Consider the following 115,343-nt stretch of genomic DNA (forward strand, 5'->3'; position numbering starts at 1 on the left):
GGAGCATTTCCATGGCCAGCGGTCCCGAACCATTCTGCCCAGCCCGGGCCATGGCCCCTTCAAAACCAAGGCCGGCTTCAACGGAGATGAGCATCTGGTCCAGAGTGTTGGGTAGCTCAGTTTGGATTGCCTTTTGCCGTTCGGCAGCGCGGCCGTGGATGATCAGGTCCGGGATGAAGTACACCAGCAATACTGCGGCCAGGTACAGCAGGAAACCCTGGCCCGAAGGGGCTCTCAGGAAGAACAGCAGGCCCACGAATGCTGCTGCCAAGGCCAACGCTGGCTTGAGGACGAGGAGGCGGCCAAGGGGCATGCCAGCTGGTCGACCTATTCTGGCAAGCAGCTTGTCCAGCCAGATGGTATAGCCCTTGGCGGTGAGCTTCGCACCGAGACGATGGAGGTTGAATGATGACGGCTGCGCCCCCAGTTCTGTTGTCATCCCGGCGCTGCGGCTCAAATTGGCTCGAACAGTCGCGAGGCCTGCACGATCCACTGAAATGAAGGCCCATGCCATGAAAGCGATGGGGACTACGATCAAGGCGACGGACGCCCATGCAATGACGTTCATGGTCACTCCCTAGAACTTGATCTTGACAACACGGCTGAGCCAGAAAGAACCCACCGCAAGAAGGACGACGGCTACCACGAGCATGATCCAACCCACCGGGTGCGTGAACAGCGGCTGGATGTACGTTCCATTCGCGAGTGTCAGATACAAGAACATGCCTGTTGGCAGCGCTATGAGAACATAAGCGGACAGGCGACCTTCGGCGCTGAGCGCCCGCACTTGCCCTTTGATCTGTGACCGCTCGCGGATCGTTTCGGCCACATGATCCAGGACTTCAGCCAAATCGCCGCCCACTTCACGGTGAATTTCGATGGCCTGGGTGGCCCAGAGGAAATCCTCGCTATGTAGACGGTTTGCAGCATCCAGGAGTGCATCGCGGAGATCACGTCCCAGACGAATTTCTCCTACGATCCTGGCGAATTCTTCCTTGGTAGGTGACTGTGCCTCCAGAGCCACAGCATCGACTGCCCGCAGCAAGCTATGTCCGGCCCGCATGCTGCCGGACAGCATTTGCAGCGTGTCGCCCAGTTGAGCTTCGAACTGCGCCCGGCGTCGGGACGTCATGACGCTCAGAACCATGCGTGCGCCGATGGGCACTAAGATTCCGAAGAGTATTGCCACCAAGAGACCGCCGAGGATGAAGCCTACGACGGCGCCAGTGAAGGTGGCGCAGATGACCAAGAGTACGTAGTCCGCCGGCCGCATCCTGGAGCCGGCCTGCTCAAGGAGAAGCTTGGTTCCGGAAGCCCTGCTGGCCGAAACTGACCCATCTACCAATGCGACAGCAGAATTTGTCATCCGGGTCAGTACTGAGTCCTGAGTGCCGGCGTTTGGACGCCGCCGGGACAATGCGATTGCCGAGTTTCTCGACCGAGGGATGAGAAAGAGGCCGATTGCCAGGGCCGCGAATCCCAGGATTATCCCGCCGATGAGCAGTAGGGGACTGGTTGCGGTGATCATCTCTTTCCACCGCCAGGCGCCATCGTTCCAAAGACCGCTGGTGAAATATGGATGCCCAAGTCCGCAAAGTGGTCTACGAACCGCGGCCGCACTCCAGTAGGAACGGGCTTCCCAAGGAACCGCCCATTGGCGTCCAGGCCGGCTGAGTAATCGAAGGTGAAGGCATCCTGCAGGGTGACAACATCACCTTCCATGCCTTGGACTTCCGTCACATGCGTGATGCGGCGCGTGCCGTCGCGCAACCGCGAAATTTGGACAACCAGGTTCACAGCGGACGAAATCTGCTCTCGAATTGCCCGGAGAGGTAAGTCCATGCCGGCCATCAGGACCAACGTTTCAAGGCGTGCGATGGCGTCGCGCGGAGAATTCGCGTGGACAGTGGAAATGGAACCATCGTGGCCGGTGTTCATTGCCTGAAGCATGTCCAGTGCCTCACCGCCACGAACTTCGCCCACTACGATCCGGTCGGGGCGCATGCGCAGGGAATTTCGCACGAGATCCCGGATGGCGATCTCACCCTTTCCTTCGATGTTGCTTGGTCGGCTTTCCAACCGGACAACGTGCGATTGCTGGAGCTGCAGTTCCACGGCGTCCTCGATGGTGACAATGCGTTCATCTGAAGGAAGAAACGATGACAGGACGTTCAGGAGCGTTGTCTTTCCCGTTCCTGTACCGCCGGAGACGATGATATTCAGCCGGGCCTGTACGCACGCGTGAAGCAGTTCCGTGATCTCGGGGCTCATGGTTCCCAATTGGATGAGATTCTGGGCCGTTAGCGGCACGCGGCCAAACTTTCGAATCGTAAGTGACGATCCATTGACAGCGAGCGGAGGAATAATCGCATTGACTCGGGATCCGTCCGAAAGTCTTGCGTCCACCAGTGGAGAGGACTCGTCAATGCGGCGGCCAACCCTGGAGACAATCCGCTCAATGATTCGGCGAAGATGCTCTTCGGAGCTGAAATGGACATTGGTCAAGTGAAGTCTTCCAGCAATCTCCACGTAGACCTTGTCGGCACCGTTCACCATGATCTCTGTGACGTCCTTGTCGTCAAGGAACCGCTGAAGCGGCCCAAGACCCAGAACGTCGTCAGCGATTTCCTGGACCAGTCGTTGCCTCTCCTGGGATGTCAGCGGAATGTCGTCTTCGTCAATGACGGCACGGAGTTCCTCTTTGACGTAACGATGAAGTTCCCCCTCATCCAGTGTGGTGTCGGAAATTCGTGAACCCATACGATCAAACAACGCTGAACTGGTGCGTTCCTTGACTGCTGACAACGCTTGACTGGAGTCTTCGGTAGTTCCTCCGGCTCCCGTTGAATCGGCGATGTAGTCAGGGGCATGGGTTGCTGGCCCGGCCCACGGATCTCCCAAGGTTGATGTGCCCGGCGTCTCAACTTCCAGCCCCCGAGCGGTCTGAAGGCGCTTTGCGAGGTTCACTTGACTACCGCCCTTCGATGCAGCTGCTTGTGCGGCCGTTCTTCCCAGCCTGGCTTGAAGCGCTCAACGAGCTGACGGAGCCCGCGGAGCGTGACATCCTTCGTCCCGTCTTGAAGTACGGGGATGCCCCTATTGGTTGAGTAGGGGAGCGAACGGGACCGTGGCAAGGTGACATCCACCGGGCACCCTATGGTGGCTTCTACATCGATCAAGGTCAGCCCGCTGCGCTTGTCCGCGAAGTTCAGGACAACGTGGCGCTGTTCGGGGACCAGCCCGATCTCGTCGAGAATTTCGAGGCCGTTCCGAAGTCCTCTGATGCTCGGGATATCCATGCCACATACCCACACGACATCGGAGGCACGTTCGAGGGTCGCCAGGACGTGCTCACCAAGACCCGGTGCAGTATCCACAATCACGTAGTCGAACTCCCTGGCCAGTTGTTCAAGGAGATGCCCCACCTGTTCAGCGGAAATCTGCTCGATTTGGGAGGGGTTGCGGGGTGCACACAGGGCGTAAATCCCCGCGGGATGGACAGAAAGATATGACTTCAGCACCATGCTGTCCTGGACTGCCGCGCCGGTAACCGCATCCGCGATTGTCCTATCCGGGTCTATGAGGAGCCCGGATGCGACGTCGCCGAACTGTAGATCCAAATCGGCGATGACTACCCTCATGGGAGAGGTTCGCCCCAGCCCAATAGCGAGATTGGTTGAGATGGTCGTCTTGCCCACGCCGCCCTTAGGCGACATGACGGCGATAATCCGCCCTCCCTGTGGCCCTGTGTCTACTTGTGCACCCAAGCCCCTGCGCCGCCCGGCAGCTGCGAGGCTGGCACGCTCCAACAGCGCCCGAATGGTGCCCGAATCCGCGGAAGGCTCCAACAAGTCACGGATGCCTGCGCGCATTGCCGGCAGTGCGACTTCCGCTGCATCTGTCGAAGCGAGCACTACGCTGATCTCCGGATACTGAAGGTCGAACAGGCTTGCCAGACGGATTGCGTCGTCGGACTCCAGCCCGGGACCCAGGACAAGGACTTCCAGCAGTTGTCCGGAGAGCACCCGGAGGACGTCGTCCGGGCCCTGCGGCAAGTAGTCGGCGATGATGGACTGCACATCGCCATGCATGCCGGCCGCGGCTTGGCGGACGCGCTGTTCGAACTCGACATCAGCCGTGATAACTAGAAAGCGGCTCATTGGAGTACCTCTGCCTTCTTGATGGTGACGCGTGCGCTTTCCTGGGCCTCTGCAGGTTCTTTCGTCAGCCAGATATCCCCGTACTTAGCTCCGTAAACGATCTTGGTGGCGTCTACATCGCTGCGGGCGAGAGTCACGATGAAGGAACCTTCCGGCAGCTGTGTATTGGCCTGCTCGGAGCTTGCCTGCGCCGTGTTTGTATTTCGTGCGGTGGCCCGCTGAACGCTGGTCACGAGGACTTTGTGGAAGACGAGTTGGGCTGATGCCTCAGATTCGGTCTGCCCGGACTCGCCCAGCAGCACCATGACGCCTACGGTGTCGCCGGCAGCCAACCGTCCGCCAACCACGCGCTGCGCGTCCAGTTGTACGGAAACTTCTTGAAGACCGTCGGGGACAGGGACTGACCCCGGAGCCGCCAAGCTGGTGGGATCCACCAGGCGGTTGCCCAAGAGGGCTTCACCAGGCATGAGTTCTGCCCCGGCCACTTTGCCTTCCATTCCCGAGAGGCTCTTGAGGGCCCCGTTGGGAACCGAAGCTGCGGGTAGCGAGGCGAGTTTGACTGCAGACTTGATCTGCTGAAGATCGGCTCCTTCGGGAACCTGACTTTGGATAACAAGGACATCAACGGGCTGGAGGTCTTTTTGAGCCCGTGCATCCGCTGCTTGAACGTATGTGACCAGTAGCAGCGTGCCGACTATTGCCAGCACGACTGCGACTATGCCTCCCAGTAGGCGAGTTTTCACTTGCATTCTCCTTAGTGCAATGGAGTTTTCTCCCAGATTGATTTGTTACTCGGTGAGTTGGACGCCCAAGGCGCCGTACGTGGTTGGGCCGCCCAGCGTCGCGGCCTCCGTCAGACTTACTTTCTTGATGAACGTGCCGAACAAGCCTGTGTCGCTGTTCTTGAGTCCCAGGGACTTCTGAAGCGCGGAGGCCTCGGACGTCATGTAGCTGGATCCGCCGCCAGTGAGGTGCCATCCACTAAGGGATATCTGGGCGAAGGCCTCGATTTTGAAGGACTTTTTGTAGGGGGACGAAGCACAGGGGTTGGTGCCCGTCCCCTTTTTCACTGGACATGCTGTTTCGAAAATCGGAATGAGAAGTTCAACGGGCTTGCCGGCCTTGAGCTTTGCTTCCCAGGAAGCGAAGGCAGCAGCGCAGGTCGTATCGAAATCATTTCCTTCGTTGGCCTCTACCCAGGGATCGTCGATGTCCACGTGGACCGTGCATGTGGCGCCTGGGTGTTTGAGCCAACCGAAACCACCGGGAAGCTCGAAACCTGATGAAGACTGATGCTGGCACGCGTAGTCCGGATCGTCGGAAAGCGAGGTTCCGTGAACCGGAAAGAACTGAAGCCCTTTGCTGAAACTGGGGTCCGACTCGCATTGTGAGAACGTCAGGGGCACAGCGTCCGTGGACGAAAACCCCCCGAACTTGGCTTGAGCTGAGGCTTGGATGTCCGCTGTCTCGAGGCCCAGAGCTCGCGCGAACACCAAGGTGAAGTGATTGTCGCCGGAGTTGTTCCGAGACTGGGTAGTGACATCCACGGTCCCAGTGCCAAAATTCACCGTGGCCACTGGGGCATTGCTGACGCCGTCCAGGGCATTCAAGCCGGCCAAGGAGGTTGCTGTAGACGTGGGTGCAGCACAGTCGGCTGAAGCTGCGTTCTGCGCGCAGGCTTGGGCGATGCCTATTGCTGATGAGTCGGCACCGTTCTGCAGTTGGGCGTGCTCGGAATACATCATGGCAACGTCTACGGCGAGCGCGGTCATGCCCAAAAGGGCCACCATCAGCATTGCTGTCATGGGAGCCACCGCGCCACGTTCGTTATCAGACTGCTTTAGCCGCCGCATCGCATGACTCCCGTCCCTGACACGTCTAGCTCGGCCGGCATACCCGGTACGAGTCCAGGGAAGCCGGTCATCCAGGGCGTGCTGTAGGAGATATTGACCTCCACGTTGCAAGGCGTGGTGCCTGATGAGGAGATGGTGATATCGCCAGGATCGAGCCCAACGGAAGGTGCCGCGGCCACGCCGGCAGCCTGTGCGTCGCCCACGCTGTACGTGGAATCCGACTGGTGAATGGCTGCATAACGGGCGGCTTCCCGGGCGGCCTCGGATAACGACACCTGGATATTGAAGGCCCGGCCGAACTCAAAAATCCCCAGTACCAATACGAGGAACAGCGGCAGCACCAGTGCGAATTCAACCGCAACCGCGCCGCGTTCCCGAACGGTTCGATTCCCGCGCAGACCATTGACTCGTAATTTCATGGCAACTCCCAGAAATGGTTCCGGGCTGACTGCTGCCGATGGTACGTCGCAGCAGCCAGCCCGGAAGTCAGCTTGAGCTGGTTAGGCTACTTTTGTGAGTTCCGTGGTCACATCGGTAAAGCCTTCGAGGATCTGCCCCCCGATTGTAAATACGACCCCGACGATGACAGCCGCGATCAGGGCCACGAGCAGACCATATTCAACAGCTGTCGCACCCTTCTCCTCGGAGGTGAAGCGGTCCTTGACGCCGGCGATGAACGAAATTACGGAAACCATGAGAGATGACATTGGAAAATCCTTCCCAGAATAAATTTGGCAAATGATGAATGACAAATAGCGAACTGAAATTCGCCCGAGTTTCGAACTGCCGCCATGTAGCCTTTAGCGGTTCGGAATTCGATGAGATAAGAATTCATCAGGATGGGGGGAAGCCACAATGCGTAGTCGTACTCGATTTCATGGGCCACTCATTACTTGGTGGCACACTTCGAGGGCAGTGAGTACTCGGTTTCAACGCCAAGACAGGCGGAAACTACTTGGTTTGCGAAGTAGCCTTATTAATGGCGGCGCGCCCCGAAGTCACAGTAAGGGCGTACTAACCTCGGCTAGTTCATGAACAAAGCCACGCCTAGCGCGGCAATGACCATTGCGGGGCCGTGGGCCGTTTCTACAGGCTTTTCGGCGCGTCGCTGGCGCAACATCAGCACCGTGAGCACCCCGCCCACCACGAACCCCAGAAGCCCCCCGAAGAGTACTTGCCCCCAACCCAAGTACCCCAAGTACAGTCCCAGGGGTGCTGCGAGCTTCACATCGCCCATTCCGAGGCTTCCTGGCGAAATAAGTCCGAGAATTAAGTAGCCGGCGAACAGGATTGCTCCTCCAGCAAGTGCTCGCAGCAGCTCAGGCCAACCCGGACTGAGGACGGCGGAGGCGAGGAGAAGTGTCAATCCGCCACCGAGTAAAAACAAAACCAGGACGTTGGGCAGTAAGTGGAGGGTGAAATCAATCCTCGAAAGCTGGACTCCCAGGAGTGCCAATAAAAGAAATGCCGGCAACTCTGGAGAAAATCCAAAACGCCACGCCAGTGAACCAAAAAGCAGCGCGGTGACCACCGCCGTCGTGATCCGGACCTTAAGGGCAGGAGGGCCGCCGAGCCGCGGCAGCGAGCGGGCGATTACGAGCTCAATAGCAGGGCTCAGTAGTAAGCCAAGGAGCGCGACAAGGAGTGGAAAGACGAGGCTGTCGGTCATGTACTGCCCTCTCTGCGGTGCGCTACCCCTGGGGGCGGTTACCCCATTTTGACCCGGACGCCCTAGTGACGGTATTGTTTAGAGTCGTTGTGCGTGTCCTATCTCGATGACACATGCCTTCCGGGGGATCCAGTTGCAGGATCGCTAACTCCTGAGGCATTTCGAGATCTTGGGATAACTGGTACATAGAGCCCTCACCTCTGCTCCGGTAGCGCATACATAGATAGGTGCACGCCTTATTGCGTGCCGCCTAAAACATGAACGCCAGAACAAGAACGAGGCAAAACCGTGCGTACGTACACCCCGAAGCCCGGCGATATCAACCGCCAGTGGCACGTCATTGACGCCACCGACGTTGTCCTTGGTCGTCTTGCCAGCCAGACCGCAACACTGCTGCGCGGAAAGCACAAGCCGACCTTTGCGTCCCACATGGACATGGGCGACTTCGTCATCATCATCAACGCTGAAAAGGTTGCCCTCACCGGCGCCAAGCTGGAGCAGAAGCGCGCATACCGCCACTCCGGTTACCCGGGCGGCCTGACCTCCGTCAACTACGCCGAGCTGTTGGAATCCAACCCGGTTCGCGCTGTTGAGAAGGCCATCAAGGGCATGCTCCCCAAGAACTCTCTCGCTGCACAGCAGTTGGGCAAGCTCAAGGTCTACCGTGGCGCTGAGCACCCCCACGCTGCACAGCAGCCGAAGACTTTCGAAATCACCCAGGTCGCCCAGTAGTCCTGGCCACCAACCAACTTTTCATTACAAGGAGAACCGTGGCTCAGAACGAAGAACTGACCGCCGAAGCCGTCGAGGCTGAGGAAACCCTCACCAGCTACACCTCTGAAAGCACATCTGGTGAAGATGCGCCCAAGAAGGAGCGCCCGGCACTGACCGTTGCCGGTGCAGCTGTTGGCCGCCGCAAGGAAGCCGTTGCACGCGTTCGCGTTGTTCCGGGTTCCGGCAAGTGGACCATCAACGGCCGCACGCTGGACAACTACTTCCCGAACAAGCTGCACCAGCAGGACGTCAACGAGCCCTTCAAGATCCTTGATCTCGAAGGCGCCTACGACGTCATCGCCCGTATCCACGGCGGTGGCATCTCCGGCCAGGCCGGTGCGCTGCGTCTCGGTGTTGCTCGCTCGCTGAACGAGATCGACGTCGACAACAACCGCGCCACCCTCAAGAAGGCCGGTTACTTGAGCCGTGACGCCCGCGTCATCGAGCGCAAGAAGGCTGGTCTCAAGAAGGCACGTAAGGCTCAGCAGTACTCCAAGCGTTAATCTGCGCTTACTCGAAAGCCCGTTCCGCCGTTTCGGCGGGGCGGGCTTTCGTCGTTTCAGAACCGACGCAGGGGAGTCAAGAGGAGCGCCGTGTGTGACCCTCCGACGGCCCCTTGAACCAGTGCTGTCCCGGCGTCGTCTAAACTTGACCCGATGTCTAGATTATTTGGAACAGATGGCGTCCGCGGTCTCGCGAACGGATTGCTCACCGCCGAACTGGCTATGCAGCTCGCGCAGGCGGCCGCCGTCGTACTCGGCCATGACCGCACAACCGATGGCAAGCGGCCGCGCGCCGTCGTCGCCAGGGACCCCCGGGCGAGCGGAGAGTTCCTTGCCGCGGCCGTTGAAGCCGGGCTTTCAAGCTCCGGCATCGACGTGTACGACGCCGGTGTGCTTCCCACCCCCGCAGCGGCTTACTTGGTGGCGGATCTCGACGCCGACTTCGGAGTCATGCTCTCGGCTTCCCACAACCCGGCTCCGGACAACGGTATTAAGTTCTTCGCCCGGGGCGGTCAGAAGCTGCCGGACGATGTTGAGGACGCTATCGAGGCGCAGCTGGGCAAAGAGCCCCAGCGGCCGGTAGGCGCCGACGTCGGACGCATCCAGCGATTCTCGGACGCCGAGGACAGGTACATCGTGCACCTGCTGGGCACGCTGCCTAAGCGTTTGGAAGGCCTGAAGGTGGTCCTGGACTGCGCCCACGGCGCAGCGAGCGGCTGTTCACCGCAGGTGTTCAAGGACGCCGGGGCTGACGTCGTGGTGATCGGAGCAGAGCCGGACGGCCTGAATATCAACGACGGCGTGGGTTCCACTCACTTGGGCCCGCTGAAGGAAGCGGTGGTCAAGCACGGCGCGGACCTTGGGGTAGCGCACGACGGCGACGCCGACCGCTGCCTGGCCGTTGACCATGAAGGCAATGAAGTGGACGGCGACCAGATCATGGCGATCCTGGCGCTGGCACTCAAGGAAGCCGGAAAGCTCAAGGACAACATCCTCGTTGCCACGGTCATGAGCAACCTTGGCCTCAAGATCGCCCTTCGCGATGCCGGTATCACCATCCGGGAGACCGGTGTTGGTGACCGTTACGTCCTGGAAGAGATGCGCGACGGCGGGTACAACCTCGGTGGCGAACAGTCCGGCCATGTGATCTTCTCGGACTTCGCAACCACGGGTGATGGTGTTCTGACCGGTCTCCAGCTTGCCGCGCAGGTTGCCCTCACAGGTCGCAGCCTCAAGGACCTTTCCAGTGCCATGACCAAGCTTCCGCAGCTCATGATCAACGTCAAGGACGTTGACAAGGCCCGTGCCGCCACGGACGAGGGCGTTGCCCAAGCAGTTGCAGCAGCGGAGCTTGAACTGGGCGAGACCGGCCGTGTGCTGCTCCGCCCGTCAGGCACCGAGGCGTTGGTTCGTGTCATGGTGGAGGCCGCTGACATGGAAACAGCCGAGCGCATCTGTAATGGACTTGCTGCAGTGGTCAAGGACCGCTTGGGCGCTCCCAGCGAGATGGCAGTCTAGGAAAGCTCACTTTTTAGCCCGCTCTCCTGCTTCAGTTGAAGCAGGAGAGCGGGCTTCAATGTTTAAGGACTAGAGGTAGTCCGGCGCTGCTTCGAGCCCGAAATACTCTTCCAAGGTGGCAATGCCCCGCGTGGCCATATCCGTGGCTGCCTCCACGCCGATGTAGCGCAAGTGCCAGGACTCATAGAAGTACCCGGTGGTGTCGTGGAACATCCATGGATAGCGGACCACGAAGCCGAACTTGTGGGCATTGGCTTTCGCCCACACAGCGGCGGGTTGTTCGGCGAAGCATGGTTGGAAGCTGCAGGCTCCAGCGCCGTCACCAATGTCGAAGGACCAGCCCGTTTGATGTTCTGAGTGCCCTGGGCGGGCGGACGCGCGGTCCGCTGCAGCCTGACCGGTATTGGCTACGTATCCGTTGTAGGTACTAACTTGCGTGGAATAAGAACGGTAGCCAGAGGCCAAGGTCATGATGACGCCCTCCGCGGCTGCGGAGCCGAACATCTTTTCCGCGGCGGCCGCCGTCGTGCTGTTAAGCAAAGCCGCTTCACCGCTGACGGCGAGACGTACGCCCGGCTGAACCAAATCCGCCGGAACAAAGTCTTGGGGAGTCAATGGGCGGTGCTTGTTGACCACAACCCAAGGGCTCGCCGGATCCGCCAGTGAGTACTGCGGCGCTACGGAACGCGAGGGGGCGGTGCTGGCAGGCACGTCGCTGGAGGGTGCAGGCTCTACGGGGGCCGCAACGGGGGAGGTCTCGGTAGCTACGACGCTGGGAGCGGCCACGGAAGGCGTTGCCGAGGCCGAAGGGACCTCGCTGGCGGCGTTGGCGGCCACGGGGGAGGGAGTGGTGCTGTTCGGCGTGCAGGCGGCCAGGGCTGCCATTCCGGCACCAGCGGTCAGCAGGCTCGCGAAAACCCTCCGGCTGGGCAGTGGTTGAGGATTGTTCTGCAAGCTAGACCTTCCTCAGCAGCATGCGGCGGATGGAGTGGTCTGCGTCCTTGGTGAGGACCAATTGTGCACGTCCGCGGGTAGGCAGCACGTTCTCCTCAAGGTTTGGCTCGTTGATGCGTTTCCAAATGCCGCGTGCGGTGGATTCGGCGTCGTCGTCGGACAACGTGGCGTAGCGGTGGAAGTAGGACTCGGGCTGGGCGAAGGCCGTGGTCCGAAGCTTCCGGAAACGGTCTACGTACCACTCTTCAATATAGGAGGTTTTGGCATCGACGTAGATGGAGAAATCGAAGAAGTCGCTGACGGCCAGTCCTTGTTTGCCGTCCATGCGTGGACGGGCGGGGGCCAGGACGTTGAGGCCTTCAACGATCAGGACATCGGGACGCCGCACCACAACTTCTTTGCCCGGCACGATGTCGTAAGTGACGTGGGAGTACCAGGGGGCGCGGACTTCTTCAGCGCCGCCTTTGACTTCCGAGACGAAGCGAAGAAGGCCGCGGCGGTCGTATGACTCCGGGAATCCCTTTCTCTCCAGTAGATGCCGGCGTTTCAGCTCGGCCAAGGGGTAGAGAAAGCCGTCAGTGGTGATGAGTTCCACGTTGGGGGTTCCTGGCCAGCGCCGGAGCATTTCCCGGAGCACACGGGCGATGGTGGACTTGCCGACAGCAACCGAACCGGCCACGCCGATGACGAACGGAGTCCGCTGGGTTTGCTCGCCCAGGAAAGTGGTGGTGGCTGCGTGCAGCTGGTGGGATGCCTCGACGTACAAGTGCAGGAGGCGTGACAGCGGGAGGTAAACCTCCCGTACTTCCTTCATGTCCAGGGGGTCGCCGAGGCCGCGGAGACGGAAAATGTCCTCTTCGTTGAGGGGCTGCTCCATCTGCGCTGCAAGCCGGGACCACGTTTGACGGTCCAGCTCTACAAACGGGGAAGCGCCGTCGCCATTAGCTTCGGTGCGTTGCAAAGTCACGCTCATGATTCTGCCCTCCGCAGGGCGGATCAGGAAATGCACGACGACAGGCAGGTGAATTATGAGTGGTGGCTCTCGCACGCGCTACAGCAAGAGGGGGGATGTCCCACATCAGTTGTTTGCACTAGCCGCTAGGCTTGTACCCATGTGTGGAATCGTAGGCTATGTTGGCAATTCGTCTCGCAAGGCAGCTGGATACAGCGCTCTTGACGTTGTGGTGGAAGGGCTGCGCCGTCTGGAATACCGCGGCTATGACTCCGCCGGCGTCGCAGTAGTCGCTAATGGGACCATCTCGTCCCGTAAGAAGTCCGGCAAGCTGAGCAACCTGATCGCAGAACTGGAAGCAAGTCCCGTTCCCGAGTCCCTGACCGGCATCGGCCATACCCGTTGGGCTACGCACGGCGGACCCACCGACCGTAACGCACACCCGCACCTCTCCGACGGCGGCAAGCTGGCGGTCATTCACAACGGCATCATTGAGAACTTCGCTGAGCTCAAGCAGGAACTGCTGGGCAAGGGTGTCACCTTCGAGTCGGAAACCGATACCGAAGTTGCTGCCGCCCTTATCGGTGACATATTCCGCACCCAGCTCAATGGCGACGGCGGCAACCTCACCGAGGCGATGCGCCTCGCCTGCCAGCGCCTCGAAGGAGCCTTCACCCTCCTCGCAGTTCACGCGGACCAGCCCGACGTCGTCGTGGCCGCCCGCCGCAACTCCCCCTTGGTAGTGGGCCTGGGCGATGGCGAGAACTTCCTCGGCTCTGACGTTTCGGGCTTCATCGACTACACCCGCCGTGCCGTGGAACTGGGACAGGACCAAATTGTCACCATCACCGCGGACACCGTGGAGATCACAGACTTCTTCGGCGCTCCGGCCGAGGGCAAGGAATACCACGTTGACTGGGACCCGGCTTCGGCCGAAAAGGGTGGATTCAGCTCCTTCATGGAGAAGGAAATCCACGACCAGCCGGACGCCGTAGCGCAGACCCTCCTGGGCCGCTCGGACCTCAACGGCAAGCTCACCCTTGACGAGGTCCGCATCGATCCTGAGCTCCTCAAGCAGGTGGACAAGATCATCGTGCTGGCTTGTGGTACCGCAGCCTACGCCGGTCTCGTAGCCAAGTACGCAATCGAAAACTGGTGCCGGATTCCCACCGAGGTGGAGCTCGCACACGAGTTCCGCTACCGCGATCCCATCGTTGACTCCAACACGTTGGTGGTCTCCATCAGCCAGTCGGGCGAGACCATGGACACGCTGATGGCTGTCCGCTACGCCCGCGAGCAGGGCGCCAAGACGATCTCCATCTGCAACACCAACGGTTCCACCATCCCGCGTGAATCCGACGCCGTGCTCTACACGCACGCAGGTCCGGAAATCGCCGTCGCATCCACCAAGGCATTCCTGGCGCAGATCACAGCGGCGTACCTGCTTGGTCTCTACTTGGCCCAGCTGCGGGGCAACATCTTCTCGGGACAGATCAAGGATGTCCTCGCGGACCTCAACAAGATCCCGGCCAAAATCCAGAAAATCCTGGACAACGCAGGGCCCCTGCGCGAGCTCGCCCGCAGCATGAAGGACGAGAAGTCCGTCCTGTTCCTGGGCCGCCACGTTGGCTACCCGGTTGCCCTCGAAGGTGCCTTGAAGCTCAAGGAAATCGCCTACATCCATGCTGAAGGCTTCGCCGCCGGCGAGCTCAAGCACGGTCCGATCGCCCTGATCGACGACGGCCAGCCGGTTTTCGTTGTTGTCCCGTCCCCGCGTGGCCGCGATTCCCTGCACTCCAAGGTAGTCAGCAACATCCAGGAAGTCCGCGCACGTGGTGCCCGTACCCTGGTGATCGCTGAAGAGGGCGACGAATCGGTCAAGGACTACGCTGAGCACGTCTTCTACGTACCGGAGACTCCCACTCTGCTGATGCCGCTGCTCACCACCGTTCCGCTGCAGATCTTTGCTGCTGAGCTCGCTGGTGCCAAGGGTTACGACGTCGATCAGCCGCGTAACCTGGCCAAGAGCGTGACCGTAGAATAACGCCATGATTGTTGGCATTGGCGTAGACGTCGTAGACATCGAGCGGTTCGGTCGGCAGTTGGAACGGACACCGGGACTCCGGGACCGTCTGTTTGTTCCTGCCGAGCGGGAACTCAACACCCGGTCGCTGGCCGCACGTTTTGCTGCCAAGGAAGCCGTGGCCAAGGTGCTGGGCGCTCCGGCGGGCATGAACTGGCAGGACTGCTGGATTGGCCTCGACGAGAACGGTCCTACCGTTCAAGTCAAAGGGACCGTGCTTGCCGTGGCTGAGGCCAAGGGCGTCAAGCGCTGGCACTTGTCCATGAGCCACGACGGCGGCATAGCCACGGCGACTGTCCTCGCCGAGGGCTAAGCGAACTTCAAAAAGCAATGATCAGCGCCTTCACCGGACTACAGATCAGGGATGCGGAACAGCCGCTCCTTGATTCCGGTGAGGGCGCTGTTCTGATGCAACGGGCAGCTTATGGCTTGGCTCAGGCCGTGGCTCGCGAGGTCAAGAGCAGGCGAAAGCTTGCAGGCGCTAGTGTCACGGTGCTGGCCGGTAAGGGCAACAATGGCGGCGACGGCCTTTTCGCTGCGGCTTTGTTGGCCCGTCGCGGTATGCGCACGACGGCGATACTCGCCGCGCCTGAAGTGCACAAGGAAGCCTTGGCTGCTTTTGTCGCAGCAGACGGGCGTGTTGTCCGGCTGGAGCCAGCGAATGCGGAAGAGCTTGCAGTCCTGTGCGCGGGCGATGACTGTATTATTGACGCGCTGCTCGGGACAGGGGCCCGCGGGGGATTGAGGGAAGCCCAGGCGGAATTGGTGGCTTCACTTCAAGAGCTGCGTCCCCGTTTGGTGGTGGCCTGCGACGTCCCCAGTGGATTGGATGCCAATAGCGGGGAAGTGCATTGGCCAGTCCTGGATGCGGATATCACCGTGACGTTCGGCGGCATCAAGGCGGGACTCATGGCCGACCCGGGGGAGGGCTGTGCCGGCCGAGTAGAGCTGGTGCCGATCGGGATTGAGAAATCCTTGGAGCACGCCAACCCTGAGCTTCGCCGTCTCACTGGCTCGGACCTTGGCGCGCTGCTGCCCAGGCCCGGCCGACGCGCGCATAAATACACGCGGGGCGTCCTGGGAGTAGTAGCAGGTTCCGCGCGTTTCGCGGGAGCTGCTGCTCTGAGCGTTCACGCCGCGGCTCTTGCCGGAGTGGGCATGGTGCGCTACCTCGGGCCTCAATCTGCGGCCCAACTGGTTCTCGCCCGAACTCCGGAAGCCTTGTGGGAGACGGATAATCCCGGCCGTGTCCAAACGTGGTTGCTGGGGTCCGGGGTTGACGGTGAGGAACAATTGCAGCGGGCCAGGGATGCCGGCACTTCGGCCCTCGCCGACGAGTTGCCGGTGGTCGTCGATGCCGGAGCCTTAAGTCTCTTGCCGGAACGCTGCCCCGCTCATTGGATACTGACACCCCATGCTGGCGAGCTGGCTACCTTGCTGAACTCGCTTCCTTCCACGGGGGAAGTCAAGGTAACGCGCGACGACGTCGAATCCCGCCCCCTCCACTTCGTACGGCAGGCCGCCGAGCAGACCGGTGCAACCGTGCTCCTGAAGGGTGCCACCACACTGGTGTCGTCGCCGTCGGGCGTTCTGTTCAGCCAATCCGAAGGCACCGCCTGGATGGCCACCGCAGGCAGCGGCGATGTCCTTGCCGGTGTTCTGGGCGCCCTGCTGGCGCAGGCTGTGGAGTCCATCCGGCACGACGACGGCGCATATGCGGCCCTGGGCTTGGACCTTGCGGACCGCTGGGCTGCCCTGACCGCGGTTGCTGCGAGCGTCCACGGCCGGGCTGGTGCTCTGGCATCGGCAGATTTCGACGGAGGACCCCTTACAGCCTCGGCGATCGCGGCGGCCGTACCGCGCGTCATTGGTTCGCTCAGCGCGGAATACGACCCAACAAGACCGTAAGGTTGCTGTCGGTGTCAGGGGGCTTGAGTAGGCTTGCAACAGTTGTTCGCATCATCAAGAGGAGAACGCATGGAAGTCTGGCCTGGATCGGCTTATCCGCTGGGTGCCACCTTTGACGGCACCGGCACCAACTTCGCGCTGTTTAGCGAGAAGGCCGAAAAAGTGGAATTGTGTCTCTTCGACGACGACGGCGGGGAAGTCCGCGTAGACGTTACCGAAGTGGATGGTTACGTATGGCACTGTTATCTGCCGCAGGTTCAGCCTGGACAGAAGTACGGTTACAGGGTGCACGGCCCTTACGACCCCGACGCCGGCCAACGTTTCAACCCCAATAAACTGCTTCTGGATCCTTACGCCAAGGCCATTCACCGGCAGATCGACTGGGACCCGTCCCTGTTCTCGTACAACATGGGGGACCCGGATTCCCGCAACGACGAGGACTCGGCGCCACACATGATGCTGGGCGTGGTCATCAACCCGTTCTTCGACTGGGACGGCGATAAGCTCCTGCGGATTCCGTACCACAAGTCCGTGATCTATGAGGCGCACGTCAAGGGCCTCACCCAGATGCATCCGGAGGTGCCCGAGGAGCAGCGCGGCACGTATGCCGGCGTCGCCCACCCTGCGGTTATCTCCCATCTGCAGAAGCTGGGGATCACAGCGATCGAACTCATGCCGGTGCACCAGTTCGTCAATGACGGCATCCTGCAGGACAAGGGCCTGAACAACTACTGGGGCTACAACACCATCGGTTTCTTTGCACCCCACAACAGCTACAGCTCCAAAGGTGATACCGGACAGCAGGTCCAGGACTTCAAGGCAATGGTGCGGGCGCTGCACACTGCAGGTATTGAGGTCATCCTCGACGTCGTGTACAACCACACGGCCGAAGGAAACCACCTTGGACCCACACTTTCCTTCAAGGGCATTGATAACTCCGCGTACTACCGCCTGGTGGAAGACGACCAGAAGTACTACATGGATTACACCGGCACGGGCAACTCGCTCAATGTCCGCAGCCCGCACTCCCTCCAGCTGCTCATGGATTCCCTGCGCTACTGGGTGACCGAGATGCACGTAGACGGATTCCGCTTTGACCTCGCGTCCACGTTGGCCCGTGAGTTCTACGATGTGGACAAGCTGTCCACCTTCTTCGAACTCATCCAACAAGACCCGGTGGTCTCCCAGGTGAAGCTCATTGCCGAGCCTTGGGACGTTGGGCCCGGCGGCTACCAAGTGGGCAACTTCCCTCCACAGTGGACAGAGTGGAACGGCCAATACCGCGACACGGTCCGCGACTTCTGGCGCGGCGAACCTTCCACCTTGGGCGAGTTCGCGTCCCGGTTGACAGGCTCGGCGGACCTCTACGAGCACTCCGGGCGGCGCCCCGTGGCGTCGATCAACTTCGTCACGGCCCACGATGGCTTCACGCTGGCTGACCTTGTGTCCTACAACGAGAAACACAACGAAGCCAACGGCGAGGGCAACAACGACGGCGAATCCCACAACCGTTCCTGGAACTGTGGTGCGGAAGGGCCCACGGATGATCCCACGGTCCTTGGCCTGAGGGCGCGCCAGCAGCGCAACTTCATTGCCTCGCTGTTCCTGTCCCAGGGTGTTCCCATGCTTCTGCACGGCGACGAACTCGGCAGGACGCAAAACGGCAACAACAACGGCTACTGCCAGGATTCCGAGCTCACGTGGATCAACTGGGACAACGTGGATCAGCCCCTGATCGAGTTCACTGCAGCGGTCAGCGCCCTCCGGGCCAAACACCCCAGCCTGCGTCGCAGCCGCTTCTTCGATGGTCGTCCGGTGTTGCGTGGTGAAGGCGAGCGTCTCCCGGACATCGTATGGCTGGACGCCGACGCGAGTACCATGACGCCGTCCGACTGGGACGAACACCTGGGACGCTCTGTAGGAGTGTTCCTTAATGGCGACGGTATCCACGGCCTGGATACACAGGGCCGTCGGATCACTGACGTCAACTTCCTGCTGTACTTCAACGCAGACCAGGACGAAGTAGGCTTCCGAATTCCTTCCGACGAGTATGCGCCGGCTTGGGACGTCATGATCGATACTGCCGGAGAAGGCGCTGAAGCGGGTGTCATCAAGCCCGACCAGATCCTGATGGTTGGCGGTAAGTCACTGGTGGTACTCCGCGCCCACAGCACCCCTGAAATTGAACCGGATCACTCTGTTGCAGCTTCCCTTGCCGCGCTGACCCACACGAGCACTCCGGAAACGGCATCCATCACCGCCCCTGCGGTGACGTCGTTGCCGTTCGACTACAAGGGCGCCGCGCCCGAGGGTGCTAACGACGAAGGCGAAGCGAAGGAGACGGACGCATGAGGACCCCTGTCTCTACATATCGGCTCCAAATTCGCCCGAGCTTCACCCTGCAGGATGCCGCCCAGCTGACCGGATACTTGCGTTCCTTGGGAATCGATTGGGTCTACGTCTCACCGATCCTCACTGCAGAAAAGGGCTCGGATCACGGCTATGACGTGACTGATCCCTCCACCGTGGATCCCTCCAGGGGAGGTGCCGAAGGGCTTGCCGAACTGTCCAAGGCCGCGAAGGACAAGGGCCTTGGCATCTTGGCCGACATCGTGCCCAACCACATGGGCGTTGCTTCGCCCAAGCAGAACGCATGGTGGTGGCAGCTCCTGAAGGAAGGCCGCGGTTCAAAGTATGCCGAGGCTTTCGACGTCGACTGGGACTTCGGCGGGGGGAAGATCCGCATCCCTGTCCTGGGAAGTGACGATGACCTCGACGAGCTGAAGGTTGTCGACGACGAACTGCGTTACTACGATCACAGTTTCCCGTTGGCCGAGGGGACATACGCCACCGGGGACAACCCTCGCGAGGTCCATGCACGGCAGCACTATGAGTTGGTTGGCTGGCGCCGGGCCGACGCCGACCTAAACTACCGGCGGTTCTTCGCAGTGAACACCCTGGCCGGGGTACGCGTCGAGATTCCCTGGGTTTTCGACGAGTCCCATGAAGAGATAGTTCGCTGGTTCCGCGAAGGACTGGTGGACGGTCTGAGGATCGACCACCCGGATGGGCTCGCCGACCCCGAGGGTTACCTCGCGATGCTGCGCGAGGCGACGGGGGGCGCTTACCTGTTGGTGGAGAAGATCCTGGAACCCGGGGAGCAGCTGCCCGCGACCTTCGACTGCGAAGGAACCACGGGCTACGACGCATTGGCTGATGTTGACCGCCTTTTTGTGGATCCGGCTGCGGAGGAGTACCTGAACTCCCTCGATGCCCGTCTGCGGAATGCGGACGCTCCGGCGGATTATCATGCCATGATTCATGCCACCAAGCGCCGCATTGCCGATGGCATCCTGCGCTCGGAAATCCTGCGGCTTGCCCGCCTGGTGCCTCAATCCTTGGAGCTGCCGTTCGCCAAGGTAGCCGACGCACTGGCTGAAGTAATTTGCTGTTTCCCCATCTATAGGACATATCTGCCCTACGGGGGGAAGACACTCGTAGAGTCCGTGGAAAACGCCGCCAAGGAGCGCCCTGACCTGGCAACCGTCCTCAGTCAGCTTCAGCCGCTCTTGCTGGATGAGACCAGTTTGCTGGCCCGGCGTTTCCAGCAGACGTCCGGCATGGTGATGGCCAAGGGCGTGGAGGACACTGCGTTCTTCCGCTATACCCGGCTTGGATCACTGACGGAAGTGGGCGCGGATCCCACGGAATTCTCGATCCCCAGTGGAGTCTTCCATGAGCGGATGGCCCGCAGGCAGCAGCTTCTGCCGCTCTCCATGACAACGCTGAGCACTCACGACACCAAGCGGAGCGAGGACGCAAGGGCCAGGATCTCGGTCATTTCCGAGGCAGTTCCTGAATGGGAGCTTTTCCTCGGCACCGTCCAGGAACTCGCCCCCATCCCCGATGGACCCCTCTCAGCACTGATCTGGCAATCGATCGTCGGCGCATGGCCCGCAGATCGCCAACGGCTGCAGTCTTATGCCTTGAAGGCAGCCCGGGAAGCCGGCAATTCCACCAACTGGACCGACCCCAACCAGGAGTTCGAGCGCAAGTTGGCTGCCGCCGTCGACGCCGTATTCGACGTGCCGGAGGTTACCGCTGCCCTGACGAACTTCGTGGACGAGCTCGAACCTTATGGAACGTCCAATTCGCTGTCCGCCAAACTGATCCAGCTGACCATGCCCGGCGTGCCGGACGTCTACCAAGGGACGGAATTCAGAGACGGCTCGCTGACTGACCCCGACAACCGGCGGCCAGTGGACTTCCAAGTCCGCATCGCCGCCTTGGCGGAGCTGGATGACGGCGCCAAGCCGGCGTTCACAGAGGAAGCTGCCAAACTTCTGGTGGTCTCCCGTGCGCTAAGGTTGCGCCGTGACAGGCCCGGGTTGTTCGCCGGTTACCTCCCGGTCGCGGCCCAAGGCGCTGCCGCCGCACACGTGGTGGCCTTCGATCGCGGGGCTGACCGTCGGGGAGCTCTCACCGTTGCCACGCGCTTGCCCAAGCGTCTAGCCAGGGAAGGCGGCTGGCGGGACACGTCCATCGAACTGACAGTGGACTGCCGGGATGAACTCACTGGCGCCACGTACGGGGCCGGTGCTCTGCCTGTGGCCACTTTGCTGGAGCAATACCCGGTGGCCCTACTGGTACCCACTGACTGATTGATGGACGGTTCTGGTGAGCTGACCGTCAACATCGTCACTGCAAGCACGCTTAAACACGTACAGGGGAACTTGATGCTGGAAAACGCTGCTGGAAAAAACCGTTACGACGTCTGGGCGCCGAACGCCGATTCTGTTCGGTTGCTGGTCGGAGACCGGGAGTACGGCATGAAACACCACGACGGCGGTGCCCGCGGGTGGTGGCGCGCGCCGGCTGATGTGGCGGCGCAGGAAGCCGACGGGGTGCGGTACGGCTACATCGTTGACGGGGAAGGACCGTTTCCCGATCCCCGCTCGCGGAGGCAGCCGGACGGCGTCCACGGATTATCTGCGACCTTCGATCCCTCCATCCATGAGTGGAAGGACGGCGGTTGGAAGGGGCGGAACCTCAAAGGATCCGTAATCTACGAGATGCATCTGGGTACATTCACACCCGAAGGAACGTTGGATGCCGCCACCGGGAAACTGGACTATCTGGTGGAGCTCGGCGTGGACTTCATCGAGCTGCTGCCGGTCAACGGCTTCAACGGTGTCCACAACTGGGGCTACGACGGTGTCCTTTGGTATGCCGTCCACGAACCCTATGGCGGCCCTGAGGCTTACCAGCGCTTTGTGGATGCTGCGCATGCGGCTGGCTTGGGTGTCATTCAAGACGTTGTTTACAACCACCTCGGACCGAGCGGCAACTACTTGCCTAAGTTCGGCCCGTACCTGAAATCAGGAGAGGGCAACACCTGGGGTGATTCGGTCAACCTGGACGGACCCGGTTCGGACGATGTTCGTCGGTACATCCTGGAAAATGCTGCGATGTGGCTCCGGGACTACCATGTGGACGGACTTCGTCTCGATGCCGTTCATGCCTTGCGTGACGAGCGTGCCGTGCACATCCTTGAGGAGTTCGGCGCGCTGGGAGATGAGATTGAGGCGGAGACGGGAATTCCCCGGACCATGATTGCTGAATCTGACCTGAACAACCCGCGGCTCATCTATCCACGCAAGGACAACGGCTACGGGTTGGAAGGCCAGTGGAGCGACGACTTCCATCACGCCGTGCACGTCAACCTCAGCGGAGAGACGACCGGCTACTACGCGGACTTTGACTCCCTGGCAGTCCTGGCGAAGGTCTTGCAACATGGCTTCCTTCACGATGGCAGCTACTCCAGCTTCCGGGAACGGCATCATGGCCGGCCCATCAGGCATGATTTGGCGCATCCGTCTGCGCTGGTGGTCTGTTTGCAGAACCACGACCAAATCGGCAACCGGGCAACTGGCGACCGGCTCACATCGTCGTTGTCTTACGGAAAGCTGGCCATAGGCGCTGTGCTGACCATGACGTCCCCGTTCACGCCCATGTTGTTCATGGGTGAGGAATTTGGGGCCTCTACGCCGTGGCAGTTCTTTACCTCCCACCCGGAACCTGAGCTTGGGAAGGCTACAGCGGAGGGGCGGATCAAGGAGTTCGAACGCATGGGTTGGGACCCCGCCGTTGTCCCTGATCCACAGGACCCGGAAACGTTCCAGCGGTCCAAGCTCAAGTGGGACGAAGCACGAGAAGGAGACCACGCACGCTTGCTGCAGCTGTACAAGGATTTGGCACAGCTGCGCCGGAACACTCCGGAGCTGGTGGACGGTGGATTCGGTGACACGTCCGTCGAGTTCGACGACGACGAACACTGGCTGCAGTTCTCCCGCGGCTCAGTCCGGGTGGTTTGCAACTTCGGGGACGAAGCACTTGGGACGCCACTGACAGGCTCCGTGTTGCTGGCCACCGACAGCGAAGCAGCTCTGGAAGACGGGACACTGACGCTTCCTGGCGGTAGCGCCGCCGTCGTGCGCGTCCAGTAAGTCATGCTAATCGAGGTGACGGCGCCCACATTGCGGACAGCGCCGTCACCCCGGTTTGTGCAGTGGCAGGATAGTACGTATGACTTATTCGGCTGCGGAAAACCGCTACGAAACCATGCCCTACCGCCGCGTCGGACGCAGCGGACTCAAGCTCCCCGCCATCTCCTTGGGACTCTGGCACAACTTCGGCGACGACAAACGCTTCGACGAACAGCGCGCCATCCTGCGCCGGGCATTCGACCTCGGCGTGAACCATTTTGACCTCGCCAACAACTACGGACCGCCCGATGGATCGGCTGAGACCAACTTCGGGCGTCACTTGAAGGACGACTTCAAGCCGTACCGCGACGAACTGGTCATCTCCACCAAGGCCGGCTACTACATGTGGCCCGGCCCGTACGGCGAATGGGGATCCCGTAAATACCTGATCTCCAGCCTCGACCAGTCGTTGGAGCGCATGGGCCTGGACTATGTGGACATCTTCTACAGCCACCGTCCCGACCCCGAAACGCCATTGGAAGAGACCATGGGGGCGTTGGACTACGCGGTCCGGTCGGGCAAGGCACTCTACGCGGGCATCTCCTCCTATACGCCGGAGCAGACCCTCGAAGCTGCCCGGATCCTGAAGGAGCTCGGAACCCCGCTGCTCATTCATCAGCCCAGCTACTCCATGCTGAACCGGTGGACGGAAAACGGGTCCCCTAACCTGTATGAAGCGCTGGACCAAGTGGGCGCCGGTTCAATTGCCTTCTCACCGCTGGCCCAGGGCATGCTCACCAACCGGTACCTCAACGGTGTGCCGGCCGACTCCCGAGCAGCCAAGGAACGCTTCTTGTCCGAGTCCGCGCTGACCGAAGACAAGCTGGACCGCGTGAGGGGCCTGAACACCATTGCCGAGGGGCGTGGGCAGACCCTCGCGCAGATGGCCATTGCGTGGATCCTTCGCGATCAGCCCAAGGGTTCGCCGGTGACATCTGCACTTATTGGTGCTTCCAGCGTGGCCCAGCTTGAGGACACCCTCAGCGCAATCAACAACCTGAAGTTCACTACAGACGAGTTGACTGCGATTGACGAATTCGCCGTCGAGTCGGACATCAATCTGTGGGCGCAGAAATAGCCTTCAAGAACTGACACACACAGCGGAAGCCGGTAGGGAACAAAACCGGCTTCCGCTGTGTTGGTTACAATGCAAGTGTGCGCCGAATGGCGCCGTGCCAATCAGCCGTGCCCTGGACTCAGTCAGGGATGCGCCTGGCACCTGAGGTTATTTCTCAAAAGGAGTTCCGTGTCTTCACATCCGATTCGTGTTGCCATTGTCGGCGTAGGTAACTGCGCCGCATCGCTGGTCCAAGGTGTTCAGTACTATCGCGACGCTGACCCCAAGGCCACGATCCCGGGTCTGATGCACGTCGAGTTCGGGCAGTACCACGTCAACGACGTCCACTTCGTTGCTGCTTTCGACGTTGATAGCAAAAAGGTTGGACTGGACCTCGCAGACGCCATCGGTGCCAGCGAAAACAACACCATCAAGATCGCCGACGTTCCCGCCACCGGTGTGACCGTGCAGCGTGGCCACACCTTGGACGGTCTCGGCAAGTACTACCGCGAAACCATCGTGGAGGCTTCGGACGAGGCCGTTGACATTGTTGCCGCGCTCCGCGAGGCCAAGGCCGACGTCATGGTCTGCTACCTGCCCGTCGGTTCTGACCAGGCAGCCAAGTTCTACGCCCAGTGCGCCATCGATGCCGGCGTTGCTTTCGTCAACGCCCTGCCCGTCTTCATCGCAGGCACCAAGGAGTGGGCTGACAAGTTCACCGAAGCCGGTGTCCCGATCGTTGGCGACGACATCAAGAGCCAGATCGGTGCCACCATCACGCACCGCGTCATGGCCAAGCTGTTCGAAGACCGCGGTGTCACTTTGGACCGCACGTACCAGCTGAACGTCGGCGGCAACATGGACTTCAAGAACATGCTGGAACGCGACCGCCTGGAGTCCAAGAAGATTTCCAAGACCCAGGCCGTCACTTCCAACGTCGAGGCTGAGCTGCACGCCGACGATGTCCACATCGGGCCGTCCGACTACGTTGCATGGCTCGACGACCGCAAGTGGGCCTTCGTCCGCCTTGAAGGTCGCAACTTCGGTGACGCTCCCGTTTCCCTCGAGTACAAGCTCGAAGTGTGGGACTCGCCGAACTCTGCCGGCGTGATCATCGACGCGATCCGCGCTGCGAAGATCGGCCTGGACCGCGGCATCGGCGGCCCGCTGCTTTCAGCTTCCAGCTACTTCATGAAGTCCCCGCCGGAGCAGTTCAACGACGACCTCGCCCGCGACAAGGTTGAAGCCTTCATCCGCGGCGACATCGAGCGCTAAACACCCGTTGCACCAAACGCCCCCGTATTCCGATACGGGGGCGTTTGTCGTATCCTGGACGCTCTATCACTTCCCTCGGGTTTGGGCTGGACGCTCGATCACTTCCCTCGGGTTTGGGCCGGACGCTCTATCACTTCCCTAAAAAGAGTGAGAGATGGTCGGGTTGAAGGGGTTGGGATGTGAGAGATGGTCGGGTTGAAGGGGTTGGGATGTGAGAGGGTTAGAAAAGGCCTGTGGGGTTGCCGTCAGCGTCCACGTCCATGCGCATCGCAGCGGGTTCCTTTGGGAGGCCAGGCATGGTCATCACCGCGCCGGTCAACGCAACAATGAACCCGGCACCCGTCTTGGGGATCAGCTCGCGGACGTGCACCCGGAATCCCTTGGGCGCACCAAGCCTGGAGGCGTCGTCAGTGAAGGAATACTGGGTCTTGGCCATACACACAGGGAGCCCTGACCAGCCGTTCCTCTCGATCTCGGCGAGGCGCCTGAGTGCCGGGACTGAGAACTCCACGCCATCGGCCCCGTAAATCTCCTGCACAATTGTTTGAATCTTGTCCTCAATGCTGAGCTCCAGCGGGTACAGGTGGTGGAAGTTGGAGGGTGCATCCAAAGCTGCCGCAACTTTGGCTGCGAGCTCGTCACCGCCGTCGCCTCCGCCCCCGCGGCCCCAAACATCAGCGACGGCGGCTTCCACGCCTTCTGCTGCACACCAAGCGAGGAGCCACTCAAGTTCCTCTGGGGTGTCGGTTCCAAATTTGTTGATGGAGACAACGGGCGAAATGCCGAACTTTGCGACGTTGCCCACGTGCCTTTTCAAATTCTCGACGCCGGCTGCCATGGCCTCGATGTTTGGCTCGTTGAGTTTCTCCTTGGGAACTCCGCCCTGCATTTTGAGGGCGCGGATTGTTGCAACCACCACGACGGCGGATGGTGCCACGTCGGCGATGCGCGCCTTGATGTCCATGTACTTCTCAGCGCCGAGGTCTGCGCCGAAGCCGGCTTCGGTGACCACAATATCCGCAAGCTGCATGGCGGTGCGGGTAGCGATCAGGGAATTGCAGCCGTGGGCAATGTTCGCGAAGGGTCCGCCGTGCACCAACGCAGGGGTGCCCGCGATGGTTTGGACGAGGTTCGGCTTGATGGCGTCTTTCAGGAGCATGGTCAGGGCACCCTCCACGCCGAGGTCTGACACGGTGACCGGGGCCCGATCGTAGGTGTACCCGAAGGTAATGCGTCCCAGCCGCGCCCGAAGGTCGTCGACGTCCGTGGCGAGACAGAAGACCGCCATGATTTCCGACGCGACCGTTATATCGAAGCCGTCTTGCCGGGGAACTCCCTGTATTGGGCCGCCGAGTCCGATGACAACTTCCCGTAGGGAGCGATCGTTCATGTCCAGGACGCGTTTGAACGTCATACGGCGGGGATCGATTCCGAGCTGGTTGCCTTGAAAAATGTGGTTGTCCACGAGTGCCATGAGGGCGTTGTTCGCAGAAGTGATGGCGTGGAAGTCGCCGGTGAAGTGCAGGTTAATGTCATCCATTGGCAGCACTTGTGAGTACCCACCGCCGGTTGCCCCTCCCTTCATGCCCAGGATGGGCCCCAACGAGGGTTCACGCAGGGCGATCATCACTTTGTGCCCAGCGCGGGCCAGGGAGTCAGCGAGTCCCACTGTCGTGGTGGATTTGCCTTCGCCTGCCGGGGTGGGAGACATGGCAGAGACGAGCACCACTTTGCCGGGCGCCTTTCCCTGGGGGAGTAGCAGCTTGGCCAGGTTGATCTTGGCTTTGTAGGGTCCGTACAGCTCAAGGGCCTCCACATTGATGCCCGCGCTTTCGGCGATGTCCTCAATGGGAAGCATGGTTGCGTGCTGGGCAATTTCAAGATCACTCAGGACCTTGTTTTCAGACATCGTTGTCCTTCGGCTCTGCCCGCAGCGGGGATGCTGCTGCTGGGGTTCTTACGCTGTGATTCTTACGCTGTGCGCGACAATCTATCAGCCCGGGAGCGCATACGAGCGGAGACTCAGCGCCGCGGAACCAGCAGACCGCCGACGGCTTCCCGGTAACTTTCCAAGGTAATGGCTGCAGTCCGCTGCCATCCAAAGGACTCGGCGTGGGTGGCAGCGAGCCGCCCCATGTCCTCCCGGGTTTGGACGTCGTCGTAAAGATCCTCAAGGGCGTCGGCCCAGTCTGAGGGGTCGTGCCCGTCCACCAGCAGGCCGGTTCGTCCGTCCGAGATGGCGCGGGAGAGGCCGCCTACGTTGGTGGCGACCACGGGTGTACCGCACGCCTGTGCTTCCAACGCCACCAACCCGAAGGATTCGCTGAAGGACGGCATCACCACCACGTCAGCGGACCGGAACCAACTGGCCAGCTCCGGTGCCACGACAGGCGGCCGGTGAGTGACGACGTCGGCCAGCCCGGCGTCTTCGATGAAGTGCTGGAGGTTGAAGTCCTTGGCGCCGCTGAGGGAACCCAGAATAGTCATTTCCAGATCGATGTCAGGCCTGCGGTGGCGGAGGATCCCTGCGGCTTTGACGAAAACCTGCGGACCCTTGAGCCGCTGGATCCTTCCGGCGAAGAGGATATGGAAGCTGTCGGGCCTGACTCCCCGCAAGGAACGTGACTTCCGCCGAAACGAGGGCGTGAACACCTTCAGGTCCACTCCGGGTGGCGCGACGTCAATACGATCAAGGTCTGCCCCGTAGTGGGAAACCAGTTCGTCCGCCTCGGCAGGCGTGTTGGCAACCAGCCGGGAGGCGCCGTCAACAATCCGTTGTTCGCCTTCTTCCCGGCGCCGCGGCTCAGGCCGTTCGCCGGACTCCAGGACGAGATTTTTGACTTTGGCCATGGTGTGCATGGTGTGGACCAGCGGGAGACCCCACAGTTCTGATAACTCGAGCCCTGCCACCCCGGAAACCCAGTAGTGGGAATGGATGGCGTCGTAACGTCCATGGAGCTGTTGGTGGCGGATCTTGTCGATTTCTTCCACCATGTGGTGCAGGAGCGCCGGCAACTCTTCCTTGGGCAGTTTGCGCCGCGGACCTGCCATGACGTTGTGGACGCAGACCCCCGGACCGGGATGTTCGACGGCAGGCTGACCGGCTTTGGTGGAACGGGTGAAGATCTCCACTTCCACACCGGACTCGGCCAGTGCCATGGCGAGGGCGCGGACGTAGACGTTCATTCCGCCGGCATCTCCCGCGCCGGGCTGCTCCATGGGGGAGGTATGCAATGACAGGAACGCCACACGACGGATCAACGGCACCCGGTCCTCCTCAAGATCACGGCAATAATCAGCTTTGCCCTGGAGAAAACACTACTCCTGCGCTCGAGTCCCAAGCCGAGCAAACTCCGCTATGTGGACAAGGCTGCTAGCGTGGCGGCTGTGAGCCAAGAACAAAACTTCCACGTCCGTAAAGCAACGCCTGAAGACTGGCCCGGCATGTGGTCCATCCTGGAGCCTGTGATCCGCGGCGGCGAGACCTTCACCTGGGACCGTGACACCACAGAGGATGCAGCCAGGACCAAGTGGATCAAGGAAGCTCCCGGTCAAACTTTCGTGGCGGTGCGCCAGGACACTGGCGAGATACTGGGAACGGGGGAGTTCCACGCGAACCAAGCCGGCGGCGGTAGCCATGTTGCCAACGCCGGGTACATGGTGGGGGCCAACAACTCGGGCCAAGGCATCGCCAGGGCCCTCTGTGCCTACTCACTGAGCGAAGCCAAGGCAGCCGGGTTCCTGTCCATGCAGTACAACGCCGTGGTGGAGAGCAACGTAAGAGCCGTGTGGTTGTGGCAATCCATGGGGTTCAAGATCCTGGCCACGGTTCCCGAAGCCTTCAACCACCCGGAGATCGGCTACGTAGGCCTCCACGTCATGTACAGAAAGCTCTAGGCCCACAACTGGCTTAGCCCGGGAAAAGCTGCCTCATACCCTTCCAGTAGTTTCCGGCCCAAAGGGGCCGAACCTACCAACGGGTGAGCGGCAAATGCTTGGACAGCGGCCTCGCGCTCGCCGGTGACAACGGCCCGGATGGTCAGCCGTTCAACCTCCTTCACGTGCTGCATCAGGGTGAGGAACTGCCCGTCCGGCCCGTCCTGCGGAAGTGGCAACGCGCCGTCGGGCGTTACCTCGCAAGGAACCTCGACGACGGCGTCTGCCGGCAACCCGGGAACGGCCACCTCTGCGGTAGATACGGCACGTGACACCGGCGAGTTGGGTACGTTGAGGATCAGTTGGGCGGACCCACCCCCGGACAGCGCACGCATCACGGACAGGGCAACGCGTTCGTAGCCGCCTCCTGCGAGGTCAGACTCGTCGCGCTGCTCCCCATGCGTCCTCGCTTCGGCCAGGTAGCCTTCCTCGCGGGAGCGCCGCGCAGCATCCCAGAGCTTATAAGGATGGGAGGCGTGAAGAAGCGACGGGTAGAGCGACTGTTGCTGGTCATGGATGGACGCCCCGCGCGTTTCGCGTTGCTGTCCAATGGCTTCAGTGGCCTGCGACGTTTGGTAGTAGTAGTACAGGTATTCGTTGGGCAGGCAGCCAAGTTGCAGCAGGGTGTGCTGCCCGAACAACCGCCCCTCCTCCATGGTTTCGAGAGCAGCGGGATCGGACAGAAGGTCCGGTAACAGATCCCGTCCTCCAGGAGCCAAACGGTAAAGCCAGCCCAGGTGGTTCAGCCCGTAGTAGCCCACGCCGTCGAGCGTTCCTTCTTTGAGGGGCGCCCCGGCAGCCCGGGCGGCACGCTGGACCAAACCACCGGCGGAGTCGCAGATGCCGATCACCTTGCGTCCCAGGACGGGAACCAGCGCTTCAGTGACCATGCCGGCAGGGTTGGTGAAGTTGATGAGCCACGCGTCGGGGCAATGGCGACGCATCGCCTCAGCGAGCTGCAGCATGTGGGGAATAGAACGGAGCGCATAGGAGATGCCTCCGGCGCCAGTAGTTTCCTGACCCAGCAACCCCAGCTTCAGGGGAACCTGTTCGTCCGCAATCCTTCCGGCGGTGCCGCCTGGACGAATCGCCGCGAACACCATGTCCGTCCCGCTGAGTGCCTGCTCAAGGTCTGTGGAAACCACGACGGCGGGTGCGGAACCTCCGTCCGCTGGCATGTCGCGGAGTACCGCCTCAATGGCCGCGAGCCGCGAGCCGTCCACGTCAAAAAGGACGAGTTCATCCACCAACCCGGCGAACGGACCCGCGCACAAAGCCCGGTATACAAGGGGAACCCGGAATCCGCCGCCACCGGCAATCATGAGCCGCATGGTCCGAGTCTATGCAGGCCAGCAAGTCTATGCAGCCCAGTACGTGCAGCGTAGTCTGCCGTGCATGGACGCTAAACCCCAGCGACGCTTCGACCCCCTGGCTGCGCTGCGGTCGGATGGGGACCACCAGTGCGACCTCCTCCTCACTGGAACGGTTTTCCAGGACATCATCTTCACCGGGCTCCCGCACGCCCCGGAACCCGGCACGGAGGTTTGGAGTGAGGGCATGGGCAGCTGCCCCGGTGGTGTCGCCAACCAAGCCATTGCCGCCGCGCGCCTCGGCTTGCGGACCAATCTCGCGGCAACCTTCGGGGACGACGGCTACGGTGACTACAACTGGCAAATCCTGGAAAGCCAGGAACACGTCGACCTCTCGCTCTCGCAGAAGGTTCCCGGCTGGCACTCACCGGTCACCGTATCCATGTGCGTGAACCAGGACCGGTCAATGGTGACCCACGGCCACCCCGCCCCGATCAGTTCCTCCGAGCTGATCGGGAAGCCACCCAAGGCGCTCGCCGCCGTCGCTGACTTGGGCGAGGAACTGGAACCGTGGATGCTCGCAGCGAAGGAAGCCGGCACCAAACTTTTCGGAGTGGTGGGCTGGGACCCAACAGGGGAGTGGTCGGAGCGCCGGCTGGACCAGCTGGGAAACTTCTACGCCTTCCTGCCCAATGCCCCTGAAGCGATGGCGTTTACCGGCAAAGCCGACCCCTGGGCGGCACTGTACTCCTTGGCTGATCGGGTTCCCGTGGCAGTGGTAACCCTTGGACCCCAAGGCGCGGTGGCAGTGGATTCGGAAACGGGGGAAGAGGAGTGGGTTCCGTCCCTGCCCGTATCAGCCTCCGATCCCACGGGCGCCGGGGACTGTTTCGGTGCTGCCTTCATCGTGGGATGCCTGGCAGGGTGGAGGTTGGGGGACCGGCTGCGGTTCGCGAACCTGTGCGCCTCCTTGGCGGTCCAGGAAGTGGGCGGCTCACTGGCAGCACCGGGTTGGGGTGACATCGCCGACTGGTGGCAACGGGCGAATGCGCGGAAAGAGCGTCAGTCAAGCCAGTGGTTGCGGCGCTTCGCGTTCCTGGAACCGATCGTGAAGGACATTCCGGCGGAAGCACAGCGTCGGGCCCGGGCGACCATCGCACATTTGTCGGACGCGCAGTAGCCTCAGAGCGCCGTGGCTAACCGCAGCAGTTAACCCGAGTTCACTGACAGCACTAGAATCTCTAGGGTGACTTACGAAGCAGCTGCAGATATCGGAATCGGGTCGAGGGCCTCCATAGCAAAGTCAGCGGTGCTGGAACGCTCCGCCGTGATTGACCTCGATGCCGTGCGGCACAACGTTCGTCAGTTCGTCGGCATCGCCTCCCCTGCCGCTGTTATGGCCGTAGTTAAGGCAGACGCTTATGGCCACGGTGCCGTGCAGGTAGCCCGGGCAGCCCTCGACGCCGGAGCGGCCTGGCTGGGTGTCGCCCACATTTCCGAGGCGCTCGCCCTGCGTGCTGCCGGAGTTGATGCCCCGCTACTCGCTTGGCTCCACACCCGGGAAAGCAACTTCCAGGCGGCAGTGGCCGCTGGCATCGACGTCGGAATTTCCGGTTGGGAACTTGAAGCCGTGGTCGCTGCAGCGCGGGAGCAAGAACGGCCGGCGCGTGTGCACCTCAAGGTTGACACGGGACTGGGCCGGAACGGCTGCACTATCGCAGACTGGGACCAATTGTTGGGTCAGGCCATGGAATACCAGGATCAAGGCCTCCTGCGGGTTGTGGGTGTCTTCTCCCACCTCGCCGTTGCTGACGAACCCCAGCGCCCTGAAACCGATGATCAACTGGCTGTTTTCCGCGAAGCCATCGCCATGGCCGAAGACGCCGGCGTGGACACAGAGGTCCGCCACATTGCCAACACGCCGGCAGCGTTGTCCCGCCCGGACTCACACTTCGACCTCGTCCGCGTGGGCCTTGGCATCTACGGATTGTCGCCCTTCGAAGGGGCTACATCCGCCGAACTTGGCCTGCATCCCGCAATGACCGTCCGGACTCTCCTGTCCAACTGCAAGAAGGTGCCCCAAGGCCAGGGCGTTTCCTACGGACTCCATTACCGGACCAGCCGGGAAAGCACGCTGGGCCTGGTGCCGCTGGGCTATGCGGATGGCGTCCCCAGGATTGCCACCGGAGGTCCTGTGCGGGTGGACGGCATCAACTACCCGGTGGTTGGCAGGATTGCCATGGACCAAATGGTCATTGACCTGGGGCCGCTGTCCCCTGAAGCGGCGGCGAATCTCAAGGGCGCCGAGGCTGTCATGTTCGGCAACGGCGCCGACGGCGGGCCCACCGCTGATGATTGGGCGGCTGCTGCGGGAACCAACAACTACGAAATCGTGACGCGCATCAGCCCACGGGTTCCACGCAGTTACGTCAATGAACTGCCCGCTCAGGCCGACGTCAACAGCTCAGCAGATAAGGCCACGCTGTGAGCGAAGTACAGTGGGAGCGCACCCTTACGGTCTCGACGGCGGAGCAGACCCACGCGCTCGCAGCAGCTTTGGGTGGGGTGCTTGAGGCCGGGGACCTCCTGGTCCTGACCGGCGAACTGGGTGCGGGCAAGACGACGTTCACCCAAGGACTTGGCGAGGGGCTGGGAGTCCGTGCCGGCATCATTTCGCCCACGTTTGTCCTGGTGCGGATCCACCCCAATCTTGCCGATGGACCCAGGCCCGGGGGGCCGGACCTGGTCCATGTTGACGCTTACCGGCTGGACTCGGCAGCAGAGATTGACGACATCGATCTCGAGAACACCATGGATACAGCGGTCACCGTGGTGGAGTGGGGCCGGGACCGGGTGGAGCACCTCTCTGACAGCCGCTTGGAGGTTGACCTTCTCAGGTCTGTTGGCGGTGACATCCCGGAAGCCACAACGGACGGCGACGTTATGGACTTCGATACCGATGATGACGACGAACCACGCACCATCGTCTTCCGTGGGTTCGGTCCCCGCTGGGCCGAGGCGCCGCAACTCCTTGAAATTCCTTCACCGGTGGAAGGCAACTGATGCTGATACTGGCCATTGATACCTCAGCGGTTGCCAGTGCGGCCCTGATCTCGGACGATGCCATGGAAAGCGTGGTGGACTCCTTCGCTACGGAGGACACCCGAAGCCACGCGGAAGTGCTGGCACCCGGGATTGAAAAGCTCCTGGCTGGTGCCGGGGTCACTGGCGCGGACATCGATGCGATTGTCACCGGTGTGGGACCCGGCCCGTTCACCGGACTCCGCTCCGGTATCGCGACCGCCCGCACTCTCGCCTTCGTGTGGGACAAGCCGTTGTATGGGCTCATGAGCCTGGATGCCATCGCCTTGGAAGTGGCGGAGTCCACCGCAGCCACCCCCGATTTCCTGGTGGCTACGGATGCCCGACGCAAAGAGGTCTACTGGGCCCGTTACACCCTGCCCGAGGGCCAGCTTCCGGAACTCGTGGACGGCCCGCATGTTGGTTTCGCTTCTGAGCTTCCGGAGTTGCCGGTGTTCGGCGCGGGGGCAGGCTTATACGCCGATGTCCTCAAGGCGGACGAAGATTTCGCCACCACCCAGCCGGATGCCGCCTCGCTGGGTCAATTCGCCTTGGCGAAGCTCACTGCCGGGCAGGCCTTGCTTGACTCAACACCCTTGTACTTGCGGGAATCGGACGCCCAGGTGCCAGGGCCCAGGAAGCGTGCACTGTGATGCGGGGGACACTGTGAAACTGTCACCCAAGATGGAACTCGCAGGGGTTTCGCTGCGCGATATGACGGAGGCAGACATCCCGGCCGTGGAGGCCCTGGAGCGCCGGTTGTTCCCCGTGGATGCGTGGCCCTTGCAGATGTTCTTCGACGAGTTGGCCCAGCCCGAGACCCGGCGCTACGTGGTGGCAGAGGTTGCCGGGGAGATCGTGGCTTACGCCGGCTTGATGTGCATTGAGCCGATCGCGGACGTCCAGACGATCGCCGTCGTGCCTGAATTCGAGGGCAAGGGCATTGGCTCTGCTGTCCTGACAGAACTTATTGACGAAGCGCGGCGCCGTCGTGCCGAGGACGTCCTGCTGGAAGTCCGGGCGGACAACCCCCGCGCCCAGCAACTGTACTTGCGGTTCGGCTTCGAGCAGATCCACGTCAGGCCCCGCTACTACAGGGACGGCACGGACGCCCTGATTATGCGTCTTGAACTGAACAAACCCCAAGAAGGAGCCACAGCGTGAGCGGGCCGTATCCGGAACAGCCGAAGCAGCCGCTGGTGCTGGGCATTGAGTCATCCTGCGACGAGACCGGTGTGGGAATTGTGCGGGGGACAACGCTGCTGACCAATACGGTGTCATCGTCTATGGATGAACATGTTCGCTTTGGTGGCGTCATCCCGGAGATCGCATCGCGCGCCCACTTGGACGCCTTTGTGCCCACCTTGCAGGAGTCGCTGCACGAGGCCGGCGTCACCTTGGATGACATCGATGCCATTGCCGTCACGTCCGGTCCGGGCCTCGCAGGGGCGCTGATGGTGGGTGTGTGCGCTGCGAAGGCGCTGGCTGTCGCAACCGGCAAACCGCTGTACGCCATCAATCACCTGGTGGCGCACGTCGGCGTCGGGCTGCTGGATAGTAGGACAGCTTCGGGTGGAGCGCCCGACGCCGTTGCTGCCGCCGGCTTGGGCGCCGGCAAGCTGCCGGAGAACCTCGGAGCACTGCTGGTATCGGGTGGGCACACAGAAATCCTGCGCATCCGGAGCATCACGGACGACGTCCAGTTGCTGGGTTCAACCATCGACGACGCCGCCGGGGAAGCCTATGACAAAGTGGCCCGCATCCTTGGCCTCGGCTACCCGGGTGGGCCTGCCGTCGACAAACTGGCACGCCAGGGGAACCCCAAGTCCATCCGTTTCCCGCGCGGGCTCACGCAGCCCAAGTACATGGGCACCGCGGAAGAGAAGGGCCCGCACCGCTACGACTGGTCCTTCAGCGGCCTGAAAACGGCGGTGGCCCGGTGCGTTGAGCAGTTCGAAGCCCGCGGCGAGGAAGTTCCTGTGGCAGACATCGCCGCAGCTTTCCAGGAGGCCGTTGTGGACGTCATCAGTTCAAAGGCAGTCCTGGCCTGCAAAGAGAACGGCATCACTGACGTCCTGCTGGGTGGGGGCGTTGCAGCGAACTCGAGGCTGCGGGAACTGACTGCGCAGCGCTGTACCTCCGCGGGAATCAAGCTGCATGTTCCGCCGCTGGACCTATGCACGGATAACGGAGCCATGGTTGCCGCGCTCGGAGCGCAGCTGATCATGGCCGGCATTGCTCCTAGCGGCGTGGAGTTCGCGCCGGATTCCTCCATGCCGGTAACTACGGTGTCAGTGGCTGCCTGAGCTTTTCCAGCTAAGCGTCAGGTCCTTTGCGCATCTGTTTCACGAGGTCCATGACCACTGCCTGCAGGTCACCGTTGTGTTCTGCGGCCACTCGGCGCTGGCGCTGGTAGCTTGCTCCGCGGTGGATGATCTTCAAGACGTCTGCCAGTTCTTCTGAGCAACCGAGCTTGGCTGCCACAGGTTCCAGCCGGGCGACGGTTTCCGCGAGGTGCTCCGTGACCAGCTGCTCGTTGCCTTGGGCGTCGAGGATGATGATGGCCTCCATGCCGTAACGGGCGGCACGCCATTTGTTCTCCTGCACATGCCACGGCGGCATGGTGGGGATGCTGCCACCGGCGTCAAGGATGGAGGAGAACTCGTCCACCAGACATTGGGTCAGCGCAGCGATGGCGCCTACTTCTTCAAGTGTGGCCAAGCCGTCGCAGATGCGCATCTCAATGGTGCCCAGGTTCGACACCGGCCGGATGTCCCAACGGATTTCCGACGTCGCGTCAATGACACCAGTGGTGAACATGTCCTGGACATAGGACTCGTAGGCCTCCCATGTTTCGAACTGGAAGGGAAGGCCTGCGGTGGGAAGCTGCTGAAACATGAGCGCGCGCTGGGAGGCGTATCCGGTTTCTTCGCCGGCCCAGTATGGGCTGGAGGCGGATAGTGCCTGGAAGTGCGGGAAGTAGTTGACCAAGCCGTCCAGAATGGGAAGGACCTTGTCCCGGCGGTCGATCCCCACATGGACGTGAACGCCGTAGATCACCATCTGGCGTCCCCACCATTGGGTCCGCTCGATCAGCTTGGCGTAGCGCTCCTTGTCCGTGACGGGCTGGAGAAGCGGAGGGCTGAACGGGTGGCTGCCTGCGCAGAACACTTCCACGCCCATGGGATCGGTGACTTCACGGACGGCGGCGAGGGAACGGCTGAGGTCCTCTTTGGCGTCCTTGACCGTCTCGCAGATACCTGTGACCAGTTCAACAGTGTTGAGGAGCAGTTCGCGCTTGATATGGGGGTGTTCGTCGTCCTCGTTGAGGTCGGGGTGGTTCGCGGCGACGCCCTTCAGGACGTCGTTGGCCACGGATACCAATTCCCCGGTGCGTGCATTGACGAGCGCCAACTCCCATTCCACACCCAGTGTCGATTGCCTGGATGGCGCAAAATCAATCTGCACGTAGTCCCCTCATAGTCTGTCTCAGCCGGACACGGTTCCCCGCTGTGGGGCCGCCAGCGGTCGGATCAAGTCTAATGCAGCCGGAACACAGGTGACTGCTGGGGGCTGGCGCGAGACAAGCAACGCCATTTGCTAATGAGAATGCTTCGCAATAGAATCAACGCATGCATCTCACAGTCCTCAGTTCCCTGGACAGCCAATGCCGGGAGTCAGCCGCTGGCAGGCTCGGGCAAACCCACGCCAATTCCGTGGTGGTCCTTCACGATCTTCTGGATGGTTCGCTGGTCCTGCGGCGCGTCTATCGGAACGGCCAGCTGTTCGAACGAGAAACCACGGTATTGGAGCATGGTTGCCTTAGCTGCACCGTCAGGTTGGACGTAGTCCCGACGGCGGAACGCCTCGCCTCATGCGGCTTCGACCACGTTGTCTTGGGCCTCCCACCCGGCGTCGCAGCGGGGATGGCCGTTGCTGAGCTTCGGCGTGGATTGAGCCGCCCGGCGGTGATCGACAACGCCGTGCTGTCCCTGGACCCCGTAGACCTGGACGACCATATCTGGGACCGTCACACGCTGTTCGAATCAGGATTCACGTCCATGCCCACTGATGAGCGCACCAGCGGAGAGTTTCTGATCGGTGAGTTCGGGCAGGTGGACACTGTGATGGTGCACCCCGGGCTGGGTGCCGTGTTGACCGGAGAACCGCGGGAAGGTTCCGCGCAGTGGCTGTTGGGTGTCGAATTGCTTGGCCAGTTGGCGTCCCATGCCAGCGTTGTTGGCGCGGCTGACGACTACCGGCCGGGATGCTTCGACGACGCCGAAGCAGCGGCCCGTAACCGGCCCGGCGTCGTGCGTGTGCCCGTCAACGAAGCCGAAGGTTCCTTCCGGACCGTGCTCCATAAAGCTGGTCGGCCACTGCATCCTGGACGCTTCCGCGAGGCGCTCCCACAGCTGGCGGCCGGCACGCACTGGTTGCGTGGCCGCCTGTGGATTGCTTCAGCGCCTAAAACGCGGATCGCCGTCCAGGGTATCGGGCCGCGTGTGTGGCTGGAAAGCACCGGAAAGTGGCTGGCTGACTCTGCTGAATCAGCGCCGGACCTGGTGCGCCCTGGAAGGGCGGGGGCCGACGTCGACTCCCTCCTTGATTGGCATCCCAGCCACGGCGACCGCGGAACGGTACTGGCCATCACCGGAAGGTCGGAGGACATTGATCCGCAGGAAATCAGCCAACTTTTGGACGGCTGCCAACTGACGGAGGCGGAGATGGAACAGGATTTCGGTGTCTGGGACGACCCTCTGGAACTCAGCGAAGCACTTTAGACCGAACACAAAACCAAGCACCAACACCAAGGAGAAACACCATGAAGGTCAGGAATTCGCTGCGTGCGCTCAAGAAGATCCCCGGCGCCCAGATCGTGCGCAGACGGGGGCGCACCTTCGTCATCAATAAGAACAACCCGCGGATGAAGGCGCGGCAGGGCTAACCGCGCGGCGATATATACACGGCGTTGTTTAATGGGGGAATGCCAATCCTGAACAAAGACATGTCCCTGTGCATTTCGCTTGCGGCCCGGCCCAGCAATATCGGGACCAGGTTCCACAACTATCTGTACGATCTGCTCGGCTTGAACTTTGTCTACAAGGCATTCGCCCCCGCAGACATCACCCTCGCGGTGGCGGGCATCCGCGGCCTCCCGATCCGGGGCGCCGCGGTGTCCATGCCGTACAAGGAAGCCGTCATCCCGCTGGTTGACGTCATGGACCCGTCGGCCAAAGCCATTGATTCGGTGAACACCATCGTCAATAACCACGGAGTCCTCACCGCCTACAACACGGACTACATCGCGATCGCCAGGCTCCTGAAGGACCACCAGGTTCCGAGCAGCCACACCGTGCTGCTCCGCGGTGCCGGCGGCATGGCCAAGGCCGTAGCCGCAGCCCTCCGGGACGCCGGGTTCACCGCTGTAACCATCGTGGCCCGCAATGAGGGCGCCGGCCGTGCGCTGGCAGACCTCTATGGCTTCGGATGGCAGGACGACGTCAACGGCTCAACCGCGGACCTCATCATCAATGTCACCCCGCTGGGCATGGCAGGGGCGGATGAATCCGCCCAGGCTTTCGACGACGCCACTCTTTCCGCTGCCCAGGTGGTGTTCGACGTCGTGGCCTTGCCGTCGGAGACGCCGCTCATCACCGCTGCCCGGAGAGCCGAGAAGAAGGTGATCACTGGCGCCGAAGTCATCGCTATCCAGGCCGAGGAGCAGTTTGTCCTGTACACGGGCGTGCGTCCGAGCGCTGAACAGGTGCGTGAAGCCTCGGAGTTCTCCCGCCGTTAGCTCTTCCTGTGACGCATCAGGCCGTCACTGGCTCCACGACAACAGCCACTCTTTCCTCGCCGATCCTGGTGAGGACCAAGGTGGCTGTTTTCGCATCCTTGCCTTTGACGGGTTTGGCTGGAAGTAATTGCTTCCGCAGCTCTTCCGGGGTCACTGCCGTGCCGCGCTTCTTGATATCCAGCACTGTGATGCCGTTGTTCTTCACCCATGCCTTGAGCGCCTTGACGTTGTAGGGCATCACCTCAAGCACTTTGTAGGCACGGGCGAACGGGGTGTCGTGCAGCTCGGGGGCGCAGATGTAGGCAATGTGCTCGTCCACCAGATGCCCGCCCAGCCGTTCGGCGACGTCGGCCACCAGTCCTGCGCGGATCACCGCACCATCCGGTTCGTAGAGGAAGCCCTCAACAGGCCCGACGGCGGCTACCGGGCCGCCGTCGAAATCCGCGCCGCTGGTGATTTCAGCGGCACCCTGGCTGCCGATAACCAGCGCGGCCCGACGCACGCCGGGGCGGGCCACTGCGTTGAACCATAAGGTCACTTCGGTCACATCGCCGCCCACGGAGACCCACTGGGCTTCGCAGCCGGAGGGCACGGAATCGTGGGGGATGCCGGGTCCCATCTTGACGCCGATGGCGCGTCCCGTGGCCGCCAGACGCTCCACGAAGGACAGCGGGGGAGAGAAAGCTTCAGGGTCCCAGATCCGCTTGGTGCCGGAGGTGGACGTTGTTCGACGGGCAGGATCCAGCCACACCCCGTCCATACCGTCCAGCTCCACGGAGGTTGCATCCGCGTGAACCACGTTGGCGTGGGGGAAGGGCATGAGATTGATGGTGGCGCAGGCGGCAGTGGTTTCATCCATCTCAACGGCTGTGACCGAAATGTCCATGGAAGCCATTGCCATGGAATCGGCACCGAGGCCGCAGCCGAGGTCTGCAACGTGCGAGATGCCGGCCTTCACGAAACGCTCCGCGTGCCGTGCGGCGACGTTCAAGCGCGTGGCCTGTTCCAAGCCGGCTTGGGTGAAGAGCATCTGCCGGGCAAACTCGCCGAACTTGGCCTCGGCACGTGTCCGCAGGCGGGATTGCGTGAGGACCGCGGCCACGAGCTCGGGGGAGTGGCCCGCTTTTCGGAGATCGGCATTGACGCCGAACGAGTCGGCTTCCCGGTACGGCCCCAAGGAGGCAAGAAGTTCCCATCCTTCAGTTGTCAACAAGGGTGCGATCTGTTCCTGCGGTGTGTGAGGCATGGGATCAAGCCTAACGGGGCAACACTTGACAGGGTGACCGGTGAATCAGCCGGATAGGGTTGTTTTCATGGAAGACAACGCAGCCCCGCACACCTCCACCCTGACAAAGTTCGCCCGTCCCGCCCTCATAGCGGGGGCTGTGATCGCGGTGGTCTGCATCGGCCTGCTGATCATCATCTTCGCGTTGGATTCCTTCAATGCCGCCACCTACTCCGTCGCCGGCAAGAGCGTTAACGACGCCACTGATGAAGCGCGGGGTATCCGCGAACTCTATAGCGGCGCCAGGACCGGTGGAATCATCACCTTGGTGATCTCCGGCGTCGTAGCTGTTGCCGCTGCCGTGGTGCTGTATCTGAATCGGGGCAACGCTCCGCTGGACGAGGATGACGACGGCGAAGACTACGATTTGGACGACCTCACCGGCCGGTGACGGAGGTTCACTCATGACGAAATGCTGGCACTCGCCTTGACCGAGTGCTAACGCTTACATAGAGTCTTGTTAGCACTCTCCCCCGGAGGGTGCTAATCACGCCAAGCGTCTTCCGGCACCGCGACGACGGTTGTACGCTCCGGCACCCTAGTTCTTAGTCCATGAATCAGCTCATGAAAAGGAGAGTCCGAGTGTCGGTCTCGATTAAGCCTCTTGAGGATCGTATTGTTGTTCGCCCGCTCGAAGCAGAGCAGACCACGGCTTCCGGCCTGGTAATTCCGGACTCCGCACAGGAGAAGCCGCAGGAAGGCGAAGTTGTTGCAATCGGCCCCGGCCGCTTCGATGACAACGGCAACCGCGTACCGGTTGACGTAGCTGTTGGCGACGTCGTCATCTACTCCAAGTACGGTGGAACCGAAGTCAAGACCGGCGGCAACGAGTACCTCGTTCTGTCCGCCCGCGACGTCCTTGCGATCGTCGTAAAGTAACTTCCTGGAGCCCCGCACCGCCGCCGCGTTGGAATCATTCCAACCGTCAGCGGTGCGGGTTTTCTGTCTTGAAAGGACACAACCATGGCAAAGCAGCTTGCTTTTAACGATGCTGCCCGCCGGTCTCTTGAGGCCGGTATCGACAAGCTCGCCAACACTGTCAAGGTGACGCTTGGCCCGCGCGGCCGCAACGTCGTGCTGGACAAGAAGTGGGGCGCTCCCACGATCACCAACGACGGCGTGACCATCGCCCGCGAAGTTGAGCTTGACGACCCCTACGAGAACCTTGGCGCGCAGCTGGCCAAGGAAGTAGCCACCAAGACCAACGATGTAGCCGGCGACGGCACCACCACGGCCACCGTGCTGGCACAGGCCCTGGTTAAGGAGGGCCTCCGCAACGTTGCTGCCGGCGCCGCTCCTGGCGAGATCAAGCGCGGCATCGAGGTTTCCGTCGAAGCCATCGCAGCCCGCCTCCTGGAGAACGCCCGCGAAGTTGAAGGCACCCAGGTTGCCAGCGTCGCAGCCATCTCCGCGCAGAGCGACGAGGTTGGCGAACTGCTGGCTGAAGCGTTCGGCAAGGTTGGCAAGGATGGTGTCATCACCATTGAAGAATCCTCCACTACCCAGACCGAACTGGTCCTCACCGAGGGCATGCAGTTCGACAAGGGCTACCTTTCCCCGTACTTCGTCACCGACGCAGAGCGCCAGGAAGCAGTCCTTGAAGACGCCCTCATCCTGATCAACCAGGGCAAGATCTCCTCGCTGCAGGACTTCCTGCCGCTGCTGGAAAAGGCCCTTCAGGCCAACAAGCCGCTCTTCATCATTGCTGAAGACATCGAAGGCGAAGCCCTCTCCACGCTGATCGTCAACCGTATCCGCGGCACGCTCAACGTTGTTGCCGTCAAGGCTCCGGGCTTCGGCGACCGCCGCAAGGCCATGCTCCAGGACATCGCGACGCTTACGGGCGCCCAGGTTGTTTCCCCGGACCTCGGCCTGACCTTGGACAGCGTTGGCCTTGAGGTACTTGGTACCGCTCGCCGCATCACGGTGACCAAGGACAACACCACCATCGTTGACGGTGCAGGCACGGCCCAGGATGTAGCCGACCGCGTGGCGCAGCTTCGTGCCGAGCTCACCCGGACGGACTCCGACTGGGACAAGGAAAAGCTGCAGGAACGCCTGGCCAAGCTGGCCGGCGGCATCGGCGTGATCAAGGTTGGCGCAGCCACCGAGGTTGAGCTGAAGGAAAAGAAGCACCGCATCGAGGACGCCGTTTCCTCCACGCGTGCAGCCCTCGAAGAAGGCATCGTTTCCGGTGGCGGTTCCGCTCTCATCCACGCCCTCAAGGCACTGGACGAGTCCCCGGCCGTTAAGGCGCTGGAAGGTGACGCAGCAGCTGCTGTGGGCATCGTCCGCCGCGCCCTGGTTCAGCCGCTGCGCTGGATCGCCCAGAACGCCGGCTTCGATGGCTTCGTGGTTGTTGCCAAGGTTTCCGAGCTGGAAGCCAACCACGGTTTCAACGCCAAGTCCGGCGAGTACGAGGACCTGATCGCCGCTGGCGTGATCGACCCCGTCAAGGTCACCCGCTCCGCCCTCCGCAACGCCGCCTCCATTGCCGCCCTGGTTCTCACCACCGAGACCCTGGTTGCCGAGAAGCCGGCTGAGGAAGAAAACGCACACGCAGGCCACCAGCACTAACAGCCTGTTTTACAAAAGCCCCGGTCACTTTGACCGGGGCTTTTGTTGTCTCAGGGGTGGTGTTGTGGCTTGTGGCGCGAGCTATTGTGAGCGTACGACGGCGGCGGTAACCTGACGCTATTACGGCGGCTTGGGTGCGCCATCCGGTCTGTTCCCGGTCGCAGGGTGAGCTATGACAGTTCCGGATACAGCCTTGGACTTGGGACGCTCGGCGTTCTCCGAGCATCGCTGGAGCGATGCCTTCGAGTGCTTGGCGCGCGCCGACACTGAAGGTGGCCTGCCTCCGCAGGACATCGAATTAGTGGCCTCCGTAGCGATGCTGCTGGGCAAGGACACCGAGGGCGTGGCCTACTTGACCCGGGCTCACGACGAATTCATCACGCTGGGGGACACGGATAGCGCCGCGCGCTGCGCAGCATGGCTGGTGCTGTACTTGATGGATCTTGGTGAGCCCGCCCGCAGCAGCGGGTGGATGTCCCGGGCCAAGCATCTGGTGGAAGGGCTGGATAGTCCTACCGCAGCGGAGGGCTATCTGATGGTTCCGGAGGCACTTGGTGCCCTGTACGGGGGAGCTCCGGAGGCGGGCTTTGCGATTTTCAGCCGCGCTTTGGAGATAGGCCGGCATTTCCAGGACAAGGACCTCATGGCGCTGGGCCAACTCGGCGTCGGAACCGCCAGGCTCACCCTCGGATTCCCGGATGAGGGCCTTCAACTTCTTGATGAAGTGATGGTCTCGGTCACCGTGGGCGAAGTTTCGCCTATCCCTTCCGGGATCATCTATTGTGCGGTGATCGGAAACTGCCGTTTGGTGCTGGATGTCCGACGGGCCCAGGAGTGGACAGCGGCGCTGGAGAAATGGTGCGGGGACAGGCCGGACATGGTCATGTTCAGCGGGCAGTGCCAGTCCCACAGGGCGGAATTGTTTCTCCTCCATGGGGCGTGGGATGACGCCCTTGCCGCAGCCCACATTGCCCAAGACCGTGCTCGCCGGGGCGATCCGGAGGCCACCTACGGCGCGTGGTACCAGCAAGGGGAAATCCTTCGTCTCAGGGGAAGCCTGGCCGAAGCCGAAGCTGCTTATGCAAGGGCTGGCGAGACGGGATTCGAGCCTCTTCCTGGTATGGCGCTGGTGCGCTTGGCCCAACAGAACTGCCCCCAGGCCCAGTCCATGTTGCGTCGGGCAGCGGCAGCGTCGGATCCTGCCAACCGGCGAAGGCTTCTTCCGGCTTTGGTTGAGGTGGAACTCGCCGCCGGTGACATGGCAGCGGCAAGATCAGCTGCGGACGAATTTGCGTCCCTTGTTGACACGGCAAAGCGCCCTTTGGAAGCGGCCCTCGCCTTGCATGCGCAGGCAAGCGTGCTCTTGGCTGAGGGCCGTGCGGAAGCTGCCCTGATGGAGGCACGGAAGGCATGGAGGGTGTGGTTCACTCTTGAAGCACCGTACGAGGCTGCCCGGTGCCGAGTGCTGGCGGGCAAAGCCTGCGCGGCGCTGGGTGATCCCGACTCGGCCACGATGGAGTTCGAAGCCGCTCGGGCAGAATTCGTGGAACTCGGCGCTACTCATGCTGCCGCTGAAGTGGTGGGCGTTAGTGGAGGACGCGATCAGAGCACCGGCTCGCCGCTTACTGTCCGCGAACTGGAAGTCCTGCGCCTGGTGGCGGAGGGCAACGCGAACAAAACCATTGCCCGTTCCCTCTACCTCAGCGAAAAGACGGTTGCGCGGCACGTGAGCAATATCCTGACCAAACTCGGTGTGCCCTCGCGCGTGGCTGCTACCCGGTATGCGTTCGATCACCATCTGCTGAGCTAACGCTATCCGTTGAGGTAATGCTCGTTCGCCTGTGCGCATAAGTACCCATGCAGCGTGGACGGGAATGGGTCATTCTGCCGACGCGGTGGATGGGGCTGGACTCATAGCTTGGCTGTATGAACATTCCACTGCTTGCCGGCACCGTATCCACGGTGCTCTTCGCAGCCAGCATGCTCCCCATGCTTCTGAAGGCCGTGCGCACCAAGGACCTTGAGTCCTACAGCGTAGGCAACATCGCCACCACCAATGTGGCCAACGCAGTGCATTCGTTCTACGTCTTCGATCTTCCGGCAGGCCCCGTATGGCTGCTGCATTCCTTCTACATTGTTGCGTCTGCCCTCATGCTCTTGTGGTGCCTGCGCTACAGGAAGGTTCCTGAAGACACACACAAAGAACCCATCGGAGAACCAGTAATTGAAGGGGCTAAACCATGAACGAGAACCAGGAATCAACAGTGGATACGCTCATTGTGGGGGGTGGGCAGGCAGGGTTGGCGCTTGGCTACTGGCTGAGCCGGGAAGGCCGAAATTTCCTGATCGTGGATGAAAATGCCAGGACGGGAGATTCCTGGAGACAGCGTTGGGATTCCCTTCGACTGTTCACGCCAGCCAAATACGACGGACTACCCGGCGTTCCATTCCCTGGCGACGGGTTGAACTTCCCCGGCAAGGATGAGCTGGCAGATTACCTTGAGGATTACGGGCGCCGCTTCGACCTACCGATCCTGCACAATGTGCGCGTTGACGGCATCGAGAATGACGGTGACTGGTTCCACGTCACCGCGGGGCAGCGATGGTGGCGCGTCAGGAACGTGGTCGTTGCTACAGGGGGATACCGTGTTCCCAAGACCCCGGCTTTTGCCGCGGAACTTTCGGCGGACATACGCCAACTTCATTCTCAGAACTACAAGAATCCTTCACAACTGCAGCCCGGCCCTGTCTTGGTGGTGGGACTGGGGAATTCAGGGGCAGAGATTGCCTTGGAGGTAAGCCGGAGCCATCAGACCGCTGTGGCGGGAACCGCCGGTGGCGAGCTCCCTGTGCGCCACGGACGCGCAGCAGCGCGTTTCGTGCTTCCGGTCATTCGTTTCGCCGGCTTGCACCTGCTCACACTCGACACACCTGTTGGCCGCAAGGTTGCACCAACGTTCATGCAGAAGGCTGCGCCGCTGATCCGGACCAGAACCAAGGAACTGAAAGCCGCAGGCGTTGAATTGCTGCCCAGGGTTACCGGCGTCCGGGACGGCTATCCGGAAGTTGGCGGAGATGTCCAGACCGTCAAACCGGCCAACGTCATCTGGTGCACGGGTTACCGGGACGACTACTCATGGGTCCGGGTGCCCGCGGTGGACACGGAAGGCAGGCTGCTGCAAAAACGGGGAGTGGTGGCGGACGTGCCAGGTGTGTTCTTCCTCGGCCAGGAGTTCCTGTTCGCGGCGGCTTCGGCGACCCTTCCGGGTGTGGGCCGGGACGCCCGCTACCTCGCCGGCCGGGTCAAAGCGCAGCGTTCCAGCGGACTCTTGAACGTGTGATGGCTCACGTCAGGGAGGGGAGTGCCCAGCAGCAGTGATGACGAACGCACGGAGTATCAGCACAGGTCACGCACAGGTTCGGGTGGCAGAATGTATGGCTGGACCTGTGCTGATGGGGCTTCGGATGGCGGCCAGGGACACCCTTCCGCATCGGTTGCGCAACTGAAACCGCGTAATATTGATGCTTTGTGCCAGAGCTTTGAGGAACTGCCTAACGTGACGACGCCAACGATTCCAGCCCCTGCCCACCACGGTAAGCGGGCTGCCGGACCCGTTGCAAAGTCTAAGTTCCGCCCCGAAATCCAGGGCCTTCGATCCCTCGCAGTCCTGATGGTGGTCAGCTACCACATCTGGATCGGCAGGGTCTCCGGAGGCGTTGATGTCTTCCTCCTGATTTCAGCCTTCCTCATGACCCTCCAGTTCACGGGACGTTATAAACAGGGCCGCCCCATGGACCTTGTGCGCCACTGGCTGCACCTGTTCAGGCGGTTGCTGCCCGCCGTCGTCGTAGTTCTCGTGGGCACTCTCGCAGCAACCTTCGTTTTCCTGCCAGCCACGCGTTGGGTTGAAATTGTCCAGCAAACCTGGGCTTCGCTGTTTTACTTTGAAAACCGGCTGCTGCAGGAACTGGCGGTTGACTACTACGCCACTGACCACAGTATGGCGAGCCCCGTTCAGCACTTCTGGTCTTTGTCCATCCAGGGCCAGGTGTTCATTTTGTGGCCCATCATCTTTGCAACGGTTGCGCTGGTGTGCCGCCGTTTTGCCCTCCGCTACCGCGCGATGCTGGTGTATGTTTTCGCGATCATTTTCCTGGTCTCGTTCATCTACTCCATCATCTTCACTGCCAGCAACCAGGCCGTGGCATACTTCGATACCTTTGCCCGTTTGTGGGAGTTCGCCTTGGGCACGCTGGTGGCCTTGGTGCTACCGGGCCTGGACTTCTCCAAACCTGTCCGTGTGGTCCTGGGATGGGTGGGGGTGGCAGCCATGCTCACTTGCGGCATCCTCTTGCAGGTACAGACCGCGTTCCCGGGATTCGTCGCCTTGTGGCCTACCTTGGCGGCCGTCGCGGTGATCGTGGCCGGTCAGACCGGGAGCCGTTTCGGCGTGGACCGGATCCTGAGTTCCAAATTCCTGGTCCGGCTCGGTGACAACTCCTACGCCCTATACCTTTGGCACTGGCCCATCCTGGTGATTGCCCTGGCCTGGAGCGGTAAGGGTCAAGCCGGTTGGCTTTCCGGCACGGCCATCATTGCGCTGTCACTCGTTTTGGCTTTCCTGACCACCAAGTTCGTGGAGAAGCCGTTCCGGGAATGGAAATGGCCCGAGATGAAGCGCCGTCGCTCGGTCATCGCGATCGTGACGTGCCTGGCAGTTGTGTCCGCACCCCTGCTCGCTTTCCAGTACAAGCTGGACTTGGACCAGCAAGCTGCTGAGGCACGAATGGTCTTCGACAATCCCGGCGCAAAGGCACTCCTGCCCACTTACGTGAATGAAGCCGCTCCAAATGCGCTCACCCAGCCCACCGCGGAAAGGATCGGACGTGACTGGGCCCAACTGCCCGAGGGGTGCTCCGGAGACACGAAACCCGAATCGCAGTTGCTGCAGGACAACTGCCGGCAGAACGGTGTGGGTTCCGACGCCACCAAGACAGTCCTGGTGGTAGGCAACTCCCACTCCCAGCAGTGGCTTGCCGCCATGGAAGTATTGGCGGAGCAGCACCATTGGCGTCTCTACTCGCTGCTGTACGGGGCGTGCCCCTTCATGACTGAAGATCCCGAGTCGGAGCCTGGCTGTAACGAGTTCAACAGTGAAGTGCGCAGCCACATCCGGGACCATGCGCCGGATGCCATCTTCATGGTGGGCACAGCGGCTGTGTCGTCCTTGCCCGACGAACGACTGACCCACGGCTTTGAGGACCTCGTTCCCGAGGTCACGGCACTGGGCATCCAGATGGTGGCAGTGCGGGACAACCCAAGGTTTACTTACAGCCTGACCGACTGCGCCCTCGCCAAAGGGGTGGACAGCCCTGATTGCCGCCCGCTGAAGTCGGACGTCCTGGCCGAGCCCAGCCCCTTTGAGGCCGTGACGGGTAAATTCCAGGACCTGATCCTGCTGGATATGACCGATCTCGTGTGCCTGGGGATCTACTGCCCGCCCATCATCGGTAACACGTTCGTGTACCTGGATGACAACCACCTGACCAAAACGTACGTCAAGAGCATGTCGGGCATGCTCGATGAAAGGTGGTTTGCCGCGACAGGGTGGCAACGATGATGGATACACGCGCGAGAACGGCTGCCCAGCCAAGCAAGGAATCCACGACGTCGAAACCCGGCTTCCGCCCGGAAGTCCAAGGCCTGCGTGCACTGGCAGTGCTCATGGTTGCGGCCTACCATATCTGGCTCGGCAAGGTCTCGGGCGGCGTGGACGTCTTCCTGCTGATCTCGGCTTTCCTGCTGACGCTGTCCTTCACGCGCAAGCTTGAAAGTCATAAGCCACTTCGACTCCTGCGGCATTGGCTCCACGTGTTCAAGCGCTTGCTGCCTGCCGTCGTCGTTGTCCTGCTGGCGGTCCTGGCCGGGACCTGGGCACTCATACCGCAGAGCCGCTGGCCCGATATCCTCACCGAGGCTTGGGCATCCCTCATGTATCGGCAAAACTGGCAGCTGGCCGCTTTCGCGGTGGACTACTACGCCCAGCAGCACGTTCACGCCAGCCCCCTGCAACACTTTTGGTCGCTGTCCGTGCAGGGCCAAGTGTTTATTCTGTGGCCGTTGATCTTCGCCGGAGTCGCACTTCTGCAGCCGCAGCTGGCTAAGCTTTTCCGGCAGCGGAAGGCCGTAACCCACAGGCAACTGCTGTTCATCGCCTTTGGTGCGGTGTTCCTGGCATCGCTCGTGTTCTCCATCGAGCAGACCGCCAACAACCAGGCCCATGCATACTTTGATACCCGTGCCCGCATATGGGAATTCGCTTTGGGTTCCCTTCTCGCCTTGGCGATCCCATATGTGAAACCGGGACGCCGGTTCCGTGTTTTTCTGGGATGGGCCGGTATTGCAGCGATGCTCGCCTGCGGGTTGTTGCTCACGGTGGACCGCTCCTTCCCTGGTTTCGCAGCCCTCTGGCCCACCCTGGCGGCCGCAGCCGTGATCATCGCGGGTCAGAGCGGTAGCCCTTTCGGTGCCGACCGTCTCCTGGGCTCACGCCCCCTGGTCATGGTGGGTGACAACTCGTATGCCCTGTACCTGTGGCACTGGCCGGTCTTGGTGTTCTTCCTCCTTGCCACCGGGATTACTGCGCCCAGCCTCCTCCAAGGCTTGGGAATCATGGCGGTTTCCATGCTGCTGGCGGTTGCCACCACAAGGTATGTGGAAGTGCCGCTGCGCCGGTGGAAGTGGCCGGACCTGCGCTCCTGGCGGGCCGCCGTCGTGATTGCCACGCGCGGTGCGCTGTTGGCGTTGCCGGTCACGGTGTGGCAAAGCGCCATCACCGCTGAAGCTGCGGCGATTGCGGATCAACCCCACGAACTGACGCCGGGTGCTGCCGCGTTGTCCCCGGAGTACACCGGTGAGCCGAGCGAAGAAGCCCTCATCATCCCCGCGCCGGCAGCCATGAAGGACGAGTGGGCAAACGTCGACGGTCAGTGCACCGGCGACAACTTACCCAGCGATCCGTTGCTGCAGGACTGCCTGCAAAATGAGGAACCGGCGGTGGTCACCAAGAGGATTGTGGTGCTCGGTGATTCCCATTCCCAGCAATACACGGCTGCTCTTGGCCCGATTGCAAAAAAACACGGCTGGGAAGTGGTGACGCTGCTTAAAGGTGGCTGCCGGTTCGGTGCCCAATCACCGGAGCACCCCGATTTCTGCAACGAGTTCAACAAGGCAAGTGCCGCCTACGTGATGGAGCACAAGCCCGACGCAGTTTTCACCGTGGCATCCAAGACGCACGTCGATGCCCCCTTTGAAACCGAAGTGCCCGGATACCTCGAAGGCATCAAGCCGTTCACGGACCTGGGAATCGATGTTGTGGGTGTCCGGGACAACCCACGATTCAGCTTCAACATGCCCGAGTGCGTGCAGAAGAAGGGCAAGGATTCGCCCGACTGCAATGTGCCTCTTGAAGAATCCTTGGCGGCGTCGTCACCCTTGGACGACTACATCGGCAAGGTGGAGCGGCTCTACCTCATGGACATGAGCGATTTCATCTGCGAGCAAGGTACCTGTCCTGCAGTGGTGGGGAACGTCTACGTCTATAAGGACGACAACCACCTCACCAAGACCTATGTTCAAACCATGATCCCGATGTTTGAACAGCGGCTGCTGGCAGCCACCGGCTGGTCCGCAAGCTAGGTTCCGCGCTCGCCGGGTCTTTCAAACGTACGACGACGGCCTGCCGCCAGTGCTGTTGCTCACAGTCAGGCGTCGTGGAATATGGCGATCGGCGCGGAGGTTCTAGTATTTATCCAATACCTTCTGCACAGGTAACTTTTGCACAGGTACTCTCTGCACAGGCCAGTCCCGTAATGACGGGCTGGTCATCAGTTGCAACCCCTACCAGTTAAGCCCCCGGAACCCAGGTAAGAGGCGCACACTCATGACCCAGCCCGAACACGATCCCTTTGGCTTTGTTGGCCTGACTTACGACGACGTCCTGTTGCTGCCCGGCCACACCGATGTCATCCCGTCCGATGCTGACACGTCTTCCCGTATTTCCAAGCGCATCTCCGTGCAGACTCCTTTGCTTTCGGCAGCAATGGATACCGTGACGGAGTCCCGCATGGCCATCGCCATGGCGCGCCAGGGTGGTTTGGGCGTGGTTCACCGCAACCTGTCCATCGATGACCAGGCCGAGCACGTTGACCGCGTCAAGCGCAGCGAATCCGGCATGATCACCAACCCGCTGACCATCGGCCCGCAGGCAACGTTGCAGGAATTGGACGAGCTGTGTTCCCGCTACCGCGTTTCGGGGCTTCCCGTCGTGGACACGGACGGACGCCTGCTGGGTATCGTCACCAACCGCGATACCCGCTTCATTCCCGAATCGGAATTTCCGCTGCGCAGCGTCAGCGACGCCATGACCAAGATGCCGCTCATCACCGGTCATGTGGGTATCAGCCGTGAGGAAGCCTCCCACAAGCTGGCCACCAACAAGATCGAGAAGCTCCCGCTCGTTGATGAGCAAGGCCGCCTGATGGGCCTCATCACCACCAAGGACTTCACTAAGGCTGAGCAGTACCCGTTGGCCACCAAGGACGACGAAGGCCGCCTCCGCGTGGGTGCCGCCATTGGTTTCTTCGGTGACGGCTGGGAGCGGGCCATGAAGCTCATCGACGCCGGCGTGGACGCACTGTTCGTTGATACCGCCAACGGCCACTCCCAAGGCGTGCTGGACATGATCCGCCGCCTGAAGTCGGATCCCATCGCGGCACATGTGGACATCATCGGCGGCCAGGCAGCCACTCGTGAAGGTGCCCAGGCACTGATCGACGCCGGTGCTGACGGCATCAAGGTGGGGGTGGGTCCGGGATCCATCTGCACCACACGCGTCGTAGCCGGCGTGGGCGTACCGCAGATCACCGCCATCTACGAATCCGCCAAGGCAGCAATCCCCGCCGGTGTTCCGCTGATTGCCGACGGCGGCCTCCAGTACTCGGGCGATATTGGCAAGGCACTGGTTGCCGGAGCCGACACCGTGATGCTGGGCTCCCTCCTCGCCGGCTGTGAAGAGTCCCCGGGTGAGCTCATCTTCGTCAACGGCAAGCAGTTCAAGAGCTACCGTGGCATGGGCTCCCTTGGCGCGATGCAGTCCCGCGGAAAGAACACGTCCTACTCCAAGGACCGTTACTTCCAGGCCGACGTCTCGGGCGACGACAAGCTCATCCCTGAAGGCATCGAAGGCCGTGTCGCCTTCCGCGGCCCGCTGGCCTCTGTGGCTTACCAGTTGGTGGGTGGCCTCCGCCAGACCATGTTCTACACAGGCGCCCCCACCATTCCGGAGCTGAAGGCACGCGGCAAGTTCGTCCGCATCACGCCTGCAGGCCTGAAGGAATCGCACCCGCATGACATTCAGATGACCGTGGAAGCCCCGAACTACGGTTCCCGCTGATCACCCATCCGCTAAACAGATGTTCCCTGTGGAAGTTTCCACGGGGAACAGCTGTTTAACAGGACGCGACATAATTGTCGGTCCCGAAGAATAGGCTGGGCACATGCCAGAAAAGCCCGCACAACCGCGGCACCCGGAGTCGATCCGGCTGAACTCAGTCCCACCCGGCAAGGCGCCGCCCCGCAAGCTGGCCTTGCGACCGTACGCCCGCGCCGTCGGGCAGGTACTGAAGGTGAGCTTCAAAGCTTCACCCGGCGCGGTCATCATGAAGGTGGCAGGATCCCTGATCTCGGCTACGTTGCCACTGGTCACCACGTATTTCGCTGCGCTGACCACCACAGCACTGGCGGCCGGCTACGCGGGAGACCCCGACGCCGGTCCGCGCGCCATTCTGTACGTCATCATCACAGCGGCGCTTGGACTGTTCTGGGGCGCCTTCAGCAGCGTTGACCGTTACATCCAACAGTTGATGAGCTTCAAAGTGGGTGCCATCGTGGGCGACATGATGTACCAGCGCTTCCTCGCGCTGGAATTCTGGCGCTATGACGACAAAGAAACGGTGGATCTTTACGACCGCGCCAAGCGGTTCTCCGATTCGTACGCCCGCGTCCTGGACCGGATAGCCGCCATCTTTACACAGTTCGTTTCCGTGGTCCTTGCTATCGGTGCTTTGCTCCTGGTCAGCTGGTGGATCGCAGTCATCGTACTGGTGGCTATCGTGCCCAGCGTCTACCTGCAGTTCAAACTGTCCCGCGAACAGATTGCGCACTGGAATACGCAGGTGGATTCGAGGCGGCAACGCCGGATGATCGAACAAAACCTGCTGAGGCCCCAGCACATTGCCGAGATGCGATTGTACGGAATCGTTGGCTACCTCATGGATCTGCGATCGCGGCTGCGGGATGCTGACGAACGCAGGCGCCTGGACTTCCAAAAGCGGTACATCCCAAAGCAGCTTGCCGCCGATTCCCTGCAGTACGGGGCCGAGGTTGTGTCCCTGATCTGGGTTGTTGGCCAGATTATCGCCAGGGCGCAGCCGGTAGGACAGTTCCTGTACGTGCAGCAGATTGTGAGCCGCGCCCTGTCTACCGCCAACAGCCTTGTCTCTTCGCTGAGCTCTATTGACGAGGACCTCGCCAACCTCAAGGACTATGAGCTTTTTATGGCCCTCCCTATCCCAAGCGGGAAAGAAAAGCCGCTGTCCTCGTCGCCCGCAACCGTGGAGCTGCGGGACATCCGGTTCAGCTACACCGGGAGCGACATCGAAGTCATCAAGGGAATCTCCATGACCATCCGGGCAGGTCAGCACATCGCCATTGTGGGGGAGAACGGGGCCGGTAAATCAACGCTGATTCGAATCCTGGCAGGACTGTACCGCCCCGACTCCGGCCAGGTTCTGCTTGACGGCGTGGACCTCGCCGGGATTGACGTCACCAGTTGGCACCGGCACCTTGCAGTACTGAGCCAGGAGTTCCTGAAATACGAGTTCGCCACCGCGGCGGAGAACATCTATCTCGGCGACGTGGACCAGCCTCGGGACGACGACCGGATCCGGCGGGCGGCCTCGGACGCCGAAGCCATGGAGTTCATCAACAAGTTGCCTAATGGCTTGGAGAACCACGTCAGCAACTGGATGGAGGACCCCCGGGGACGCAAGGGAAGCGGGCTGTCCGGTGGCCAATGGCAGCGCCTGGCCATGGCACGTAACTTCTACCGCGATGCCTCGTTCATGGTCATGGACGAGCCCACGTCAGCCATCGATGCATTGGCGGAGCATCGCATATTCACCCGGCTTTTCGCAGACCGGAGCAGCACCATCATTGCCATCAGTCATCGCCTGGCCACCATCGAGAAAGCAGACACCGTGTACATGCTGGAGGACGGCCGCATTGCCGAGCAGGGGACCCATAAGGAACTGGTGGTACTAAGGGGACGTTACTTCCGGATGTTCGAATCCCAGCTCTCGGTGGATGAAACCAGCCGGAACACCCCATAGCCGCCAGCCTGTAGTGTATCGGCCCACTGCAGGGTGGAAACCGGGGCCTTCGTTTTGGTGGGATAAACTCGAGCAGTGACTTATGAGATTGAGATTGGCCGTGGCAAGCGTGGGCGTCGTGCCTACTCCCTGGATGACATCGCGATCGTCCCGAACCGCCGGACGCGTGACCCGAAGGACGTCTCTGTCTCCTGGCAGATCGACGCCTACAAGTTCGACACCCCCGTTATTGCGGCTCCCATGGACTCAGTGATGTCCCCGGATACTGCCATAGCTTTTGGTCGCCTCGGCGGCCTGGGCGTCCTTGACCTTGAAGGTCTCTGGACGCGCTACGAGGATCCCCAGAAGGTGCTTGACGAGATCGCGGACTTGGCCGACGAGACCAACAGCCCCGCCGTCACGCGTCGCATGCAGGACCTTTACCAGGCGCCCATCCAGCCTGAACTCATCAGCTCCCGCTTGGCGGAGATCCGCGCCGCCGGCGTGACTGTTGCAGGGTCCTTGACCCCCCAGCGCACCCAGGAGCACTACAAGACCGTGGTGGCTGCCGGCGTCGACATCTTTGTCATCCGCGGAACCACGGTGTCGGCTGAGCATGTCTCCAAGAATCACGAGCCCCTGAACCTCAAGCAGTTCATCTATGAACTGGATGTTCCGGTGATTGTTGGCGGAGCAGCGGGCTACACGCCTGCCCTGCACCTCATGCGCACCGGCGCTGCCGGCGTCCTGGTCGGCTTCGGCGGTGGTGCCACCACTACTACGCGTCGCGCCCTGGGTATCCACTCACCCATGGCTTCGGCCATTTCCGATGTCGCTGCCGCCCGCCGCGATTACATGGATGAGTCCGGTGGACGTTATGTCCACGTCATTGCCGACGGCGGCATGGGCAGCTCCGGCGACATCGTCAAGGCCATTGCCATGGGTGCCGACGCCGTCATGCTTGGCAGTGCACTGGCACGTGCCGAAGAGGCACCGGGCCGGGGATGGCACTGGGGTCCCGAAGCACACCACCTTGAATCGCCCCGCGGCGATCGCGTCAACGTGGGAACGGTTGGTCCGCTGGAAGAAGTCCTCTTCGGACCCGGCCATCACACCAACGGAACGTCCAACCTTATTGGCGCCCTGCGCCGCTCCATGGCGACCACCGGCTACTCGGACCTCAAAGAGTTCCAGCGCGTCGACGTCGTAGTTTCGCCCTACGCGGGCAACTGATAACTACCCGCTGAAAGCCCCTTTTGGCTCCTATCCCCATCGGAGCCAACAGGGGCTTTCTTCGTTGGGGCGGTTCTTCCCATCGCGGCTGCTTCAGTGCCCTGCCCAAGGCGGCGAGCAACAAGTAGGGTAGGGGACTACCAGCTGTTCGTTTGAGGAGGGGTCCGATGAGCAATGTCGCAGGCGGTCCGCAGGTGAATTCCCCGGGAGCACTGAGCCCGGAATCCAGAGCCGCGTCGATCGAAGTCATGAAAGCCACTGCCCAGCCGGGCAAGGAGCTGGACATCCTGATTGTTGGTGGCGGTGTAGTAGGAGCCGGTGCTGCCTTGGACGCAGTAACGCGTGGCCTCACGGTAGGCATCGTCGAAGCACGGGATTGGGCGTCCGGCACCTCCTCCCGATCGTCCAAGCTCATCCATGGCGGACTGCGGTACTTGGAGATGCTGGATTTTGGCCTCGTCCAGGAAGCCCTTCAGGAACGGGGGCTGTTGATCCAGCAGATCGCGCCGCACCTGGTGCGGCCCGTCCCCTTCCTGTACCCGCTGACACGGCGTATCTGGGAGCGCCCGTATGTTGGCGCGGGCATCATGCTTTACGACACCTTGGGTTTGACGTCCGGCCACAGCCGAGGCGTCCCGATGCATAAGCACCTCTTCCGGCGCGGAACCCTCCGCGCTGCTCCGAGCCTCAAAGAAGATGCCTTCGTTGGATCCATCCGCTACTACGACGCTCAGGTGGATGATGCCCGCCTGGTGGTCAACCTTGTGAGGACTGCGGCCCACTATGGTGCCCACGCAGCGAATCGCGTCCGCGTGGTTGATTTCCTCCGGGAGGGGGAACGCGTGGTCGGTGCCAAGGTGGAAAACCAGGAGGATGGCACAGTCTTCGAGATAAGGGCGAAACAAGTGGTCAACGCTACCGGCGTATGGACCGATGAAACGCAGGCAATGGTGACGGACCGTGGCCAGCTGAAGGTGCGCGCCTCCAAAGGAATCCACCTTGTGGTGCCCCGCGACCGCTTCCAGTCCACGGTCGGATTGATCCTGCGCACCGAAAAATCAGTGCTCTTTGTGATTCCTTGGGGACGGCACTGGATTATCGGCACAACGGATACCGATTGGACGTTGGACAAGGCACACCCGGCAGCTTCCAGCAAGGACATCGACTATGTGCTGGAACATGTCAACAAAGTTCTTAAACGTCCGTTGACCCGCGAGGACGTGGAAGGCGTCTACGCAGGCCTCCGCCCCCTGCTCGCTGGTGACAACGACTCCACTGCCAAACTGTCCCGTGAGCATGTAGTGGCGCACCCTGTTCCCGGGCTCGTGGTGGTAGCCGGCGGGAAGTACACAACGTACCGCGTCATGGCCAAAGACGCAGTGGACGAGGCGACCAGGGCTATGGACGAACGTGTTCCGTCCAGCTGCACTGAAACAATTCCGCTCCTGGGCGCCGAGGGATTCAAAGCAGCCTGGAACCGACGCGGCAGGTCCGCCGAGCAGGCTGGTGTGCATGTGGCGCGCGTGGAGCATCTGCTCAACCGTTTCGGATCCATGACACCCGAAGTCCTGGACATTATCGCGGGACGGCCGGAACTGGGAGAGCCTCTTCCGGGAGCGGATGACTACTTGGCTGCCGAAGTTGTCTATGCAACAACCCACGAGGGCGCACGCCACGTTGACGACGTTCTGACCCGCCGCACCCGGATCTCCATCGAAGCGTGGGACCGGGGTGTGTCTGCTGCGCCCGTAGTAGCTAAGCTGATGGGAGAAATCCTTGGCTGGAGCGAGACCCAACGCGAGAGCGAAATCAAGCACTACCTGGCGCGCGTGGAAGCTGAACGACTTAGTCAGCAGCAACCCGATGACGAATCGGCCGATGCCGCGCGCATGGGAGTGGATGACATCGTTCCCCTTCGCTGACCAGCTCAAGGAATTGAGGCCGGGAGGCCACATGGAGGGAACACGACTTGGCTGAACCACTTGACCGTTACGACGCGGAACTGACCACCCCGGATACGGTCATCCTTGAACTTGTTGCCAAAGACAAGATCGATGCCGCAGCGCAACTGGCTCACAGGCTCCACGCAGCAGGCAGGATCTCCGATCTTGAGGGCTTCCTTGAGCAAGTGCATTCGCGTGAGCACCAGCTTGCCACCGGGCTTCCGGGCGGCATAGGACTGCCACATGCCCGAAGCGAATTCGTGGACAGGATCTCCATCGCGGTGGGTGTGACTAAGTTTGGCCATGCCTTGGACTTTGGTGCCACTGACGGTCCGGCAACCCTGGTCCTCCTTATCGCCACGCCAGCCAGTTCCTTCTCCGACCACCTGGAGGTTCTCGCCACGCTGGCGCGTTCCCTCTCCAAGGAGTCATTCCGGGAGTCCCTGCGCCGGGCGCACGATACCGAGGTCATCTCCGAACTCATCAACTCCAGCCTGGTGTTCTTCGACCACTAGAGATTGGGGCAGGCCCTACGTGTCGACTTCGTCGCCACGTAGGGACCCTGCTGCCCCACTCCAGCCAACTTCGTTTCGTTGTTCTACAGCCGGACGAAGTACGGTTAAGGGGTGTTGAAAACCGCGTTGAAACCCCGCTGGATCGCAGGACTGATCTTTGCGCTTCTGTTGTCCGGGGTGTTTGTGCTGCTCAGCCAATGGCAGCTCAGCCGGTCCGCCCAGCACGAGCCACCCGCGCCGTCCAGCATCGAAGAAGTGAAACCGCTGGTGGACGTCCTCCAGCCGGGCCAGTTCTTCCCCGGCTCGGTCTCGGACCAGATGGTCACCGCCACAGGAACATACGATCCCGGCAAGCAGGTCCTCGTTGAAGGCCGGCTTTACAACAACCAAAAAGGCTTCTGGATCGTCTCAGCCTTTGCCGTCAACAACGCTCCCACAATCAAGGGCGCTGGCGCCTCGCCCCAGACCTGGATCCCGGTGGCCCGCGGCTGGGTGGCGGACGCCGCCCAAGCCAGCCCGCCGCCGTCGGGAACCATCACCTTGACCGGTCGCCTCATCCCATCCGAGGCGCCCCTTCCAAACGTCGACGCCGGTCCAGGCCGGGCGTCTGCAGTCTCAACGGCGGAGCTCATCAACAAGTGGGAAGTCTCCAGCTACCAGGGTTTCGTCGCCGCGACATCGGAAGTCGCAGACGGCGTTGCCGTACCCCTCGCAGGCGACGTCAAGGCACTCAATATCCCACCGCAGCCACCCGCGGAACAAGTCAACTGGCTGAACCTCTTCTATGCGGTGGAATGGGTTGTCTTTGCCGGATTCTCGATCTTCATTTGGTGGCGTCTGGTCAAGGACGACTACCGGCGCGACCTCGAAGAGGATGAAGACGCGGATGACGACTTCGGCGAAGCAGACCATCCCGAGGCGACCACAGAACCCACAGGCCCAGAGCCAGAACAAAAGGTGCAGCAATGATTGAGCCAAAACCGGCTATCCAGCCCGAACAATCCGGACCCAAGCCCAAGAAGCGTCGCTTCGGCGGCACGGAAGCACAAATCCGTTCGGCGTTGAAGTTTTACAAAGTCATGGCATACCTCACAGGTGCCATGCTGCTCCTGCTGTGCGCCGAGTTGATTGCCCGCTACGGCTTTGGTGTCTCGCTCTTCGCGGGCGGCACGAATGCAGTTACGGGCCAGCCGTTTGGCTTCGGCTTTGCTGAATCCGAACCCAAGGGCGTCATTGGAGGCTTCAACATCTCCACCTCAGTGCTGATCGTGCACGGTTGGATGTACGTGGTCTACCTGGTTTCCAACTTCCGCCTGTGGTCGCTCATGCGCTGGCCTTTCTCCAAGATGGTCCTTTTGGCCCTGGGCGGAGTCATCCCGCTGCTGTCCTTCATCGTGGAGAAGAAATTCCACGCGCAGGTGGAAGCGGAACTCGTAGCCAACCCGCAGGCGTCCAAGCGCTACTAGGACCCCACGGCGTCCCGGTGTGAGATGCCTAACGGCAGGGCCTGTTTTGGGCCTTGGCCGCCCTTGCCAACGTGCACCGGGGCGGCCCGGCAAAGTAGTCTTGTCTGGTGACTACTCCCACCGCACCCCAAACTTCCCAGAAGCCGGTGCTGGTTGTTGACTACGGTGCCCAGTACGCGCAGCTGATTGCCCGCCGCGTCCGTGAAGCGAATGTGTATTCGGAAATCGTTCCGCATACCTTCACCACCGAGCAGCTTCTGGCCAAGAACCCGGCAGCCATCATTCTCTCCGGAGGGCCCTCCAGCGTCTACGCAGAGGGCGCCCCGTTCGTGGGTGCTGACCTCTTCGAGGCCGGCGTTCCTGTTTTCGGCATCTGCTACGGATTCCAAGCCATGGCGAATGCCCTGGGTGGCAAGGTGGCCCAAACCGGTTTGCGGGAGTACGGTGCCACCGAAGCACTCCTGGTGGGTGATGCACGCTCCATCCTGGACGGCGTCCCGTCGTCCCAGAACACGTGGATGAGCCACGGCGACTCCGTTCACGAAGCCCCCGAAGGCTTCGAGGTGCTGGCAACTACGGCCGGAGCGCCGGTGGCGGCCTTCGCCAACGACGAGAAGCGCCTTTACGGTGTCCAGTGGCACCCGGAAGTGAAGCACTCCGTCCTTGGACAGCACGTCCTGGAGAACTTCCTGTTCAAGGGTGCGGGCCTGAGCCCCAACTGGACCACGGGCAACATCCTCGAAGAGCAGGTGGACCGTATACGCCAGCAGATCGGCGACTCGAAGGTCATCTGTGGCCTCTCCGGTGGTGTCGACTCTGCAGTAGCTGCCGCTCTCGTCCAGCGCGCTGTCGGCGATCAGTTGACATGTGTGTTCGTTGACCACGGCCTGCTGCGTGAAGGCGAAGCAGAGCAGGTTGAACGCGACTTCGTGGCAGCAACGGGTGTCAACCTGTACGTTGCCAACGAGCAGGAGCGCTTCCAGTCAGCATTGGCCGGTGTCAGTGATCCCGAGACCAAGCGCAAGATCATTGGTCGGGAATTCATTCGCGCCTTCGAGGAAGCGGAACGGGCCATCATCGCCCAGGCCGCTGCCGAGGGTGAAAAGATCAAGTTCCTCGTCCAAGGCACGCTGTATCCGGACGTCGTCGAATCCGGTGGTGGCGAGGGTGCTGCCAACATCAAGAGCCACCACAACGTTGGTGGGCTTCCGGAGGACCTGCAGTTCGAGCTCGTCGAGCCACTGCGGGCACTGTTCAAGGACGAAGTCCGTGCCGTTGGTGCCCAGCTTGGCCTACCGCAGGAAATCGTCGGCCGCCAGCCGTTCCCCGGTCCCGGCCTGGGAATCCGCATCGTGGGTGAAGTAACCAAGGAACGCCTGGACCTGCTGCGCAAGGCTGATGCCATTGCCCGCGCCGAGCTGACAGCTGCCGGCCTGGACAATGACGTGTGGCAGATGCCGGTGGTCCTCCTTGCTGATGTCCGCAGCGTTGGAGTTCAGGGAGACGGCCGGACCTATGGCCACCCGATCGTGCTGCGTCCGGTGTCTTCCGAAGACGCCATGACTGCGGACTGGTCGCGCTTGCCGTATGACCTGCTTGCCCGTATCTCCAACAGGATCACCAATGAGGTGGACGGCGTTAACCGCGTGGTACTGGACGTCACCAGCAAGCCACCGGGAACCATCGAGTGGGAATAGCATTGTGAGTGGCCGGCTTCCTCTGGGAGGCCGGCCACTGTGCTTGAACCGGACTACGTCATCCGGGATAGGTTCTTTGCCCCAAGAAATGCTGCCAGCTGTGAAATGACGGCGAATTTCAGGTTGGAACAGCGTTGCGGAGCGGGCTGACCGAGGATTCCCGCTACCCTCGAAAGTATGCCGGTATGGTCCAAGGCGTCTAAAGCTAGTACAGAAAAGAAGGCAGAAGTCGTGTCAGTAGGTCTAGGCCAGGAAGAGGGCTCCGAAGAGCTCCGTAAATGGCTGTCTGGTCTCAAACCCGTCACCGGGGCAGATACGATGCTGCGCTTCGTCAAGACGCCTGAAGGCGCGATCGATCTCAGCAATGCGCACCCTTCCGGGTTGGCGCAATTGCTCGCCGGCCGCAGAACACGGCTGTCCACGCTCATCAGGGATCGCCAACAGTACTTGGTGGCGGCCAGGGCGGCCCGCAACATCCGGTCCAAGATCTTCGAGCTCAGCAATGACCGCGGCATCGAGGCCGGGTACTTGTCCGCCGGGACCGTGGTGTGGACCTCGGCTGTTGGTGGCAAGCCGCAGCGCGTCTCCGCGCCCGTGATGCTCACGTCCATCGTTCTTACGGTCAGGCCGGGCGAAGACGACTTCGAACTTCAGCTCACTGAACAAGCACGCATGAACCCCGCGTTGGTGCGTCACCTGAAAACAGTCCATGGCATCGTCTTCGACGTCAACGCTGTGGCACGCATGGCGTACAACACGGCCCGATTGGATCCCCAACCGGTTCTGGATCGGTTGTCCACGCTCATCCAGCCGATCCACGGTGCTGAGGTGGAGTTCAACCTGCTGGTCACTACTCTGGCTGACCTTTCGGGCAATCTGGATGATCCGTGGATCAACATGAACAACCCTACTGTTGCAGCCCTATCGACTGCAGCCAATGGCGGCGACATTGAGCCGGAGCCCATTAAAGCGGGCAGGTTCCCCAGCTTGGATCTTCGGGATCCGGCCGACGAACTTCTCTTGCTCGACGCCGATACGGACCAGCAGTACGTGGTGGACGCCGTTCGCGCGGGAGACTCCCTGGTTGTCTCCACTCCTCCTGGAAGTGGGCAGACGCAGACGGCAATTAACGGCATAGGTGCCTTGGTCAGCGAAGGCAAGTCGGTGTTGGTGGTAGGAGACAGGCAAGCCAGCCTCGCGGGTCTCTCCGCCCACCTTGAATCGCTGGGTCTCGAGTCGATGCTGTTCAAGCCTGGTAACGGGACCACTCCGCAACAACTCAAGGGCCAGTTGGTCAGGGCAATCATGCGCAATGAGAAAGCGCTTGAACCACAGCTTGGCAACCTTCACCAGACGCTGATTGGCCACCGACATGCCCTGATGGATCATGTTGCCTCGCTGCACAACGTCCGTGAGCGCTGGGGTTGCTCGCCCTATCAGGCAATGCAATCACTCGCCGAGCTGACGTCCATCCACCCGGCCCCCTCCACTACTGTGCGCTTGAAGCGAAGCGTCTTGGACAACATCAAGGACCGTGAAGAGCTCGCGGGACGCCTTCGTCGCGCTGCCGAACTTGGTAGCTTCAGCCGGGCCTCCACTTCCAGCCCTTGGTATGGCGCCCGTTTGGTCACCCGCAAGGAGACCGAGGAAGCACAGCAGCTCGCCCGCTTGGCCGAGGAGAAGCTCCCCATCCTGCGGGATCGCATGAAGCAGGTTTCCGATCACGCCGAGATTCGCCTGGGCGAAACCTTTGCCGAGTGGGGTGCGCAGCTTGAACTGCTGATCGCCGTCCGCGAGAGCCTGGATAAGTTCACTCCGGACATCTTCGACCGGCCTGTGCACGACCTCATCTCTGCCACCGCCAGCTCCGCCTGGCGCCGTGAGCGAAACCTTGAAATGCCCTCAATGCAGCGGTCCCGCCTGCGGAGGGTGGCCAAGGAGTATGTGCGTCCCGGTGTGCACATCGCCGACCTCCACAGCTCCCTGGTCCTTGTCCAGGAACAGCGGGCCCTGTGGGCAGGGTACGCAACAACCCAGCGACACCCGGCGGTGCCATCCGGCCTTGCCGACCTCGGAGCCCTCTACCGCGAGCTCGACATCGAGCTGCGCCGTCTTGGCGAGGCGCTCAAGCACACGTCCGATGGCGGTTCGTTGCACGAGGCACCGTATCTGCAACTGATGGAACGCCTCGAGCGACTCGTTGCTGACACGGCCACCTTGGAAACCCTTCCTGAGCGAACACTCCTCATCGAGGAAATGCGGGAGCACGGGCTCGGCGAACTGCTGGCGGACCTTGCTGCCCGTGAAGTCCCGGCATCATCCGTAGCGGCCGAACTGGACCTTGCCTGGTGGCAGTCCGCTTTGGAAGCCATGATCAGTGGTGACGATTACCTCGCCATGTCCGACGGTGATTCGTTGCGGCGCCTCGAAGCGGAATACCGTTTGGCCGACCAGGCACACATCGCCAGCGGCGCCGCCCGCCTTCGTTGGCAGCTGGCCCAAAAGTGGCGTCAGGGTCTTCTTGAGCATCCACGGCAGGCGGAGTTGCTCCGTGCCCTGTTGAAGGACGGCCGGGTGACGCTGCCAGCCTTGAGCGCCCAAGCGCCGGATCTTGTACCGTTGTTGGTTCCCGTGTGGTCCGTCAGCCCTTATTTGCTCACGGGCGTTCTCCCGGCCGAGCAAAAGTTTGATGCCGTGGTGATCATCGACGCCGAGTCAACCTCTCTGCAGGCGGTTCTTCCCGCGATCGCCCGAGCCCGTCAGGTAGTTGCCTTCGGTGACGCGAAAATCGCGAATGCGCGTACCTTCAGCGTGGCCGTGGAACCTCCGGTTGCCGGGGTTGCCAGCCATGAGAACGTGGACAGTGCTTTCAAGGCGCTTGCCCGGGTCCTGCCCACCTGGCAATTGAACTGGGTCTACCGCGCGGTGGATGAGGACTTGATCCTCCAGTTGAGCAAGAACTACTACGACGGCGGTCTGCGACGCCTGCCGGACGGCAATTCGGTTACCGGCCTGGACCGATCCATCCACGTGGAGTACATACCCGACGGCACTGGGTTGCCCGGAGCGGATCACGAGGGCGTTGAGTCCGTCACTGCAGAAGTGAACCGCGTGGTGGACCTTGTCTTCGAACACGCCAGGCTCCGGCCCCGTACTTCCTTGGCAGTGGTGACCGCAAGCTTGCGCCATGCTGCCAGGATCGGCGAGGCCATCAGGCTCCAATTGCCTAACCACCCTCTCTTGTCCAGTTTCTTCGGAGCAGGCCCCGAGTCCTTCCGCGTGGTGGACCTTGAGCGCGCCCAGGGGCTGGTGCGTGACCACGTGATCTTCTCGCTGGGCTATGGCCGCACTCCGCACGGTCGTGCGCTCCATTCCTTTGGCCCGTTGTCCACCGAAGGCGGGCGAAACCGCTTTGCTCTGGCAATGACCCGGGCTCGACGCTCAATGCACGTCCTGACGTGCTTCCGGCCCGAGGATCTCGACCTTGATCGCCTGGCTCATGGTGCGGTGGACTTCTATGAACTGCTGGACCGGGAACTTTCCGGTAATAGTAACCTCGGAACACCTGCCTCCCGCGCTGTTGCCAGTGAGCAGGCGCTGGGTGAGGATCCGTTGGTGGCCGATCTTGGCGAACGCCTGCGTGCACGTGGAGCCCGAGTCTGGCATCTGTACGATGGCGTGCTGGACATTGCGGCGGCGGCGGACCCCGTCCACACCATTGGCCGTGAGGGTGCGGAAATCCCCACCCCTGTCGCCATCGAATCGGATGGCACTGAACGGTACCGGCGGATGAGCGTCCGTGAACGGAGCCGGTTGCGGCCGCAATTGCTGGAGCGTATGGGTTGGCGCTACATGTCGCTTTGGACCATCGAAGTATTCACGGATCCTTCGTCCTGCGCGGATCGGATTGGTTCGTACCTGGGGCTTGAGAACCACATCGCCCAGTCGGCATCGGCCCACCATGGCTTCCTGCATTCGGATGGTGAACAATTGAATCCGGGCAAGGAGCAGCCACCGGTGGACCCGGTTGGCGCCGGCCACGCAGTCGAGGAAGCTCAGGCCGCTGTCCGTGAGGAACATGGCGTTGCCGAGACCAACGGCTATGCGGAGAACGGGAAAGAAGCACCACTGATGGATCAGGAAAAAGATACAGAAGACCGCGCCACGCAGGACTCCGGTGAGCCGGTCAACAATGCCAATGAAGAAGCGGCGGATACCAAGGCAACTGCAGCGAAGACAGGTTCCAGCGGGATTCTTCCTACAGAGGCGGCTGAAGATGATCCCCGGCGTTGGGGCGATGACTCCGGCTACGACCATGAGCAGTGGCTGAAGGAACAGAAGCCCCCGCACTGGGGCTGAGCCCCACATGCCAGCAGAGCCGGGCACTAAGGGCTGACCAAAACAAAGAAGAGCTTGCCTTGCGTTGATGCGCCGGCAAGCTTTTCTGCTTGTTGGGGATCGGCTGCCACCACTACCAAGCCGTCGGTGTCACCCGTCCCCAGCCATTCACCGGGCTTGCCGCCTTGGGCTGATGTCCAGAGAACGGGCACCGGGCCTGCAAGAACCTGGCTTTGCCGGGCCTCGTCATAGGAGCCAGCCGCCGTGAGGACCACCGTTACGAGCTGGCCGGGGGAGAGGAGTTGGATGGATGAGGGATCAGCCATCCTCAGGGGGACCGCTGCCGAGCCGGCAGGTGCGCCCGTCAGGAGTCCAGGACCCAGCAGGCTAGCCTCTGTAGGTATCTGCCCTCTGCGGAGGGGGGATGCAAGCTGACGGCCAACAAGGGTGCCGACACTATCCACCGATCCGGTAATTGCGAGATCGGATGGCACTCCAACGCTGGTGAAATCAGATTCTGTGAGGCTGCTACCTGACGGCAGGTCGCGGGCTGCTACGACGATGCTCACACGCTGCTCTGACGCAGGAGTAAGTTGCTGGACTGCGATGCCGGCAGCCACGCACAGCAGGAGCGCAACTGCCAAGCGGCGGTTACGTGAAATCCAAGAGCCAAATCCAACCCGCTGCCACCGCTGACCAACATGATCTCTTGGACGAGTTCGGCTGAACCGTGATGTGTTTCCGGCTCGGGAACGGGGTGGTCGGGCAGGAAAGCGGTTCAGCGGCGGCAAATCACCGGCGGCTGCTGCTGAACGCTGGGCGCGGGCGAGGAGGGCTGTGCGGGACGTAGATGGCATCCTGCCACGTTAGCCAGCGTCCCCGGGCCGCAGACAGCGGTCCGTTGCCCTATGTGGAAAACCTCTTAGCTGGCTGCAGCTGCGGTTGCCGGGGCTGCAGAAGGAGCAGCCGGGGCGGCCGGTGAAGCTGGTGCGGCCGAAACCGTGCTGCCCTTGGCATCGTGGGAATCAGTCCGGTAGAACCCGGAGCCCTTGAAGACGACGCCGACGCTGTTGAACTTCTTCCGTAGCGCGCCCTTGCACTCGGGGCACTCCGTCAAGGAGCTGTCAGAAAAGGACTGGACGATGTCAAAGGCATGGTCACAGTCTTTGCAGGCGTATGCGTATGTGGGCACTGAGTTCCTCCTTCAGGACAAAGTTCAGGTCCTGTGCAACACCGGCGGAGAAATTCCGCCTTAGCAGTCGCAGGGCCTGAGTGCTAATTCTATCATCGGTCGCTGTGCGGTGTACCAGCAGGTGTGCCGGACCTCACTTGCTGGGCCAGGAGCGGTCAGTCGGGCATCGCTTCGTCGGGCATCGCTCAGTCGGACATCGCTCCGTGGTGGAGCTGGACGACACCCGACGGGGTCAGCACCTGACGCACGGGGCGATCAAACGCCTCGGCGGGAATCGAGCCTGAAGGTAACAAATCGTCGTCGTACACCACTGCGATGGTGGCTGGCCGCTGACCGGCCGCATCGAGGCCTTGGAGAAGCCGGTCGTAGTAGCCGCCGCCCTGGCCAATGCGGTTTCCGTCCCGGTCCACTGCGGTGGCTGGCATGAAGATGCCGGCAGCTTTGGCAACCACCGAGCTTTCCAGGCGTTCACCCTCCGGTTCGTCTATAGGCGCATAGGCGGACCTCACAAAGGCCGTGGAAGGTGTCCAATACACCCAACTCAGCAACCGGCCAGGCTCGCAAACAGGCAACAGCACTTGATGCCCGGCCTCATGCAGGGATTGGATGAGGGGGATGGTGGGCGGCTCGAATGCCACACCGAGGTACACGGCGAAGGTGGCAGCGCCACCAGAGGAGGCCTCCGCTGCCCAGGCTGTGCCGTGCCGTGCAAGTGACTCGCCCGCGGCTGCTATGTGCTCCGGAGTGAGTGTCCGCCTGTGCAGCCGCCGACTGCTGCGGATGTCTTCCTTCGATGCCATCTGTGTCCGATCTGAGGTTCTCCCTGCTTGCCGAAGAGCAGGGGCTATCCGCTCCCAAGACGAAATGTGCGTCCCGGCGCGGCGAGGGGTTTAGCCGTTGATGTGTTCCTTCCGTTACATTAGTCCGGTGACTCTAGAAAACAACGCTGTCCGTAAGGCCGTCATCCCCGCAGCGGGCCTTGGCACCCGGTTCCTTCCCGCCACCAAGGCGATGCCGAAGGAAATGCTGCCCGTGGTGGACAAGCCCGCCATCCAGTATGTCGTCGAAGAAGCTGTCAAAGTGGGCTTGCACGACGTCCTGATGATCACCGGGCGCAGCAAGCGCGCACTGGAAGACCATTTTGACCGGGTGCCGGCCCTGGAGGCCACTCTGGCTGAAAAGGGCGACACCGCCAAGCTTGAGGCCATTCAATCCGCCACCAACCTTGGCGACATTCACTACGTCCGTCAGGGCGACCCGAACGGACTCGGCCACGCAGTCCTTCGTGCAAAGCAGCACGTCGGCTACGAGCCCTTTGCCGTCCTGCTGGGCGATGACCTGATCGATGCCCGCGAGGACCTGCTGAGCGAAATGATCGCGGTTCAGCAGAAGACCGGCGGTTCCGTGGTGGCCCTCATTGAGGTGGAGCCTTCCAAGATCAGCGCTTATGGTTGCGCTGACGTTGAGGACAACGGCGAGGACGGCTACGTACGCATCAAGCAGCTCGTCGAGAAACCTTCTCCGGAAGAAGCCCCGTCCAACCTTGCGGTGATCGGACGCTACGTCCTCCACCCGGCTGTGTTCGATGTTCTGGAGAAAACGGCACCCGGGCGCGGTGGAGAGATCCAGCTGACAGACGCCCTCGAGGTTCTCGCTGCTGGTGAGGGCGAAGGCTATGGCGTCTACGGGGTTGTCTTCCGCGGCCGTCGCTATGACACCGGTGACAAGCTCAGCTACCTCAAGGCCTGCATCGAGCTTGCCTGCGAACGCGAAGACCTGGGTCCTGAGCTTCGCGAGTGGCTGCCCAACTTCACCGCCGCTCTTCCCAAATAAACAAATTCATGATGTACGGCTCTGCGATCTGGCCGGTGACGCTGGAAAGCGGAGACCTGGTGCTTCGGCCTATCCGTTACCGCGACAAGCGGGAATGGTCCGAAGTCCGTTCGCGGAACAGCGAGTGGCTCGCGCCATGGGAGGCGTCCAACCCGGCACCGGGTGGGCGCCTTCCCAGCTACCGCCAAATGGTGGGTTCCTTAAATGAACAAGCCCGTCAGTCCACCGCTTTGCCGTTCCTCATTGTTGAGCGGGCAGACGGCTTTGCTGAGGCAAGAATCGTCGGACAACTGACGGTTTCATCCATCGTTTGGGGCTCAGCCATGATGGCCACCCTCGGATATTGGGTTGATAAGGACCGTGCAGGGCACGGCATTGCTCCAACAGCGGTTGCGATGGCCACGGACCATTGTTTCAAAGTGCTGGGACTGCACCGTATGGAAATCAACATCCGGCCCGAGAACGCAGCGAGTCTGAGGGTGGTGGAGAAACTTGGATTCCGAGACGAGGGTTATAGGGAGCGCTACCTGCACATCAACGGCGAATGGGCTGACCACCGCTCTTTTGCACTGACCTCCGAGGAAGTTCCAGAGGGGCTCCTGCGCCGGTGGCTCCGAGGATAAATGGGCAGGTCATCGGCCTTTTTGCCCGTATCTCCAATCATTTGCGGACTCGCCGACGACACACCGGCCGCAATGCCGCCGCACCCGTCGATTTGCTTCTACGGTTTTGAATGTGGACTTCCCTCTCAGCAGCTCAGTGATACTCGTGGTCACTGTTGCGCTGTGGATGGTCTGGGTGGCGCCCTACGTTCTGCGGAACAGGCGGCAACAAGTCCAAACGGCCGCTGTTCCAGCAGAGGCTTTTGATGACGAACCAGACGAAACGCAGGCAGGGGTGGTACTGACTTTGGCACCTCAGCAGGAGAAACCGATGGAGACCATGCACAGCAAAGCACCGGCGTCGCCCCAGGAATCCCGCGCGGCCGAGCCCTCCCTCGGGAAGAAACCCACCACTCCGTTCACTATCCGCTATGCCCGGCTGACGCTGGCCCTGGCGGGCCTTGCCCTGCTGGTTACAGCTGCGGTTTCCGGAGTCCTAAGAATTCTTGGGATCGGTTCTGTCTGGTTGCCGCTGGTGTCGCTTATCGGTGCGGTGCTCGCCGTCGTAACGTTGCGGAAGCTAGCCCTGCGGGACCTTCGAGAACGCCGGGCCCGCCGTGCTGCCCAGGCCTCGCCCATCCCGACACCGGCACGCTACCTGCCGAAGGAACCGGCATCGGAGTCGAAGGAAACCACGGTTTTCGACGCCGAAGCCACCAGCCGCGAGGCTGCTCGCCTATCCGCAGTGGAACTGCGGCAGGCAGCGCTGGCCGTTGCTATCGCCGCGGGAGACAAATCTGCTGAGGATACCGCCAAGGATTCGAAGGGTGACTCCTGGCAGCCAGTCGAGGTCCCGAAGCCCACCTACGTGGCTGCTGCCAAAGCACCGCGTCCAGCTCCAGAGCCCTTGGATCTGCCCGAAGCGCCAAAACCCGTGGGCAAGCCTGTCCTGAAGCAGAATGTTGAACAAGCTGAGGTTGCGGCCGCTGCAGTAGCATCCGCCAAGGGTCACAGTGCCCTGAGCAACTTGGATGATGTCCTGCAGCGTCGCCGCGCCTAATCACACATGACTACGCTGTGCGTTGCGGGTGGCACGGGCCAGGTAGGTCGTGAGGTTGTCCGACTCGCCGTTTCAGCGGGGCACCAGGTTTCGGTCCTGAGCCGCAATGTGCCGCCTGTCGGCTCAGCGAAGCACCACGAAGGCGCCACGTACTTTGCCGGCGACGTCACCTCCGGGGATGGCGTGGCAGCTGCAGTGTCGGGTGCCGACGTCGTTATTGATTGCCTTGAAGGGCAGTTCGGTAAAGCCCAAAAGCAGTTCGCCGACGGCGGCGGCAGGCTTCTCGCTGCAGCGCATCGGGCTGGTGTCCGCAAGGCTGTGGCTCTGTCCATCATCAACTGTGATTTGAGCTCTTTTTCCTACTACGCCTCGAAAGCCGCCAAGGAACGGAAATACGCGGAGTCGCCATTGAAGACCGTGGTGGTCCGGGCAACGCAGTTCCACGGTTTGGCGGCAAGGATTTTCGCGACCGGTGCAAAGGTAAGGCTTATTCCCACGTTCAAAGCCGCCAGATTCCAGTCGATCGCGCCGGCAGATGTTGCAGCGGCTTTGCTTGAGGCAGCTGTGGGGGAATCGCGGGATGAATTGCGGGCGGAGCATCATGTGGTGACAATTGCGGGTCCGGAAACCCTGACTATGCGGGAGATGGCAGAGTCCTGGAAGTCGGTACAGGGCACGAGGGGCAAGATTATTGAGCTGCCTTTGCCCGGCCCGATGGGCGACTTCCTTCGCGCTGGCCACAACCTGACTTCAGAGCAGCCGTATGGCAGGGAGACATTCGTGTCGTGGTTGGAAAAGCACACGGAAAGTTTGTAGCCTAAGGACACTGGCCGGGCAGTTGGGGTTGGTTCAGGGGCTATAGCTCAGTTGGTAGAGCGCTTCGTTCGCATCGAAGAGGTCAGGAGTTCGAATCTCCTTAGCTCCACATTTGCAACGTAGACGGGCACCCGTTTACTGGAGCCTTCATGGCGTTGGGAGACGGCACGCATAAACTGCCAGTGGCTGCTCCTATCCGCAAAGCCATAGGGAAGGACGACGGTGACGCCGTTGAAGTTCACCTCACTCAGCGCCTGAACTGACCGGATCATCCCATTTCCACCCCGTCTATCTGCCACTAGGGGCAGTTCAGCGCGCCGCTGAGGGGCTGCCCGGCCCAGAAGTTCGTGGAGTTGGGAACCTTGTAGTAGCCACGGATCTGGTATGTCCAGATACCGGACAAGTCCCCTATGCTCTGGATGCCCGAACTGTAGGAACGTCCGGAGCTCTTGCTCATGTCGCCGGTGAACTGCACGACGCCATCCGGGTCGATGACCTTGAGCTCGTGGTAGTTGGCGAACGGAACAGCCGGGAAGCTGCCGACACTGATTTTGGCTTGGGCGAACCAGAGGAAGGAATCGCAGCTCTTGGTCACGGCCACGGTGTTTGCTGCTGGTGCCGGAATACGTGCGGCAGTAAGCGCCATTGCGCCGGCATCGGTGTCGTTGAATTGCGCGTGCGCGGGTGGAACCCGGGCACCCATCAAGAGGAGTACCGCGGCCAGGATGATGGCCGGTACTTGCCAGATGATGCCCTTGCCCTGCATGCGTGTGGTCCTCGTTCCCGTAGCGTGGTGTTCTCTCCCTCCAAAAGTTTGCCCGGGCGATCTCAGGAATGGCCTCGGTGAACACTCAAGGTCTGCTCAAGAATGAAAGTACCCCCGATGCCGGTTCAACGAGGCGTGGGCTGCCCGGATGACGTTTGACCGTGACGCCAAGCAGCGGTCGGCTGTCTGTTGCAGGGCAGGGAGTGCTTGGGTGGCGTCGTCGAAGTGGCTTTCCCGGATCATCGATTCGATGGCCCGGCGTTGGTGCTCTGTTTCAATAGCACCGACCATGGCCGAGCTGATCTTCAGGCTGAGCAAGGCTGTCGTGGTCTCGGACTCGTCATGTTCCTCAAATGCGTGGACGATTCTTTCCACCCGCTGCGGGAGCATCGGGAGGTACTTCGCCAAAAACCTCAGGGCGGGTTTCGGGTCACCAAGTTCATCGGCGAGGGATTGGATTCGGCTCACATCCCATTCGCTGGCGGCGGGCTTACGCGGTGGCTTCATCCCCGGCCCCTGACGTGTTTATGACGTGACTGGGGTTCAGCGTGTCGTTAGCTGCAGTTGCGGTGGCCGCTGCGGACTGCTTCACAGCGGCGGTCGTGGTGGCCTGCGTAAATTTCGCGGCGGAACGCCGACCGTGAACGGTTGGAGTGGAGATGGTGCTCAGTGCGCTCATGCCGGGCGTTCCTTTCATGGACCGGGGACCGGCCTGAAGGGCAAACGGGCCGGCCCCCGGGGACTTTGGTGGAACCTCTGGGGCTCCTGCTGTTGCTGCGTCTGGCTGACAAGAACTACTGTGCCGGGCCCGGATCAAGAACAAATCCTGTGTTCAGTCAACAATTCCTCAGGAAAACCTCAAGACTCCGGCGGTGGGGCGCGTGCAAGTAGGCTGTACCCGTGAGTCAACCAGTGGACGAGGGTCCGTTCTTTCACGGCACAAAAGCCCATCTTCGGGAAGGTGATCTCCTGAGGCCAGGCTTCAGGTCGAACTACAGGCCTGAGGTGGTGATGAACCATATTTACTTCACCGCTCTTCGGGACGGTGCGGGTTTGGCTGCCGAGCTGGCTGCCGGTGACGGGGAGCCGCACGTCTATGCCGTTGAACCCACAGGAGCGTTCGAGGACGACCCGAACGTGACCGACAAGAAATTCCCGGGCAACCCCACCCGATCATTCCGCAGCAGCGCCCCTCTCAAAGTCATTGGTGAAGTGACCGACTGGACTCGCCTGGCTCCCCAAGCGCTGCAAGACTGGCGGGAACGACTGGCGGCAATCGCTGCGGATGACCGCGGCGAAATCATCAACTAACGGTGCCGCGCGATCCAGCGCTCAGGGTAAGTAGTGGACCCTCCGGGAGCAGCAAAAGACGAGTACCAACTACTCGTGTGCCCACTTGGCGGTTCGTCTTTACTGGACCCAGCGGATCCCCGCAACGGCCAGTGACCCCCCTCGTTGGCCGGGGCTGCCCAAGGATCCGCGGCAGGGGCCGGACGGCATCACCCAGAAGTGCTGTCCGGCCCTGCGCAAAGAGCCCTGCCATTGTTTTCAGGGACCCGGCATGTATATCGTTAACTATCGTTAAGTATCGTTCGCGACATACCGAGGTGAGCCTGATGCACAATTCATTCCCTGCAAACGGATTTATGGGAAACAACCTGGACGGCATGTGGCAGGCCGTGGAGGAGTTCCGCTCACGCTTCGAGAAGCGTTCAGGTACCCGGGCTGGGCGGGGCGAGCTGAGGACAGCCATTCTGGCCCTCCTCGCTGAGCGCCCAATGCACGGTTATCAGATCATCCGTGAAATCGAAGAGCGGAGCGGGGGAAGCTGGAAGCCAAGCGCCGGCTCCGTTTATCCGACCCTTCAGTTGCTGGCAGACGAGGGTTTCGTCAGCACTGAGGAATCAAATGGCCGCAAGATCTACTCCCTCACCGAGGCCGGCCGCGAGGACGTCGCAAGTGCCGAAACAGCAGCGCCTTGGGAGTCCGCTGGTAACCCTCCCGGTTTCGGCGCACTGCCCAGGGCTGGGGTTGAGCTTGCTCAGGCGGCGGCCCAGGTGGGTCGCACGGGAACGCCGAAGCAGGTGCAGGAAGCTGTGACGGTGCTGGAAGACGCACGCCGTCGGCTGTACTCGATTCTCGCCCAGGACTGAAGGGGTGACGTCGGTTCGACGCGATCGGATGGATCCCTTGGCCGGTGAGGCCCGAGCCCGATATCGTCGAATCCTGCGCTTTGCCGCATGGCATTTGCTGGTCACTTGGTGGTTTGAGCTGTTCCTGCCTCGAGTCGGGCTGCGCCGACTGACTGAACGCAACCGGGCGCAAAGGATGCGGCGCTTCGCGCAACGCTTCCATAGCCTGGCTGTGGAGCTTGGCGGCCTGATGATCAAGGTGGGCCAGTTCATGTCCTCCAGGCTCGATGTACTCCCGCCGGAGATCACTGCCGAACTGGAGGGCCTTCAGGACGAAGTCCCGCCGGTCCCCTTCCCGGCCATTCGCGCGCTTGCTGAGGCCGAACTGGGTGCGCCTTTGGAAGCAGTGTTCGCTTCGATCGAGGAAACGCCGATCGCAGCCGCGTCACTCGGGCAGGCCCACCGGGCGAAATTGCTCCCCGGCAACGCTGAAGACACGGGTCTCAGCAGCGTGGTTTTCAAAGTGCAGAGACCGGGCATCCATACCATCGTGGACGTTGATCTCGCTGCCCTAAGGAGAGTGGGTGGCTGGCTTAGCCGCATTCGTATCGTCTCAAACCGTGCTGATGTGCCCGCCCTCATCAAGGAGTTCGCCCAGACCAGTCTCGAGGAAATCGACTACCTCAATGAGGCAGCAAATTCAGAGCGCTTTGCTGCTGACTTCGTTGACGACGCCCGGGTAACGGTGCCGGGGGTGGTCTGGGAACGGACCACCCGCCGCGTGCTCACGTTGGAAGATGTCACAGCCATCAAGATCACGGATGCGGAGTCGCTGCGCATGGCGGGGATCGACCCTGCCTCGGTTGCCCCTGTTTTCGCTTCAGTGATGTTTGACCAGTTGTTCACCAACGGCTTCTTCCACGCCGACCCGCACCCCGGCAATATCTTTGTCACACCCAATGCCGGATCAGCGGCACATCCATGGAAACTGACGTTCATTGATTTCGGGATGATGGGTGAGGTTCCTGCGAAGACCAGGAGCGGACTGCGTAAACTCCTGATCGCGGCTGCCTCACGGGATGGAAGGGGCCTCGTGGCCGCTATCAGTGACGTTGGCGTCTTGATGCCCACGGCTGATACTGCCGAGTTGGAGCGCGCTATGACGCAGCTGTTCGCCCGTTTTGGCGGGATGGGTTTCGCTGAACTTCGCGATGTGGATCCGCGGGAATTCCGTGATTTTGGTGCGGAGTTCGGCAATGTGATCAGGTCACTTCCGTTTCAGTTGCCGGAGAATTTCCTGCTCATCATCCGGGCAATGTCGCTGACGTCAGGGGTGTGCAGTTCGTTGGACGCCCGTTTCAATCTGTGGGATTCGGTGGAACCGTATGCGGCACAATTGCTGCGCGATGAGCGCGGGAATCTCGTCAACGACGTCGCTGCACAGGCGTTCGACGCCGCCGCGGTCGCCTTGCGCCTGCCGAAAAGGCTCGACGGGTTGGTCACCAAACTAGAGGACGGCTCACTGCAGGTGTCCAACCTCCGCCTGGAACGACAAATGGGCCGCATCATCGTCTTGCTAAAGCGAGCAGTGGGTGCGCTGATCTTCGGAGCGATGCTGATAGCTGGATCCGTGATTCGGGCCGACGACTTAGTGCTCGGCAACCTGCTGATGATCGGCTCGGTGGTTCCGCTGCTCTACGGTTTGTGGTCCGGCCGGGTTCGTCTGTGAGCCAACTTCGTCGTCGTAGAATGAGCCTGTGACTGAGACCCCCGCCCCACGCCCCGAGGCCTCCGGCAACATGTCCGGCCCCATCCTGGTGGGGGTGATGCCCGGGCAACATGCCATCGTCGTGGAGCAGGCAGCACAGGTGGCCGCCAGCGCAGGTGTTCCACTGGTCTGCGCCTACGCGGATGCCACGGTGTATCCCGTGGACGGAACAACTGGCGGGCCGGCTGCCCCGATTGATCCGGATGGGGTTGCCGGAGCCCAAGGAATTCCGGAATCACTGAAGGCGACCATTGCCCACCAGCTGGCCGGCCGGGACGTCGAGTGGTCAATCGTGCCGCTCGCGGGGGAGCCCGCGCGTGCTTTGGCGCGCGAGGCCGGGGATATCGGCGCCTCGATGATCGTGGTGGGTACGCGGGAGCATAAGCTGACGGCTGCACTGAAAGAGCTGACGTCGGGTTCCGTGGCCCGGCATCTGTTCCATCGCCAAGACTTGCCAGTGCTCGTTGTTCCCGTGAACCCCAGGGTCCCGGACGACGATGACGACGACTGAGGCAACAAAACCACTCCACCTCCAGTGGGACTTCATCGGCATAGTGGCAGCCGGCGGGGTGTTCGGAGCGCTCGCCCGGTACGGCCTTGGGCTGGTGATACCGGCGCCGAATGCTTGGCCGCTTCCCATCCTGGTCATTAATCTTTCCGGCGCGTTGGCGCTGGGCGCCTTACTTGAAGGGCTCTCCCGCAGAGGGCCCGACGTCGGTCACCGCCGGGTTCTGCGGCTCGCCTTGGGAACCGGGTTCCTAGGGGCTTACACCACCTACAGCACCCTCGCTTTGGACGCAGTTCACTTGTTTACTGCGGGTGAGGCACCTGGAGCTGCCGGATACCTGGTTGCGAGCCTGCTCGGTGGAGCCGCGGCCACTACTATGGGCATATGGTTGGGTGCTTGGCACCATCGGCGTGCAACCGAACGCCAACAGTGACGGTGGTACTTCTTGCGCTCGCGGGCGGAATCGGCGCAGCTATCAGGTTCATGGTTGACGGTTTCATCAGGCAGCGCCTCAAGACGGCCCTCCCGTGGGGAACCATTCTGATCAATGTCTCAGGTTCCTTGGCGCTCGGGTTCCTTGCCGGACTGCTGTTGCGGGGCCAAGCACCTGAGTCACTGTTCTTAATCGTGGGAACAGGCTTCCTGGGTGGATACACCACGTTCAGTACGGCAAGCCTGGAGACCATCCGGCTGATCCAAAGTGGCAGGACGGGTTTGGCGCTCGTTAACGGCTTGGGATCCATGGCGGCAAGCGTTCTTGCTGCAGCGGCAGGAGTGGGGATCAGCCTGTTGCTCGCTTGAGCGGTTTATGGCTTGAGCAGTGGCGAAGCTCACCCACAAAAGTGTCATGGCCCGGCTGTAGGATCGAGCCATGGCTAAGAAGACTTTCAATGAGCTGTTGTCCGCCCAGGTCGCCAATGAGTTTGCGGCCTCCCAGCAATACATCGCAGTAGCTGTGTATTTTGATGGCGAAGACTTGCCGCAGCTGGCCCGTCACTTCTATCGCCAGTCCCTCGAGGAGCGCAACCACGCCATGATGATGGTCCAATACATGCTGGACCGCAACGTGCACGTGGAGATCCCGGGTATCGCCCCGGTGCGCAACAACTTCAGCAACGCCAAGGAGCCCATCGCCCTCGCCTTGGAGCAGGAAAAGGAAGTCACCCGGAGCATTGAGGAGATGTTCCGCGTTGCCCGTGCAGAGGGCGATGCTTTGGGTGAGCAGTTCATGCTGTGGTTCCTCAAGGAACAGGTCGAGGAAGTTGCCTCAATGACCACGTTGCTGAACATCACGGAGCGTGCCGAGAACCTCTTCGACATCGAGAACTACGTTGCGCGCGAAACCGTAGGCGACGGCGGACACGACACCAGCGCGCCATCGGCCGCCGGTGGCGTCATCTAATAACCCGCCTCGGGCAAATACCTCAAGGGGCCGCTGGATGCTTAGCTTCCGGCGGCCTCTTCGCTTTCCATGATTTCGTCCGGACGGGAACGGCTCAACAAGGACAAACGGCTGGCGATGCGCGCAAGGTCAACCGGCAGGGCGGTGCCGCTTGGCTCAACGTCCCAGTCGAGAGGTCCATCGCCTACCAGGAACAGCGTGATGTCCTGGTCGTAAAGGACATCCACCACGTTGCTGAAGCGCTGCCATGCTGGCGCGGACGCAGCATCATCCGCCGGCGAGGGAACGTCGTCGATGACCCATGTCCTGAATGTTTCAGCCAAGGCGAGAAAGTCCGACGTCGAGGTCAATCCACCGCACAGTTCCTCAAATCCAACCCACAGGAGGTCCGGATCGGAGTTCTTGACCACGATCGGTTGGGTGGTGGGGGTCAAAACGCGGCTTCGCGAGGGCGCTGGCCGGAACAGGCCCAGACGACCCAGTTGTCGGGGTGTGCCAGGGGAAATAATGCGGCCTGAGCGGAACGCACCAATACCGGTACCGGGGTCGGTTCCAGCAACCGGATAGCGACGAAAATCCGAGGCGCCACTGATTTCCACGGTATCCATCATCTCCTTGATCGCCTCGATAGTGGGCAGGAAATGGTCATGCCATAGCGGATTAGGCAGCAAGTCGTCCGGGGCGTAGTTGGACGTCACCACAAGGGGAACCCGACGCTGCGCCGCGGTCCGGAGCAAGCGGGAAATGAACATGCCGTCGCCGATGTCGTGGACGTGGAACTCGTCAAAGAACAGCACCTCAACGCCGTCCAGCAGCGCGTCCACTGAGTGCTGGATTGCTGGTCCATTGCCGGACTCCAGGCCATACGTGCCGCTATGAAGCTTTCGAAAGAAATCGTGGAAGTGAACACGCCGTTTAGGCACCTCAAGACGTCCGTAGAAGCTGTCCATCAGCCACGTTTTGCCGCGGCCAACAGGTCCGTGGAGGTAAAGACTTCGAGGCGGCTTCCCGGGAAGCGCCCGACGGCGGCGGGTCATCTGGGCGCCAAAGGCGGCCAACCGCTCGGCCGCTTGCCGCTGGCTTGATTCGAGCTCAAAACCCGACCGTGCGGCGTCGTGCGCCATGCCCTCAGCCAGAGCCCTCATGACGTCCGGCGAAGTGCGCGGACCAGGCCTCAACGGCGGCGTCACAACCAGCCTTTGCGTTTGAAAATGACATACATGAGCAATGCGGCGCCGAACATGAGCCCAACTGCCAGAGGATAGCCGAAGTCCCAATGCAGCTCAGGCATATGGTCGAAGTTCATTCCGTAGACGCCCGCCACGAAGGATGGAGCGAAGAGGATAGCTGCCCAAGAGGAGATCTTCTTCACCTGCTCGTTTTGCGCGGCGCTGGCCTCGTTCTGGCGGTTGGCGGTCAGCGTTCCGTCAAGGGTGAGGGCGTTCTGAAGAAGGTCCCGGAATGAGTTGGCCCTGGAGATCACGCGTTGGACGTGGTCCTCGACGTCCCGGAGCGAGCGCTGCAGCTCGATGTCCACGCCGTACTTTTCGAAGCCCTTCTCCAGCAGCACCATCATGTCCGGAAGGGGATGAATGGCACGCTGGAACTGGATCACTTCGCGGGCGAGCTCATAGATACGGCGTGAAACGGCGCTGTCACCGCTGAAGAGCTGATCTTCAATTTCATCGATGTCATTTTCCAAGCCCGCAACTACCGGAGCGTAATCGTCCACCACTTGGTCCAGGAGGGCGTAAAGGACTGCCTCGGGGCCGTGGCGGAGGAGGTCAGGGCGCTCCTCAAGCCTCTTCCGCACACGGGCCACGCCACCGGTTTCGGCATGCCGGATGGTCACCACAAAGTTCGGTCCCGTGAAGACGTGGAGCTCGCCGAACTCCACCGTTTCGGTTTCGTCCAGGTAGCGGGCCGGCCGCAATACCGTGAACAGGTTGTGGTCGTAGCGCTCAAGTTTGGGTCGCTGGTGCGCAGAGACGGCGTCTTCCACGGCGAGTTCGTGGAGCCCGAACTCTTGGGCGACGGCGGCCATCTCCTCTTGCGTGGGACGGTACAGGCCAATCCAAGCCATGCCGCCATGCTCCGCCAACGTCTCAAAGGTCTGTTCGAGGGTGTGCGGGGTGGCAGTGCGGACGCCGTCCACATATACGGCGTTGTCGATAATGGTCACTGGTTGAACGCTACTGCATGGCTCCGATGATGGCGCCCGCGATGGTCATCGCCACGATGTCGTGACCGGAGTCTATGACGGTTACTGCCGTGGGGCGGCCTGCGAAGCCGTTATGGATGACATGGCCGCCGGCACGGAACACCAAGGCAAGGATCAGTGCGAAGAAACCACCGGCAAGGAAGGTGTTGAGGTCCAGGGCGCTGATAAGGATAGCGAGGAGAATGCTGGTCACGGCCGCTGCCACCATCATGGGAACCCAAATGCCTGCGCCGCCCTCAATATTTTTGAGGTCCTCTTCTGTTTTGCCGATTGCCTGCATCCACTTCCGACCAAGTACAGCCGGCATGTACCAGACGAAGCCGATCACCATGCTTGAAACGAAGGCCAGAAGTACGGCGAGCCAGTTGATCTGGGAGATGTGTGAGAGCCAATCCATGCCTAAAAGCCTAGTGCGTTCAAGCCTCTGAGCTTGCGCTCCGGCCTTCTTGCCTGGACCGTGTTGGTATTGCAGCCATTCTCCCGATGAGTGGCTCAGTGCGGTATGGGATATGGGTGTGCAGGGCAAGCACTGTTTCGGTCCTGATGACTCCCTTGGTACGAAGCACGGAGCGCAAAGCCGACTGCAGGTTGTGTGTATCCGTTGCCACCACACGGCACCACAGATCGCCGCGGCCGGAGATTTCATGGACCTCCAATACTTGGGGGATCAGGCGCAAGGCGCCGATGACGCCGTCGAGTTCCCGGTGGGTCACTTCGATCGTGACGAAGGCGACGACGTCGTACCCCACCTTTTCAAGGTCAACTTCCCGCCCAGCGGCCTGCAGCACACCGGAACGAAGAAGGCGTTTGACCCTGCTTTGGGCAGTATTGCGCGCTATGCCCAATTCATCGCTTAACTCGGCGATCTGGACGCGTGGGTCCTTGATCAGTTCCAGAAGGATCTTCAGGTCCAAGGGGTCAAGGGTGTTCAAACGGTCACTCCAGCTCACTTCGCTCATACTACTTTGACTGTTTTGCTCAATTCTTGCATTCTGATAGTCCTCAAAGATCAGTGCTACTGCATTCTATTGCCATCACTACATAGCTGGGGTGCGATTCTCACAAGGAAAAGAACAGTCCGGCCACCGAGTCCGAAGGCATGGAAAATGACTGTCTTGAGCGAACTCCGTATGCGTCCGGCTACCGCCGAACGCTGGGGATGGGATGCCTCCACCACTGCCAGGTTGGTCCTGGCCGGGGTTGTAATTTTTACGCTGCTGGTCGGCGCCAACCTGGCCACGCCTTTGTACCCCTTGCTGCAAGCCAGGATCGGCATGTCTTCGCTGGGAGTGACGGTTGCCTTCTCCAGCTACGTCCTCGCACTCGTAGCGGTTCTCATGGTGGCCGGCCATTGGTCGGACCACATCGGGCGGAGGGCAGCGCTGGTGCTCGCTGTCCTCGTCGGCTTGGTGGGAGGCATCATCTTCGCGAATGCGGACACTCTCCTCACGTTGTCCCTGGGCCGGGTCCTGCAAAGCGTGGCGGTTGGACTCGCAACGGGAGCCAGTTCAGCTGCACTGCGCGAACTGCTGCCCCAGCGGCCCGACTGGGCGTCCCGCTTTACGCTGCTTTCCTCTGCCGGCGGCGTGGCCGCAGGCCCTGCAATCGGTGGTCTCTTATCGCTCCTGCCCGACCCCACACGCACTCCGTACTACGTGCACTCCGCGGTATTGATGGCTGCCCTCGTTCCTTTGTGGCTGCTGAAGGCCAGGCCGGCCATTGCGCCGGCGGAAGGGCCGAAGCCACTCAAGGTCCTTGCCCCACGGAAGCCGTCCATTTCCCATGATGCCCGCGGAGCATTCTGGATGGCTGCGACTACCGGGTTCCTGAGCTTCGCGGTGTTCGGCTTCTGCCTGTCCTTGGCGCCCGGGTATTTCGCCAGTGTTGTCCACGCCTATTCCATGCCGCTGATCGGACTGCTTGCCGGCGTCACTTTGGGCGCTTCAGCCCTGAGCCAACTGCTGGGTACCCGCGGACGCTTCGTTGTCCCCGTGGCACTCGCCGTGCTGGGAGTCTCGGTTGTTCTGGTGGGAGCCGCCGCGGCGTGGTCCAGCCCTTGGCTGCTGGTGGCTGCCAGCATCAGCGCTGGAGTGGGACAAGGGATTGCCTTCCGGCAGGTGTTCAACGAGGTGGCCGGGAAAGTGGAAGCCGCCCGCCACGCCCAAGTCATCAGCACCGTCTACGTCATCACGTATCTGGGGAGTGCTGTTCCGGTGATTGGGCTGGGACTGGCTGTCTCGGCGCTCGGCCTGCAGGCCGCCGTCGTGGGTTTCACTGCTTTGTGCGGCTTGGCTGCCTTGACGCTTGCGGCTGTGTCATTTCGCAGCGCGTTGCGTTCCTGATCAGTTGCGTTGCTCCTGATCAGCTGCGTCTATTCGGGCAGCGGTCCGCGGTTGCCGGGAATGTGCTGGAACACCATAGTGGTTTCCGTGTGACCTACCACGGGATCGGTGGCGAGGTTGTCCAGGAGCCAGTTGCGGAGGTCGTCAGTATTGGCGACGGCAATGTGCAGCAGGTAGTCCACTGAACCGGTGGTGTGGAAAGTGGAAATGACGGCCGGGAGTTTGGGGACCCGCGCCGTGAAGCGGTCAATCTGGTCACGGTCATGGGCGCGGAGACGAACAGCAATGAGGGCCTGAACGGAACGGCCGATAGCCGGCAGGCTCAAGACCGCTTCGAATCCTTCAATGATTCCGCGTTCGGAGAGCGCCCTGGTGCGCATCAGGGCAGTGGAGGGGGCGATTCCTACAAGTTCGGCCAACTGCTTGTTGGAGATCCGTGCGTCGTCCACCAACGCGGCGAGGATTCGTTCGTCGATCGCGTCGAGCGGCTCTGCGCTGCCCGTGCTTGACCGAACATTCTTCGTGGGGTTGCTCACGGATCCTCCTGAAATTGCCTTTTGTCCATCCTAATCCGTGAATTCTTCAGGTGACTATCGTTCGGCGGGGCGACTGCGCTTCCGTCGCCGATCCAGCCGTTGGAGAGGCTCACTGAGCAGCATTACCAGCAGCGGCCAGTTCCCTGCGCCCGGAATGATCATCGCCAGAACGAGCGCCAACAGGAAAAGGCCGGAAGCGATGCCACTGGCTCGAATCCCTGACACCGCATCAGCGTCATCCATGGTGTGGAGATCCGGGTGGGACCGCAAATAGGCGCGGGCCAGAAGGAGCATGAGGCTGGTGGCGAAGAGGGTTCCGATGTAGATGAGGGGCTGCGCCCAGTCAGGCTGCATCTGGGTGGACAGTGATGTGGCCACGGGCATCACCACAATGGTGAACATCCATGCCACCGTCAGCCACAACAAGCCCGAGTCCACGCGCTTGACGCTGCGGAACAGCTTGTGGTGGTGCACCCAAAAAACTGCAATCAGGATAAAGCTCAGGACAAAGCCGAGCAGGGCGTACTGTTCTTCCGCCAACCACTCAGCCGTGGTGCCGTCGTGGTCCGCCAGTTCACCCACACTCTCCATGAGGGGCAAGATCAACAACGTCAAAGCAATCGCCACCACGGCATCCGTAAACGCCTGTAAACGCTCCGGCGACGACAGCTCCCGGCTTTTCGTGACCTGTGTCATGCCTCCGATTGTAGGGGCAGCCAGGCTGAAATCAGGGGGAACTTAGCCGCGGGCGGTGCACTATCAAGGTGACTGCCGCCGTCGTACATGACAGTGCGATGACGCTCAACGCCAAAGCCGGCCACCCCAACGCCTGAAAGGCAAGCCCGCCGGCCCAACCGATGACGCTGGAACCCAGGTAGTAGGACAGGTTGTACAGGGACGCTGCCTGCGCTCGGCCCGTGGTGGCGATAGCTCCCGTCCACCCTGAACCAACGCTATGGGCGGCGAAGAAGCCGCCAGTGAAGATCACCAGACCGGCAAGGGTGGCTACGAGGTTCTCCACCAACGTCATTGCCAAACCTGCCGACATGATGGCGATCCCTGCCACCAGGACGTTCCGCCGGCCGAACCTGGTGGTCATCCCCGCGGCCCATCGTGAGCTGATGGTCCCGGATAGGTACGCAAGGAAAATAAGGCTGACTACGGTGGCGGGAAGTCCAAAAGGTTCGGCATGCAGTCGGAATCCGAGGTAGTTGTAAACGGCAACAAAGCCACCCATGAGCAGGAAAGCCTGCAAGTACAGCGACAGCAGCTTTGGATCGCTCGAGTGCCGGCCGAGGGTTCGGAGGGCTCCGCGAAAGCCCAGTGGCGGGGCCGGGCTGAACCGGCGTTGCTTCGGAACAAGGACCAGGAACAAGACGGCTGAAACTGTGGCCAGTAGGGAAACAGCCAGAGCCGCGGCGCGCCACCCCCAAAGTTCTCCAACAGGTCCGGCCACCAAACGCCCGGCCAAACCACCCAAGGTGGTTCCGGCAACGTAGGTTCCAGCAGCAAGGGCCGTATGGATCTTGGTTACTTCCTCATTGAGGTAGGCGATGGCAATCGCGGGGATTCCGCCCAGAGCCATGCCCTCCAAGGTTCGGAGCCCCAACAGCAAGGGCACGGTGGGTGCCAGAGGCACCAGCAACCCCAACACGGTGGCGACGGCGATGCCGATGGCCATGGCGCGGACACGGCCAATTCTGTCGGCCACAAAGGACCACGGCAGCACAGTGATTGCCAAGCCCACAGTGGCTAGGGAAATGCTCAAGGCCGCTTCGGCCGCCGTGATCCGGAGGTCCGCGGCCATGAGTGGAAGTACGGCCTGTGTGGAGTACAACTGCGCGAAGGTCGCAACCCCGGCAAGCGCCAAAGCGGCCAGGACGCGACTATAGCCGCGGGAACCTTTGACGTGTCCGTCCCAGGAGTCGGTGCTGGGCTTGGAAGTTGCTTTGCTCACCGAGCCAGATTAGGGCTGAGCAAACTTCATGTTCCAATGCATAGGTCCCTTACGATTGATGCAGTAGTGCATGAATTGGATCTTGCCAATAATGGAGCCATATGGAGCCCGATCACCAGCAACTCGTCCAACTGCTCCCTCTGCTGCCTGTCTTGGCGGAACTTGGCCGCACGGAACACATGACCGAAACGGCCGAGATCCTCGGCGTTCCACAGTCGACAGTGAGTAGGGCCGTGGCACGGGCCAGCGCCATAGTGGGGATGGACCTGCTGATCCGCGAGGGTCGCGGCATTCGCCTGACACCGGCGGCGAGGACGCTGCTGCCCTACATCGAAGCAGCGCTGGAGGATTTCCAAGCCGGGCTGGACAGGGTGCGGCACGAATCGGACGTTGTGAGGGGCAGGATCGGGGTTTCGTTTCAACACACCTTCGGTGAAGCCACCCTCCCGCTGCTCATCAGCGCCTTCCGCGCCCACCACCCGCACACAGTGTTCGAACTTTGGCAGGGTCCCCGCGACGATTGCCTGAAGCAGTTGGCTCATGGGGACATGGATTTCGCGTTGACGGCACCCATCGCGCCGGAGGGGCGGGGCATTCATGCTCTGCCGTTGTACCGCGAGCCATTGCGCGCAGTGCTGCACTACCGGCACCCCCTGGCCGGAAGGTCCAGCGTCCGCCTCTCCGAACTCCGGCACGAACCGTACATCACCCTCCCGGAGGGTGTGGGTCTTCGGGCGTTGGGCGAAGCGCTCCTGCGCGAAGCCGGATTCCGGCCGAGGATCGCTTTTGAAGTCCAGGAGTCCACCTCTGCCCGTGGACTGGTCTCGGCCGGGCTCGGCTTTAGCATCCTCCCGCCAGCAGGACCCGGTTCAGGGACAGGCCAATTCCTTCCCGAGGCCGAACTTGGGCTCGTTGAAGTGGCTATCGAATCGGACCTGGCGTTCCGGCAGATCGGTATCGCCTGGAGGGAGCGGAGTTTCGAACCGGACGCGATCAGGTTGTTCCGGGAACTGGTGGTCACCGAGGGCGGGGACTTGCTCGCCGAACTCGTCAGAGCCCGTTCAGGAACTCCCTGACCACATCCTTCGCGGATCCTTCCCTGGCCTGCTGCCAGCCCGTCCCTGCCCACAGGTTGAGGCGGTGGGGATCACCTGCCGCGGATGATGCAGCCCGGACGGGGCTGGTGAGGTGGTGGATGGCCGGATAACCCTCCGGCGCGTCCTGATGGTCACGGACGAATTCATTGACCAGCGAACGTGCCCAGCGCCCCGTGAATGCCCGGGTCATTGCTGTCTCCGTGAAGGCAGGGTCACCGAAGGCGTCCTTGTGCGGCTTCCGTGCGCCGCTCTCTTCAGTGCGAACCAAGGCGGTACCCACCTGCGCGGCAATTGCGCCCGCCGCCAGCACTTCGCGCAGCGTGGCGTTATTCATGATGGCCCCGGCAGCGACGAGTGGAAGTCCGACGGCGGCACGCACCTGGGCCACCAGCTCCGCCGTCGTACGGGGTGCTTGCCCGCGCCGGCCAGGCAGGAAGGCTGCCGTGTGTCCGCCCGCGGAGCTGTGCTGCACTGCGATGGCATCGGGGCCCTCCTCTGCAGCCGCAAGGGCTTCGTCCACACTGGTAACACTGGAAATGACCCGGCTGCCTGCTTTCTGCAGGGCCTTGACCACCGGCTTTCCCGGGAGGCCGAAAGCGAAACTCACAAACTCCACGGGGTCGGCCAGCAGGGCATCGATCTTGTCCTGCCAGGCGTCGTCGTCATCGAGCCGGAGGGGAGGTAGCGTCACGCCGTAACGGGCCGCCTCGGGTTCCAGTTCCGCCCGGTACGCCTCAAGGTCCGCCCGTGCTTCAGGACCGGGCGGGAGCTGGCCTGGGTCCGGTACGAACACGTTCATGCCAAACGGAATATTAAGTTCCCGCGTGGCGGCAATTTCAGCCGCCATGGCTTCGGGGCTCTTGTAGCCGGCAGCAATGAAACCCAGTCCACCGCCCTCATGAACTGCTTTCACCAACTCCGGCGTGGACGTTCCCCCGGCCATGGGAGCTGCAACAAACGGTGTACCAAACAGGGATTCAGGCATGTGCGGTTTCTCCTCCGGACGCTCCAAGCTAGTCTTTCACGGTGAACAATCCTGACTCTGCCCAGCATTCCCACGCCGCCCCGGAAGCCGTGAGCGGCACCGTCATTGGGCTCGACATCGGCGGCACGAAAACCCGCGGCGTGCGGTTCCTCAACGGATCGCCGGTCCGGGATGAGAGCGCAGGCAGCTCCAATGTCCAAAACGTTAGCCGGGAAGTAGCCGCAGCGAACCTCGCTGAGTTGTTCGGGAAAATCGGTGGTGGCCACATTGACCAGGTATATGCCGGTGCAGGGGGGATCGATACGGACGAAGACGCCCAGGCGCTCGCCGACCTCATCGCACCGCACGCCCCAGGTGCGCGTATCACCGTTGTTCACGATTCGCGCCTGTTGCTGGCGGCCGGGGGAGCGAGCACGGGCGTCGCGGTCATTGCCGGGACAGGCTCGGCCGCATGGGGAAAGAACGACGCGGGCGAGGAAGCCCGGGCGGGCGGCTGGGGCTATCTCCTGGGCGACGAAGGAAGCGGGTACTGGCTGGGGCGCGAGGCAGTCCGGCACAGCCTGCGCCGGATGAACCAAGGCCTGGAGCCTGATCAGCTCAGCCGTGCACTGTTGGATTCCGTTGGCGTTGAGGAACCCGGCAAGTTGATCGCGCTGTTCCACTCCCCGGACACCGGCCGCCGCTACTGGGCGCAGCAGGCCCGGCTGGTAGTGGAAGCCGCCGACGCCGGTGACGAAACGAGTCAGGCACTAGTGGAGCAAGCGGGCCGTGACTTGGCTGAACTCGCCGAACAGGCCGTCCGCCAACTGGGCATTGACGGTCCGGTGATCCTGGGCAGCGGACTAGGCATGAATGTCCCGCGGCTCCAGGAAGCGTTCAAGGCCAAGCTGGCCCGAAACGGCATTACTGATGTGCGCATTCTTCAGCAGGACCCCGTGTTCGGCGTCCCGCGACTCGTAGCGGAGCAGCGGGACTAACCGTACAAAAAAACTTAGCCGCGGGTTCGTGGCCGCAGTTTAACGCCCGGCAGCGGCGGGGCGGGAATGCGGCCAGCCTCCGGTCCTGCATCAGGACCATGCCCGGGGACGAAGCCGAAGCGTGAGCTGGCGGCAGCGTCGTCGTCGAGCAATCCTTCGGCTTCCCACTCCTCACGGGCCTTTTCCACTTCCTCATGCGTCCTGCCCACGAAGTTCCACCACATGAGCAGGTCTTCGCCGAACGGTTCGCCGCCGAGGAGCATGAAGCGGGTGTCCGGTTGCGCTTGGACGGCAAGGCTGGACCTGCCGGCCCCCAAGTAGGCCAGAGGGCCAGCCTCGATGTCCTGGCCATCGATCACGACGTGGCCATCCAGGACCAGTACGGCGTGCTCGAAGTCGGGCCGCAGCGGCAGTTCAAGGGACCCGGTACCGGTGATATCGGCTCCGACAATCGGGCTGAACATCGTGGCGGGGGAGCGCTGCCCAGCGAATTCGCCCACCATCACGGTGGCCGTAAAGCCTTCGCCCACCGCCACCGGCAGGTCCCTCACCTGTTCAAATGACGGCGCACGGTGCCGATGCTCCTCCGGAAGGGCAACCCATAGCTGGAGTCCTCGGGACATCGGAATTTCTGCCACCAGCGGACTGGACCCTTTTTCGGTAGTGGCCGGAAGGACGGAGAACTCTGAATGGGAGATGCCATGGCCAGCGGTCATGATGTTCAACTCGCCTGGCCGGACCACTACATCGCTGCCCACGCTGTCGCGGTGCCGCACGGCACCTTCCATGGGCCAGGTGACCGTTTGAAGTCCGCAATGGGGGTGGGGGAGTACGCTCATGGCCACCCGGTCGGGCCCGAAGCTGTCCAGGAAACACCAGGCGCCCACAGTTGGCAGTCCCCGCTGGGGCAAGGTCCTCATGACGTTCATGGCGCGCACGCCTCCCAGCGGAACCTCGCGCTCGGGCCACAGCTGAACGCAGGGACCTTGACCTTCCGGCGCCGCGGGGCAGACTTCCTGTGCGGGGGAAGTATCTAGATTGGTCATGTGATCATCGCCTGTGCATAAATGTTGGAAATTGAGCTAATCTGTTCCACGTGAACAACGCCCTCCTGAGCTACCACGACGCCGTCCTTTACCGTTCGGGTGAACCGTATCGCATCCTCGCCGGGGCCATCCACTACTTCCGTGTCCACCCGGACCTGTGGCAGGACCGGCTGCGTCGACTTAAGGCGATGGGCGCTAACACGGTGGACACGTACGTCGCTTGGAACTTCCACCAGCCTAAGCGCGAGGAGGCGCCGGACTTCAGTGGTTGGCGGGATTTGGGCCGCTTCATTGACCTCGCGGCTGAGGAGGGGCTGGACGTCATTGTTCGCCCTGGCCCGTATATCTGTGCAGAGTGGGACAACGGCGGCTTCCCTGCCTGGCTGACAGGCATTCCCGGTATCGGTCTGCGCTGCATGGACCCGGTGTTCACAGCTGAGATCGAGGAGTGGTTCGATCACCTGGTCCCGATCATCGCCTCACGGCAGGCATCCGCGGGCGGTCCGGTGGTGGCCGTTCAGATTGAAAACGAATACGGCAGCTACGGCGATGATCACGAGTACATCCGCTGGAACCGACGCGTCCTGGAAGAGCGCGGCATCACCGAGCTCCTGTTCACGGCCGACGGCGGCACGGACTATTTCCTCGACGGCGGATCCATCGAGGGAACATGGGCGACGGCAACGCTGGGCAGCCGGGGCGACGAAGCAGTAGCTACATGGCAGCGACGCCGGCCCGGCGAGCCGTTCTTCAACGTTGAGTTCTGGGGCGGCTGGTTCGACCACTGGGGCGAACACCATCACCGCCGGGACGCTAAAGACGCCGTGTTGGAAGCACGCAAGATGCTCGATCTTGGTGGCTCACTCTGCGTCTACATGGCCCACGGCGGAACTAACTTCGGCCTCACTTCCGGCAGCAATCACGATGGCACCATGCTGCAGCCGACGGTTACCAGCTACGACTCAGACGCGCCCATCGCCGAGAACGGTGCCCTGACGCCCAAATTCCATGCCTTCCGCAAGGAGTTCTACCGGGCCCAGGGCATTGAGGATCTGCCCGAACTCCCTGTGGAGTTGCTAGCTGAGGCACCGGTACTTCCGGCGCAGTCCCTGCCTTTGACCGCGGGTCCGGACCTGCTTGAGCTTGTGCGGAATGCCGGCAAACCTGTCAGCAGCGTCAGGCCGCTCAGCTTCGAGCAGCTGGGAGTCGACGCCGGCATGGTCCTCTACACCGCCGAAGCCATCCTTCCCGGCCGTCCCGGTGCTCCCTCGGAGAGCCGAGTAAAGATCACCGGCCTCAATGACCGTGCCTACGTGTGGGTGGATGGCACCTTTGCTGGTGTCCTGGACGACGTCAACGGCTCCGAGGGTTTGCCCGTCAGTGGCACAGGCACCCCCGCCAAGCTTGAGATTCTGGTCGAGAACCTCGGCCGCATCAACTACGGACCCCTGACGGGCCACGGGAAGGGAATTCTGGGCGGCGTGCTCGTCAACCAGCGCTACACCTTCCACTGGACGCAGACACCTGTTGCCCTCGCCGACTGGACGCAGGAAGACCTCGAGGGGTTGGCAGGCGTTGACTTCGAGGTGGGGCAACCGGCCGACACTTACATTGCCTTGCCCGACTCAGAGAAGGGCTTCGTCTGGCTCAATGGCTTCCTCGTGGGCAGGTACTGGGAGAAAGGTCCACAGGTGACGCTGTACGCACCCGCTCCTTTGCTTAAAACCGGCCGAAACAGCATCAAGGTGCTGGAACTGGGGAACCCAGGGACCGTCGTCGAACTTCGCGAAGCGCCTGACCTGGGTCCCGTAGAAGCGGGTCCGATCGCGGCGGCCCACCTTCCATAGAGTCCGGCCCGAGCATTTATGCTGACTCCATGACGCTGCAGTTCGATACCCGCCCAGCCGCTTACGCCGTGATAGTCCAGGAGGACAAGATCCTGCTGGCGTATTGGAAGCAGGACGGCAAGGAAGGATGGACGCTACCGGGCGGAGGCCTGGATCTGGCGGAACATCCGGTGGACGGCTGCAGGCGTGAAGTTTTCGAGGAAACCGGATATGAAGCGCGCATTGACCGCATGCTGGGTATCGACGTCGGCCATTGGCCTGCTGATGTCCGCCCCGACGGTTCGGTCAAGGATTTTCAGGCCCTCCGACTGGTCTACGAGGCAACGGTGGTGGGCGGAGAACTGACCCATGAGGTGGATGGGAGCACCACACACGCCGCGTGGATCCCCCTGAAGGACATCGGGAAACTCAACCGGGTGTCGTTGGTGGACACGGCACTGCGCCTGCACCGGGAGCGCCCGGCGGACGGAAAGCTGAGCTAAGCCAACCGGAAGTTTGGGCCATAAGGCCTAGCCAAAAGTGCCCGATGTTGACTACGCTGAACATCGTTGCCGGTTCCATTGAAGCCGGTCTGGATGCCGAGGAGGTGGATTTGATGGTTGCCACGATCTTGCGCGCCCCGCACTCAGTTGCGGCGCGCCGTCATCAGCCCACCATTCCTGTCCCGGCATCAGCCTGCCCGAACTAGGCGGCCGGGCCTCCTCAGAGGCATTACATTGAACACTTACGCTTCAAGCGACCCTTCTTTTAGTTCCACCAAGCAGCTTCCCACTCACCAATTTCACGCCACTCACCAATTTCACGGACCAGTGCAGTACGGCTTCACCGACAAAACCGCAGAGCTTTTCCGCGCCCACGGCGCCCCCGGGAACCAAGAAGCAGCCACCCCCGGCCGTGTAGTGCGGTTAGACCGGAACCGGGTGCTGGTCGCATCCGCCGAAAGTCTCCTGCATTTGCCCTATCCCACCCATGGTCTTGTTCCGGCCACCGGGGACTGGGTATGGCTCGGCCACAACAACGCCGGTGAGCCTGCCGTCGTCGAGGTCCTTCCTCGGCATTCCGCGCTGAGCCGTAAGCGGGCCTTTGAAGCCTCGTCCGAGGAACAGATACTGGGCAGCAACATCGACATTGTTGCAGTGGTGGTCCCCGTGGACCGTCCGCTGACCCATAACCGACTCGAACGGACGTTGGTGGCTGCCTGGGATTCCGGTGCCACACCGCTTGTGGTTATCACCAAAGCCGACCTCGCACACCTTGCCGACGAGGTCGTGGGAGAGGTCATCGTTCAGGCCGCAGGCGTTGACGTAGTTACCACCTCCGCGGAGCAGGGCGATGGCCTCGACGAATTGATGCAGCGCATTCCTGAAGGCGCCACCTTGGTTCTGCTGGGTCCTTCCGGTGCCGGGAAATCGACGCTTATCAACGCCCTTGCGGGGCGTGAGCTCCAGCAGACAGGCGAGGTCCGGGCCGGCGACGGCAAGGGCAAACACACCACCACCTCGCGCGAGTTGGTGCCTCTGGCCGGTGGCGCAGTGCTGATGGATACGCCGGGAGTCCGCGGGTTCGGGCTCTTCGATGCGGACGAGGGAATGGACGAAATGTTTGGCGATCTGGAGGAACTCTTCTCCCGGTGCCGCTTCACGGACTGCGCTCACCAAGCTGAACCAGGATGCGCAGTCCAAGAGGCGCTCGCGGAGGAAATCCTTGATCCCCGGCGCTGGGCCAGCTACCTGAAGCTGCAACGCGAACTGGCGGCCTTGGCCAGGAAACATGACGCGGCGGCCCGTCGTGCCTACCAGCGCGAATGGCACCAAAAGGTGATGTCAGCGGACCGAGGCCAGCGTGCAGCAGAACGATACAAGCACGATCAGGCCGAGGAACGGGCCGGGAAGGGCGGCAAGCGACGTAAACGCTGAACATTGCCGATTCATTACGGAACTCGTGGCGGCGCTGACATCGTCGGTGGTGCTGGCTACGCTGGGTGAAGATTGCTTTGCAGCCAAGTAATAAGAGTGCATATGATCATCTGGCTCTACCGATGTTCTCTACCACAGATAGGTAAGCCCGGGTATGGCCGAAGCCATGATTGAGTTCAAGAGCGTCACCAAGAAATACCAGGGCGGGCAACCGGCGGTGGATGCCCTCACCATGTCCATCGACAAGGGCGCCATAACCGTGTTTGTTGGCCCTTCGGGCTGCGGTAAAACGACTTCCCTGCGCATGATCAACCGGATGGTGGAGCCCACCAGTGGAACCATCACTGTTGCAGGGGAAGATGTCTCGCAAGTTCCCGCGGCCAAGCTCCGCCGTTCCATGGGCTACGTCATGCAGTCTTCGGGCCTTCTTCCGCACCGTTCTGTTCTGGACAACATCGCCACCGTTCCACGGCTCAACGGCGTACCCAAGGCAGCGGCGCGGAAGCGCGCTGCGGAACTGCTCGACGTCGTCGGGCTGGCTTCCGTCCTCGGCAAGCGGTACCCGTCACAACTCTCGGGTGGTCAGCAGCAGCGCGTCGGAGTTGCCCGGGCGCTCGCTGCTGACCCGCCGGTCCTGCTGATGGACGAACCCTTCAGCGCAGTGGATCCGGTGGTCCGTGACGAACTGCAGCAGGAACTTTTGCGTCTGCAGCGGGAACTGGCCAAGACCATTGTGTTTGTTACGCACGACATCGATGAAGCCACTGTTCTTGGCGACAAAGTGGCTGTCTTCGCCGTCGGGGGCAAACTTGCGCAGTACGCGGCTCCGGAAGAGATCCTTCGGGCGCCTGCGAATGACTTCGTCGCCTCCTTCGTGGGACGCGACCGAGGCTTCCGCCACCTTGCCTTCAACGCCGCTGACGCTGTGACCTTGCACCCTGTCACCATGGTGAGTCCTTCCGACGGCCACCATGCGGGCCGCCAATCGGGGGAGTGGGCGCTGGTTGTCGACGACGATTCGAGGCCACTCGGGTGGTCTTCACCGCGGGATGGTGCCGGGTTGATCCCGGGAGGTTCGCTGTTCCGCAAGGGAGATACGCTGCGCCGCGCGCTGGATGCGGCGTTGTCGTCGCCGTCGGGCCTTGGCGTTGCGGTGGACGACGACGGCCGGGTGGCAGGAGTCCTGAAGGCGCCGGAAGTCCTTGCACTTATCGAAGAAGTCCGCCACCACAGGGAGGATGCCACCTGATGGAGTGGTTCCTTGCCAACAGTGGCATGGTCCTGGGGCTGGCCGGTCAGCACATGGTGCTCGCCATCATTCCCATGATCCTTGGCCTGCTGATTTCGGTCCCTTTGGCCCAGCTGGCCAGGCGCAACAGCACGCTCAGGTCAGTGGTGGCAACAGCTACCTCCTTGCTGTACACCATTCCCTCACTGGCCCTGTTCATCATTCTTCCCACCATCCTTGGCACGCGGATCCTGGATCCGCTGAACGTGGTGGTGGCCCTGACCATCTATGCAGTGGCACTGCTGGTCCGTGCCGCGATGGACGCTTTCGATTCCGTGGATGACGACCTTCGAAATGCTGCCGTTGCCATGGGTTTCAAACCCCTGGCCCGCTTCTTCCAAGTGGACCTTCCGTTGTCATTGCCTGTGCTCTTCGCAGGACTTCGAGTTGTGTCAGTCAGCAATATCTCCCTGGTGAGCGTTGCTGCCCTCCTGGGAGTAGGCAACCTTGGCGTCCTGTTTACTGACGGCCTGCAGCGTACGTTCATTACTGAAGTTGTGGTGGGCATCATCGCGATTCTGGTGCTGGCCCTGCTGATGGACGCAGTTCTGGTGGTCCTGGAGCGGCTCCTGACGCCATGGACCCGTGCGGCCGGTGGAAAGTCGTCGCGCCCGGACGCCAACACACTTCTCACCGAGCCCAAGGCCGGACCCGCAACGCCGCACGCGGCACTCCGCCCGGACCCCGGGGCATCGGCATGAACATCTTTGCTGAAACCATCGCCTGGCTGACGAACCCCAAGAACTGGACCGGAAGCGGTGGAATCCCCACCCGTTTGCTGGAGCACCTGCAGTACAGCGCACTGGTGCTCCTCATCGCCGCCGCCATTGCGGTGCCAATTGGTCTCTACATCGGGCACACCGGGCGCGGCCGCGTTGTCGCAGTCGCTGTCGCCGGAGCATTACGCGCCCTTCCGACACTCGGTTTGCTGGTCCTCTTCGCGTTGCTCGCCGGTAGTGGCTTGATGCCTCCCGTGTGGGCGCTGGTCATCCTTACGGTGCCGCCGCTGCTGGCCGGGACCTATGCCGGTATTTCCAGCGTTGATGCCACCGTTGTGGACGCTGCCCGGGCCATGGGCATGAGCGAACTTCAGATCCTCTTCCGGGTGGAAGTGCCCAACGGACTGCAGGTGATGTTCGGCGGCATCCGCACCGCGGTTCTGCAGGTCATCGCAACAGTCTCAGTGGTTGCCTATCTTCCCTTGGGTGGGCTTGGCCGATACTTGTTCGACGGCCTGGTTCTGCAGGATTTCCCCAGGATGCTCGGCGGCTCCCTGCTCATCGCGGGGTTGGCCATCGTAGTGGACCTGATCCTGGCCGGCCTGCAGAGGCTTGTCATCTCGCCCGGCCTGACCCTCGACTCAAGCGGCCGCCAGAAGGCAGCCGACGATCTCACAGCCGCGGTTCCTGCCGGGGCTGCCGTTCAAGGAGGTACACCATGAAAAACCCCGTCCCCATGACCCTTACGCGCCGTGGTCTCGGCGGCCTCGCCGCTGGACTGGGTGTGGCCCTCGCGTTGAGCGCTTGCGGCGGCAGCCCCTTGGCCACGCCTTCCACCGCGGCACCCAGCGGTTCCGCCGCGGGAGGTTCGCTGGTGGTTGGTTCGGCAGACTTCCCCGAGAGCCAGGTCATCGCAGAGATTTATGTTGGCGCCCTCAACGCAGCTGGTCTCACTGCCACGTCCAAGCCGAACATCGGCTCGCGCGAGATCTACTTCAAGGCCGTCCAGGACGGTTCCGTGGACCTCGTCCCGGATTACTCCGGCAATCTTCTCTCCTACGTGGACACGGAGGCCGCTGAGGTCTCTGCCGAGGACGTCTACAAAGCGCTCCCGGGCAAGCTTCCGGAAGGCCTGGCGGTCCTGGAGCCGGCGAAAGCCGAGTCGAAGGACGCCATGGTGGTCACCAAGGCCACGGCCGAGAAGTACCAGTTGAAGTCCATCGAGGACCTGGCCAAGGTCTGCAAGGACTTCACCATGGCTGCACCAGCCACGTTTGAAACCCGCGCCTACGGCTTCCCGGGGCTGAAGGCCAACTATGGTTGCGAGCTCAAGGGCCTGCAGCCCTTCAACGACGGCGGTGGCAACCTGACCCTCCAGGCTCTCTTGGAGGACAAGGTTCAGGTGGCGGACATCTACACCACCACGCCGTCCATCGCAGATAACGACCTCGTCGTCCTGGAAGATCCGAAGAACAACTTCAAGGCACAGCAGGTCCTGCCGTTGGTCAAGGAAGCCAAGATGACCGACAAGGCCAAGGAAGCGCTCAACAACGTCTCCAAGATCCTCACCACCGACGACCTGATCAACCTGAACCGCGCAGTCAGCGGCGACCAGAAGCAGTCACCCAAGGATGCCGCAGCCGCATGGCTGAAGGACAAGGGCATCGTCAAGTAATACCTGAACAAAACCGCGCACGACGGCGGTGACGGACCCGCGCGGGACCGTCACCGCCGTCGTTGTATGTGTGAGTCAAGTCTCAGCTGAACTCCATCACCCGTGTGGCATATTTGAGGGATGGCGAATTTCAAGCAGTCCACCAAGCTTCATAATGTCCTCTACGACATCCGTGGACCGATTCTTCAGGCCGCCCAGCAAATGGAAGCGGAGGGTCACCGGATCCTCAAACTGAACATCGGAAACCCGGCCCCTTTTGGTTTTGAAGCGCCTGACGCCATCTTGGTGGACATGATCCGCCACCTGCCCAACGCTCAGGGCTACAGTGATTCCCGTGGCATTTTCTCGGCCAGGACCGCCGTCTCGCAGTACTACCAGACGCGCGGCATCCAAAACATCCACGTTGACGACATCTACCTCGGCAACGGTGTCAGCGAGCTCATCACCATGTCCCTCATGGCACTCCTGGACGACGGTGACGAAGTGCTGATTCCCACGCCGGACTACCCGCTGTGGACGGCTTCCGTGGCGCTTGCCAGTGGCCGTCCCGTGCACTACCTCTGTGATGAGGAGTCCGGATGGCAGCCCGATCTTGAGGACATGGAATCCAAGATCACGCCGCGGACCAAGGGCATTGTGGTGATCAACCCCAATAACCCCACCGGTGCCGTCTACCCGGAGGAGACGCTCAAGAAGATCGTTGCGTTGGCAGAGAAGCATGGACTGGTTCTCTTCGCTGACGAGATCTACGAGAAAATCCTCTACGAAGATGCAGTTCACGTTAACCTCGCCGGGCTTACTGGTGATGACGTCCTGTGCCTGACGTTCAGTGGCCTGTCCAAGGCCTACCGCGTCTGCGGCTACCGCGCGGGCTGGATGGCGATTTCCGGGCCAAAGAAGGATGCCGCTGATTACCTTGAGGGCATCAACCTGCTGGCCAACATGCGCTTGTGTGCCAACGTGCCTGCACAGCACGCCATCCAAACCGCGCTCGGCGGCTACCAGAGCATCAACGATCTCATCCTTCCCGGTGGCCGGCTCCTGGAGCAGCGCAACAAGGCCTACGACCTCCTGAACGCCATCCCCGGCGTCAGCACCCAGCAGGCCCGGGGTGCCCTTTATCTGTTCCCGAAGCTGGACCCAGAGGTCTACCACATCAGGGACGACGAGAAGTTTGTCCTGGATCTGTTGAAAGAACAGAAAATCCTGGTGTCCCATGGGCGTGCGTTCAACTGGGTTCGTCCGGATCACTTCCGAATGGTTACCTTGCCCAACGTCAAGGACATCGAAGAAGCCATTGGTCGCATGGCGGACTTCCTGTCGAGGTACCCGGGCAACTAGCCTGAGGTCCATAGCCGCGCCACGGGGGCGCGGCCGGGCAGAAAGGCATGCCAATGGCTGCTGCAGTTGAGTTCGCCAAAAGTCCGGCCGAAGTACTGAGGGTGGGGTCGGGGTTTTCGCTGGCTGGCGTGGATCCCGAATCCACCCCGGGCTACACCGGTGTGAAAGCTGATGGCAAGGCGCTGCTGGCCGCCCAGGATGATCGACTTGCGGAACTGCAGGAAAAGCTCTTTGCCGAAGGGAAGTTCGGTAGCCATAAGCGGCTCCTGCTCATTCTTCAGGCCATGGATACTGCAGGCAAAGGCGGCATTGTCAGCCACGTTGTGGGAGCCATGGACCCGCAAGGTGTGCAGCTGACTGCTTTCAAGGCGCCGACGGACGAAGAAAAATCGCACGACTTCCTCTGGCGGATCGAAAAACAAGCCCCTGCCGCCGGAATGGTGGGTGTTTTTGATCGTTCACAGTATGAGGACGTCTTGATCCATCGCGTCCATGGCTGGGCTGACGCTGGCGAACTAGAGCGCCGGTACGCAGCGATCAACGACTTCGAGTCACGCCTGCACGAGCAGGGAACCACCATCGTCAAGGTGATGCTGAACATCAGCAAGGATGAGCAGAAAAAGCGTCTTATCGCCCGCTTGGACGATCCCAGTAAGCACTGGAAATACAGTCGTGGCGACCTCGCGGAACGTGCGTACTGGGATGACTACATGGACGCGTACAGCATTGCGTTCGAGAAAACGTCAACCGACATCGCACCTTGGCACGTGGTGCCCGCCAACAAGAAGTGGTACGCGCGCATCGCCGTCCAGCAACTGCTGTTGGATGCCCTGGGTGGTTTGCAATTGGATTGGCCCAAGGCTGACTTTGATGTCGCCGCTGAGCGTGCGCTCGTGGTGGAGTCCTAGGTTCTCCGATTCCGGCCGCCGGCTTGCTGCTGGCGTTGCTGGCTGTTGTGGGGGCTTTTGATGTCGTTAATTGTTGCGGGCGTTAGTTGTTGCCGGCCGGGGCTCCGCCGTCGCTGCTTGCATCACGGGCCGTGGCCAGACGCTTGCGTGCGCCCTCAAGCCAGTCCTCGCAGCGTTTGGCCAGTGCCTCGCCACGCTCCCAAAGCGCCAGCGATTCTTCCAAGCTGGCTCCGCCTGCCTCCAAGCGTCCTACGACGGCCACGAGTTGTTCGCGGGCTTCCTCATAGCTCAAGCTGTCCAGGGAATCCGGTGCCGTTGGATTGTTCTCAGTCATGGTGTCCTTTGATGTGGTGGTGACGGTGGTTTCAGCAGTCTTAGTGTTCGACGATTTGTCCGTGGCCGGCTGAGACAGCCCTGAAACGGCCCTCAGCTACGCGGATGCTTAGCGGCGTCCCGTCTGGTGCTTCCTCTGGGCTGCTCACCACGTGGTGCCCCGCCTGGTCCTCGCCGAGGAGCTGGACAACGGCATAACCGCGGTCCAGTGTTTTTTGTGGTGACAGGGCACGGACCTGCGCACGCAAGTGGTGGACTTGGTCCAACGCCCTGAGGACCGCGGTGCTGACCGCTGAATGGGTCCTGCGCTGCAAGCGGTGGATGTCTTCAGAGCGGGCGTCCACCATTGAAGCAGGAGTGGCCAATACGGGCCGGGATCTCAGCGCATGAAGCCGATCAGTCTCCCGGTCCACCATGCGGCTGATACTTCGGTGGAGATGGTCCCGGGCCTGCCGAACCATGGCCAATTCTTCGGCCACGTCCGGAACTATGCGCTTGGCCGCGTCAGTAGGCGTTGACGCACGTAGGTCCGCCACATCGTCCAGGATCGGACGGTCGGCTTCATGGCCGATCGCACTAACAATTGGGGTGGTCGCAGCAGACACGGCCCGAATGAGGTCTTCGCTGCTGAACGGTAAGAGATCCTCCAGCGCGCCGCCACCACGGGCGAGGACAATGACATCCACGTGCGGGTCGGCATCCAGTTTCTTGAGGGCCGCGATGATCTGCGAAACCGCGGTGTTGCCTTGGACAGCTACCTCGCGAACGTCAAACTCAACCGCTGGCCAGCGCAAGGCAGCATTGCGCATGACGTCCTTCTTGGCGTCGGAATCCCGACCGGTGATGAGGCCAATGCGGTGGGGGAGAAGTGGGAGCTTGCGCTTCCGGGAATCTGCGAACAGGCCCTCCGCTGCCAATGCTTGGCGCAGCCGTTCAATCCTTGCCAGCAGGTCGCCGAGCCCTACCGGACGAATGTCCTTAACCGACATGTTCAGGCGCCCGGTCTTGACCCAGAAGTCCGCCTTGACCAAGGCAACCACCCGGGAACCCCGTTCCAGGGGTATCTTCTGGCGGTCAAGCACCGTTGACCAGACCGATGCCGGTAGTGAAATTTCTGCGTCCACATCACGCAGTGTCAGAAAAGCATTACCACCCCGGCGGTTCAGTTCAATGACCTGACCCTCGATCCATGCAGCCGGGGCCCGCTCTATGTGTGCCTTGAGCTTGCGGGACAGCAATTGGAGGGGCCAGGGGTTGTCCGGGCTGGTTTCGGCGGCAGTCCCCGGCAGCGTGGATTCCGGTGTAGCTTCAGCGGACATGGGGAGTCCATGCCTTGTTCGGTCGCCGTGTTTGTTCCTGCATGGTCATAGTCCTCGCTCAGGGGTGCGGCTGTGGTTGCCAACCGGCCTTCCAACTCTATCCATAGCTTGGGCGACGCCTCGGACATTTTTTCTGCCATGTGGACAGACCTAGGATGGTGCCATAGCCCCCGAACCTGAGGATGACCTTGCGTACTTTTGTTTCAGCATTGGGAGTGATCCTCGCCTTACTTCTCACAGCTGTGGCCGTTCCAACGGCGTGGGTCGACCAGAACATCGTCAAAGAAGAGGGCTTCGTACGCATAGCAGGTGCATTGGGCAACGATCCGGAATTCCAAAACCGCCTGGCCACGGCCGCTGTTGGGACCTTCGAGTCCTCCGTGGATCTACCAGGACCTATTCAGTCCTTGGCGGCCGATGCACTCCGCAGCGCTGCATCGGGCATGCAGTCGTGGAGTGACTACCCTCAAGCGTGGGAAGAGACAGTACGCAACAGCCACAGGTTGAACTTCGGTGCAGCGAACCAAACTGAGGAGGCCGGCACCAGTACTGCCCTGGTCCTTGATATCAGTCCCTTGGTTCGGCTCATCCGTGATCACTTCGCCGAGGCTACCCGGATTCGGATTGATGTTCCTGCGGAAAGTTTAGTGTCCCTGGGGGAGCCCTCCCACCGCCAGCTGGTGGAGCGGGTGGCGGCATTCGCACCCCTGTGGTGGGTAGCCGCACTCGGTGCCCTGATATCCGTGCTATTGGCGCTTGTCGCCGCACGTCGGCGGTCCTTGGTATTGGTCTTCCTCGGACTGGGCGGCTTGGCACTCGCTGCTCTCTGGACGGCCGGCGCGGACATCGCCGGGGGAGTGGTTGGCAATCTGTCCAGCGCAAATGGCGTGGCTGAGCTGTTCAAGCAGGAGTTCCTCTCGGCAGCCAAGACAGGCTTCGGCGAATGGATCCTGATCGCAGCGGTGTCGTCCGGGGGAGTCTTTGTGGCCGGCGTCATAGCTTCCGTTGTGTCAGGGCGACGAGGGTCACGTTTGGCCCGCAGCTAAAGTCTGGCCCGGGAGCGTGGAGGCAAAGTCCGGCCCGGTAGCATGGAGGAATGACCAGCACAGCAGTTTCCATTCCTATGCCCACGGTGCCCCGCAGACGCCGTTCCCCGGAAGAGGTTCAGGCAGCGGCACCCGTCACGGGTCCCAAGAAGGTCCTGTTGGCGGCTCCGCGAGGTTATTGCGCCGGCGTGGACCGGGCTGTCATTGCTGTGGAGAAGGCCTTGGAGCACTACGGCCCTCCCGTTTATGTGCGCAAGCAGATCGTCCACAATGTGCATGTGGTCAGTTCCCTGGAGGAGCAAGGGGCAATCTTCGTCGAGGAAACCGACGAAGTGCCCGAAGGTGCACTGGTGATCTTCTCGGCACACGGAGTCTCTCCTGCCGTGGTCCAATCGGCTGAGGACCGTGGATTGCGCACCATCGACGCAACGTGCCCCCTGGTGACGAAGGTCCACAAGGAAGCTGTGCGTTTCGCCAAGGAAGACTACGACATCCTGCTCATCGGCCACGAAGGCCATGAGGAAGTCGAAGGAACTGCCGGTGAAGCCCCGGAGCATATCCAAATCATCAACGGACCCCACGAGGTAGACAAGGTCACCGTCCGTGATCCGGAGAAGACCATTTGGCTTTCGCAGACCACGCTCAGCGTGGACGAAACCATGGAAACTGTTCGGCTTCTCAAGGACCGGTTCCCCACGCTGCAGGATCCGCCCAGCGACGACATTTGCTACGCCACCACCAACCGTCAGGTGGCTATCAAGAAGATCGCCCCGCAGGCTGACCTCGTGATCGTTGTGGGTTCGGCCAACTCGTCCAATTCCGTGCGATTGGTTGAGGTAGCCCTCGAATATGGTGCCAAGAGCTCGTACCGAGTGGACTTCGCCAATGAAGTGGACGAGTCCTGGTTCGAGGGCGTTGCCACCGTGGGCGTGACCTCCGGCGCTTCTGTCCCTGAAGTGCTCGTCAAAGATGTTCTGCGGCTTCTGGCTGACTACGGCTACGGCGAGGTCCAGGAAGTGGTGACAGCAGAGGAAGACCTGCTTTTTTCGCTTCCAAAGGAACTGCGGGCCACCTTGAAGAAGGCCGGCGACGTGACACGTGCCCTTGGCGGCCGTGGAAACCGTCAGACCTCCTAGCTCTTTCTCCTTACAAAACTGGCCCGTCATGGTCGCCTTCCTACGGGAAAGCTTCCACGACGGGCCAGTTTCGTTAGGAGGGGTTACGTCCTAAGCGGCTGACTCCTGGTCTTCGCTGTCCTCATGGTCGCTGGTCGAGGCATGGTGCCCGAGGGTGTCGACGGCCAGCAGTTCCGGGGCTGCCAAGGCGCGGGGGACAGCCTCCACAGACATGGGAGCGGCAAGACCCGCATCGTCCATGGTGTTGAGCTTGCGCGCGGTCGGGAGTACCCGAGCCTCCAGCGTGCCCACCATGGCGTTGTAGCGATCCACGGATGTCTTCAGTGAGCTTCCCAACTTGCCGACGTTCTCGCCAAGTGTGCCCATGCGCTCGTACAGTTGCTTGGCGAGCTCGAACAGCTCGTGGGCGCTGTCCGTTAGGACGTCCTGTCGCCAGGTGAAGGCAACCGACTTGAGGACCGCCAGCAAAGTCCCGGGCGACGCGAGAACCACGTTCCTGGACAATGCGTGTTCCAGCAGGGCGGGATCAGCCTCAAGGGCTGACGCCAGAATGGATTCCGCCGGAAGGAAACAGATCACCAGCTCAGGCGAGTTCCCCGGAATGTCCCAGTATTTTTTGGCCGCCAAAGCGTCGATGTGGGCCTTGAGCGCCTTTGCATGCTGTGCCAGCAGGGTCTTGGAGTCTTGGTTGACGGTAGGTCCCACCGACTCGCCGAATGAGCCGTCTCCGTGGAGTTGTTCCTGCGCGGCGAGGTAGGAAGCCAGCGGTACCTTGGCATCCACCACCAGTTGCTTTCCACCGGGAAGCTGGACCACCAGGTCCGGCCGCAGGGTGTTGTCACTACGTCCGGAATGAACCTGCTCATGGAAATCCACGTGCCGGAGCATCCCGGAGGCCTCCACCACCCTGCGCAGCTGAACCTCGCCCCACTGGCCGCGGGCGCTATTGGAACGGAGAGCTGAGGCCAAAGCATGGGTTGACCGCAAGAGCTGTTCGTCGGACGAACGCGCGTCCTGAAGTTGCTGGGCGAGTTGCCCGTACTGCTCCACCCTGTCCCGTTCGAGGAGCGAAACCTGTTGCTGGACTGCCGTCAGCTTTTCCGCCACGGGAGCGAGCGCACGCAGGACGCTGCCGTCAGAATTCCTTGCTGCGTTCAGCTCACGGTTCTGTGTAAACAAGAGCCGCCGTTCGGCGTCGGCCGCTGCCAGCTGTGCCGTCACCTCCGAAAGCCGTGACGAAACGGCGTCGAAGTCTTCTTCCAGGCCAGCGCCCCGGCGTCGGAAGACAACATAGCCGGCCGCGAGGCCAACCGCAGCGCCAATCAGCAGCATGAGCAGGGCCAATACCAATCCAAATCCATCCATGTGGCAACCCTGTCACAGGGGTACGACAGTTTTAGCGAGGTTGCCGCCGGGGGCGTCGATTGGGGGAGGGAACAACCGCGGACGTGGTTCCAACGGGTAGAATCAATGCTCGTGGCTCTTACTATTGGCATCGTCGGACTGCCCAACGTCGGCAAATCAACTCTTTTCAACGCACTGACCCGTAATCAGGTGCTCGCGGCGAACTATCCGTTCGCAACGATTGAACCGAACGTGGGAGTGGTCAACCTCCCGGACCCCCGCCTGGCGAAGCTGGCGGAGATCTTCGGTTCGCAGAAGTTGCTTCCCGCTCCCGTGTCCTTCGTGGACATCGCCGGCATCGTGAAGGGCGCCTCCGAGGGCGAAGGCCTGGGCAACAAGTTCCTTGCCAACATCCGCGAGGCAGAGGCCATCGCGCAGGTCGTCCGCGTATTTGACGACCCCGACGTGATTCACGTCGACGGCAAGGTAGATCCGCGCTCCGACATGGAGACCATCAACACCGAGCTGATCCTGGCAGACCTTCAGACCATCGAAAACGCGATCCCGCGTATCGAAAAAGAAGTCAAGATCAAGAAGCGCGAAGCAGCCGAACTGGCCGCCATCAAGGCTGCCCAGGCAGTTCTGGAACGCGGTGACACCATCTTCTCTTCGATCAAGAGCGACAAGTTGGAGATGGGGCACCTCAAGGAGCTCGGACTTCTCACTGCCAAGCCGTTCATCTACGTCTTCAACGCCGACGAAGGCATTCTTGGCGACCAGGAGAAGCAGGACGAGTTGCGTGCCCTGGTTGCTCCCGCAGATGCCGTATTCCTCGACGCCAAGCTCGAAGCCGACCTCGTTGAACTGGACGAGGAAGAAGCCCGTGAGATGTTGGAAATGAACGGCCAGAGCGAGTCCGGCCTGGACCAGCTTGCGCGCGTCGGCTTCCACACCCTCGGCCTGCAGACCTACCTCACGGCCGGTCCCAAGGAAACTCGTGCCTGGACCATTCGGCAGGGCGACACCGCGCCCCAGGCCGCCGGCGTGATCCACTCTGATTTCCAGCGCGGCTTCATCAAGGCCGAAGTTGTCTCCTTCGACGACCTCATCGACGCCGGTTCCATGGCCGAGGCAAAGTCCCGTGGCAAGGTCCGCATCGAAGGCAAAGAGTACGTAATGGCCGACGGCGACGTGGTGGAGTTCCGCTTCAACGTCTAGATTTTTGTTTGATGGAAGAATGCCGCACCTGCAGAACGGAGGGCGGCATTTTTCGTAGTGTCAATGCCGAGGCACTCCACGCGATACGACAACCGCGTGGGATGTATCGGGGTATGGCACCATGAGCAGGAAAAGAACAATAAGGGGGAAATTGTTATGACCGAACCACATCAACCACCTGCCACGCCCGGCGGGCCGCCGCAAAATACCGGCCCGCACAATGCTGCGCCGGACAGCCCACCGGCCGCTGGCACGGAGAACTCCGGCCACAACGAAGCCGGGGCAAAAAGTACACAGGTGTCCACTCTTTTCAATTCCTTTGACTTCAAATCGCTGATCCCCGGGGCCCTAGTGGGGGCCGTTTCCTATATGGCCGTTCTCATCACGGCACTTCTCTTTCTGATTCTGGCATTGATAGGTGTCGCCGTCAGCAACGGCGGCAACACCGAAATACCGTCCAATTCAATGGTGTCCGGCGACAGCACAATGCCGTCTCCGTGGTCCCTGCTAGGCCAATTCGCTGTTCAGTTGGTGGTCTTGAGCCAGCTTGGCGCGCTTGGCTCAAGCATCGACGCAACCATTCCGTTCGTCGGTAGCGTGCACGGTTCGGCGTCATTCTTTGCTGTTCCACTGTTGCTGACTGCCATCTCGGGTGCGGTCCTGTTTTTTGCCGCACGGTTTGCCGCCAAGCGGTCCAAGGCCCAATCCACAGCCGGATTCTGGATCGAGGCAGCGACAGCAGGCCTCGTTTTCACTCTCTTGGTCAACATCATCGGGGCGATCTTTGCTGTAAGCCTGCCGATTCCCAATGTGAAGATCAGCCCGATCGGGGCAGTGACTTTTGGCTCTGTGGCGTTTGCATTGATCCTCGGAACTCTCGCCGCATATTTGGGGCGCGTGTCAGGTACGCGACGTTTCTCCGTCCGCAGCGGGCTGCGTGCTGCAATTCGCCGGGCCTTTGAAACTGCGGCGGTTCACTATGGTGTATTTCTTGCCATTGCGATTCCCGTCCTGGTGATTGCCGTCGGCATAAAGTCCGGATGGCAGGCCTCACTCTCATCGCCCTTGTGGGCGCCAACGGCAGGCTTTTTCATGTTCGGCCTGGGCCACCTGAGTGCCGTCAGCCGCACCTGGAATTCCGGTTCAAGCATGTCTTCATCGTCCAATTCTTCAGGTTCAGACATCAGCTTTGGATTTGGAAACGCGCTCACCCAGTTCGGTGTCCCGGGTTGGGCAGGGTGGTTGATGCTTCTCCTGGCGCTAATTTCCGTCGTGGTGGCTTCCGTCTTCTGGTACCTCCGCCGGGGGCCGGTGGTGAGCAACAAGATCGCCGACTGGGTTATGCTCCCTGCAGCCTTCCTCGTTGTCGGGACGCTGATGACGTGGCTCAGCGGCGTGACGGGGACTTTCGACGCCGGGTCGTTGGCTTCGGGCGCCGTCAGCATGACGCTGGCGTGGTGGACGCCGTTCTTCCTGCTGCTGTGGGGCGGCGCAACGGAAGTTTCAGCACGCTATCTGGCGCCCCAGTTGAGCAGGTACGTGCCTTTGCCCTTGGCGTACAAGATCGCTCCTGCCCAGCCAGTCGTCGCGGAACAGGTTGCCACTGCGGCCGTAGACGATCCAAACGGGACGGCTGCCGCTGGAGCCTACCCGGCACTGTCACCGAGAGAGCCCATGACTGCCCAGGCAAAGCGCAAGCTTGGTCTGATTTTGGGGGCAGCCGGTCTCGTCGTCGTACTGATTGTCGGTGGGTTTATCGCTGTCGATGTGATCAAGGGAAACAATGGACCCGACAAGGCCGTTGCCAGCTACCTCCAGGCGCTGCAGAATGGCGAGGCGTCCAAAGCGATGGCCATCGCCGATCCCGGCGTTGCCAATGATCAGCGGGTTCTTCTCTCTGACGAGGTCTATTCCAAGGCGGCCAAGCGCATCGACAGGTTCGACATCGTGTCGACGAATATCTCCAACGACAAAGCCAACGTGGTTGCCGATATGTATCAGGACGGCCGGAAACAGCAAACGACCTATAGTTTGCGTAAGTCCAACCCGGAGTTTTTGGATGACCACTGGGTCATGGAGTCTGCGCCTCCCCGGAACCTGCGTATCTCCTCGGACACCCCGGTGAAGACGGTCCTGATCAACGGACAGCCAGTTGACGTTAACCTTGCCGACAATCGCTCCGTGACCTACCCTGCCTTGCCCGGCGAGTACACGGTGGAGTTGCCGTCCTCGGAGAAATACCTGACGGCCCCGAAGCTGACGGCGATGGTGAACATCGGAACTGTTTCAACTTCCCCCGTGGCCAGCCTTGAGGTGGAAGCTTCCGAGACCTTGAAGTCGGAGGCGATGGCCCAAATCGACGCCTACCTAGCTGAATGTGTGAAGTCCACCGAGGCCAGGCCGGCCAACTGCCCGTTGAACAGCTACAGTTCGTCGCGCTATACAAAGAACTTCCGCTGGGCACTCACCACCAAGCCCACGTTCGTTGTGAGCAAGGGCTACGGTACTTCCCCTTGGCGTGTCCGCACGGAGACTCCCGGTAAAGCGACCGTCACCTATGAGAAGGACAACTCATATGGATTCGGGACTTCTGATTGGAAAACTACAACGGACACCACCGCAGTGTCCCTGAGCGCCAATATCAGCGTGGAGGATGGCAAAGTGAAGCTGTCTTTCAACAACTACTAGGACCCGTGGCACTCTGGCGGGGTCTCTGACACTACAGAAGTTTCGCTTACATCAGGATCCATAAAGTTGAGGCCCTTCCCGGCGAACCGGTAAGGGCCTCAGCTTTATGAAGATCTTGGAGGTTTCGCGGACGGCGCATCTGAAAAGCGGCCACGGAACAGCTGACGATTCGCCGCCGGGAGGCGGGAACTGCCCCTCTTCGAGCAACACGCCGCACCGGGCGGCAAGCGCCTCGGCTTCTGCTGGCTTAATCAGTTTTCGAAGTCCCGCCCCTACTCACCCTCGAGTGCGGCACTGACGCGGTGGACGCCGTCGAACACGGCCATTCTCCTGAGCGCCGCTGAATCTTCCTGAACCATTCCTTCGCCCAACGGCCCGTCGCGCAACCACGTGTGGGGCACGCTGTTCCAGCCGAAGACTCCGGACACCTTGTAGTTGGCAACTTCACGATGCGCCAGGGTTCCGCGGGGGAAGTCCCAGAGCGGGATCTCGCCGGCACTGGTTCGTAAGCCACCAAGAGTCCCCCGAAGGTGCCAAGAGATGGCGTTGGATGCCGTCGTGATCCGGCCGTTGTGGGTGAGGTGAACCGGCTGTTCCCGGAGAAGAGAGGCCCTGTCCTGCTGTCAGACAGCGAATATTACCACCGAGTAGCGTTTGACTTGAAATCCCCGCCAATATAGGCATCTGGAGGTTGCGGAACGGTTACAGTTTGGCCAGCAGGTCCCAATATCTGGACACAATGTGGGTAGGCTTACACACACATGTAGGCAACGTCACAGTAGGAAACTGTGCCTGTGCCTGGGGGGAATCACGAATTTCCCCTGCTCAACTCCACGACTCATAGGAGGCGGAATGCGTTTCTCGCGCACTTCCAAAGCTCTAGGCGTAGCGGCGATCATCGCCCTCGCAGCGACCGGTTGCGGCGGCGGTGGCGGCAATGACTCCGGCACGTCCGCAGGCGACCCGAACAAGGTCATCATTGCTGACGGTTCAGAACCTCAGCGCCCGCTCATGCCTGCAGACATTAACGAGGTCGGCGGCGGCAAGATTGCCACGCTGATCTTCTCTGGCCTTGTTAGCTACGACCCATCGGGTAAGCCGGTTAACGAGCTGGCGGAGTCCATCGAGGCGCCGGACGCCCAGAACTTCACCATCAAGATCAAGAAGGATCAGAAGTTCACCAACGGTGACACCATCACGGCTAAGACGTTCGTTGACTCTTGGAACTACGGAGCAGCAGCAAAGAACGGGAACCTGAGCGCTACCTTCTTTGAGAGCATCAAGGGTTACGACGAAGCCAGTGCAGAGGGTTCCACGGTGGACACATTGTCCGGCCTCAAGGTCGTGGACGACACCACCTTCACGGTAGAACTTAAGCAGCCTGAATCTGACTGGCCGCTGCGTCTCGGCTACACCGCGTTCATGCCTGTTCCGGCGGCGGCACTTGCTGATCCCAAGACTTACGGCGAAAAGCCCGTAGGCAACGGCCCGTACAAGATGGCTGAGAACGGCTGGCAGCACAATGTGCAGATCCAGCTCGTCCCGAACCCCGAGTACAACGGTCCCCGCAAGGCAAAGAACGGCGGCGTGACGTTCAAGATCTTCCAGAACGATGACGCTGCGTACCAGGATCTCCTGTCCAACAACCTGGACATCCTGCAAGTGATTCCCACAAGCGCCCTGAAGAACTTCAAGACGGATCTGGGTGACCGCTTCATTGAGAAGCCTTACGCTGGCAACCAGACCATCGCTATTCCGGAATACCTCCCGGAGTGGAGTGGAGAGGCCGGCAAGCTCCGTCGCCAGGCAATCTCCATGGCCATCAACCGGGAAGAAATCACCAAGGTGATCTTCAGCGGCGGCCGCCAGCCGGCCAAGGACTTCACTGCTCCCGTCCTGGACGGCTACAGCGACAGCATTCCGGGCTCGGACAACCTGAAATTCGATGCGACCAAGGCCAAGGACCTCTGGGCCAAGGCAGATGCCATGCAAAAGTGGGACCCGAATACGGCCTTCACCATTGCGTACAACGCTGACAAGGGCGGTCACAAGGCTTGGGTTGAGGCTCTTACCAACCAGCTGAAGAACAACCTAGGCATCAAGGCAGAGGGGCTTCCGTTCGCAACGTTCAAAGAAGCCCGCGATCTTGCTACGACCGGTAAGTTGACTGGTGCAATCCGTGCCGGCTGGCAGGCAGACTACCCGTCGCTGTACAACTTCCTCGGTCCGATCTACAAGACCGGAGCTGGCTCGAACGACGCCCGCTATGAGAACCCGACTTTCGACAAGGCGATCTCTGACGGACTCTCTGCACCTTCTGTTGCTGAAGGTAACAAGGCAATGAACAAGGCCCAGGAAATCCTGCTGCAGGATCTTCCCGCCATTCCCCTGTGGTACCAGGTATCACAGGGTGGCTGGAGCACTGGCGTCACGAATGTTGACTACGGTTGGGACGGCGTCCCGCTGTACTACAACATCACTGGCAAGTAAGCGAAACGGCGGCGAGGGCGCTCAGTTGAGTGCCTTCGTCGCCGTATCACGTTGCAAATCAATGACGCCCAACTCCGGTTGGGCGTCCTTGTGCAGGCTTACTTTGCCTTGGCAGGGAACGTTTGCACATCAGACGAAAAGGTTCTTCAATGAACGACTCTGCTGCACCCTTGGACCGGGTGCCTACTGATCGGGGTGTGATGCGCTGATGGCGACATACATCCTTAAGCGATTCCTCCAGCTGATTCCCGTTTTCCTGGGAGCTACACTGCTGGTCTATTTCCTGGTTTTCAGTCTTCCCGGCGATCCCATTGCCGCTCTGTTTGGCGATAAGCCTGTTAACGAAGCTGTTGCTGCGAAGCTGAGGGCTCAGTACAACCTGGACCAGCCCTTCATCATCCAGTACTTGCTCTATCTCAAGAGCATCTTTACTTTTGACCTCGGCCAGGACTTCTCCGGCCGGCCGATTGCCGCCGTTCTCGGCGAGGTTTTCCCTGTCACGGCCCGGCTTGCAGTGATGGCTCTAATCTTTGAAGCCGTCTTTGGCATCGCCTTCGGCCTCATCGCAGGTCTTCGGAAGGGCAAGTTCTTCGACGGAACCGTTTTGATCGCCTCGCTGATCGTCATTGGCATCCCGATCTTTGTCCTGGGCTTCATCCTTCAGTTCTTTATTGGTGTGCAGCTGGGCTGGGCGAAACCAACGGTGAGTTCAGCCGCGACAGTACAGGACCTTATCCTGCCGGCGATCGTTCTTGGCCTGGCATCGTTCGCCTACGTTTTGCGTCTCACGCGCACAAGCGTTATCGAGAACATGAACGCCGACTATGTCCGGACAGCGACGGCCAAGGGCTTGTCTCGTTTCAGGGTTGTCAACGTCCACATTCTGCGGAACTCGCTCATTCCAGTAGTGACGTTCCTAGGCGCCGACCTTGGCACCCTCATGGGTGGCGCGATTGTCACAGAAGGTATCTTCAACGTTCCCGGCGTGGGCAACAGGCTATATCGGGCCGTCTTGTCCGGTGAGGGACCCACCGTGGTCTCCATTGTCACGGTGTTGGTGTTGATCTACTGCCTCTCCAACCTGCTCGTTGACCTCCTATACGCCTGGCTTGACCCGAGGATCCGTTATGACGCCTGAAAATAATCTGACCGGGCAGGACACCGCCCGGCGACACATCGAGCACTTCGTTGCTGATCTTGACGAGACGCCGCTTCAGGCCACAGACAAGGTCAAGGAAGACAGTGCCCCCTCAAGTCTGTGGGGCGAAGCATGGAAGAATCTCCGCAAACAGCCGTTGTTCATTATCTCGGCGATCATGATCCTGGCCGTTGTGGTGGTATCTCTCTTCCCAGGCCTGTTCTCACAGATCGATCCCTCCAATGAGGCCTGCCAACTGGCCAACTCGGATGGTGGACCGACCAATGGACACCCGCTCGGGTTTACCCAGCAGGGCTGCGACGTTTACGCCCGTGTCATCTTCGGTACCCGTTCGTCGGTGACCGTTGGCCTCTTCACCACCATCGGAGTCGTTCTCTTCGGCGGCGTAGTCGGTGCCCTTGCCGGTTACTACGGCGGCTGGGCTGACGCGCTCCTGGCCCGCCTGACGGACATCTTCTTCGCATTGCCCCTGATCCTCGGCGCAATTGTGATGATGCAGCTCCCCGTTTTCCGTGCGAACCGCACGGTGTGGACGCTGGTGTTAATTCTGATTGTCTTTGGCTGGCCGCAAATCGCGCGCATTACGCGTGGCGCCGTCATAGAGGTCAGGAATGCCGACTTCGTCGTGGCCGCACGGTCCCTTGGTGTTTCGCGCTTCCGCTCACTGCTGCGTCACGTCCTGCCCAACTCCCTGGCGCCGATCATCGTGGTGGCAACAATCTCCCTGGGCACGTTCATCGTGGCTGAGTCGACACTGTCCTTCCTGGGCATTGGCCTGCCACCGAGCGTTATGTCATGGGGTAACGACATTCAGGCTGCACAGGCCTCTCTGCGTTCCAACCCGATGCCACTGCTCTACCCGGCTATCGCGCTGTCGATTACAGTCCTGAGCTTCATCATGCTCGGCGATGCCCTCCGTGATGCCTTGGATCCCAAGGCCCGCAAACGATGAAAGGCGAAGCCATGAACTCTTCAGTTCATATCAAGGAAGAAGTCGCTGGCTCCGAGCGTCCGCTGCTGGAGATCAAAAACCTCGCAATCAACTTCGCCACGAGCAACGGTGAAGTTAACGCGGTGAGGAACGCCCATCTCACGGTCATGCCGGGAGAGACGGTCGCTATTGTGGGGGAGTCGGGCTCAGGCAAATCGACATCTGCACTTGCTGCCATCGGGCTGCTTCCGGCGAACGGCCGGGTTGCGGCCGGCGAGATTCTCTTTGACGGCGAGGACATTGCCCACGCTAGCGAAAAGCGAATGATCGAGCTACGGGGCAATTCGATCGGCATGGTTCCGCAGGACCCCATGTCCAACCTGAACCCCGTGTGGAAGATCGGCTTTCAGGTCAAGGAGACCTTGAAAGCGAACGGGCTTCCTTCCGGACCTGACGATGTTGCGAAGGTCCTCTCGGAGGCAGGCCTGCCCGATGCTTCCCGCAGGGCCAAACAGTACCCGCATGAGTTCTCCGGCGGCATGCGCCAGCGTGCCCTGATTGCGATCGGGCTTTCGTGCCAGCCGCGTCTGCTGATCGCGGACGAACCGACTTCCGCCCTTGATGTCACGGTCCAGCGCCAGATTCTGGATCACTTGGACAAGATGACCTCCGAGCTGGGAACGGCCGTGCTGCTCATCACTCATGACCTCGGCCTCGCAGCCGAGCGCGCGGACAAGGTGGTGGTCATGTACAAGGGCCAGGTTGTGGAGTCCGGCCCATCACTTGAGCTGCTCCGCAATCCGCGGCACCCGTACACGAAGCGACTGGTTGCTTCGGCGCCGTCGCTGGCCTCACGTCGTATCCAGGTGGCCAAGGAGCAGGGCATCGAGTCCGAGGACCTGCTGGCTCCTTCTGAGCCAGTGGTTATCGAGAAGGCTTTACCTGAGGAGGTGCTGAAGGTTGAGGACTTGACTAAAGTCTTCAAGCTTCGCGGTGGCATCGGCAAGTCCACGGATTTCACGGCCGTGGACTCTGTCTCTTTTGCCGTCAAGCGCGGAACCACCACGGCTATTGTCGGTGAGTCGGGATCCGGCAAGTCAACCGTGGCGCAAATGGTCCTCAACCTGCTGGAACCGACGTCCGGAAAGATCATCTTTGACGGCGTAGACACGTCCACGCTCAGCAGCAGGGACCTGTTCAAGTTTCGTCGCCGGGTGCAGCCTATCTTCCAGGACCCCTACGGTTCCTTGGATCCGATGTACAACATCTTCCGCACCATCGAAGAACCGTTGAGGACCCACAAGATCGGCAACAAGGCCAGCCGTGAAAAGAAGGTCCGGGAGCTTCTGGACCAGGTAGCCCTGCCGCAGTCCACCATGCGCCGGTACCCCAACGAGCTCTCAGGTGGCCAGCGGCAGCGCATCGCCATTGCGCGCGCCTTGGCCTTGGACCCGGAAGTCATCATCTGTGATGAAGCGGTCTCAGCTTTGGACGTGCTTGTCCAAGCTCAGGTGCTGAACCTGCTGGCTGATCTTCAGGACAACCTCGGCCTGACGTACTTGTTCATCACGCACGACCTCGCCGTCGTCAGGCAGATCGCCGATCACGTCTGCGTGATGGAAAAGGGCAAGCTCGTGGAGACGGGCAGCACGGATGACGTCTTCGACAACCCGCGCGAGGCCTACACCCAAGCACTCCTGGATGCCATTCCGGGCGGTTCGCTTCTGTTGCCACCCGCGGTGGCCTGACCGGCGTCGAGCGTTTGATGGCTGGTTAGCAGAAGAGCCGGTGGTTGCCCGAGAAGGGAACCACCGGCTCTTGCCGTTAACCTCGCATTGTGAGGCCTGCTGTGCACGTCATAAAGCTCGCGAAGCGCGCAGAGCGGGCCCCGCAACGTGCGCTCTACTGCGCAGGTGCAGATTCAGGTGCAGATTCCGGTGCTGAGGCGGAGCTGTCCGGGCGGGCAGTGAGGCCAAGCGCCGTGAATTCGCGAGCCAATGCGGCGCCTAGCTTTGCATGCCCGGCCGGTTTCAAATGCACGCCATCCTGTAGATCCCCGATTGCGTTGTAGCGGGTGAGCCAGTCGCCAGCGCTGACGAACGGTATTCCATGCTTAGCGGCGATACGTCCTAGAAGGGCATCGATTTCAGTGCGGCGTCCGCCTCCGTTGCTCACGCCCCTGGCGAGCGTTCCAATCATGGCCATGGTGGTGCCCGGGTAGCGTTTCTTCAGGGCGGCGATTAGTCGCTCGGCGTTGCTGGTGATCTGGGCGTCCGTGGCTCGCTGGGTGGCATCGTTGCCGCCACCTTGGACCACGATCAGCGGCGGGTCACCGAAGGGCAGCACCCAGTCGCCGCGCTGCAGCGCGTCAATGTAGTTTCCTGTCTTGCCGTTGGTGGCCACGTACCCGGTGCCGCCCATGCCCACTACGTGCAGTTTGTAGCCCATGGCTGCGATGCCCTGCTGCGGCCAGGAATCCTTCGGCATCGACTGGGAATCGCCAATGAGTACCGCGGTGTGGCGCACGTCGGCGAGAACCAGTTCGCTGCGGTTGTTCGCGGGGTTCTTATACAGGGATCCCACGGGCAGGTTGAGTGAACTGGGGGCAGGTGCAATCCTGAGCGGTTTGTCTGCCGCCGCTGTCTGCGCAGGCCCGGGCGCGGTTGATCCAGAGGGGGCGGTCATTGGTGCTGGGCTTGCTCCGCAGCCTACCGAGAGAACGCCAATGGCGATCAATGGTGCGAGCATACGGAACACGGCCGGAGCTTGTCGCATCGTTGTTCTCCACGTGGCACTGGTTCTGCAGCCCATCTTGGTGCACACGGCAGGGAAAATCCAGCATCTGGACTTGCGTTTACGTAACAACCCCAAAGTGTGAGCAGG

Annotated in this window: 106 protein-coding genes, 1 tRNA gene and 1 pseudogene (2 of these 108 running past the window's edge); 72 read left to right on the forward strand and 36 right to left on the reverse strand. The window is 61.4% G+C overall.

The genetic code is table 11. The annotated features are described in order from the left end of the window. From M1D89_RS08660 to M1D89_RS08700, 9 genes are all read right to left on the reverse strand, one after another. Window positions 1–568, reverse strand: the 5' portion of a protein-coding gene (locus M1D89_RS08660) for a type II secretion system F family protein (protein ID WP_498649793.1). The gene continues 323 nt to the left of window position 1, outside the view; the window shows 568 of its 891 coding nt (coding positions 1–568); it begins with the start codon at window positions 566–568; its stop codon lies beyond the left edge, outside the window. A 9-nt stretch (window positions 569–577) separates the two neighbouring features. Continuing rightward, window positions 578–1,528: a type II secretion system F family protein gene (locus M1D89_RS08665; protein ID WP_498649795.1), complete on the reverse strand. Its 951-nt coding sequence runs from the start codon at window positions 1,526–1,528 to the stop codon at window positions 578–580. Further along, complete coding sequence (locus M1D89_RS08670) at window positions 1,525–2,967, reverse strand: TadA family conjugal transfer-associated ATPase (protein WP_498649797.1); 1,443 nt, start codon at window positions 2,965–2,967, stop codon at window positions 1,525–1,527. The genes M1D89_RS08665 and M1D89_RS08670 overlap by 4 nt, the downstream gene beginning before the upstream one ends. After that, window positions 2,964–4,160: a CpaE/TadZ family protein gene (locus M1D89_RS08675; protein ID WP_498649799.1), complete on the reverse strand. Its 1,197-nt coding sequence runs from the start codon at window positions 4,158–4,160 to the stop codon at window positions 2,964–2,966. Before M1D89_RS08675 ends, M1D89_RS08670 begins: the two co-directional genes overlap by 4 nt. Beyond that, window positions 4,157–4,903, reverse strand: coding sequence for a Flp pilus assembly protein CpaB (gene cpaB / locus M1D89_RS08680; RefSeq protein WP_364306961.1), 747 nt, complete (start codon window positions 4,901–4,903; stop codon window positions 4,157–4,159). The genes M1D89_RS08675 and cpaB overlap by 4 nt, the downstream gene beginning before the upstream one ends. 45 nt (window positions 4,904–4,948) lie before the next feature. Further along, window positions 4,949–5,974, reverse strand: a complete 1,026-nt coding sequence (locus M1D89_RS08685; RefSeq protein ID WP_498649802.1) for a pilus assembly protein TadG-related protein — start codon at window positions 5,972–5,974, stop codon at window positions 4,949–4,951. Window positions 5,975–6,000: 26 nt separating this feature from the next. Beyond that, window positions 6,001–6,432, reverse strand: a complete 432-nt coding sequence (locus M1D89_RS08690) for a TadE/TadG family type IV pilus assembly protein (protein ID WP_498649804.1) — start codon at window positions 6,430–6,432, stop codon at window positions 6,001–6,003. Window positions 6,433–6,513: 81 nt separating this feature from the next. After that, window positions 6,514–6,720, reverse strand: coding sequence for a Flp family type IVb pilin (locus M1D89_RS08695; protein ID WP_498649806.1), 207 nt, complete (start codon window positions 6,718–6,720; stop codon window positions 6,514–6,516). Window positions 6,721–7,037: 317 nt separating this feature from the next. Continuing rightward, window positions 7,038–7,682: a prepilin peptidase gene (locus M1D89_RS08700; protein ID WP_498649808.1), complete on the reverse strand. Its 645-nt coding sequence runs from the start codon at window positions 7,680–7,682 to the stop codon at window positions 7,038–7,040. A gap of 288 nt (window positions 7,683–7,970) precedes the next feature. On the opposite strand from M1D89_RS08700, the gene rplM reads away from it, so the two are divergent. From rplM to glmM, 3 genes are all read left to right on the forward strand, one after another. After that, window positions 7,971–8,414: a 50S ribosomal protein L13 gene (gene rplM, locus M1D89_RS08705; RefSeq protein ID WP_024817563.1), complete on the forward strand. Its 444-nt coding sequence runs from the start codon at window positions 7,971–7,973 to the stop codon at window positions 8,412–8,414. 38 nt (window positions 8,415–8,452) lie between these two features. Further along, the gene (gene rpsI / locus M1D89_RS08710; RefSeq protein ID WP_017200290.1) at window positions 8,453–8,959 is read left to right on the forward strand and encodes a 30S ribosomal protein S9; all 507 of its coding nucleotides are present in this window, start codon (window positions 8,453–8,455) and stop codon (window positions 8,957–8,959) included. Window positions 8,960–9,112: 153 nt separating this feature from the next. Next, entirely contained in the window at window positions 9,113–10,477 is a 1,365-nt protein-coding gene (glmM, locus tag M1D89_RS08715; protein WP_498649811.1) for a phosphoglucosamine mutase, read from the forward strand. 69 nt (window positions 10,478–10,546) lie between these two features. Here glmM and M1D89_RS08720 read toward each other — a convergent pair whose 3' ends face one another. Then, complete coding sequence (locus M1D89_RS08720) at window positions 10,547–11,431, reverse strand: M15 family metallopeptidase (protein ID WP_498649813.1); 885 nt, start codon at window positions 11,429–11,431, stop codon at window positions 10,547–10,549. Window position 11,432: 1 nt separating this feature from the next. After that, on the reverse strand, window positions 11,433–12,404 hold the full coding sequence (gene coaA / locus M1D89_RS08725; protein WP_011775550.1) for a type I pantothenate kinase: 972 nt from the start codon (window positions 12,402–12,404) through the stop codon (window positions 11,433–11,435). Window positions 12,405–12,543: 139 nt separating this feature from the next. On the opposite strand from coaA, the gene glmS reads away from it, so the two are divergent. The 8 genes from glmS to M1D89_RS08765 all read left to right on the forward strand — a co-directional run bounded on the left by glmS (window position 12,544) and on the right by M1D89_RS08765 (window position 25,251). Further along, entirely contained in the window at window positions 12,544–14,427 is a 1,884-nt protein-coding gene (gene glmS, locus M1D89_RS08730; protein WP_498649815.1) for a glutamine--fructose-6-phosphate transaminase (isomerizing), read from the forward strand. A 4-nt stretch (window positions 14,428–14,431) separates the two neighbouring features. Continuing rightward, window positions 14,432–14,779 (forward strand): holo-ACP synthase, encoded by a 348-nt coding sequence (locus M1D89_RS08735; protein ID WP_011775548.1) that lies wholly within the window; start codon window positions 14,432–14,434, stop codon window positions 14,777–14,779. Window positions 14,780–14,796: 17 nt separating this feature from the next. Continuing rightward, window positions 14,797–16,374: an NAD(P)H-hydrate epimerase gene (locus tag M1D89_RS08740; protein ID WP_498649816.1), complete on the forward strand. Its 1,578-nt coding sequence runs from the start codon at window positions 14,797–14,799 to the stop codon at window positions 16,372–16,374. Window positions 16,375–16,443: 69 nt separating this feature from the next. Continuing rightward, the gene (gene glgX, locus M1D89_RS08745; RefSeq protein ID WP_498649818.1) at window positions 16,444–18,726 is read left to right on the forward strand and encodes a glycogen debranching protein GlgX; all 2,283 of its coding nucleotides are present in this window, start codon (window positions 16,444–16,446) and stop codon (window positions 18,724–18,726) included. Next, window positions 18,723–21,035, forward strand: a complete 2,313-nt coding sequence (treY, locus tag M1D89_RS08750) for a malto-oligosyltrehalose synthase (protein WP_498649820.1) — start codon at window positions 18,723–18,725, stop codon at window positions 21,033–21,035. The genes glgX and treY overlap by 4 nt, the downstream gene beginning before the upstream one ends. Before the next feature lie 75 nt (window positions 21,036–21,110). Beyond that, window positions 21,111–22,880 carry a malto-oligosyltrehalose trehalohydrolase gene (treZ, locus tag M1D89_RS08755; RefSeq protein ID WP_498650922.1) on the forward strand — a complete coding sequence of 590 codons (1,770 nt, stop codon included), beginning with the start codon at window positions 21,111–21,113 and terminating at the stop codon, window positions 22,878–22,880. 79 nt (window positions 22,881–22,959) lie between these two features. Further along, window positions 22,960–23,997, forward strand: a complete 1,038-nt coding sequence (mgrA, locus tag M1D89_RS08760) for an L-glyceraldehyde 3-phosphate reductase (RefSeq protein WP_498649822.1) — start codon at window positions 22,960–22,962, stop codon at window positions 23,995–23,997. A 168-nt stretch (window positions 23,998–24,165) separates the two neighbouring features. Beyond that, the gene (locus M1D89_RS08765) at window positions 24,166–25,251 is read left to right on the forward strand and encodes an inositol-3-phosphate synthase (protein ID WP_498649823.1); all 1,086 of its coding nucleotides are present in this window, start codon (window positions 24,166–24,168) and stop codon (window positions 25,249–25,251) included. Window positions 25,252–25,471: 220 nt separating this feature from the next. Here the strand turns inward: M1D89_RS08765 and M1D89_RS08770 are convergent, their stop codons facing one another. Beyond that, the gene (locus tag M1D89_RS08770; protein WP_498649825.1) at window positions 25,472–27,160 is read right to left on the reverse strand and encodes a formate--tetrahydrofolate ligase; all 1,689 of its coding nucleotides are present in this window, start codon (window positions 27,158–27,160) and stop codon (window positions 25,472–25,474) included. A gap of 113 nt (window positions 27,161–27,273) precedes the next feature. Further along, the gene (gene mshA / locus M1D89_RS08775; protein WP_498649827.1) at window positions 27,274–28,518 is read right to left on the reverse strand and encodes a D-inositol-3-phosphate glycosyltransferase; all 1,245 of its coding nucleotides are present in this window, start codon (window positions 28,516–28,518) and stop codon (window positions 27,274–27,276) included. A 111-nt stretch (window positions 28,519–28,629) separates the two neighbouring features. On the opposite strand from mshA, the gene M1D89_RS08780 reads away from it, so the two are divergent. Beyond that, window positions 28,630–29,148 carry a GNAT family N-acetyltransferase gene (locus tag M1D89_RS08780; RefSeq protein WP_498650923.1) on the forward strand — a complete coding sequence of 173 codons (519 nt, stop codon included), beginning with the start codon at window positions 28,630–28,632 and terminating at the stop codon, window positions 29,146–29,148. On the opposite strand, the gene M1D89_RS08785 is transcribed toward M1D89_RS08780, so the two are convergent. Continuing rightward, the gene (locus M1D89_RS08785; RefSeq protein ID WP_498649829.1) at window positions 29,145–30,518 is read right to left on the reverse strand and encodes a 6-phospho-beta-glucosidase; all 1,374 of its coding nucleotides are present in this window, start codon (window positions 30,516–30,518) and stop codon (window positions 29,145–29,147) included. The two genes, M1D89_RS08780 and M1D89_RS08785, sit on opposite strands and share 4 nt — an antisense overlap. 64 nt (window positions 30,519–30,582) lie before the next feature. Here M1D89_RS08785 and M1D89_RS08790 point away from each other — a divergent pair, with 64 nt between their 5' ends. The 6 genes from M1D89_RS08790 to tsaD all read left to right on the forward strand — a co-directional run bounded on the left by M1D89_RS08790 (window position 30,583) and on the right by tsaD (window position 35,884). After that, window positions 30,583–31,677: a carbohydrate kinase family protein gene (locus M1D89_RS08790; protein WP_498649831.1), complete on the forward strand. Its 1,095-nt coding sequence runs from the start codon at window positions 30,583–30,585 to the stop codon at window positions 31,675–31,677. Between the two features lie 66 nt (window positions 31,678–31,743). Then, window positions 31,744–32,985, forward strand: coding sequence for an alanine racemase (gene alr / locus M1D89_RS08795; protein WP_498649833.1), 1,242 nt, complete (start codon window positions 31,744–31,746; stop codon window positions 32,983–32,985). After that, a complete protein-coding gene (gene tsaE, locus M1D89_RS08800) occupies window positions 32,982–33,560 on the forward strand; it encodes a tRNA (adenosine(37)-N6)-threonylcarbamoyltransferase complex ATPase subunit type 1 TsaE (RefSeq protein ID WP_498649835.1) in 579 nt (192 codons plus the stop codon). Before alr ends, tsaE begins: the two co-directional genes overlap by 4 nt. Beyond that, complete coding sequence (tsaB, locus tag M1D89_RS08805) at window positions 33,560–34,231, forward strand: tRNA (adenosine(37)-N6)-threonylcarbamoyltransferase complex dimerization subunit type 1 TsaB (protein ID WP_498649837.1); 672 nt, start codon at window positions 33,560–33,562, stop codon at window positions 34,229–34,231. Before tsaE ends, tsaB begins: the two co-directional genes overlap by 1 nt. A 31-nt stretch (window positions 34,232–34,262) precedes the next feature. Continuing rightward, complete coding sequence (rimI, locus tag M1D89_RS08810; protein WP_498649839.1) at window positions 34,263–34,742, forward strand: ribosomal protein S18-alanine N-acetyltransferase; 480 nt, start codon at window positions 34,263–34,265, stop codon at window positions 34,740–34,742. Beyond that, a complete protein-coding gene (tsaD, locus tag M1D89_RS08815; RefSeq protein WP_498649842.1) occupies window positions 34,739–35,884 on the forward strand; it encodes a tRNA (adenosine(37)-N6)-threonylcarbamoyltransferase complex transferase subunit TsaD in 1,146 nt (381 codons plus the stop codon). The genes rimI and tsaD overlap by 4 nt, the downstream gene beginning before the upstream one ends. 10 nt (window positions 35,885–35,894) lie before the next feature. Here the strand turns inward: tsaD and M1D89_RS08820 are convergent, their stop codons facing one another. After that, window positions 35,895–37,046 (reverse strand): glutamate--cysteine ligase, encoded by a 1,152-nt coding sequence (locus M1D89_RS08820; RefSeq protein WP_498649844.1) that lies wholly within the window; start codon window positions 37,044–37,046, stop codon window positions 35,895–35,897. 164 nt (window positions 37,047–37,210) lie between these two features. Between M1D89_RS08820 and M1D89_RS08825 the strand changes: the two genes are divergently transcribed. From M1D89_RS08825 to M1D89_RS08835, 3 genes are read left to right on the forward strand one after another with little or no spacing between them, the layout of a single operon-like run. Continuing rightward, on the forward strand, window positions 37,211–38,362 hold the full coding sequence (locus M1D89_RS08825; protein WP_498649846.1) for a GTP-binding protein: 1,152 nt from the start codon (window positions 37,211–37,213) through the stop codon (window positions 38,360–38,362). Window positions 38,363–38,403: 41 nt separating this feature from the next. Then, window positions 38,404–38,526 carry a type B 50S ribosomal protein L36 gene (ykgO, locus tag M1D89_RS08830; protein ID WP_011775528.1) on the forward strand — a complete coding sequence of 41 codons (123 nt, stop codon included), beginning with the start codon at window positions 38,404–38,406 and terminating at the stop codon, window positions 38,524–38,526. Window positions 38,527–38,565: 39 nt separating this feature from the next. Next, window positions 38,566–39,378, forward strand: coding sequence for a shikimate 5-dehydrogenase (locus M1D89_RS08835; RefSeq protein ID WP_498649848.1), 813 nt, complete (start codon window positions 38,566–38,568; stop codon window positions 39,376–39,378). Between the two features lie 16 nt (window positions 39,379–39,394). On the opposite strand, the gene M1D89_RS08840 is transcribed toward M1D89_RS08835, so the two are convergent. Then, the gene (locus M1D89_RS08840) at window positions 39,395–40,624 is read right to left on the reverse strand and encodes a THUMP-like domain-containing protein (RefSeq protein ID WP_498649850.1); all 1,230 of its coding nucleotides are present in this window, start codon (window positions 40,622–40,624) and stop codon (window positions 39,395–39,397) included. A gap of 67 nt (window positions 40,625–40,691) precedes the next feature. Between M1D89_RS08840 and M1D89_RS08845 the strand changes: the two genes are divergently transcribed. The 17 genes from M1D89_RS08845 (at window position 40,692) to M1D89_RS08925 (ending at window position 65,883) form a co-directional block, all read left to right on the forward strand. Continuing rightward, window positions 40,692–41,054: a hypothetical protein gene (locus M1D89_RS08845; protein WP_498649852.1), complete on the forward strand. Its 363-nt coding sequence runs from the start codon at window positions 40,692–40,694 to the stop codon at window positions 41,052–41,054. A 191-nt stretch (window positions 41,055–41,245) separates the two neighbouring features. Beyond that, window positions 41,246–41,542, forward strand: a complete 297-nt coding sequence (gene groES / locus M1D89_RS08850) for a co-chaperone GroES (RefSeq protein WP_011775524.1) — start codon at window positions 41,246–41,248, stop codon at window positions 41,540–41,542. An 84-nt stretch (window positions 41,543–41,626) separates the two neighbouring features. Then, window positions 41,627–43,240, forward strand: coding sequence for a chaperonin GroEL (gene groL, locus M1D89_RS08855; RefSeq protein ID WP_498649854.1), 1,614 nt, complete (start codon window positions 41,627–41,629; stop codon window positions 43,238–43,240). A 172-nt stretch (window positions 43,241–43,412) separates the two neighbouring features. Further along, window positions 43,413–45,050, forward strand: coding sequence for a LuxR C-terminal-related transcriptional regulator (locus tag M1D89_RS08860; protein WP_498649856.1), 1,638 nt, complete (start codon window positions 43,413–43,415; stop codon window positions 45,048–45,050). Between the two features lie 116 nt (window positions 45,051–45,166). Beyond that, entirely contained in the window at window positions 45,167–45,484 is a 318-nt protein-coding gene (locus M1D89_RS08865; RefSeq protein WP_498649858.1) for a hypothetical protein, read from the forward strand. Further along, the gene (locus tag M1D89_RS08870) at window positions 45,481–46,581 is read left to right on the forward strand and encodes a flavin-containing monooxygenase (RefSeq protein ID WP_498649860.1); all 1,101 of its coding nucleotides are present in this window, start codon (window positions 45,481–45,483) and stop codon (window positions 46,579–46,581) included. Before M1D89_RS08865 ends, M1D89_RS08870 begins: the two co-directional genes overlap by 4 nt. 216 nt (window positions 46,582–46,797) lie before the next feature. Beyond that, window positions 46,798–48,861 (forward strand): acyltransferase family protein, encoded by a 2,064-nt coding sequence (locus tag M1D89_RS08875; protein WP_498649862.1) that lies wholly within the window; start codon window positions 46,798–46,800, stop codon window positions 48,859–48,861. Continuing rightward, window positions 48,858–50,939, forward strand: coding sequence for an acyltransferase family protein (locus M1D89_RS08880; protein ID WP_498649864.1), 2,082 nt, complete (start codon window positions 48,858–48,860; stop codon window positions 50,937–50,939). The genes M1D89_RS08875 and M1D89_RS08880 overlap by 4 nt, the downstream gene beginning before the upstream one ends. 244 nt (window positions 50,940–51,183) lie before the next feature. Next, the gene (guaB, locus tag M1D89_RS08885) at window positions 51,184–52,695 is read left to right on the forward strand and encodes an IMP dehydrogenase (RefSeq protein WP_011775516.1); all 1,512 of its coding nucleotides are present in this window, start codon (window positions 51,184–51,186) and stop codon (window positions 52,693–52,695) included. A 103-nt stretch (window positions 52,696–52,798) separates the two neighbouring features. Continuing rightward, a complete protein-coding gene (locus M1D89_RS08890; RefSeq protein WP_498649866.1) occupies window positions 52,799–54,691 on the forward strand; it encodes an ABC transporter ATP-binding protein in 1,893 nt (630 codons plus the stop codon). A 75-nt stretch (window positions 54,692–54,766) separates the two neighbouring features. Further along, complete coding sequence (locus M1D89_RS08895) at window positions 54,767–55,903, forward strand: GuaB3 family IMP dehydrogenase-related protein (protein WP_091468893.1); 1,137 nt, start codon at window positions 54,767–54,769, stop codon at window positions 55,901–55,903. A 167-nt stretch (window positions 55,904–56,070) separates the two neighbouring features. Continuing rightward, the gene (locus M1D89_RS08900) at window positions 56,071–57,825 is read left to right on the forward strand and encodes a glycerol-3-phosphate dehydrogenase/oxidase (RefSeq protein ID WP_498649869.1); all 1,755 of its coding nucleotides are present in this window, start codon (window positions 56,071–56,073) and stop codon (window positions 57,823–57,825) included. Window positions 57,826–57,872: 47 nt separating this feature from the next. Then, window positions 57,873–58,361 carry a PTS sugar transporter subunit IIA gene (locus M1D89_RS08905; protein WP_498649871.1) on the forward strand — a complete coding sequence of 163 codons (489 nt, stop codon included), beginning with the start codon at window positions 57,873–57,875 and terminating at the stop codon, window positions 58,359–58,361. A 111-nt stretch (window positions 58,362–58,472) separates the two neighbouring features. Then, a complete protein-coding gene (locus M1D89_RS08910; protein ID WP_498649873.1) occupies window positions 58,473–59,330 on the forward strand; it encodes an SURF1 family protein in 858 nt (285 codons plus the stop codon). Continuing rightward, window positions 59,327–59,827 (forward strand): DUF3817 domain-containing protein, encoded by a 501-nt coding sequence (locus M1D89_RS08915; protein ID WP_498649875.1) that lies wholly within the window; start codon window positions 59,327–59,329, stop codon window positions 59,825–59,827. The genes M1D89_RS08910 and M1D89_RS08915 overlap by 4 nt, the downstream gene beginning before the upstream one ends. A 107-nt stretch (window positions 59,828–59,934) precedes the next feature. Continuing rightward, window positions 59,935–61,524 carry a glutamine-hydrolyzing GMP synthase gene (guaA, locus tag M1D89_RS08920; RefSeq protein ID WP_017200327.1) on the forward strand — a complete coding sequence of 530 codons (1,590 nt, stop codon included), beginning with the start codon at window positions 59,935–59,937 and terminating at the stop codon, window positions 61,522–61,524. A gap of 177 nt (window positions 61,525–61,701) precedes the next feature. Further along, window positions 61,702–65,883, forward strand: a complete 4,182-nt coding sequence (locus M1D89_RS08925; protein ID WP_498649878.1) for an AAA family ATPase — start codon at window positions 61,702–61,704, stop codon at window positions 65,881–65,883. Window positions 65,884–65,909: 26 nt separating this feature from the next. On the opposite strand, the gene M1D89_RS08930 is transcribed toward M1D89_RS08925, so the two are convergent. The 3 genes from M1D89_RS08930 to M1D89_RS08940 form a co-directional block, all read right to left on the reverse strand. Then, window positions 65,910–66,506, reverse strand: coding sequence for an RcpC/CpaB family pilus assembly protein (locus M1D89_RS08930; protein WP_498649880.1), 597 nt, complete (start codon window positions 66,504–66,506; stop codon window positions 65,910–65,912). Window positions 66,507–66,784: 278 nt separating this feature from the next. After that, complete coding sequence (locus M1D89_RS08935) at window positions 66,785–67,054, reverse strand: FmdB family zinc ribbon protein (RefSeq protein ID WP_498649882.1); 270 nt, start codon at window positions 67,052–67,054, stop codon at window positions 66,785–66,787. Window positions 67,055–67,239: 185 nt separating this feature from the next. After that, entirely contained in the window at window positions 67,240–67,854 is a 615-nt protein-coding gene (locus tag M1D89_RS08940; RefSeq protein WP_498649884.1) for a 5-formyltetrahydrofolate cyclo-ligase, read from the reverse strand. A 100-nt stretch (window positions 67,855–67,954) separates the two neighbouring features. Between M1D89_RS08940 and galU the strand changes: the two genes are divergently transcribed. From galU to M1D89_RS08970, 6 genes are all read left to right on the forward strand, one after another. Then, entirely contained in the window at window positions 67,955–68,887 is a 933-nt protein-coding gene (gene galU, locus M1D89_RS08945; protein ID WP_243836848.1) for a UTP--glucose-1-phosphate uridylyltransferase GalU, read from the forward strand. An 11-nt stretch (window positions 68,888–68,898) separates the two neighbouring features. Then, window positions 68,899–69,510 carry a GNAT family N-acetyltransferase gene (locus M1D89_RS08950; protein ID WP_498650924.1) on the forward strand — a complete coding sequence of 204 codons (612 nt, stop codon included), beginning with the start codon at window positions 68,899–68,901 and terminating at the stop codon, window positions 69,508–69,510. Between the two features lie 145 nt (window positions 69,511–69,655). Further along, complete coding sequence (locus tag M1D89_RS08955) at window positions 69,656–70,549, forward strand: hypothetical protein (RefSeq protein ID WP_498650925.1); 894 nt, start codon at window positions 69,656–69,658, stop codon at window positions 70,547–70,549. A 6-nt stretch (window positions 70,550–70,555) separates the two neighbouring features. Next, entirely contained in the window at window positions 70,556–71,365 is an 810-nt protein-coding gene (locus tag M1D89_RS08960) for an SDR family oxidoreductase (RefSeq protein WP_498649886.1), read from the forward strand. Between the two features lie 36 nt (window positions 71,366–71,401). After that, a tRNA-Ala gene (locus tag M1D89_RS08965) sits at window positions 71,402–71,474 on the forward strand. A gap of 40 nt (window positions 71,475–71,514) precedes the next feature. Continuing rightward, the gene (locus tag M1D89_RS08970) at window positions 71,515–71,628 is read left to right on the forward strand and encodes a DUF1905 domain-containing protein (protein WP_498649888.1); all 114 of its coding nucleotides are present in this window, start codon (window positions 71,515–71,517) and stop codon (window positions 71,626–71,628) included. A gap of 35 nt (window positions 71,629–71,663) precedes the next feature. On the opposite strand, the gene M1D89_RS08975 is transcribed toward M1D89_RS08970, so the two are convergent. The 3 genes from M1D89_RS08975 to M1D89_RS08985 all read right to left on the reverse strand — a co-directional run bounded on the left by M1D89_RS08975 (window position 71,664) and on the right by M1D89_RS08985 (window position 72,810). Further along, window positions 71,664–72,131, reverse strand: coding sequence for a SipW-dependent-type signal peptide-containing protein (locus M1D89_RS08975; RefSeq protein ID WP_498649890.1), 468 nt, complete (start codon window positions 72,129–72,131; stop codon window positions 71,664–71,666). 96 nt (window positions 72,132–72,227) lie between these two features. After that, entirely contained in the window at window positions 72,228–72,599 is a 372-nt protein-coding gene (locus tag M1D89_RS08980) for an Hpt domain-containing protein (RefSeq protein WP_498649892.1), read from the reverse strand. A 22-nt stretch (window positions 72,600–72,621) separates the two neighbouring features. Further along, a complete protein-coding gene (locus M1D89_RS08985) occupies window positions 72,622–72,810 on the reverse strand; it encodes a hypothetical protein (protein WP_498649894.1) in 189 nt (62 codons plus the stop codon). 221 nt (window positions 72,811–73,031) lie between these two features. On the opposite strand from M1D89_RS08985, the gene arr reads away from it, so the two are divergent. The 7 genes from arr to M1D89_RS09020 all read left to right on the forward strand — a co-directional run bounded on the left by arr (window position 73,032) and on the right by M1D89_RS09020 (window position 77,941). Continuing rightward, window positions 73,032–73,442 carry an NAD(+)--rifampin ADP-ribosyltransferase gene (gene arr / locus M1D89_RS08990; RefSeq protein WP_498649896.1) on the forward strand — a complete coding sequence of 137 codons (411 nt, stop codon included), beginning with the start codon at window positions 73,032–73,034 and terminating at the stop codon, window positions 73,440–73,442. Between the two features lie 305 nt (window positions 73,443–73,747). Then, entirely contained in the window at window positions 73,748–74,284 is a 537-nt protein-coding gene (locus tag M1D89_RS08995) for a PadR family transcriptional regulator (protein ID WP_498649898.1), read from the forward strand. 4 nt (window positions 74,285–74,288) lie between these two features. Then, window positions 74,289–75,992, forward strand: a complete 1,704-nt coding sequence (locus tag M1D89_RS09000) for an ABC1 kinase family protein (protein WP_498649900.1) — start codon at window positions 74,289–74,291, stop codon at window positions 75,990–75,992. A gap of 28 nt (window positions 75,993–76,020) precedes the next feature. Next, window positions 76,021–76,542, forward strand: coding sequence for a universal stress protein (locus tag M1D89_RS09005; RefSeq protein ID WP_498649902.1), 522 nt, complete (start codon window positions 76,021–76,023; stop codon window positions 76,540–76,542). Next, window positions 76,529–76,972: a fluoride efflux transporter FluC gene (locus M1D89_RS09010; protein WP_498649904.1), complete on the forward strand. Its 444-nt coding sequence runs from the start codon at window positions 76,529–76,531 to the stop codon at window positions 76,970–76,972. Before M1D89_RS09005 ends, M1D89_RS09010 begins: the two co-directional genes overlap by 14 nt. Beyond that, window positions 76,969–77,340, forward strand: coding sequence for a fluoride efflux transporter CrcB (crcB, locus tag M1D89_RS09015; protein WP_498649906.1), 372 nt, complete (start codon window positions 76,969–76,971; stop codon window positions 77,338–77,340). Before M1D89_RS09010 ends, crcB begins: the two co-directional genes overlap by 4 nt. 70 nt (window positions 77,341–77,410) lie before the next feature. After that, entirely contained in the window at window positions 77,411–77,941 is a 531-nt protein-coding gene (locus M1D89_RS09020) for a ferritin (protein ID WP_091468845.1), read from the forward strand. Window positions 77,942–77,982: 41 nt separating this feature from the next. Here M1D89_RS09020 and zapE read toward each other — a convergent pair whose 3' ends face one another. The 4 genes from zapE to M1D89_RS09040 are packed head-to-tail and all read right to left on the reverse strand — an operon-like array spanning window position 77,983 to window position 81,121. Continuing rightward, window positions 77,983–79,131 carry a cell division protein ZapE gene (gene zapE / locus M1D89_RS09025; protein WP_498649909.1) on the reverse strand — a complete coding sequence of 383 codons (1,149 nt, stop codon included), beginning with the start codon at window positions 79,129–79,131 and terminating at the stop codon, window positions 77,983–77,985. After that, the gene (corA, locus tag M1D89_RS09030; RefSeq protein WP_498649911.1) at window positions 79,128–80,123 is read right to left on the reverse strand and encodes a magnesium/cobalt transporter CorA; all 996 of its coding nucleotides are present in this window, start codon (window positions 80,121–80,123) and stop codon (window positions 79,128–79,130) included. The genes zapE and corA overlap by 4 nt, the downstream gene beginning before the upstream one ends. 10 nt (window positions 80,124–80,133) lie before the next feature. Further along, window positions 80,134–80,559 carry a DUF1761 domain-containing protein gene (locus M1D89_RS09035; protein ID WP_498649913.1) on the reverse strand — a complete coding sequence of 142 codons (426 nt, stop codon included), beginning with the start codon at window positions 80,557–80,559 and terminating at the stop codon, window positions 80,134–80,136. Between the two features lie 19 nt (window positions 80,560–80,578). Next, entirely contained in the window at window positions 80,579–81,121 is a 543-nt protein-coding gene (locus tag M1D89_RS09040; RefSeq protein WP_498649915.1) for an Lrp/AsnC family transcriptional regulator, read from the reverse strand. A 147-nt stretch (window positions 81,122–81,268) separates the two neighbouring features. On the opposite strand from M1D89_RS09040, the gene M1D89_RS09045 reads away from it, so the two are divergent. Continuing rightward, entirely contained in the window at window positions 81,269–82,504 is a 1,236-nt protein-coding gene (locus M1D89_RS09045) for an MFS transporter (protein ID WP_498649917.1), read from the forward strand. A gap of 29 nt (window positions 82,505–82,533) precedes the next feature. On the opposite strand, the gene M1D89_RS09050 is transcribed toward M1D89_RS09045, so the two are convergent. From M1D89_RS09050 to M1D89_RS09060, 3 genes are read right to left on the reverse strand one after another with little or no spacing between them, the layout of a single operon-like run. Next, a complete protein-coding gene (locus tag M1D89_RS09050; protein ID WP_011775479.1) occupies window positions 82,534–83,040 on the reverse strand; it encodes an Lrp/AsnC family transcriptional regulator in 507 nt (168 codons plus the stop codon). Window positions 83,041–83,094: 54 nt separating this feature from the next. Next, window positions 83,095–83,736 (reverse strand): TMEM175 family protein, encoded by a 642-nt coding sequence (locus M1D89_RS09055; RefSeq protein WP_498649921.1) that lies wholly within the window; start codon window positions 83,734–83,736, stop codon window positions 83,095–83,097. A 31-nt stretch (window positions 83,737–83,767) separates the two neighbouring features. Beyond that, entirely contained in the window at window positions 83,768–84,997 is a 1,230-nt protein-coding gene (locus tag M1D89_RS09060; protein ID WP_498649923.1) for an MFS transporter, read from the reverse strand. A 101-nt stretch (window positions 84,998–85,098) separates the two neighbouring features. On the opposite strand from M1D89_RS09060, the gene M1D89_RS09065 reads away from it, so the two are divergent. Further along, a complete protein-coding gene (locus M1D89_RS09065) occupies window positions 85,099–86,073 on the forward strand; it encodes a LysR family transcriptional regulator (protein WP_498649925.1) in 975 nt (324 codons plus the stop codon). Here the strand turns inward: M1D89_RS09065 and M1D89_RS09070 are convergent. Next, a complete protein-coding gene (locus tag M1D89_RS09070; RefSeq protein ID WP_498649927.1) occupies window positions 86,048–87,079 on the reverse strand; it encodes an NAD(P)H-dependent flavin oxidoreductase in 1,032 nt (343 codons plus the stop codon). The two genes, M1D89_RS09065 and M1D89_RS09070, sit on opposite strands and share 26 nt — an antisense overlap. Before the next feature lie 41 nt (window positions 87,080–87,120). On the opposite strand from M1D89_RS09070, the gene M1D89_RS09075 reads away from it, so the two are divergent. Next, the gene (locus M1D89_RS09075; RefSeq protein ID WP_498649929.1) at window positions 87,121–88,056 is read left to right on the forward strand and encodes an N-acetylglucosamine kinase; all 936 of its coding nucleotides are present in this window, start codon (window positions 87,121–87,123) and stop codon (window positions 88,054–88,056) included. A 14-nt stretch (window positions 88,057–88,070) separates the two neighbouring features. Here M1D89_RS09075 and M1D89_RS09080 read toward each other — a convergent pair whose 3' ends face one another. Then, window positions 88,071–89,102 carry a pirin family protein gene (locus tag M1D89_RS09080; RefSeq protein ID WP_498649931.1) on the reverse strand — a complete coding sequence of 344 codons (1,032 nt, stop codon included), beginning with the start codon at window positions 89,100–89,102 and terminating at the stop codon, window positions 88,071–88,073. 50 nt (window positions 89,103–89,152) lie between these two features. Between M1D89_RS09080 and M1D89_RS09085 the strand changes: the two genes are divergently transcribed. The 10 genes from M1D89_RS09085 to M1D89_RS09130 all read left to right on the forward strand — a co-directional run bounded on the left by M1D89_RS09085 (window position 89,153) and on the right by M1D89_RS09130 (window position 98,796). Further along, complete coding sequence (locus tag M1D89_RS09085; protein WP_498649933.1) at window positions 89,153–90,949, forward strand: glycoside hydrolase family 35 protein; 1,797 nt, start codon at window positions 89,153–89,155, stop codon at window positions 90,947–90,949. Between the two features lie 29 nt (window positions 90,950–90,978). After that, on the forward strand, window positions 90,979–91,431 hold the full coding sequence (locus M1D89_RS09090; RefSeq protein WP_498649935.1) for an NUDIX hydrolase: 453 nt from the start codon (window positions 90,979–90,981) through the stop codon (window positions 91,429–91,431). 44 nt (window positions 91,432–91,475) lie between these two features. Beyond that, window positions 91,476–91,637 (forward strand): hypothetical protein, encoded by a 162-nt coding sequence (locus M1D89_RS09095; protein ID WP_498649937.1) that lies wholly within the window; start codon window positions 91,476–91,478, stop codon window positions 91,635–91,637. A gap of 28 nt (window positions 91,638–91,665) precedes the next feature. After that, window positions 91,666–92,865, forward strand: coding sequence for a ribosome small subunit-dependent GTPase A (gene rsgA / locus M1D89_RS09100; RefSeq protein WP_498649939.1), 1,200 nt, complete (start codon window positions 91,666–91,668; stop codon window positions 92,863–92,865). Between the two features lie 154 nt (window positions 92,866–93,019). Beyond that, entirely contained in the window at window positions 93,020–94,114 is a 1,095-nt protein-coding gene (locus tag M1D89_RS09105) for an ABC transporter ATP-binding protein (protein WP_402934083.1), read from the forward strand. Further along, the gene (locus M1D89_RS09110; RefSeq protein ID WP_498649942.1) at window positions 94,114–94,854 is read left to right on the forward strand and encodes an ABC transporter permease; all 741 of its coding nucleotides are present in this window, start codon (window positions 94,114–94,116) and stop codon (window positions 94,852–94,854) included. The genes M1D89_RS09105 and M1D89_RS09110 overlap by 1 nt, the downstream gene beginning before the upstream one ends. Next, window positions 94,851–95,594, forward strand: a complete 744-nt coding sequence (locus tag M1D89_RS09115; protein ID WP_498649944.1) for an ABC transporter permease — start codon at window positions 94,851–94,853, stop codon at window positions 95,592–95,594. The genes M1D89_RS09110 and M1D89_RS09115 overlap by 4 nt, the downstream gene beginning before the upstream one ends. Further along, the gene (locus M1D89_RS09120; protein WP_498649945.1) at window positions 95,591–96,547 is read left to right on the forward strand and encodes an ABC transporter substrate-binding protein; all 957 of its coding nucleotides are present in this window, start codon (window positions 95,591–95,593) and stop codon (window positions 96,545–96,547) included. The genes M1D89_RS09115 and M1D89_RS09120 overlap by 4 nt, the downstream gene beginning before the upstream one ends. A 120-nt stretch (window positions 96,548–96,667) precedes the next feature. Further along, window positions 96,668–97,888, forward strand: a complete 1,221-nt coding sequence (locus M1D89_RS09125; RefSeq protein ID WP_498649946.1) for a pyridoxal phosphate-dependent aminotransferase — start codon at window positions 96,668–96,670, stop codon at window positions 97,886–97,888. Window positions 97,889–97,941: 53 nt separating this feature from the next. Then, window positions 97,942–98,796 (forward strand): polyphosphate kinase 2 family protein, encoded by an 855-nt coding sequence (locus M1D89_RS09130; RefSeq protein ID WP_498649948.1) that lies wholly within the window; start codon window positions 97,942–97,944, stop codon window positions 98,794–98,796. An 82-nt stretch (window positions 98,797–98,878) separates the two neighbouring features. Here M1D89_RS09130 and M1D89_RS09135 read toward each other — a convergent pair whose 3' ends face one another. Together M1D89_RS09135 and xseA are read right to left on the reverse strand one after the other, a co-directional pair. Next, complete coding sequence (locus tag M1D89_RS09135) at window positions 98,879–99,130, reverse strand: exodeoxyribonuclease VII small subunit (RefSeq protein WP_498649950.1); 252 nt, start codon at window positions 99,128–99,130, stop codon at window positions 98,879–98,881. A 40-nt stretch (window positions 99,131–99,170) separates the two neighbouring features. Beyond that, the gene (gene xseA, locus M1D89_RS09140) at window positions 99,171–100,448 is read right to left on the reverse strand and encodes an exodeoxyribonuclease VII large subunit (protein WP_498649952.1); all 1,278 of its coding nucleotides are present in this window, start codon (window positions 100,446–100,448) and stop codon (window positions 99,171–99,173) included. 182 nt (window positions 100,449–100,630) lie between these two features. Here xseA and M1D89_RS09145 point away from each other — a divergent pair, with 182 nt between their 5' ends. Beyond that, window positions 100,631–101,494, forward strand: a complete 864-nt coding sequence (locus M1D89_RS09145) for a hypothetical protein (RefSeq protein WP_498649954.1) — start codon at window positions 100,631–100,633, stop codon at window positions 101,492–101,494. 50 nt (window positions 101,495–101,544) lie between these two features. Further along, window positions 101,545–102,630 carry a 4-hydroxy-3-methylbut-2-enyl diphosphate reductase gene (locus M1D89_RS09150; protein WP_024817476.1) on the forward strand — a complete coding sequence of 362 codons (1,086 nt, stop codon included), beginning with the start codon at window positions 101,545–101,547 and terminating at the stop codon, window positions 102,628–102,630. 90 nt (window positions 102,631–102,720) lie between these two features. On the opposite strand, the gene M1D89_RS09155 is transcribed toward M1D89_RS09150, so the two are convergent. Next, window positions 102,721–103,995 (reverse strand): DNA recombination protein RmuC, encoded by a 1,275-nt coding sequence (locus M1D89_RS09155; protein WP_498649956.1) that lies wholly within the window; start codon window positions 103,993–103,995, stop codon window positions 102,721–102,723. 111 nt (window positions 103,996–104,106) lie between these two features. Between M1D89_RS09155 and ychF the strand changes: the two genes are divergently transcribed. Beyond that, complete coding sequence (gene ychF, locus M1D89_RS09160; RefSeq protein ID WP_026005753.1) at window positions 104,107–105,192, forward strand: redox-regulated ATPase YchF; 1,086 nt, start codon at window positions 104,107–104,109, stop codon at window positions 105,190–105,192. A 156-nt stretch (window positions 105,193–105,348) separates the two neighbouring features. After that, window positions 105,349–107,880: a hypothetical protein gene (locus M1D89_RS09165; RefSeq protein ID WP_498649959.1), complete on the forward strand. Its 2,532-nt coding sequence runs from the start codon at window positions 105,349–105,351 to the stop codon at window positions 107,878–107,880. Between the two features lie 141 nt (window positions 107,881–108,021). Here M1D89_RS09165 and M1D89_RS09170 read toward each other — a convergent pair. Next, window positions 108,022–108,443 (reverse strand): annotated as a pseudogene (locus M1D89_RS09170) (protein kinase family protein); the annotation flags it as partial. Between the two features lie 289 nt (window positions 108,444–108,732). On the opposite strand from M1D89_RS09170, the gene M1D89_RS09175 reads away from it, so the two are divergent. The 4 genes from M1D89_RS09175 to M1D89_RS09190 all read left to right on the forward strand — a co-directional run bounded on the left by M1D89_RS09175 (window position 108,733) and on the right by M1D89_RS09190 (window position 114,208). Further along, on the forward strand, window positions 108,733–110,370 hold the full coding sequence (locus M1D89_RS09175) for a peptide ABC transporter substrate-binding protein (protein ID WP_498649961.1): 1,638 nt from the start codon (window positions 108,733–108,735) through the stop codon (window positions 110,368–110,370). A gap of 208 nt (window positions 110,371–110,578) precedes the next feature. Then, window positions 110,579–111,508 (forward strand): ABC transporter permease, encoded by a 930-nt coding sequence (locus M1D89_RS09180; RefSeq protein ID WP_420178531.1) that lies wholly within the window; start codon window positions 110,579–110,581, stop codon window positions 111,506–111,508. After that, window positions 111,498–112,481: an ABC transporter permease gene (locus tag M1D89_RS09185; RefSeq protein WP_498649963.1), complete on the forward strand. Its 984-nt coding sequence runs from the start codon at window positions 111,498–111,500 to the stop codon at window positions 112,479–112,481. Before M1D89_RS09180 ends, M1D89_RS09185 begins: the two co-directional genes overlap by 11 nt. An 11-nt stretch (window positions 112,482–112,492) precedes the next feature. Then, entirely contained in the window at window positions 112,493–114,208 is a 1,716-nt protein-coding gene (locus M1D89_RS09190; protein ID WP_498649965.1) for a dipeptide ABC transporter ATP-binding protein, read from the forward strand. 154 nt (window positions 114,209–114,362) lie between these two features. Here M1D89_RS09190 and M1D89_RS09195 read toward each other — a convergent pair whose 3' ends face one another. Then, on the reverse strand, window positions 114,363–115,343 hold the 3' portion of the coding sequence (locus M1D89_RS09195; protein WP_498649967.1) for an SGNH/GDSL hydrolase family protein. Its footprint extends 15 nt past the window's final position; 981 of the gene's 996 nt are visible here — the last part of the coding sequence; the start codon falls outside the window, past its right edge — the gene reads right to left on this strand; it ends in the stop codon at window positions 114,363–114,365.

Source organism: Arthrobacter sp. D3-18, assembly GCF_054408525.1.

Bases quoted from the DNA above. Each gene is read 5' to 3' on its own strand.
- M1D89_RS08665 (WP_498649795.1), bottom strand. From the start codon at position 1,528: ATGATCACCGCAACCAGTCCCCTACTGCTCATCGGCGGGATAATCCTG.
- M1D89_RS08675 (WP_498649799.1), bottom strand. From the start codon at position 4,160: ATGAGCCGCTTTCTAGTTATCACGGCTGATGTCGAGTTCGAACAGCGC.
- M1D89_RS08690 (WP_498649804.1), bottom strand. From the start codon at position 6,432: ATGAAATTACGAGTCAATGGTCTGCGCGGGAATCGAACCGTTCGGGAA.
- M1D89_RS08695 (WP_498649806.1), bottom strand. From the start codon at position 6,720: ATGTCATCTCTCATGGTTTCCGTAATTTCGTTCATCGCCGGCGTCAAG.
- M1D89_RS08700 (WP_498649808.1), bottom strand. From the start codon at position 7,682: ATGACCGACAGCCTCGTCTTTCCACTCCTTGTCGCGCTCCTTGGCTTA.
- glmM (WP_498649811.1), top strand. From the start codon at position 9,113: ATGTCTAGATTATTTGGAACAGATGGCGTCCGCGGTCTCGCGAACGGA.
- coaA (WP_011775550.1), bottom strand. From the start codon at position 12,404: ATGAGCGTGACTTTGCAACGCACCGAAGCTAATGGCGACGGCGCTTCC.
- glmS (WP_498649815.1), top strand. From the start codon at position 12,544: ATGTGTGGAATCGTAGGCTATGTTGGCAATTCGTCTCGCAAGGCAGCT.
- M1D89_RS08735 (WP_011775548.1), top strand. From the start codon at position 14,432: ATGATTGTTGGCATTGGCGTAGACGTCGTAGACATCGAGCGGTTCGGT.
- M1D89_RS08740 (WP_498649816.1), top strand. From the start codon at position 14,797: ATGATCAGCGCCTTCACCGGACTACAGATCAGGGATGCGGAACAGCCG.
- glgX (WP_498649818.1), top strand. From the start codon at position 16,444: ATGGAAGTCTGGCCTGGATCGGCTTATCCGCTGGGTGCCACCTTTGAC.
- treY (WP_498649820.1), top strand. From the start codon at position 18,723: ATGAGGACCCCTGTCTCTACATATCGGCTCCAAATTCGCCCGAGCTTC.
- treZ (WP_498650922.1), top strand. From the start codon at position 21,111: ATGCTGGAAAACGCTGCTGGAAAAAACCGTTACGACGTCTGGGCGCCG.
- mgrA (WP_498649822.1), top strand. From the start codon at position 22,960: ATGACTTATTCGGCTGCGGAAAACCGCTACGAAACCATGCCCTACCGC.
- M1D89_RS08770 (WP_498649825.1), bottom strand. From the start codon at position 27,160: ATGTCTGAAAACAAGGTCCTGAGTGATCTTGAAATTGCCCAGCACGCA.
- M1D89_RS08785 (WP_498649829.1), bottom strand. From the start codon at position 30,518: ATGCGGCTCATGATTGCCGGTGGCGGCGGATTCCGGGTTCCCCTTGTA.
- M1D89_RS08790 (WP_498649831.1), top strand. From the start codon at position 30,583: ATGGACGCTAAACCCCAGCGACGCTTCGACCCCCTGGCTGCGCTGCGG.
- tsaB (WP_498649837.1), top strand. From the start codon at position 33,560: ATGCTGATACTGGCCATTGATACCTCAGCGGTTGCCAGTGCGGCCCTG.
- rimI (WP_498649839.1), top strand. From the start codon at position 34,263: ATGGAACTCGCAGGGGTTTCGCTGCGCGATATGACGGAGGCAGACATC.
- M1D89_RS08825 (WP_498649846.1), top strand. From the start codon at position 37,211: ATGCATCTCACAGTCCTCAGTTCCCTGGACAGCCAATGCCGGGAGTCA.
- ykgO (WP_011775528.1), top strand. From the start codon at position 38,404: ATGAAGGTCAGGAATTCGCTGCGTGCGCTCAAGAAGATCCCCGGCGCC.
- M1D89_RS08835 (WP_498649848.1), top strand. From the start codon at position 38,566: ATGCCAATCCTGAACAAAGACATGTCCCTGTGCATTTCGCTTGCGGCC.
- M1D89_RS08840 (WP_498649850.1), bottom strand. From the start codon at position 40,624: ATGCCTCACACACCGCAGGAACAGATCGCACCCTTGTTGACAACTGAA.
- M1D89_RS08845 (WP_498649852.1), top strand. From the start codon at position 40,692: ATGGAAGACAACGCAGCCCCGCACACCTCCACCCTGACAAAGTTCGCC.
- groL (WP_498649854.1), top strand. From the start codon at position 41,627: ATGGCAAAGCAGCTTGCTTTTAACGATGCTGCCCGCCGGTCTCTTGAG.
- M1D89_RS08860 (WP_498649856.1), top strand. From the start codon at position 43,413: ATGACAGTTCCGGATACAGCCTTGGACTTGGGACGCTCGGCGTTCTCC.
- M1D89_RS08865 (WP_498649858.1), top strand. From the start codon at position 45,167: ATGAACATTCCACTGCTTGCCGGCACCGTATCCACGGTGCTCTTCGCA.
- M1D89_RS08870 (WP_498649860.1), top strand. From the start codon at position 45,481: ATGAACGAGAACCAGGAATCAACAGTGGATACGCTCATTGTGGGGGGT.
- M1D89_RS08880 (WP_498649864.1), top strand. From the start codon at position 48,858: ATGATGGATACACGCGCGAGAACGGCTGCCCAGCCAAGCAAGGAATCC.
- guaB (WP_011775516.1), top strand. From the start codon at position 51,184: ATGACCCAGCCCGAACACGATCCCTTTGGCTTTGTTGGCCTGACTTAC.
- M1D89_RS08890 (WP_498649866.1), top strand. From the start codon at position 52,799: ATGCCAGAAAAGCCCGCACAACCGCGGCACCCGGAGTCGATCCGGCTG.
- M1D89_RS08900 (WP_498649869.1), top strand. From the start codon at position 56,071: ATGAGCAATGTCGCAGGCGGTCCGCAGGTGAATTCCCCGGGAGCACTG.
- M1D89_RS08915 (WP_498649875.1), top strand. From the start codon at position 59,327: ATGATTGAGCCAAAACCGGCTATCCAGCCCGAACAATCCGGACCCAAG.
- M1D89_RS08925 (WP_498649878.1), top strand. From the start codon at position 61,702: ATGCCGGTATGGTCCAAGGCGTCTAAAGCTAGTACAGAAAAGAAGGCA.
- M1D89_RS08940 (WP_498649884.1), bottom strand. From the start codon at position 67,854: ATGGCATCGAAGGAAGACATCCGCAGCAGTCGGCGGCTGCACAGGCGG.
- galU (WP_243836848.1), top strand. From the start codon at position 67,955: ATGTGTTCCTTCCGTTACATTAGTCCGGTGACTCTAGAAAACAACGCT.
- M1D89_RS08950 (WP_498650924.1), top strand. From the start codon at position 68,899: ATGTACGGCTCTGCGATCTGGCCGGTGACGCTGGAAAGCGGAGACCTG.
- M1D89_RS08960 (WP_498649886.1), top strand. From the start codon at position 70,556: ATGACTACGCTGTGCGTTGCGGGTGGCACGGGCCAGGTAGGTCGTGAG.
- M1D89_RS08970 (WP_498649888.1), top strand. From the start codon at position 71,515: ATGGCGTTGGGAGACGGCACGCATAAACTGCCAGTGGCTGCTCCTATC.
- M1D89_RS08975 (WP_498649890.1), bottom strand. From the start codon at position 72,131: ATGCAGGGCAAGGGCATCATCTGGCAAGTACCGGCCATCATCCTGGCC.
- M1D89_RS08985 (WP_498649894.1), bottom strand. From the start codon at position 72,810: ATGAGCGCACTGAGCACCATCTCCACTCCAACCGTTCACGGTCGGCGT.
- M1D89_RS08995 (WP_498649898.1), top strand. From the start codon at position 73,748: ATGCACAATTCATTCCCTGCAAACGGATTTATGGGAAACAACCTGGAC.
- M1D89_RS09010 (WP_498649904.1), top strand. From the start codon at position 76,529: ATGACGACGACTGAGGCAACAAAACCACTCCACCTCCAGTGGGACTTC.
- M1D89_RS09020 (WP_091468845.1), top strand. From the start codon at position 77,411: ATGGCTAAGAAGACTTTCAATGAGCTGTTGTCCGCCCAGGTCGCCAAT.
- M1D89_RS09035 (WP_498649913.1), bottom strand. From the start codon at position 80,559: ATGGATTGGCTCTCACACATCTCCCAGATCAACTGGCTCGCCGTACTT.
- M1D89_RS09040 (WP_498649915.1), bottom strand. From the start codon at position 81,121: ATGAGCGAAGTGAGCTGGAGTGACCGTTTGAACACCCTTGACCCCTTG.
- M1D89_RS09045 (WP_498649917.1), top strand. From the start codon at position 81,269: ATGACTGTCTTGAGCGAACTCCGTATGCGTCCGGCTACCGCCGAACGC.
- M1D89_RS09055 (WP_498649921.1), bottom strand. From the start codon at position 83,736: ATGACACAGGTCACGAAAAGCCGGGAGCTGTCGTCGCCGGAGCGTTTA.
- M1D89_RS09065 (WP_498649925.1), top strand. From the start codon at position 85,099: ATGGAGCCCGATCACCAGCAACTCGTCCAACTGCTCCCTCTGCTGCCT.
- M1D89_RS09070 (WP_498649927.1), bottom strand. From the start codon at position 87,079: ATGCCTGAATCCCTGTTTGGTACACCGTTTGTTGCAGCTCCCATGGCC.
- M1D89_RS09080 (WP_498649931.1), bottom strand. From the start codon at position 89,102: ATGACCAATCTAGATACTTCCCCCGCACAGGAAGTCTGCCCCGCGGCG.
- M1D89_RS09090 (WP_498649935.1), top strand. From the start codon at position 90,979: ATGACGCTGCAGTTCGATACCCGCCCAGCCGCTTACGCCGTGATAGTC.
- M1D89_RS09095 (WP_498649937.1), top strand. From the start codon at position 91,476: ATGTTGACTACGCTGAACATCGTTGCCGGTTCCATTGAAGCCGGTCTG.
- M1D89_RS09105 (WP_402934083.1), top strand. From the start codon at position 93,020: ATGGCCGAAGCCATGATTGAGTTCAAGAGCGTCACCAAGAAATACCAG.
- M1D89_RS09110 (WP_498649942.1), top strand. From the start codon at position 94,114: ATGGAGTGGTTCCTTGCCAACAGTGGCATGGTCCTGGGGCTGGCCGGT.
- M1D89_RS09115 (WP_498649944.1), top strand. From the start codon at position 94,851: ATGAACATCTTTGCTGAAACCATCGCCTGGCTGACGAACCCCAAGAAC.
- M1D89_RS09120 (WP_498649945.1), top strand. From the start codon at position 95,591: ATGAAAAACCCCGTCCCCATGACCCTTACGCGCCGTGGTCTCGGCGGC.
- M1D89_RS09125 (WP_498649946.1), top strand. From the start codon at position 96,668: ATGGCGAATTTCAAGCAGTCCACCAAGCTTCATAATGTCCTCTACGAC.
- M1D89_RS09130 (WP_498649948.1), top strand. From the start codon at position 97,942: ATGGCTGCTGCAGTTGAGTTCGCCAAAAGTCCGGCCGAAGTACTGAGG.
- M1D89_RS09135 (WP_498649950.1), bottom strand. From the start codon at position 99,130: ATGACTGAGAACAATCCAACGGCACCGGATTCCCTGGACAGCTTGAGC.
- xseA (WP_498649952.1), bottom strand. From the start codon at position 100,448: ATGTCCGCTGAAGCTACACCGGAATCCACGCTGCCGGGGACTGCCGCC.
- M1D89_RS09145 (WP_498649954.1), top strand. From the start codon at position 100,631: ATGACCTTGCGTACTTTTGTTTCAGCATTGGGAGTGATCCTCGCCTTA.
- M1D89_RS09150 (WP_024817476.1), top strand. From the start codon at position 101,545: ATGACCAGCACAGCAGTTTCCATTCCTATGCCCACGGTGCCCCGCAGA.
- M1D89_RS09155 (WP_498649956.1), bottom strand. From the start codon at position 103,995: ATGGATGGATTTGGATTGGTATTGGCCCTGCTCATGCTGCTGATTGGC.
- M1D89_RS09165 (WP_498649959.1), top strand. From the start codon at position 105,349: ATGACCGAACCACATCAACCACCTGCCACGCCCGGCGGGCCGCCGCAA.
- M1D89_RS09175 (WP_498649961.1), top strand. From the start codon at position 108,733: ATGCGTTTCTCGCGCACTTCCAAAGCTCTAGGCGTAGCGGCGATCATC.
- M1D89_RS09180 (WP_420178531.1), top strand. From the start codon at position 110,579: ATGGCGACATACATCCTTAAGCGATTCCTCCAGCTGATTCCCGTTTTC.
- M1D89_RS09185 (WP_498649963.1), top strand. From the start codon at position 111,498: ATGACGCCTGAAAATAATCTGACCGGGCAGGACACCGCCCGGCGACAC.
- M1D89_RS09190 (WP_498649965.1), top strand. From the start codon at position 112,493: ATGAACTCTTCAGTTCATATCAAGGAAGAAGTCGCTGGCTCCGAGCGT.